The organism is Endozoicomonas sp. (genome assembly GCF_965196975.1).
Taxonomy (GTDB): Bacteria; Pseudomonadota; Gammaproteobacteria; order Pseudomonadales; family Endozoicomonadaceae; genus Endozoicomonas.
The window spans coordinates 576,712-692,054 of the sequence record NZ_OZ239981.1 but is presented as its reverse complement, the minus strand read 5'-3'; the positions used below and the strand labels follow the sequence as shown (position 1 = coordinate 692,054).

General features: G+C 47.8%; 100 protein-coding genes, 1 other RNA gene and 1 pseudogene (2 of these 102 only partly in view). 44 read left to right on the top strand and 58 right to left on the bottom strand.

Features of this window, described 5'->3' with window-relative positions; genetic code table 11:
* Together tnpC (ACOCLE_RS03060) and ACOCLE_RS03055 are read left to right on the top strand one after the other, a co-directional pair.
* Positions 1 to 835, top strand: partial view of an IS66 family transposase gene (tnpC, locus tag ACOCLE_RS03060; protein WP_419532963.1) — the 3' portion only. It extends 671 nt beyond the left edge of the window; the window shows 835 of its 1,506 coding nt (coding positions 672-1,506); its start codon lies beyond the left edge, outside the window; the stop codon is at positions 833 to 835.
* Positions 825 to 1,850, top strand: a complete 1,026-nt coding sequence (locus ACOCLE_RS03055) for a TonB-dependent receptor domain-containing protein (protein WP_419535465.1) — start codon at positions 825 to 827, stop codon at positions 1,848 to 1,850. Before tnpC (ACOCLE_RS03060) ends, ACOCLE_RS03055 begins: the two co-directional genes overlap by 11 nt.
* 65 nt (positions 1,851 to 1,915) lie before the next feature.
* Here ACOCLE_RS03055 and ACOCLE_RS03050 read toward each other — a convergent pair whose 3' ends face one another.
* The 6 genes from ACOCLE_RS03050 to ACOCLE_RS03025 form a co-directional block, all read right to left on the bottom strand.
* On the bottom strand, positions 1,916 to 3,988 hold the full coding sequence (locus ACOCLE_RS03050; RefSeq protein WP_419535464.1) for a hypothetical protein: 2,073 nt from the start codon (positions 3,986 to 3,988) through the stop codon (positions 1,916 to 1,918).
* Between the two features lie 51 nt (positions 3,989 to 4,039).
* Positions 4,040 to 4,756: a DnaA regulatory inactivator Hda gene (gene hda / locus ACOCLE_RS03045; protein ID WP_419535463.1), complete on the bottom strand. Its 717-nt coding sequence runs from the start codon at positions 4,754 to 4,756 to the stop codon at positions 4,040 to 4,042.
* Between the two features lie 253 nt (positions 4,757 to 5,009).
* The gene (locus ACOCLE_RS03040; RefSeq protein ID WP_419535462.1) at positions 5,010 to 6,089 is read right to left on the bottom strand and encodes an AI-2E family transporter; all 1,080 of its coding nucleotides are present in this window, start codon (positions 6,087 to 6,089) and stop codon (positions 5,010 to 5,012) included.
* A 33-nt stretch (positions 6,090 to 6,122) separates the two neighbouring features.
* Complete coding sequence (locus tag ACOCLE_RS03035) at positions 6,123 to 6,689, bottom strand: CDP-alcohol phosphatidyltransferase family protein (protein ID WP_419537142.1); 567 nt, start codon at positions 6,687 to 6,689, stop codon at positions 6,123 to 6,125.
* Positions 6,690 to 6,872: 183 nt separating this feature from the next.
* The gene (locus tag ACOCLE_RS03030; protein WP_419535461.1) at positions 6,873 to 7,979 is read right to left on the bottom strand and encodes a DUF2066 domain-containing protein; all 1,107 of its coding nucleotides are present in this window, start codon (positions 7,977 to 7,979) and stop codon (positions 6,873 to 6,875) included.
* 272 nt (positions 7,980 to 8,251) lie between these two features.
* The gene (locus tag ACOCLE_RS03025) at positions 8,252 to 8,524 is read right to left on the bottom strand and encodes a hypothetical protein (RefSeq protein WP_419535460.1); all 273 of its coding nucleotides are present in this window, start codon (positions 8,522 to 8,524) and stop codon (positions 8,252 to 8,254) included.
* Between the two features lie 114 nt (positions 8,525 to 8,638).
* Between ACOCLE_RS03025 and purM the strand changes: the two genes are divergently transcribed.
* From purM to ACOCLE_RS02970, 11 genes are all read left to right on the top strand, one after another.
* Positions 8,639 to 9,685 (top strand): phosphoribosylformylglycinamidine cyclo-ligase, encoded by a 1,047-nt coding sequence (gene purM, locus ACOCLE_RS03020; protein ID WP_419535459.1) that lies wholly within the window; start codon positions 8,639 to 8,641, stop codon positions 9,683 to 9,685.
* 277 nt (positions 9,686 to 9,962) lie between these two features.
* Positions 9,963 to 10,625 (top strand): phosphoribosylglycinamide formyltransferase, encoded by a 663-nt coding sequence (purN, locus tag ACOCLE_RS03015; protein WP_419535458.1) that lies wholly within the window; start codon positions 9,963 to 9,965, stop codon positions 10,623 to 10,625.
* On the top strand, positions 10,622 to 11,500 hold the full coding sequence (locus ACOCLE_RS03010; RefSeq protein ID WP_419535457.1) for a DUF3108 domain-containing protein: 879 nt from the start codon (positions 10,622 to 10,624) through the stop codon (positions 11,498 to 11,500). The genes purN and ACOCLE_RS03010 overlap by 4 nt, the downstream gene beginning before the upstream one ends.
* 40 nt (positions 11,501 to 11,540) lie before the next feature.
* Positions 11,541 to 11,948, top strand: a complete 408-nt coding sequence (gene gloA, locus ACOCLE_RS03005; protein WP_419535456.1) for a lactoylglutathione lyase — start codon at positions 11,541 to 11,543, stop codon at positions 11,946 to 11,948.
* Between the two features lie 277 nt (positions 11,949 to 12,225).
* Positions 12,226 to 13,434, top strand: a complete 1,209-nt coding sequence (gene mltC / locus ACOCLE_RS03000) for a membrane-bound lytic murein transglycosylase MltC (protein WP_419535455.1) — start codon at positions 12,226 to 12,228, stop codon at positions 13,432 to 13,434.
* Positions 13,435 to 13,987: 553 nt separating this feature from the next.
* Complete coding sequence (locus ACOCLE_RS02995; protein ID WP_419535454.1) at positions 13,988 to 14,509, top strand: carbon-nitrogen hydrolase family protein; 522 nt, start codon at positions 13,988 to 13,990, stop codon at positions 14,507 to 14,509.
* Between the two features lie 64 nt (positions 14,510 to 14,573).
* Complete coding sequence (locus ACOCLE_RS02990) at positions 14,574 to 15,854, top strand: ISKra4 family transposase (RefSeq protein WP_419532972.1); 1,281 nt, start codon at positions 14,574 to 14,576, stop codon at positions 15,852 to 15,854.
* A gap of 111 nt (positions 15,855 to 15,965) precedes the next feature.
* Positions 15,966 to 16,127, top strand: a complete 162-nt coding sequence (locus tag ACOCLE_RS02985; RefSeq protein ID WP_419535453.1) for a hypothetical protein — start codon at positions 15,966 to 15,968, stop codon at positions 16,125 to 16,127.
* A 197-nt stretch (positions 16,128 to 16,324) separates the two neighbouring features.
* Positions 16,325 to 16,678: a hypothetical protein gene (locus ACOCLE_RS02980; protein WP_419535452.1), complete on the top strand. Its 354-nt coding sequence runs from the start codon at positions 16,325 to 16,327 to the stop codon at positions 16,676 to 16,678.
* Positions 16,679 to 16,910: 232 nt separating this feature from the next.
* Positions 16,911 to 17,954, top strand: coding sequence for a transposase (locus tag ACOCLE_RS02975; protein WP_419533005.1), 1,044 nt, complete (start codon positions 16,911 to 16,913; stop codon positions 17,952 to 17,954).
* A 140-nt stretch (positions 17,955 to 18,094) separates the two neighbouring features.
* Complete coding sequence (locus ACOCLE_RS02970) at positions 18,095 to 19,039, top strand: hypothetical protein (protein ID WP_419535451.1); 945 nt, start codon at positions 18,095 to 18,097, stop codon at positions 19,037 to 19,039.
* 220 nt (positions 19,040 to 19,259) lie between these two features.
* Here the strand turns inward: ACOCLE_RS02970 and ACOCLE_RS02965 are convergent, their stop codons facing one another.
* Positions 19,260 to 19,463, bottom strand: a complete 204-nt coding sequence (locus tag ACOCLE_RS02965) for a hypothetical protein (protein WP_419535450.1) — start codon at positions 19,461 to 19,463, stop codon at positions 19,260 to 19,262.
* 300 nt (positions 19,464 to 19,763) lie between these two features.
* Between ACOCLE_RS02965 and tnpC (ACOCLE_RS02960) the strand changes: the two genes are divergently transcribed.
* A complete protein-coding gene (gene tnpC / locus ACOCLE_RS02960; protein ID WP_419532963.1) occupies positions 19,764 to 21,269 on the top strand; it encodes an IS66 family transposase in 1,506 nt (501 codons plus the stop codon).
* An 81-nt stretch (positions 21,270 to 21,350) separates the two neighbouring features.
* On the opposite strand, the gene ACOCLE_RS02955 is transcribed toward tnpC (ACOCLE_RS02960), so the two are convergent.
* Together ACOCLE_RS02955 and ACOCLE_RS02950 are read right to left on the bottom strand one after the other, a co-directional pair.
* On the bottom strand, positions 21,351 to 23,081 hold the full coding sequence (locus tag ACOCLE_RS02955) for a hypothetical protein (RefSeq protein WP_419535449.1): 1,731 nt from the start codon (positions 23,079 to 23,081) through the stop codon (positions 21,351 to 21,353).
* Between the two features lie 385 nt (positions 23,082 to 23,466).
* Positions 23,467 to 24,681, bottom strand: a complete 1,215-nt coding sequence (locus tag ACOCLE_RS02950) for an argininosuccinate synthase (protein ID WP_419535448.1) — start codon at positions 24,679 to 24,681, stop codon at positions 23,467 to 23,469.
* A 300-nt stretch (positions 24,682 to 24,981) separates the two neighbouring features.
* Between ACOCLE_RS02950 and pyrC the strand changes: the two genes are divergently transcribed.
* Positions 24,982 to 26,019 (top strand): dihydroorotase, encoded by a 1,038-nt coding sequence (pyrC, locus tag ACOCLE_RS02945; RefSeq protein ID WP_419535447.1) that lies wholly within the window; start codon positions 24,982 to 24,984, stop codon positions 26,017 to 26,019.
* A 139-nt stretch (positions 26,020 to 26,158) separates the two neighbouring features.
* Positions 26,159 to 26,758, top strand: a complete 600-nt coding sequence (gene rnt / locus ACOCLE_RS02940; protein WP_419535446.1) for a ribonuclease T — start codon at positions 26,159 to 26,161, stop codon at positions 26,756 to 26,758.
* Positions 26,759 to 27,392: 634 nt separating this feature from the next.
* Here the strand turns inward: rnt and ACOCLE_RS02935 are convergent.
* Positions 27,393 to 27,776 carry a hypothetical protein gene (locus ACOCLE_RS02935; protein ID WP_419535445.1) on the bottom strand — a complete coding sequence of 128 codons (384 nt, stop codon included), beginning with the start codon at positions 27,774 to 27,776 and terminating at the stop codon, positions 27,393 to 27,395.
* A gap of 472 nt (positions 27,777 to 28,248) precedes the next feature.
* The gene (locus tag ACOCLE_RS02930) at positions 28,249 to 28,728 is read right to left on the bottom strand and encodes a methylated-DNA--[protein]-cysteine S-methyltransferase (RefSeq protein WP_419535444.1); all 480 of its coding nucleotides are present in this window, start codon (positions 28,726 to 28,728) and stop codon (positions 28,249 to 28,251) included.
* A 288-nt stretch (positions 28,729 to 29,016) separates the two neighbouring features.
* On the opposite strand from ACOCLE_RS02930, the gene ACOCLE_RS02925 reads away from it, so the two are divergent.
* From ACOCLE_RS02925 to ACOCLE_RS02915, 3 genes are all read left to right on the top strand, one after another.
* Positions 29,017 to 29,754, top strand: a complete 738-nt coding sequence (locus tag ACOCLE_RS02925; protein ID WP_419535443.1) for a hypothetical protein — start codon at positions 29,017 to 29,019, stop codon at positions 29,752 to 29,754.
* Positions 29,755 to 29,803: 49 nt separating this feature from the next.
* The gene (locus tag ACOCLE_RS02920) at positions 29,804 to 30,847 is read left to right on the top strand and encodes a transposase (RefSeq protein WP_419533005.1); all 1,044 of its coding nucleotides are present in this window, start codon (positions 29,804 to 29,806) and stop codon (positions 30,845 to 30,847) included.
* 375 nt (positions 30,848 to 31,222) lie between these two features.
* The gene (locus ACOCLE_RS02915) at positions 31,223 to 31,945 is read left to right on the top strand and encodes a hypothetical protein (protein ID WP_419535442.1); all 723 of its coding nucleotides are present in this window, start codon (positions 31,223 to 31,225) and stop codon (positions 31,943 to 31,945) included.
* 39 nt (positions 31,946 to 31,984) lie between these two features.
* On the opposite strand, the gene ACOCLE_RS02910 is transcribed toward ACOCLE_RS02915, so the two are convergent.
* The 5 genes from ACOCLE_RS02910 to rluD form a co-directional block, all read right to left on the bottom strand.
* The gene (locus ACOCLE_RS02910; RefSeq protein WP_419533178.1) at positions 31,985 to 33,019 is read right to left on the bottom strand and encodes an IS481 family transposase; all 1,035 of its coding nucleotides are present in this window, start codon (positions 33,017 to 33,019) and stop codon (positions 31,985 to 31,987) included.
* Between the two features lie 175 nt (positions 33,020 to 33,194).
* Complete coding sequence (locus ACOCLE_RS02905; protein WP_419535441.1) at positions 33,195 to 33,998, bottom strand: Cof-type HAD-IIB family hydrolase; 804 nt, start codon at positions 33,996 to 33,998, stop codon at positions 33,195 to 33,197.
* Positions 33,999 to 34,210: 212 nt separating this feature from the next.
* Positions 34,211 to 36,793 (bottom strand): ATP-dependent chaperone ClpB, encoded by a 2,583-nt coding sequence (clpB, locus tag ACOCLE_RS02900; RefSeq protein ID WP_419535440.1) that lies wholly within the window; start codon positions 36,791 to 36,793, stop codon positions 34,211 to 34,213.
* 194 nt (positions 36,794 to 36,987) lie between these two features.
* Entirely contained in the window at positions 36,988 to 37,731 is a 744-nt protein-coding gene (gene pgeF / locus ACOCLE_RS02895) for a peptidoglycan editing factor PgeF (RefSeq protein ID WP_419535439.1), read from the bottom strand.
* 19 nt (positions 37,732 to 37,750) lie between these two features.
* Complete coding sequence (gene rluD / locus ACOCLE_RS02890) at positions 37,751 to 38,710, bottom strand: 23S rRNA pseudouridine(1911/1915/1917) synthase RluD (RefSeq protein ID WP_419535438.1); 960 nt, start codon at positions 38,708 to 38,710, stop codon at positions 37,751 to 37,753.
* Positions 38,711 to 39,122: 412 nt separating this feature from the next.
* On the opposite strand from rluD, the gene ACOCLE_RS02885 reads away from it, so the two are divergent.
* Both ACOCLE_RS02885 and yacG read left to right on the top strand, forming a co-directional pair.
* On the top strand, positions 39,123 to 39,992 hold the full coding sequence (locus tag ACOCLE_RS02885; RefSeq protein WP_419535437.1) for an outer membrane protein assembly factor BamD: 870 nt from the start codon (positions 39,123 to 39,125) through the stop codon (positions 39,990 to 39,992).
* A 68-nt stretch (positions 39,993 to 40,060) separates the two neighbouring features.
* Positions 40,061 to 40,261 (top strand): DNA gyrase inhibitor YacG, encoded by a 201-nt coding sequence (gene yacG / locus ACOCLE_RS02880; protein ID WP_419535436.1) that lies wholly within the window; start codon positions 40,061 to 40,063, stop codon positions 40,259 to 40,261.
* 97 nt (positions 40,262 to 40,358) lie between these two features.
* Here the strand turns inward: yacG and ACOCLE_RS02875 are convergent, their stop codons facing one another.
* The 24 genes from ACOCLE_RS02875 to rsmI form a co-directional block, all read right to left on the bottom strand.
* Complete coding sequence (locus ACOCLE_RS02875; RefSeq protein ID WP_419535435.1) at positions 40,359 to 41,339, bottom strand: Nudix family hydrolase; 981 nt, start codon at positions 41,337 to 41,339, stop codon at positions 40,359 to 40,361.
* Between the two features lies 1 nt (position 41,340).
* Complete coding sequence (argJ, locus tag ACOCLE_RS02870) at positions 41,341 to 42,558, bottom strand: bifunctional glutamate N-acetyltransferase/amino-acid acetyltransferase ArgJ (protein WP_419535434.1); 1,218 nt, start codon at positions 42,556 to 42,558, stop codon at positions 41,341 to 41,343.
* A 330-nt stretch (positions 42,559 to 42,888) separates the two neighbouring features.
* Positions 42,889 to 45,624: a preprotein translocase subunit SecA gene (secA, locus tag ACOCLE_RS02865; RefSeq protein WP_419535433.1), complete on the bottom strand. Its 2,736-nt coding sequence runs from the start codon at positions 45,622 to 45,624 to the stop codon at positions 42,889 to 42,891.
* Between the two features lie 398 nt (positions 45,625 to 46,022).
* On the bottom strand, positions 46,023 to 46,823 hold the full coding sequence (locus tag ACOCLE_RS02860) for a hypothetical protein (RefSeq protein WP_419535432.1): 801 nt from the start codon (positions 46,821 to 46,823) through the stop codon (positions 46,023 to 46,025).
* A gap of 225 nt (positions 46,824 to 47,048) precedes the next feature.
* Complete coding sequence (gene tnpC, locus ACOCLE_RS02855; protein WP_419532963.1) at positions 47,049 to 48,554, bottom strand: IS66 family transposase; 1,506 nt, start codon at positions 48,552 to 48,554, stop codon at positions 47,049 to 47,051.
* A 99-nt stretch (positions 48,555 to 48,653) separates the two neighbouring features.
* A complete protein-coding gene (locus ACOCLE_RS02850) occupies positions 48,654 to 49,589 on the bottom strand; it encodes a peptidoglycan DD-metalloendopeptidase family protein (RefSeq protein WP_419535431.1) in 936 nt (311 codons plus the stop codon).
* 382 nt (positions 49,590 to 49,971) lie between these two features.
* The gene (gene lpxC, locus ACOCLE_RS02845) at positions 49,972 to 50,886 is read right to left on the bottom strand and encodes a UDP-3-O-acyl-N-acetylglucosamine deacetylase (RefSeq protein ID WP_419535430.1); all 915 of its coding nucleotides are present in this window, start codon (positions 50,884 to 50,886) and stop codon (positions 49,972 to 49,974) included.
* A gap of 102 nt (positions 50,887 to 50,988) precedes the next feature.
* Entirely contained in the window at positions 50,989 to 52,173 is a 1,185-nt protein-coding gene (gene ftsZ / locus ACOCLE_RS02840) for a cell division protein FtsZ (RefSeq protein WP_419535429.1), read from the bottom strand.
* 97 nt (positions 52,174 to 52,270) lie between these two features.
* Positions 52,271 to 53,506 carry a cell division protein FtsA gene (ftsA, locus tag ACOCLE_RS02835; protein WP_419535428.1) on the bottom strand — a complete coding sequence of 412 codons (1,236 nt, stop codon included), beginning with the start codon at positions 53,504 to 53,506 and terminating at the stop codon, positions 52,271 to 52,273.
* Between the two features lie 52 nt (positions 53,507 to 53,558).
* Positions 53,559 to 54,269 (bottom strand): cell division protein FtsQ/DivIB, encoded by a 711-nt coding sequence (locus ACOCLE_RS02830; RefSeq protein WP_419535427.1) that lies wholly within the window; start codon positions 54,267 to 54,269, stop codon positions 53,559 to 53,561.
* A 97-nt stretch (positions 54,270 to 54,366) separates the two neighbouring features.
* The gene (locus ACOCLE_RS02825) at positions 54,367 to 55,305 is read right to left on the bottom strand and encodes a D-alanine--D-alanine ligase (RefSeq protein ID WP_419535426.1); all 939 of its coding nucleotides are present in this window, start codon (positions 55,303 to 55,305) and stop codon (positions 54,367 to 54,369) included.
* A gap of 43 nt (positions 55,306 to 55,348) precedes the next feature.
* Positions 55,349 to 56,803 carry a UDP-N-acetylmuramate--L-alanine ligase gene (gene murC / locus ACOCLE_RS02820; RefSeq protein ID WP_419535425.1) on the bottom strand — a complete coding sequence of 485 codons (1,455 nt, stop codon included), beginning with the start codon at positions 56,801 to 56,803 and terminating at the stop codon, positions 55,349 to 55,351.
* Positions 56,796 to 57,905 (bottom strand): undecaprenyldiphospho-muramoylpentapeptide beta-N-acetylglucosaminyltransferase, encoded by a 1,110-nt coding sequence (gene murG, locus ACOCLE_RS02815; RefSeq protein WP_419535424.1) that lies wholly within the window; start codon positions 57,903 to 57,905, stop codon positions 56,796 to 56,798. Before murG ends, murC begins: the two co-directional genes overlap by 8 nt.
* Positions 57,898 to 59,142 carry a putative lipid II flippase FtsW gene (gene ftsW / locus ACOCLE_RS02810; protein WP_419535423.1) on the bottom strand — a complete coding sequence of 415 codons (1,245 nt, stop codon included), beginning with the start codon at positions 59,140 to 59,142 and terminating at the stop codon, positions 57,898 to 57,900. The genes murG and ftsW overlap by 8 nt, the downstream gene beginning before the upstream one ends.
* Positions 59,136 to 60,554: a UDP-N-acetylmuramoyl-L-alanine--D-glutamate ligase gene (murD, locus tag ACOCLE_RS02805; RefSeq protein ID WP_419535422.1), complete on the bottom strand. Its 1,419-nt coding sequence runs from the start codon at positions 60,552 to 60,554 to the stop codon at positions 59,136 to 59,138. Before murD ends, ftsW begins: the two co-directional genes overlap by 7 nt.
* A 23-nt stretch (positions 60,555 to 60,577) precedes the next feature.
* Positions 60,578 to 61,660: a phospho-N-acetylmuramoyl-pentapeptide-transferase gene (gene mraY, locus ACOCLE_RS02800; protein WP_419535421.1), complete on the bottom strand. Its 1,083-nt coding sequence runs from the start codon at positions 61,658 to 61,660 to the stop codon at positions 60,578 to 60,580.
* Entirely contained in the window at positions 61,660 to 63,060 is a 1,401-nt protein-coding gene (locus ACOCLE_RS02795; protein ID WP_419535420.1) for a UDP-N-acetylmuramoyl-tripeptide--D-alanyl-D-alanine ligase, read from the bottom strand. Before ACOCLE_RS02795 ends, mraY begins: the two co-directional genes overlap by 1 nt.
* Positions 63,061 to 63,068: 8 nt before the next feature.
* Positions 63,069 to 64,655, bottom strand: a complete 1,587-nt coding sequence (locus tag ACOCLE_RS02790; protein WP_419535419.1) for a UDP-N-acetylmuramoyl-L-alanyl-D-glutamate--2,6-diaminopimelate ligase — start codon at positions 64,653 to 64,655, stop codon at positions 63,069 to 63,071.
* A gap of 11 nt (positions 64,656 to 64,666) precedes the next feature.
* The gene (locus ACOCLE_RS02785) at positions 64,667 to 66,505 is read right to left on the bottom strand and encodes a peptidoglycan D,D-transpeptidase FtsI family protein (RefSeq protein ID WP_419535418.1); all 1,839 of its coding nucleotides are present in this window, start codon (positions 66,503 to 66,505) and stop codon (positions 64,667 to 64,669) included.
* Entirely contained in the window at positions 66,502 to 66,804 is a 303-nt protein-coding gene (gene ftsL / locus ACOCLE_RS02780) for a cell division protein FtsL (protein WP_419535417.1), read from the bottom strand. Before ftsL ends, ACOCLE_RS02785 begins: the two co-directional genes overlap by 4 nt.
* Positions 66,804 to 67,775: a 16S rRNA (cytosine(1402)-N(4))-methyltransferase RsmH gene (gene rsmH / locus ACOCLE_RS02775; protein ID WP_419535416.1), complete on the bottom strand. Its 972-nt coding sequence runs from the start codon at positions 67,773 to 67,775 to the stop codon at positions 66,804 to 66,806. Before rsmH ends, ftsL begins: the two co-directional genes overlap by 1 nt.
* Positions 67,776 to 67,806: 31 nt before the next feature.
* The gene (mraZ, locus tag ACOCLE_RS02770; protein ID WP_419535415.1) at positions 67,807 to 68,262 is read right to left on the bottom strand and encodes a division/cell wall cluster transcriptional repressor MraZ; all 456 of its coding nucleotides are present in this window, start codon (positions 68,260 to 68,262) and stop codon (positions 67,807 to 67,809) included.
* Between the two features lie 460 nt (positions 68,263 to 68,722).
* Positions 68,723 to 69,130, bottom strand: an RNA gene (gene rnpB, locus ACOCLE_RS02765) — RNase P RNA component class A.
* A 52-nt stretch (positions 69,131 to 69,182) separates the two neighbouring features.
* Positions 69,183 to 70,028 carry a 16S rRNA (cytidine(1402)-2'-O)-methyltransferase gene (gene rsmI, locus ACOCLE_RS02760; RefSeq protein ID WP_419535414.1) on the bottom strand — a complete coding sequence of 282 codons (846 nt, stop codon included), beginning with the start codon at positions 70,026 to 70,028 and terminating at the stop codon, positions 69,183 to 69,185.
* Positions 70,029 to 70,325: 297 nt separating this feature from the next.
* On the opposite strand from rsmI, the gene ACOCLE_RS02755 reads away from it, so the two are divergent.
* From ACOCLE_RS02755 to ACOCLE_RS02735, 5 genes are all read left to right on the top strand, one after another.
* A complete protein-coding gene (locus ACOCLE_RS02755) occupies positions 70,326 to 71,216 on the top strand; it encodes an IS982 family transposase (protein ID WP_419533099.1) in 891 nt (296 codons plus the stop codon).
* Between the two features lie 359 nt (positions 71,217 to 71,575).
* Entirely contained in the window at positions 71,576 to 73,558 is a 1,983-nt protein-coding gene (locus ACOCLE_RS02750; RefSeq protein ID WP_419535413.1) for a penicillin-binding protein activator, read from the top strand.
* The gene (locus ACOCLE_RS02745) at positions 73,533 to 73,907 is read left to right on the top strand and encodes a YraN family protein (RefSeq protein ID WP_419535412.1); all 375 of its coding nucleotides are present in this window, start codon (positions 73,533 to 73,535) and stop codon (positions 73,905 to 73,907) included. Before ACOCLE_RS02750 ends, ACOCLE_RS02745 begins: the two co-directional genes overlap by 26 nt.
* 102 nt (positions 73,908 to 74,009) lie before the next feature.
* A complete protein-coding gene (locus tag ACOCLE_RS02740) occupies positions 74,010 to 74,594 on the top strand; it encodes a phosphoheptose isomerase (RefSeq protein WP_419535411.1) in 585 nt (194 codons plus the stop codon).
* A gap of 66 nt (positions 74,595 to 74,660) precedes the next feature.
* Positions 74,661 to 75,233 carry a BON domain-containing protein gene (locus ACOCLE_RS02735; protein WP_419535410.1) on the top strand — a complete coding sequence of 191 codons (573 nt, stop codon included), beginning with the start codon at positions 74,661 to 74,663 and terminating at the stop codon, positions 75,231 to 75,233.
* A gap of 35 nt (positions 75,234 to 75,268) precedes the next feature.
* Here ACOCLE_RS02735 and ACOCLE_RS02730 read toward each other — a convergent pair whose 3' ends face one another.
* Positions 75,269 to 76,027 (bottom strand): OTU domain-containing protein, encoded by a 759-nt coding sequence (locus tag ACOCLE_RS02730; RefSeq protein ID WP_419535409.1) that lies wholly within the window; start codon positions 76,025 to 76,027, stop codon positions 75,269 to 75,271.
* Between ACOCLE_RS02730 and ACOCLE_RS02725 the strand changes: the two genes are divergently transcribed.
* Positions 76,026 to 77,306 carry an ISKra4 family transposase gene (locus tag ACOCLE_RS02725; RefSeq protein WP_419532972.1) on the top strand — a complete coding sequence of 427 codons (1,281 nt, stop codon included), beginning with the start codon at positions 76,026 to 76,028 and terminating at the stop codon, positions 77,304 to 77,306. The two genes, ACOCLE_RS02730 and ACOCLE_RS02725, sit on opposite strands and share 2 nt — an antisense overlap.
* 1,073 nt (positions 77,307 to 78,379) lie before the next feature.
* Here the strand turns inward: ACOCLE_RS02725 and ACOCLE_RS02720 are convergent.
* From ACOCLE_RS02720 to ACOCLE_RS02710, 3 genes are all read right to left on the bottom strand, one after another.
* On the bottom strand, positions 78,380 to 79,813 hold the full coding sequence (locus ACOCLE_RS02720; RefSeq protein ID WP_419535408.1) for a hypothetical protein: 1,434 nt from the start codon (positions 79,811 to 79,813) through the stop codon (positions 78,380 to 78,382).
* Complete coding sequence (gene tnpC, locus ACOCLE_RS02715) at positions 79,803 to 81,308, bottom strand: IS66 family transposase (RefSeq protein WP_419532963.1); 1,506 nt, start codon at positions 81,306 to 81,308, stop codon at positions 79,803 to 79,805. The genes ACOCLE_RS02720 and tnpC (ACOCLE_RS02715) overlap by 11 nt, the downstream gene beginning before the upstream one ends.
* Positions 81,309 to 81,393: 85 nt before the next feature.
* A complete protein-coding gene (locus ACOCLE_RS02710; protein WP_419535407.1) occupies positions 81,394 to 81,618 on the bottom strand; it encodes a hypothetical protein in 225 nt (74 codons plus the stop codon).
* Between the two features lie 506 nt (positions 81,619 to 82,124).
* On the opposite strand from ACOCLE_RS02710, the gene grcA reads away from it, so the two are divergent.
* Positions 82,125 to 82,508 (top strand): autonomous glycyl radical cofactor GrcA, encoded by a 384-nt coding sequence (gene grcA / locus ACOCLE_RS02705; RefSeq protein ID WP_419535406.1) that lies wholly within the window; start codon positions 82,125 to 82,127, stop codon positions 82,506 to 82,508.
* A gap of 219 nt (positions 82,509 to 82,727) precedes the next feature.
* Positions 82,728 to 83,729 (top strand): LacI family DNA-binding transcriptional regulator, encoded by a 1,002-nt coding sequence (locus ACOCLE_RS02700; RefSeq protein ID WP_419535405.1) that lies wholly within the window; start codon positions 82,728 to 82,730, stop codon positions 83,727 to 83,729.
* A 111-nt stretch (positions 83,730 to 83,840) separates the two neighbouring features.
* Here ACOCLE_RS02700 and ACOCLE_RS02695 read toward each other — a convergent pair whose 3' ends face one another.
* Genes ACOCLE_RS02695 through ACOCLE_RS02685 form a run of 3 tightly spaced genes read right to left on the bottom strand, consistent with a single transcriptional unit; the run spans position 83,841 to position 86,808 of the window.
* Positions 83,841 to 84,479: a bifunctional 4-hydroxy-2-oxoglutarate aldolase/2-dehydro-3-deoxy-phosphogluconate aldolase gene (locus ACOCLE_RS02695; protein WP_419535404.1), complete on the bottom strand. Its 639-nt coding sequence runs from the start codon at positions 84,477 to 84,479 to the stop codon at positions 83,841 to 83,843.
* Positions 84,476 to 86,284: a phosphogluconate dehydratase gene (edd, locus tag ACOCLE_RS02690; RefSeq protein WP_419535403.1), complete on the bottom strand. Its 1,809-nt coding sequence runs from the start codon at positions 86,282 to 86,284 to the stop codon at positions 84,476 to 84,478. Before edd ends, ACOCLE_RS02695 begins: the two co-directional genes overlap by 4 nt.
* Positions 86,281 to 86,808: a gluconokinase gene (locus ACOCLE_RS02685; RefSeq protein WP_066014038.1), complete on the bottom strand. Its 528-nt coding sequence runs from the start codon at positions 86,806 to 86,808 to the stop codon at positions 86,281 to 86,283. The genes edd and ACOCLE_RS02685 overlap by 4 nt, the downstream gene beginning before the upstream one ends.
* Positions 86,809 to 86,940: 132 nt before the next feature.
* On the opposite strand from ACOCLE_RS02685, the gene gntU reads away from it, so the two are divergent.
* Positions 86,941 to 88,287, top strand: coding sequence for a gluconate transporter (gntU, locus tag ACOCLE_RS02680; protein WP_066014032.1), 1,347 nt, complete (start codon positions 86,941 to 86,943; stop codon positions 88,285 to 88,287).
* A 64-nt stretch (positions 88,288 to 88,351) separates the two neighbouring features.
* Here gntU and ACOCLE_RS02675 read toward each other — a convergent pair whose 3' ends face one another.
* Positions 88,352 to 88,954, bottom strand: coding sequence for an NADPH-dependent FMN reductase (locus ACOCLE_RS02675; protein WP_419535402.1), 603 nt, complete (start codon positions 88,952 to 88,954; stop codon positions 88,352 to 88,354).
* 155 nt (positions 88,955 to 89,109) lie between these two features.
* Here ACOCLE_RS02675 and tnpC (ACOCLE_RS02670) point away from each other — a divergent pair, with 155 nt between their 5' ends.
* A complete protein-coding gene (tnpC, locus tag ACOCLE_RS02670) occupies positions 89,110 to 90,615 on the top strand; it encodes an IS66 family transposase (RefSeq protein WP_419532963.1) in 1,506 nt (501 codons plus the stop codon).
* Here the strand turns inward: tnpC (ACOCLE_RS02670) and ACOCLE_RS02665 are convergent.
* Both ACOCLE_RS02665 and ovoA read right to left on the bottom strand, forming a co-directional pair.
* Positions 90,582 to 91,307 carry a hypothetical protein gene (locus ACOCLE_RS02665; RefSeq protein WP_419535401.1) on the bottom strand — a complete coding sequence of 242 codons (726 nt, stop codon included), beginning with the start codon at positions 91,305 to 91,307 and terminating at the stop codon, positions 90,582 to 90,584. The two genes, tnpC (ACOCLE_RS02670) and ACOCLE_RS02665, sit on opposite strands and share 34 nt — an antisense overlap.
* 250 nt (positions 91,308 to 91,557) lie before the next feature.
* The gene (gene ovoA, locus ACOCLE_RS02660; RefSeq protein WP_419535400.1) at positions 91,558 to 93,729 is read right to left on the bottom strand and encodes a 5-histidylcysteine sulfoxide synthase; all 2,172 of its coding nucleotides are present in this window, start codon (positions 93,727 to 93,729) and stop codon (positions 91,558 to 91,560) included.
* Between the two features lie 371 nt (positions 93,730 to 94,100).
* On the opposite strand from ovoA, the gene ACOCLE_RS02655 reads away from it, so the two are divergent.
* The 4 genes from ACOCLE_RS02655 to ACOCLE_RS02640 all read left to right on the top strand — a co-directional run bounded on the left by ACOCLE_RS02655 (position 94,101) and on the right by ACOCLE_RS02640 (position 96,752).
* Entirely contained in the window at positions 94,101 to 95,381 is a 1,281-nt protein-coding gene (locus tag ACOCLE_RS02655; protein ID WP_419532972.1) for an ISKra4 family transposase, read from the top strand.
* 149 nt (positions 95,382 to 95,530) lie between these two features.
* Entirely contained in the window at positions 95,531 to 95,671 is a 141-nt protein-coding gene (locus tag ACOCLE_RS02650; RefSeq protein ID WP_238593629.1) for a hypothetical protein, read from the top strand.
* Entirely contained in the window at positions 95,662 to 96,291 is a 630-nt protein-coding gene (locus ACOCLE_RS02645) for a glutathione S-transferase N-terminal domain-containing protein (protein WP_066014034.1), read from the top strand. The genes ACOCLE_RS02650 and ACOCLE_RS02645 overlap by 10 nt, the downstream gene beginning before the upstream one ends.
* 38 nt (positions 96,292 to 96,329) lie before the next feature.
* A complete protein-coding gene (locus tag ACOCLE_RS02640; protein ID WP_419535399.1) occupies positions 96,330 to 96,752 on the top strand; it encodes a ClpXP protease specificity-enhancing factor in 423 nt (140 codons plus the stop codon).
* Between the two features lie 107 nt (positions 96,753 to 96,859).
* On the opposite strand, the gene tnpC (ACOCLE_RS02635) is transcribed toward ACOCLE_RS02640, so the two are convergent.
* Entirely contained in the window at positions 96,860 to 98,365 is a 1,506-nt protein-coding gene (tnpC, locus tag ACOCLE_RS02635; protein WP_419532963.1) for an IS66 family transposase, read from the bottom strand.
* A 324-nt stretch (positions 98,366 to 98,689) separates the two neighbouring features.
* On the opposite strand from tnpC (ACOCLE_RS02635), the gene ACOCLE_RS02630 reads away from it, so the two are divergent.
* Complete coding sequence (locus tag ACOCLE_RS02630; RefSeq protein WP_419535398.1) at positions 98,690 to 98,959, top strand: hypothetical protein; 270 nt, start codon at positions 98,690 to 98,692, stop codon at positions 98,957 to 98,959.
* A gap of 94 nt (positions 98,960 to 99,053) precedes the next feature.
* On the opposite strand, the gene tusA is transcribed toward ACOCLE_RS02630, so the two are convergent.
* The 3 genes from tusA to ACOCLE_RS02615 all read right to left on the bottom strand — a co-directional run bounded on the left by tusA (position 99,054) and on the right by ACOCLE_RS02615 (position 102,255).
* A complete protein-coding gene (tusA, locus tag ACOCLE_RS02625; protein ID WP_419535397.1) occupies positions 99,054 to 99,320 on the bottom strand; it encodes a sulfurtransferase TusA in 267 nt (88 codons plus the stop codon).
* A 33-nt stretch (positions 99,321 to 99,353) separates the two neighbouring features.
* Entirely contained in the window at positions 99,354 to 100,694 is a 1,341-nt protein-coding gene (locus ACOCLE_RS02620) for an MATE family efflux transporter (protein ID WP_419535396.1), read from the bottom strand.
* Positions 100,695 to 100,830: 136 nt separating this feature from the next.
* Positions 100,831 to 102,255, bottom strand: a complete 1,425-nt coding sequence (locus ACOCLE_RS02615; RefSeq protein ID WP_419535395.1) for a hypothetical protein — start codon at positions 102,253 to 102,255, stop codon at positions 100,831 to 100,833.
* A gap of 411 nt (positions 102,256 to 102,666) precedes the next feature.
* On the opposite strand from ACOCLE_RS02615, the gene ACOCLE_RS02610 reads away from it, so the two are divergent.
* A complete protein-coding gene (locus ACOCLE_RS02610; RefSeq protein WP_419532972.1) occupies positions 102,667 to 103,947 on the top strand; it encodes an ISKra4 family transposase in 1,281 nt (426 codons plus the stop codon).
* An 8-nt stretch (positions 103,948 to 103,955) separates the two neighbouring features.
* Here the strand turns inward: ACOCLE_RS02610 and ACOCLE_RS02605 are convergent, their stop codons facing one another.
* Positions 103,956 to 105,389, bottom strand: coding sequence for a hypothetical protein (locus ACOCLE_RS02605; RefSeq protein ID WP_419535394.1), 1,434 nt, complete (start codon positions 105,387 to 105,389; stop codon positions 103,956 to 103,958).
* 397 nt (positions 105,390 to 105,786) lie between these two features.
* On the opposite strand from ACOCLE_RS02605, the gene ACOCLE_RS02600 reads away from it, so the two are divergent.
* Entirely contained in the window at positions 105,787 to 106,713 is a 927-nt protein-coding gene (locus ACOCLE_RS02600) for a Dyp-type peroxidase (protein ID WP_419535393.1), read from the top strand.
* A 222-nt stretch (positions 106,714 to 106,935) separates the two neighbouring features.
* On the opposite strand, the gene ACOCLE_RS02595 is transcribed toward ACOCLE_RS02600, so the two are convergent.
* From ACOCLE_RS02595 to ACOCLE_RS02585, 3 genes and pseudogenes are all read right to left on the bottom strand, one after another.
* A complete protein-coding gene (locus ACOCLE_RS02595) occupies positions 106,936 to 107,946 on the bottom strand; it encodes an adenosine deaminase (protein WP_419535392.1) in 1,011 nt (336 codons plus the stop codon).
* An 84-nt stretch (positions 107,947 to 108,030) separates the two neighbouring features.
* Complete coding sequence (add, locus tag ACOCLE_RS02590) at positions 108,031 to 109,053, bottom strand: adenosine deaminase (protein ID WP_419535391.1); 1,023 nt, start codon at positions 109,051 to 109,053, stop codon at positions 108,031 to 108,033.
* Between the two features lie 143 nt (positions 109,054 to 109,196).
* Positions 109,197 to 109,753 (bottom strand): annotated as a pseudogene (locus ACOCLE_RS02585) (alpha/beta family hydrolase).
* A gap of 747 nt (positions 109,754 to 110,500) precedes the next feature.
* Here ACOCLE_RS02585 and ccoN point away from each other — a divergent pair.
* From ccoN to ACOCLE_RS02555, 6 genes are all read left to right on the top strand, one after another.
* Complete coding sequence (gene ccoN / locus ACOCLE_RS02580) at positions 110,501 to 111,943, top strand: cytochrome-c oxidase, cbb3-type subunit I (protein WP_419535390.1); 1,443 nt, start codon at positions 110,501 to 110,503, stop codon at positions 111,941 to 111,943.
* A 5-nt stretch (positions 111,944 to 111,948) separates the two neighbouring features.
* Positions 111,949 to 112,563 (top strand): cytochrome-c oxidase, cbb3-type subunit II, encoded by a 615-nt coding sequence (gene ccoO / locus ACOCLE_RS02575; protein ID WP_066014588.1) that lies wholly within the window; start codon positions 111,949 to 111,951, stop codon positions 112,561 to 112,563.
* Positions 112,563 to 112,781 carry a CcoQ/FixQ family Cbb3-type cytochrome c oxidase assembly chaperone gene (locus tag ACOCLE_RS02570; RefSeq protein WP_066014587.1) on the top strand — a complete coding sequence of 73 codons (219 nt, stop codon included), beginning with the start codon at positions 112,563 to 112,565 and terminating at the stop codon, positions 112,779 to 112,781. Before ccoO ends, ACOCLE_RS02570 begins: the two co-directional genes overlap by 1 nt.
* Before the next feature lie 2 nt (positions 112,782 to 112,783).
* Positions 112,784 to 113,680 (top strand): cytochrome-c oxidase, cbb3-type subunit III, encoded by an 897-nt coding sequence (ccoP, locus tag ACOCLE_RS02565; protein ID WP_419535389.1) that lies wholly within the window; start codon positions 112,784 to 112,786, stop codon positions 113,678 to 113,680.
* Between the two features lie 207 nt (positions 113,681 to 113,887).
* Positions 113,888 to 115,279 carry a cytochrome c oxidase accessory protein CcoG gene (ccoG, locus tag ACOCLE_RS02560; RefSeq protein ID WP_419535388.1) on the top strand — a complete coding sequence of 464 codons (1,392 nt, stop codon included), beginning with the start codon at positions 113,888 to 113,890 and terminating at the stop codon, positions 115,277 to 115,279.
* A gap of 15 nt (positions 115,280 to 115,294) precedes the next feature.
* Positions 115,295 to 115,343: the 5' portion of a FixH family protein gene (locus ACOCLE_RS02555; protein ID WP_419535387.1), read on the top strand. It continues 578 nt past the right edge of the window; only the first 49 of its 627 coding nucleotides appear in the window; it begins with the start codon at positions 115,295 to 115,297; its stop codon lies beyond the right edge, outside the window.

Sequence of the window (115,343 nt, the reverse complement as noted above, 5' to 3'; positions counted from 1 at the left end):
TTTTGTTGCCTATACCCATGAGAACCTGGCCTCTACTGAGCAGAGTATCCGCGATGCTTTACAAGAAAGTCCGGTTGCAGGAGCGGATGAAACTGGCATGCGGGTTGACGGTTCACTGTGGTGGTTACACATTATGCGAGATGACCAATGGACGCTTTACTACCTCTCAGAAAGGCGAGGTTGTGAAGCAATGGATGCAATGGGCATCCTGCTGACTTTTGCAGGCATTCTGGTTCACGATCATTGGAAGTCCTACTTTGCCTATGCGGCAGTGCATGTGCTTTGTAATGCCCATCATCTGAGAGAGCTTCAGGGAGTTGTCGATAGGGATGCGAATAAGCTGGCTCTGCGGCTGATGAAATTGCTTACGCTCTCCTGGCACTTCTGCAAGAAATACAAAGCAGCCGGTCTGACTCAAATGCCTGGTGCAATACAGCTTCGCATTGAGACGATATACGACCAAATCCTTCAAAGGGCTCTCACGAAGGAAACCGCTTATATGGAAAAACAACGACAGGTGCTTGGACGTAAGAAGGTCAGGAATACCAAGGCCTACAACCTGTTCAAAAGGCTTATTGAGTTTAAGGTTGAAACGTTGCGCTTCATGTCGGACTTTTCAATTCCCTTCGATAACAATGGCAGTGAACGTGATGCCAGGATGGCCAAACTTAAGCAGAAGATCTCAGGCTGCTTCAGAAGCGAAGACGGAGGTACCATGTTTACCCGAATCCGAAGCTATTTATCATCTGCTAAAAAGCAGGGGTTGAACATATTTCAGGCGCTTCTTAAAGCGGTTCGAAATTACAACAATACGCCTTTGCTGGGTGCTGAATAGTTACCAGAATTTCACGGAAAACCAACGGGAATATGCCACTGAAACGACGGATACCATTGATGGCTCCGGGTCTACAGACATAGGAAACCACCGTCTGACGTTTGGCGGCGAGATCAGTAAAAACGAGCTGGATAATCCCCGTGACTTTCTGGAAACCGGTAAGGCTGATGTCACCGAGAAAGCGCTGTTTGTGCAGGATGAGTGGCAATTGGCCAAGACCTGGACACTTACCTATGGCACCCGACTCGACCACCATGAAAACTTCGGATCAGAATACAGCCCCCGTGCCTATCTGGTTCATAAGGTCACTGATAACCTGATCATCAAAGGAGGGGCTGGCAAGGCATTCAAGGCGCCTTCCCTGCGGCAATTAAGCGAAGAATACCGCCTGAGCAGCTGTAAGGGAGGCTGCTGGATCAAAGGCAACCCGAATCTGAAACCTGAAACCAGTACCAGTTATGAGCTAGCGTCCAATTACCGACAGGACACCTGGGAAATGGAAGCCGCCCTGTTCCAGAATGATGTCAAAAACCTGATTGAGCGTGATTTCGATAAACTGCTTGGCCAGGAGGATGGACGTGACGTCTACACCTACAAAAACACAGCAAAAGCCAAGATCAGAGGCCTTGAGTTGTCGGGTCGGATTGCCCTTACCCGTGCCCTCTCCCTGAACGGTAACTTCACTTACACCGATGCCAAGGATGAAACCACTGGTGAAGACCTGAACAATCGACCACGCCACAATGCCAATGTGAAACTGAACTGGCAGTCCATGGAGAAACTGACCACCTTTATCCGTGCAGGCTACACCGGTGACCAGTCACTGAACAGCACGGTGGATCTGAACGGATACTGGACTGCTGACCTGGGCGCCAATTACCAGATGACGGAATCGCTGACACTCCGTGCCGGTATCACCAACCTGACGGATAAGAGCCTTCCCCACAGCGCCGAAGTGCTGGGCTACAGCGAAGACCCAAGAACCTGGTATGCAGGCTTCACCGCTAAATTCTGAGATATAACGATGGTTTCAGTGGAGAGTTCCTCTGCTGAAACCTCGCTGTCTCTCCATACTGCGCATCAGTGAAGCGTTATTAATGAGTAGGGCTCACTCTCTTTTTGCTCTGGGCTGGAGGATAACGTCAACTCAACACGCCCGGAATCGATGCCAATCCTGTCCATCTCTTTTTTCAGGTAGTCGAACCGGGCCTTTTGTAATTTTCCTATTTGATCAGGCGCCTTTGGCCAATTTTTCAGCAACCACTGTTCGGCCTTTTGGACGCGTTGTTCTGGTGACTGTGCACCCACTTCAGGAATCTTCTGGTGCTGCCGTGTCGCCAGATACATCTGCTCCATTAACGTTGCCCGTACTTTGGGCGGAATGGAAGCGGCATCAGAAGGTTCCGCTGAACTTGTTGCGGAGTATAACTCCTGCAACGCCTCTTCCAGTTCATGACGAGACAGTTCTGGTCCGTCCTGAGATTCAGAGACATTCACATCAACCAATAGGGATAATTCGGGCCGTTGAGCCAGAACCTTTTTCAGGTATTCCAGGTTTGTGAGTGACAACTCCGTCAATGTCGCTTTTCCAGCTTCATGATGAAGCTCAGGTTTAAGTTCATGACCTGTCGACTGGGAAAGGTAGTCGAAGGGTTCACTGGCAATGGTCATAAAACGCTGCCCAATCGCCAGATAGATACGCTTAGGTAATGGCGTATCCGATTTACCGGGCTTAATGGAAAAAGGGACAACGGCTTTACCCGATGTATCCGTTATCAGGGCTTTTAATAAGTTGATGGATGAAATCGGCGGGTCATTTGAGATCTTCTTTGTCTTCCAGTCCGAAATATCAACCTGCCCCGCATGTTTCTGGCTGCTGTAGCTCAGATCAAACCGGGTGTCCTGCATAGTATAACCGGCAAAGACCGAGTATTGTTTTAAAGGCCCTGCCAGACGGGCATTGTTAAGCTGGAAGGTAAAATCATTATCAGAGCCGGATAATTGCCCACTCAACTGAACATTCCCGACATTGGCCAGTGCTGCATTCGCCTGATACTTCCAGATAGCTTTTTCCTTACCCTTCTTCAAAGCAGGCTTTGCAACCAAACTTCCATTTACGTTTTCAAATACCCAGGGAGAATGGCCACGTTCAAGTTCAAGGCGACTGTCGTTAATCGAAAGCGAAGTAATGACAGCAGGTAAGCTTTGCTGTAACTGAACCGGGAAGCGAATCACCTCTCCTGTCACTGTTTCGGGCACTCTCAGGTCAAGTCCTGAAACAGACAGTTCAGCGGTAGACTCCCCAGGATCATTGGCAACAAACAGAGCATTGTTCAGTTGCCACTGCTGCCATTCGGCAGACATTCCAGACAACTTTCCAGACAAGAGTAGCTGCCCACTTTGCCCTTCTGCATTGCCCTTCAAGATCAAGCCGTTTGGCTTATCCCAGGACAGTGATAATGCAGCACTCATTGTCCCTGAAAGACGGTCATTGGAGAGAAGCTCATTATCAAGCGCTGGCAATACCTTAAGGGGAATGGCCTTCATCAGCGTCGACAACGACAGATCGGCCAGCTGCAGCTCACCGCTCAGTAAACCCTCACTCACCTGATAAGAGCCAGCGAAATTCCAGTTTTCAGCACTATGGCTATCCAACTGAATCTTGAGTCTGTTGCCATCTTCTTTTGTGAGGGTCAGTTGATCAAAGCCAAGGGACTGCGCTATTCCAGTGACTGAGAGACGGCCGCTGTTGACGGACAGCACCTGGAACCAGTTGGGCAGGGTAAACACGATAAGGTCCGGATCAATCGCGATATTGGCACTGTCAAGTTCGATCGCACTGAGTGATTCGATGCTTTCACCCACCCAGGGACCCCACCAGTGGCGATAATTCAAAACAAAACTCAATCGCTCTGCACTGAGCTGAATGCCCTGCTCCTCGAACTCAACATCATTAACCGCAAGTGTTCGCTGCCATGGATCAAAAGCAATGTCTTTATCGATAAAGAGTTGCCCGGTCTGCTGATTCAGGCGGGTCAGCACCCGATCAGAAACCTGAGAAAACCAGAGCCACCCAGCCAGAAAGAGCCCCCCAAACAACAGGTAAGCGACCAAAGCGAATGGGTTAAGCAGCTGGCTCCTTTTGGTCGGCATGGTCAACTCTTCAAGAATGGAATAATACGATCAGCAGAGACAGTGCAGTATTCACCATCTCATGACTTCCTTAACAAAAGGAATGGTAAGCTTGCGCTTGGCACGCAGAGAAGCGCTGTCCAGTTTCTGCAACAAGGTAAACAGGTTGCCCATATCCCGGGAGCCGCGATGAATAATAAAACGGGCAACCTCATCACTCAGGTCAAAGCCACGGTAATGAGCACGGAGTTTCAGCGCTGAAACTTTGTCCCGGTCATCCAGAGGATGAACCTGAAAAACCATGCCCCAGCCCAGACGGGAAACCAGATCCTGAAGTTGAATACCCAAAGCCTTGGGAGGATTATCGGCCGCCACCAGAAAACGGGTCCGGGAGTCCCTGAGACGGTTAAACAGATCAAACAGCGCCTCTTCCCACTCATCGATACCGGCCACTTCGCCAATATCATCCAGGCAAACCAGCTGCAGTCGCTCAATGCCTTCCAGAAGCTTCGGGGAGTAGTAAACCAGCTCTTTCATCGGCAGATAAATGCTTCTGCCGCTGCGACGGTCTACCTGATGACAGGCGGCCTGAAGCAGATGACTGCAACCAACCCCTTTGGGGCCATAGAGGAAAATAAACTGTTCGGATTCGATGCCGGGAACCGATCTGTCCATATCCAGAAGATTGACCAACGTCTCGTTTCGCCCACTGTAGAAGTTGGCGAACGTGGCATCGTCTCTTAACTGGACACTGAGCGGTAGCTGCACAGGCAAACTCATAATGGACATCAAATCCGTAAAGGTAGTGTGAGTTCTCTTTTTCTGATCACTTCGTTACTGTCAATCGAACAGTTCCGCATACTGACAACAGAAACTGCAACGTTACAAAAGACAGGAACACAATAAAACCGTTCAATTATCAACCGGTATTGACGGATATCAATAGACCGGTCAATAAATCGATTTCAGCCCTATTTCGCAACCGCTTTTACCATATATAGACCGTTTTTTAAAAGAAAAAGAGTATGACAGCAAAAGTGTATCAGTCTTTCTCTTCAGCTGCTCCGGCATGATAAAGGTCACTGGCCTTATAGTTTCTATGCAGATGGCGCAAGAGTACCATAATTATTGCGGCCATGGGCAGAGCGATGAGCATTCCGACAAAACCAAACAGCTGCCCACCCGCCATCAAGGCAAAAATAACCGCTACGGGGTGCAGACCAATTTTATCACCCACCAGCAGAGGCGTCAGAACCCACCCCTCTAATGCCTGCCCCACCATAAAGACAACCACTACCAGCCCCATCCCCAGATAACCATCAAACTGGAAAAACGCGACAACCATTGCAGCAGCAAACCCCAGGACAAACCCCATGTAAGGGATTATGCTGGCCAGCCCTGCCAGCATACCAATCAGGATAGCGAACTGCAGTCCGATCATGGTCAGCCCCAGGCTGTATATGACCCCAAGCGCCAGCATGACCATCAGCTGCCCTTTAAGAAAGGCACCCAGCACTTCATCGCACTCATTCACCAGGGTCACCGCCACAGGCTCGACATTTCGTGGCAGCATCATTTTCAGGTTATCCACCATCTTGTCCCAGTCACGCAGCAGGTAAAAAGTCACCACGGGAATCAGGAACAGATTGGCCACAAACCCAATCAGCGCAATGGAGGACCTGGACACTGAAATCCCCAAACTGGCCAGCAGTCCACCGGCTTTCTGCCATTGCCCAGCCAGTCTTTTGGAGAGTTCACCAAAATCAAAAAGAGAAGGGTCAATCTCAATGTATTTTTGAATGTACGGAAGCGCATTTGTCTCAATCCAGGCTTCCCATACCGGCAGCAGGTGGATCACAGCCTTAATCTGATGGGCCAGTGTTGGAATCACCACCAGCAACGCCGTAATCAGTACGCCAAAGATCAGTAAAAAGACGCAAACCACAGCCAGAGTTCTGGACAGCCCTTTTGACTCGAGCCAGTCAGCCAGAGGGTCACCGAGATAAGCCAGCACCATACTGACGACAAAAGGCATCAGTACTGGCCCGAGAAAATGCACAACCAGGAAGAGTGCCAGCGCGACAATGGCAACCATATAGCGCTGATGAAGAGTAAGGTTCATCGTATGTGTCCTTGTGAAAAAGCGCCGTGCTGTCTAATGGCGTTTGCGGGCCCGGCATATCCCTTTTCGCCCCCACTCAACAACATACTGTAAACCACTGCCAACGGTAAACAGTGCAACCAGCGGCTGAAGAAGGATCACAGGCTTTGTATAGTTCAAAGCGGCTGAAACCAGGGCCGTCATTATCAGGCTGAGCTGAAGCAAAGTACACAGCTTACCCAGCAAACTGGGTTTAAACTGAATCGACCCGACAACCCACCGGTAAATAAAGGTTCCTGCAACAATGAGGACATCACGGCCAATCACCAGCAGCGTCAACCAGAGTGGGAAAACCTTAATGACGGTCAGTGATAGAAATGCAGTAACCAGAAGCACCTTATCCGCCAGAGGGTCCAGCATGGCACCAAAACGGCTTTGCCAACCATAACGCCTGGCCAGAAAACCATCCAGTGCATCCGATAACGCAGCAATGCCAAAAAGGGAAATGGTCCACACAGGCCTCTCCGACAGAATCGCCAGAGAAATAGGACCAGCTAACAGCAGGCGAATTATGGTCAATACATTAGGTAAATATTGAAACTTCACCGCAATACCCGACATCAGCTTCCGGAGCAAATGCCTTCTACCCGGGAAGCACCCTATTAATGAATGTGTATTTTTATTGTATTTATCAGACCGCATACCCTGCGGAGAAAGCGCCCTGTTCCAAAAAAGCGCTCATTGGCATCGATGCTGACCAGCATTCAAACCAGGAACACTGGTCAGGCATTGACCAAACCAGACTCATCGAGTCCAACGATAGACCAGTGCTGAAGGGGCGGTTGCCAGAGAGCCAGTATCACTGACACCCTGTGTGCCTTGAGAAACCGCCCGAAGATTACGACCCAGCGCCAGAGAGTCAGCAAGCTGGCTTTCAGAGCCATCAATCACCAGCTCCAACTCCACCGTAGTACCTGTCACCCGGTGAACAGCAACATCTCGGATGGCTGTCATGCGTTCAAGGTATTTGCTCAGGGCGGCGTAATCTTCCAGACTGGAGATATTCTCAACCATCAGCAGCGTCTTGCCACTGGCATCAGAGGCATTAATGGCATAATGCCGGGACAACGTCGTCCCCACCAGGTCAGCCGCCAGCTGGGTAACCCCAACGGCATCAAGGCCATTAACCGCCACAGACTGGCTGGCTCCACGGAATATCAGACTCAACCGACCATAAAAGAGTTCACCGTCCTGGGTTAAAGAACGTGATAATCGACCAGTCAGTATCGATTCAGAACCGTATCGACGGGATGCCTCCTGCAACTTGCCGGTAAAACCTCCCCAGACGTCAACGGTAGAAATGGCGGCTGCATCCTCAAAGTCCATTAATGGGAAGAGCAGAGGCAGCCCCCGGCCCTGAAAGCTCTCGGCAAACACCGTAGGAAAGGATCCTGAGGCATTGATGATGGAACGTCGGCCGCCATCTTCCACTGCCAGCCATACCAGTGTGGATGGACGGCTCTGCCCCCAGATGGCAACACCGGCACTGCGCAACAACCGGTTTATCGCTTTCTCGTCAAACGCCGCCTGAAAGTACTGCTGACGGTTCCCGGATGAGTCATCAGTACGGAAACCAAACTTACGGATGTACGTTTCCGGCTTACCCAGCGCCGTCTGAACCACACTGTTTGAAAGCACTTCGCGCTGCCCGGCCACTTTCACCAGCACATTGGCCAGAGCCTGACTCATCGCGTCGGCCCGCTCCTGATAACCCTGTCCGGCGACAGGCACGGCCTGACTGTATATCCCCTTAACCGTTGCCGCTTTGGCCATTCCAGGCAACACAGCCAGCACCAGCAGAGCAAACGCCAGACAGAGAGAATTACCCAGTGAACGAGTTGACATGGGCATAAATAGGCTCATCAAATGTTGATAGTAAGCGTTGCATCGCATAGCCACAGGCATCTAAGAAATCCTGTACGTAAAAATCAAATGAATGTAATTCTGCCATAAATCACACAAAAAATACTGCATTTACCAACACGTCGAGCCATAACAGGCTAAATCCTCCGCGGTTACCCGCCAGGCATACCTGACGAGGTTCTGTTGACATAAGATTCCTTTCTCAGCTCAAGCCAGAATATTTCTGGCTAGGCGCAAGGACGCAGGAATACCTGTGTCTTTCAAGTTCTTGTAACGACGACAGAAGTATTCTGGCTTGAGCCCTTCAGGTGGTCAGTAAAGCCGCCTTCCAGCATCGTTGAACTGGTTTGATGTAGAACCACTACACCTGCACCAGTTCGCCTTGTGGAATACGGCTTTACTGACCACTGAGTTTGGAACCTTATGTCAACAGAACCTAGTACTGATTTACCAAAAAAACGACCCGACATAGGCGACAATTCGGCAACAGCATTGCGATAAATACCGCACCCTCCTAGAATAGCCGCCTTCATCCACCCAAACCGTTTTGGACTGAACACAGCCTCAGGCCCGTGAGCAGTCCAGATTAAAAATACTACTGGCATTGCCGGTTGTAGAAAGCTCTGGCAACAAGCGGATTCATATCTATGAACAAATCGGATTCCACAACCTCCCTGAGTTACAAGGATGCCGGTGTCGATATCGACGCTGGAAACGCTCTGGTTGAGCGAATTAAACAGGTTGCAAAGGCCACTTCCCGCCCTGAGGTGATGGGTGGCCTGGGAGGTTTTGGAGCGCTCTGCCAGCTGCCAACCGGGTATAAAGAACCGGTTCTGGTTTCAGGCACCGACGGTGTTGGCACCAAACTGAAGCTGGCCATGGACCTGGGCATGCATGACGACATCGGCATCGACCTGGTGGCCATGTGCGTCAACGACCTGCTGGTCTGTGGAGCGGAGCCGCTGTTCTTTCTGGACTATTACGCCACCGGCAAATTGAATGTGGACGTGGCAGAACGTGTGGTGACCGGTATTGGCAAAGGCTGTGAACAGTCTGGCTGCGCCCTTATTGGTGGAGAAACGGCTGAAATGCCGGGCATGTACCAGGGTGACGATTACGACCTGGCCGGCTTCTGTGTCGGCGTGGTAGAAAAGTCGGAAATCATTGATGGCAGCAACGTCTCCGCTGGCGATGTGCTGATCGGTTTAAAATCCAGTGGACCGCACTCCAATGGTTACTCACTGATCCGCAAGGTTCTGGAAGTGGCCGGTTCCGACCTCAATGCCACACTGGAAGGCAAACCGCTGGCTGAGCACCTGATGGCGCCAACCCGTATTTACGTCAAATCACTGCTGCAGCTGCAGAAAGAACTGCCTATTCATGCCATGGCCCACATTACCGGGGGCGGCCTGCCAGAGAACCTGCCACGGGTAATCCCACAGGGCTGTCGTGCGGTTATCGACACGCAGAGCTGGGAAATCCCGGCCATCTTCCGTTTCCTGCAGGAAAAGGGCAATATTGATGCCTTTGAACTGTACCGCACCTTTAACTGCGGCATTGGCATGGTACTTTGCATTCCTGCCAGCCATCAGGAACAGGCAATGCAGCGCCTGTCAGAACTGGGCGAAGAGAGCGTCATTATTGGCCATATTGAAACCGCCGACAGCGAAAGCGATCCTGTCGTTTTTCAATAACTGGAACTTTTAAGATTCCTACCTGACCAATATCTGGCCTGTGCAATAGTAATATCGCTCAGGCCTAGGAGGCTGTCGGACTTAACCGACCGTAGCGAGAAAAAGTCCGGTTTGAGCCAGTTTTTATGCTGATTTGAGGTGAATAGTGGTTCTATTCAACGAAAAGCAGCATAAAAAATGGCCAAATCCGGCCTATTCGCAGTAGGTCAGTGTTAAGTCCGACAGGCTCCTAGCGGATTCCAATCATAAAACCATCGAAAACATTCAGGAAACAGCAGTGAGCGAGAAAAAGCGAGTTGTCGTTCTGCTATCAGGAAACGGCAGTAACCTTCAGGCACTTCTGGATCAAGAACATAACTACAGTTATCAAGTTGTCGGGGTCATCAGCAACGTACCAGAGGCTTATGGGCTGGAAAGGGCCAGACAGCACAAAGTGGCAGCCCTTGGCCTGGACTACAAGGTCTTTTCGTCCCGGGGCGCCTTTGACCAGAGGCTGGTTGAAGAGGTTAAACGATTTGACCCGGACCTGGTGGTCCTGGCCGGTTATATGAAAATTCTCAGCCCCGAGTTTGTGGAAAAATTCGCCGGTCGACTGATCAATGTTCACCCATCCCTGTTACCTGATTACAAAGGCCTCGGCACCTACCGCCGGGTGCTGGCTGATAAAAAGCCAAAACATGGCTGCACCGTTCACTTTGTCACACCAGAGCTGGACAGTGGTGCCCATATCATTCAGGCTTCACTTAATGTCGAGCCCACCGATAATGAAGAGAGTCTGAAACAGCGTGTTCAGGCCATGGAACACCAGATTTATCCCCTTGCTGCACACCTGATCACGTCCGGCAGGCTTCAGCTGAAAGGGGATAAAGCGGTACTGGATGATCACCCTATTGACCCGCTGGGCTACCAACTGCAGGAAAACGCCCTGGAACTGGCATGATTAATCAGGTTCAACCATTTTTTCATCTCCACAAAACGAGCATGAAAAGCGTGATGGCTACCCGCCTCGGCCTGCTCAACGCGTGTGCTTTGAGAGCAGTACTTGCTGTGTCGTTACTGCCCGTGGGACAGGCAGGTGCTGCCTCGACAAACCCTGCGCAAAAACCTGCCAGCGTGAAAACCCCTGCTTTCACGCTCAAGCCCTACTCTGCAAGCTACAAGGCATCCATCAAAGGTGTCCCCTTTGGCGGTTCTGGCGAACGCTCCCTGACCAGAAATGCGGACGGCACCTGGACGCTTGAGTTCAGTGCCGATGCGGCGTTCTTTGGAATGAAAGAAACCAGTCACTTTGCCAGTGAAGGTACGCAGCTGGTCTCCAACCAGTACGTTCAGCAGCGTACAGGGCTTGGCAAAAAGCCAACGGAATACGCTACCTTTGACTGGGCCAGCAACAAGGTGAACTGGCAACAGGGTGACCGCCAGTGGTCGATGGACCTGAAACCGGAAACACTGGACAACCTGAGCTATCAGCTGAAACTGCGCATGGACCTGGCGGCTGCCCATGGCCAGCCGCTCAGCTACGACGTTGCCGATGATGACGAAGTCTACCAGCGCAAATTCATTATCGAAGACGAAGAGACCTTAAAAACCGACCTTGGCAACCTGAAAACCGTCCGGGTAAAAATTCAGCGCAAGAGCGACAATCGCGCCACCTGGATCTGGTTTGCCAAAGATTATGATTACTTCCTGGTCAAGCTGCTGCAGGAAGAAAAAGGCACGGCCTACACCATTGAGATCAAAGAGGCTTCCATTGACGGCAAGCCACTGAAGAAGAAGCAGACGACAAAATTGTCCGAACGCCCCAAACATCCCTGAACACCATCAATCCAATTTAAAAAACCTGAAGGAGCCTGAAGTGCGATTTCTTCACACCATGCTGCGTGTCGGTAACCTTGATCGATCCATCCAGTTTTACACTGAAATTCTCGGTATGAAACTGCTGAGAAAACACGATAACGAAGAGTACAAATACACCCTCGCCTTTGTTGGCTATGCCGATGAGTCTGAACAAGCCGTCATCGAACTGACCTACAACTGGGGCACTGAAAAGTACGACCTGGGCAATGCCTTTGGTCACGTTGCCCTGGGTGCGGATGATATTTATGCCACCTGCGATGCCATCCGTAAGGCCGGTGGCAAGATCACCCGTGAGCCCGGCCCGGTTCTCGGTGGTTCTACAGAGATCGCGTTTGTCGAAGATCCGGATGGTTACAAAATCGAGCTGATCCAATCCAAAGCCGCTTCTGAAGGTCTTAACGGCTAGTCCTGAAAGCGCTAATCATCGTACAGCGTACACACCCTCACCCTGAGGGTGTTTCAAACCCTGAATCACAAAGACACGAAGACACAAAGGAAGCTTTTTTATTGCCTGAGCGTGGCTCAGGTAAACTCAGGAAGACCTTCGTGTCTTTGTGCCTTTGTGGTTCCCTGCTTCTAACGTCTTTTTAAGACACCCATGTTCTAACAAATCACGACTGAACGCAGTGATGGGTCATTAGCCCTACTTCCTTTACCGTTGAAGTGAGTGGTAAATTAGTTCTGTGGTTGAAGATCCTGACAATACGTCAGGCACTGCCACGGAACTAATAAACGACATGGATGCCACGATGCCACGTCTTCGCAATCTCATCATACTGACTGCGTTATCATCTCCGCTGATCACCAGCTGCTCGACGGAGCAGGCGACCAGCTACGCCGCCAATTACGTCACCAAAGCGGCACTGAAGGAGCTTGGCCCTGCCGGTGATGCGATTTCCATTGGCATGGACCTGGAAAAAGACGTGATTGGTTTTGAGGCGCTGGTGCGTATCTTAATCAAGGAAGCCAGGGTGACCTGGGGGGATGAAAAAAAGGCGAGCAGCAAAGAGTATGTGAAATACACCAACCACTACCGAACCCGGGTATTTGTTGATTTTGAAACCGGTAAGGTGCATGTGGAAACCCTGGATCGCAACGACTTGCGAAAAGCGATCGCCGCGATTCTGCTGACGCCCTATGCGCCTGAACAGGTGGACCTGTTCAGTGACAAAGACGTGCCGGTGGGTGAAGAACCCATGCTCTATGGACAGGTGCTGGACCATGATAATCAGCCCATTCGCTGGCAATGGCGTGCATTACGATACGCTGACCATCTGATTCAAAACGATCTGATCACCCGGCAATCGTCAAAAGGCCGTGTGTATGCCGTTGACTTTGACCTGGTGGAAGACCACCTGTCCAAACGGCAATACCAATACGCCAGCCTGGTTCGAAAATACTCGCGCATTTACGATGTTGAAGAGAGCCTGATCTACGCGGTAATTCGCACGGAAAGCAGCTTTAACCCTTATGCCGTCAGCTCATCCAACGCCTATGGCCTGATGCAGATTATCCCGAAAACCGCCGGGCGGGATGTGTTTGATAAAGTGAAAAACCTCCCCGGCCAGCCCAGCAAAAACTGGCTGTTCCAGCCCCATAACAATATCGATACCGGCACGGCGTACCTGTCACTGCTGGAAAATCACTACCTGAAAAACATTCGAGACCCACTGTCCCGCAAATACACGATCATCTCCGCCTATAACGGCGGCGCAGGTAATGTGTTTGCCACCTTTGACCGCAACCGGGACCGCGCCGTGCAGAAAATCAACGGCCTGAAACCCAGCCAGGTGTATTGGGCGCTGACACAGCGACACCCGCGAGGGGAAAGCAGACGCTACCTGGAAAAAGTCTCTACAGCTCAGAAGGATTTTTATAAGGGGAACATCTAAATACAAGACAATGGATTAATAATAGAGAGATTTCTTTAATTCAAACTTCTTATTTGATACGTTAGTTCGGTTTTTTATTATCAACGGTGCAGATATCGCTTATTTTTTCACCAAAAAATGGTTGTTGAACTGTTTCATATTGGCTACCTGATGTCAGTAAAAGGCAAAAGCACAAGTGACGGGCGGTAGCGTGCCTGGTGGTTACTCTCAATAGGCTGTATGAGCAGACAGTTATAATAATACATCGGTGATTTTGCTGAATTTCGAGAGTATATAGCGTACCCACAATTCTCGATAAATAGCGGCAAATAATTTACCGATATGTTTTTAAAGAAATAATTGTAGCCTCTGGATCTTTATCGCGAATCTTGATTCTCGATTAATACCAATTCTCACTTTGTCAGAACTCGGCTAGTACGGCTCAATTAGGTATTGCACTAAAAATGGATAATTTTCAATCAGTTGAAAGTTATAAAGCGAACTCATTCGTGCGGATGTTCAAAGTGAAAAGCGGAATTCGCACTAATAAGCGTTACATTTCTAAAGGAACATTATGCATAACTTCAAAGTTGCAGTAGCGCAAATTCCTTCAGTTAAAGGGGATGTCAATAAAAACATTGAAAGTCACCTCAAAGCAATAGATGTTGCAGTTGAGCATCAAACTTCGATAGTTATTTTCCCAGAACTATCTTTAACAGGTTATGAGCCAGAATTAGCTTCCGATCTAGCATTTGTGAAAGAAGACGAAAGGCTTCAAGCGTTCGTATCAGCCGCATCAAAGAGTGACATTTGGATTGTGGTCGGAGCACCTCTGAAAATTGGTAACGAGATTTATATAGGTTCAATCATCTTTAGCCCTGATGGGGATGTTTCAACCTACTCTAAGATGAATCTTCATTCTGGTGAGGAAAGGTTCTTCTCCGTAGGTAAAGAACCAGAAGTGCTGGAGATAAATAACCATAGAGTTGCGCTTGCCATCTGTGCTGATACAAACAACCCTTTACATGCTCAAGCTTATGCAAAAGTGAGAGCGACAGTTTATGCTGCTGGTGTACTGGGTGCTCTCTCTGAATGATTGAAACAATAGTGCTCTATTTTCACAGCTACTATGGGAACACCACTCATAATAGTTAACTGTCATGCCCGCTTCTGTTATTTCCAGCTCTACCAAAAGCATCGTTTTGCAAATTGAAGTTTCTATAGATTCAGGCAACATGCTGAATCTTGAAGATAGTTTACAGCGTGCACTCAATGAAGCCGGGCAGCTTGGAACAAAAGAGTTATTGGGGCTATTTGAATCACCCAATAAAGAACCTATCGTCGTTAATCAGCAGAAGTGGAACTACAAAGGAAAGGTTCTTAAGCACTATGAAACCTTATACGGTCGTATACCTTTGGAGCGCTCCGTATATCAGGGTGTCAGAGGTGGCAGTACTCTGGCAGCACTTGATCTTCGTGCCGGTATTATTGGTTCAGCTACCCCCAAATTTGCCAAGTCTATCGCCTGGAAATACAGCCAGATGCCAGCGCCTGCGGTAAAAGAAGATTTTGAGACCAACCATCAAAGGACGCTTTCAAATTCTTATATCAAGCATTTATCGGACAGAGTAGGTGCATTAATTGAAGACCAGCAAGACACTCACTACCACCTTCCTCCACTAAAAGAGCCTGTTGAAACAATAGCCATTGGTCTGGATGGAACCTGCATGCTGCTTTGTGAAGAAGGCTGGAGGGAAGCCATGTGTGGGACATTGAGCCTATATTCTGCAGATGGAGACAGGCTCCACACGATATATACAGCCAGTTCGCCAGAGTATGGTAAACAAAGCTTTATGAGCAAGCTCGACGAGGAGATTGCAGATCTAAAACGACTCTACCCAAATGCCACATACATCGGGGTAGCTGACGGGGCTAGAGAAAACTGGAGTTATTTGAAACAACATACCTCTGGGCAGATACTCGATTTTTATCATGCATCTGAATATTTAGCTGGAGCAGCGGAAGCACTGTTTCCAACCAGTAAGGCGAAGCGACACCAGTGGCTTGAAGACAGGCTACATAGTTTGAAAAACAAGCGTGGAGCAGCCAAAAAAATCCTTCAGGAAATTGAATCAGCCGAGCTCCCGAAAAAGACAATCGCACTGACAGAGAAGCGCTACAAAGCTGTGAGCTATTTTACAAACAATCACCAGTTAATGAATTATCATCAGGCGCTTAAACGCCATTGGCCAATAGGTTCAGGAGTTACTGAAGCGGCTTGTAAGACTCTGGTAAAGCAACGATTATGTGGTTCTGGAATGAGGTGGAAAGCAACAGGAGCGGAAGTGCTTTTGACAACAAGAGCACTGATCCAGAGTAAGGGGCGCTGGGAACAACTTTGGTCTGAGTTCATGACTGGAAAGGTTGAAGCTAACCTATGAGTCAGTTATCAAATTGAGAGAGCACCCGGTGTACTTATAACTGACGGTGGGTATTCTTCAGATACTGAGAAACTTCAATCCTATGCAATTGAGCACGATATGTTGGTTGTCATGGCAAATCACAACAAACCTACAGGTGGCTGGCAACCGATAGGTAAAAGTGCAGCATGGGATAAAAAGGGCCTTTTATCAGCTGCCAGTGAAGAAAAAGATGCAATTGTTATCTCACAGCAAAACAATGGAACTTGGGAATCCCGAGTAATCGAAATGTAACAAGTAAATCCAGGTGACGTCTACGGCGCACCTGATTTAGGCGTTATGTGCTAGGGCAAGTTTTGAGGGTAACTGCTCAAACCCCATAGGCAAAATCGCTCATTTTCCAAACATGAACCTTGGTATCACTGGCCTGTAGCCGATTGAGCTGCAAATTTACCTACACTTTTTGAGCAGTTACTTTTGAGGAATCATCTATGAAACCATCTCCAATTAAAGACGAAATCACTTTTGAAGATTTTGCCAAAGTTGATATTCGAGTTGGCACAATCATTAATGTCGATGAAGTGGCTAAGTCTGACAAGCTGATGAAGCTGACTGTAGACTTTGGTGATCATACTCGTTCAATTTTGGCGGGTATTAAGCAAGAACGCGAAAATCCAAAGGAGATTGAAGGTAAACAGGCTTTATTTGTTGTAAACCTACCAGAGAGAAAAATGGCTGGTGAAATATCCCAGGGTATGCTTTTTGACATCGGCTATGAAGACAAGTTACAACCATGTTTAGCGTGCCCAGAAACTAAAATACCTAATGGTACAAAAGCTGGATAGCGCACATAACAAGTACGTCGTGCGGACAATGTACTTCCCCCGTTTTAGTGGACACTAAAATCCGACTTGAATAGGGGGCTTTATGTTTTTTGGAACAAACCGCCCAAACAATCATCAATTAACCTTATAACAACTTGCTAAGGTTTAATATCCCAAGAAACATAATTAGGACTTTCGCATTGACAGGCAGCTGTAAAAATTGCTAGATCAGCAAAAAATAGCGGATGTCGTCGTGCGTAGAAAGATAACAAGACCTACAACAGCTGGGTGTGATTTGCCGAAATATACAGGGTTTCTATTGTGTGAGCCGAAATCAGCAACCTGTACTCGCCTTAGTGAGATCGGAGATATGTCACACCACAGCGTTAACCGTTTTCTACAACGTGAAGACTTTGCTCCCAATGACCTTTTCATGGAAGTAGCCGCAAGGCTGATTCTTGATGGGGGCACGCTATCGGTTGATGATACGGTGCTGGATAAGCCGTACAGTAACTACACGGCATTCATCGGCTATCATTACTCGGGCAAGCATCATAAAGCCGTCAAGGGCATTAATCTCATAACGCTCTATTACACCGATATCAAAGGCTATAGCCTTCCTGTCAATTTCCGTATCTATGACTCTGCGGACGGAAAGTCCAAAAATGATTATTTTCTCGAGATGCTGAAAGAAGTACTTGTATGGGGCTTACGACCTGCATTTGTTACGGGGGATTCCTGGTATAGCAGTGCCGCAAACCTGAAGACTGTGAAAAACAACGGTCTGGGTTTTATGTTTGCCGTTAAAAGCAACCGTACTGTTTCTATCCAAAAGGGTGACTACCAACAAGTGCAGAGCCTGGAGATTCCTGAAGAGGGAATAACCGTTTGGCTACGTAATTTTGGTTCTGTGCGTTTGTACCGGACGCGGCTAAAAAACGAGCTGCGCCATTACGTCGTCTACACACCCCATGCTGGATCAGAGGTATCACCACAGGTAGGCTTTAATGAACTTCACCTGCACCATTGGGCGATCGAAGAGTATCACCGGGCGCTGAAACAACTCTGCAGTATTGAGCGCTTTCAGGTGAGAGGAAAGCAGCAGGTCAGGAACCATATTTTTGCCTCTATCTTTGGGTATGCCTGCCTTCAGGCCAAGAAAGTATCTGAATCTCTCAGTAGCATCTATCGCGTTAAGAATGATGCGCTCAAGGATGCTATTTGGGACTTCATTAAGAGCTTCTCTGATGGTAAAGACTGGCTGAGACCATCTTTTATCAGAGCTGTCAATGCGTAAGTTCTATATTTTATTTATAGGATGGCTCGGATGAACTTAACGACGATGAGAGCATCTAAACGCGCTCTGACGTCAAGGTTGTTATTTTCAGTATGGAATGCACAGCAACTGGCACACCATCCCGCGAACCTCCATACCCTATGGAAAACGCCGAAGCCATGGGCATGTCAAAACCCGTGCACTTTAATCAGCACAGATGCTCCAAAAGTACACCCGGCCTGCAACATGGCCATATTCCTACCAGCACCGACAACCAGGGACACGTACCAGAAAAAAAACTGGGTGCTGCAGCGGAGCTGGCCATTTACGGAGAGCAGACCGTGATGGGGGATCCCAATAAAGGGGTAAGCACAGCAAAAAGATACTTATCAGTCAAAATGAGAGAGTTTCAGGCATACCCAGAGACTTGCACCTGTAGGATCGAAGAAGCCGAGCAACAAGCCTGCAATTCTATAATTGATGAACTGGAAAAACTGCAATTTGATTTAACGTTTCTGAGATTAAATGGAGAGTACCGACGTTTTATTAGCTGCTCAGACTTCGTGAAATCAAAATTATTGGTCAATAACGGAACGGTGATTCAACTGGATGTAAAGACACGCCTGATTGCTCTAAACCCTTACTACACTCAATTGTCCACCCTCTGTTCATACCGACCTACTGAAACATCAACCGACGAACATCTGAAGACAGTACTCAAACGCCTGACAGAATTAGTTGATAAGACACTGGCGTTTAACAGACAGCTTTTTCTCGCATTTTCAGCCGAGGCTAAAAAGCAGGATGTCACTTCCCCCTATATAGAGACCCCCCTTCCGCATATGCATGCCATTACAAGCCGGGACAAGATGATCAGAACCTGTGTCCCCTTCACGTTCGTTGATACCGAATTATCGGCCATAGCGGGTGATCAACACCTGTGGTTTAAAAGAGGAAAACAGTACCCCTGTGCCGTTAAACCAGGAACATTGGCCTGGGAAAAGTGCATGGGCGACAAGCCATACTCCACCATTGATACGGAAGGGGTTATCTACACACCAGCTCAATTGCCCGGTGTAAATCCATGCTTTTCTCTTGATGAGTGAAGATTTTTATCCCTATTTTAGAAATAGATTTCGTCAAAATAAGGGGCAGATCTTTCATTGTGCATTAATAAAGAACCTGCCCCATGCCCTCACTTCCCTTATACAATATCAGGCAAGCTTCACCATTAACTGGCTCCTTAACTTCATGAACCATCTTCTGAAGCAATTCCCACTCAGGTGATCACCAGTAGCCGTTGTCGATACGTCTGTGCAGAGAAAATCAGCTACCCCCCAGGGAAGCGTGGCGTACACCCTCTATTTTTGCACCTGCTGAAAGGCTTGTTAGTACTGATCTCAGTTTACGTACTTCACTCTCTGCTGTTGATATTTTATTAAGCATCAGCGTCCGCTCGGCTTTTAAACGGCGATTTTCCTGTTTAAGAGAATCCGCTTTTTTCTGTTCATCCTGAAACGCAAACTTCACCAGATTCTCTGCCAGCCGGTCTTTTTGGTGGAACAGTGCATTCTCTTCCCGAAGTATTTGAAGCTCCTGTTCAAGTTCGCCGACTGTTTTTGATAGCTGACGGTTTACGTTGAGTGCTGTATTTAAAAGAGCCTGCGTTTGTATTTGTTGATGCTCAACGCTTTTTTTGCTCCTTTGCAGTTCAGCGACCTGGCACTTTAAGTCATTGATCGTAACTATTCAGCACCCTTCATATAAATCTGGAATTTTCTGATTTTTCGACCATCATCTTATACTCAATTTTTCTAACAAATCTCCAGTATGGAACCAGACTTCCCAGCTACTCCGTTTACCGAAGCTCTCCTTAAAGAGAATGAAGAGCTTCGGACCGAGAATGCGCTTTTACGGGAACGTTGCAGCGAACTGGAAGAAAGGGTTAATAAAAACAGTCAAAACAGTAGTAAGCCACCATCGTCAGATGGTTATCAAAAGCCCAGTAAAAAAGGGAGTGATAAAGGTGATACATCTTCCAAAGAAGCCCCCTGCTCCTCACAGGAAACACCGAACCCCAAAAGCCTTAGACCATCTTCAGGCAATAAACCAGGTGGCCAGAAAGGTCATCAAGGCTCTTGTTTGAGACGTGTCGCCTTACCCGATTATGTCAGGCATCTGAAGGTTGAAAAATGTTGCTGTTGCCAGTCTTCGCTTATCGATATTAAACCCACCAAATACATTGAGCGACAGGTTTTTGATCCAGGTAGACCCGGAGAATTTGAAGTTACCGCGTACTGGGCAGACGTTAAAGTATGTCCTTGTGGTAAACGGAACACCGCTGAGTTTCCCCAAGGAGTGAAAGCCGCTGCTCAATACGGAGAAGTGACTCAGGCAATGGCTGTTCATTTAAACCAGTATCACTTCATCCCATATCACCGGGTGTCTGAGTATTTCAATACTATTTATTGCATGAGTGTCAGCGCAGGCTCTGTTGCCAATTTTGTTGCCTATACCCATGAGAACCTGGCCTCTACTGAGCAGAGTATCCGCGATGCTTTACAAGAAAGTCCGGTTGCAGGAGCGGATGAAACTGGCATGCGGGTTGACGGTTCACTGTGGTGGTTACACATTATGCGAGATGACCAATGGACGCTTTACTACCTCTCAGAAAGGCGAGGTTGTGAAGCAATGGATGCAATGGGCATCCTGCTGACTTTTGCAGGCATTCTGGTTCACGATCATTGGAAGTCCTACTTTGCCTATGCGGCAGTGCATGTGCTTTGTAATGCCCATCATCTGAGAGAGCTTCAGGGAGTTGTCGATAGGGATGCGAATAAGCTGGCTCTGCGGCTGATGAAATTGCTTACGCTCTCCTGGCACTTCTGCAAGAAATACAAAGCAGCCGGTCTGACTCAAATGCCTGGTGCAATACAGCTTCGCATTGAGACGATATACGACCAAATCCTTCAAAGGGCTCTCACGAAGGAAACCGCTTATATGGAAAAACAACGACAGGTGCTTGGACGTAAGAAGGTCAGGAATACCAAGGCCTACAACCTGTTCAAAAGGCTTATTGAGTTTAAGGTTGAAACGTTGCGCTTCATGTCGGACTTTTCAATTCCCTTCGATAACAATGGCAGTGAACGTGATGCCAGGATGGCCAAACTTAAGCAGAAGATCTCAGGCTGCTTCAGAAGCGAAGACGGAGGTACCATGTTTACCCGAATCCGAAGCTATTTATCATCTGCTAAAAAGCAGGGGTTGAACATATTTCAGGCGCTTCTTAAAGCGGTTCGAAATTACAACAATACGCCTTTGCTGGGTGCTGAATAGTTACCATTGATCAATAGTGCGTTTTGGCTGGCTATCTGCAATGTCTCTGGTGTTGATGCCCGTGATGACGGTTCTGGCACCTCATCCAGCCTCTCCTCTCTCTCCATGATCCAGTTGATGGTCAAAGGGGGCTACCTGATATTCTGAAGATGGCACATGCCCAATTGAAAGTTCAACAGAATCATCTGAAGCAGAGGACGAGTCGTGACCCTGCAGGTGCTGACAGGGCAGCCATGGAAAAATGTCCTGAGGGGATACGCACTGCATCATTGGCAAATCATCTTCTGGATATTGTTCTTTCTGGATGACAACTGGTGGCAGGTTTGGACGAATATCGAGAGGCGTTGGGGTATCAGGCCACACAGGAGAGGTTTCTTCCTGCTTAATCTGCTCCGGTGAACTCAGTACCGAAGAGGACGGGCATGGTGAAGGAGTAGAATGACTGTCTGTCGTTGCTTCAAGACTGCTCCATAGGCTTTCATCCGTACTGGTGAGCTGCTCTCTTTCACGGCAGTGCAACTCATATTCAAGAAGCTCTGAAACGGACTCTGCAAACCAGGCTGGCTGAGCATGATTGAATGTTGAGCACAGTTCTCCCGGGGTTTGTCCCGTATTTTGTGTGATTGAGGAGCTAACCTGGCTATCGCAGCTGGCAGAGTCTGTAAATGATTGTGATGAGTCAGCAGCCACTGTTTTTTTATCGTGTAAGTCAGATTTCATATCACCAGGAGAAATGTTGATATTTTTTTCAGGTGGATGTACTGCTACATTTACTCCTGAAGGTGATTTTTGATTCAGCGGGGTTCTTAATACAGTTAATTTCTTTTTCTCAGAAATGAAGGATAGATACTTCTGAAGAGTAGTGCGTTCACTTTCTCCCTTAGAGTCGGCCCCTGAAATAGAGCATCTCAGCTCTGTAATCAGCGTTCGGATTTCACGGCGACGACGGTTTTCATTTTGATTTTTTATTGCACTATTTGCATTTTCTGAAGTTTCATTTTTTTTCCTATTTATTTTAATTCTACTGGGTGCAGGCACAGATTGAAGCCCTGCTTTTTTTGTGGTTCCAATGCATGTCAACAATAATTGTCTTTTAGAAAGCTTTCCCTCTATGTGGATTTTATCTCTGATTGCATGTTCGATGTCATCATATAGCTGGGCTAAGCCTTTTCTTCTTTCCTTTTCTCTGATAGCGTTTATTCGTCTCTCCAGCTCTTTGTCTTTTGTTTGATCTGTTACCTTACTTTTGTTCGTTCTGCCCCTGGTATGGTATTCATGAAAGAGGTGTTTTCTTTCCTGCTGACCTTTGTCCAGTTCCTGTAATTCCTTTTTCTGGCATTTGGTTTTATTTTTTGAAGACGCTGCGTGTGTTTTTTTCTGTTTTTTTCTTGATGCATCGCTATCAAGTCTTAAAGAGGCTGATTGATGAGCGTCGAATGCTTCACCATTTCCAGCTTGAAGGGAACCAGAGAACGTTTTTATATTCTTGTCGTCAAACAAAGGCTCCTCTTTTATCTCAAAAGATGGACTCCTATTATGCGCTATTGGCCACGCTGCCTGCTGTTGACTGTAGCAATGGTCCCCGGAGACCGTAAGCATTGTTAAGGCTTCTGATCCCTGAGAGCCCTTACTCACAAACTGGCGATTATCAGCGCTGAATGAAGGGTTTGTACTTCGTTCATCCGGCATATACCGGGTTGGGGGAATGACCGAGACTGTAGACATTGATGTCCCTGCTTCCTGATGGGGTTCTGGGAGCAGTGCAAGCACAGGAGAGAGTGGTTGATAGATTTTAGAGGAAGTGCCATCCATTTAATAACCCTTAATAGCTTTTAATTGCCTGTTGTAAGTAAGAAAATCAGGGGTTTTCGAATCAGCCGTTTTCTGGTGTATTGAGAACCTCTTTGCCTGAATTAAAATTAATACTTTCGTCTTTGAAATAATCAGAAATAAAAGTAGTCTGTATTTATATGAAAGGATAATTTTTAATTAGTATTTTTCTGCACTTTATCAATAGAGGGAACGCATCATCTATCAACCTTTTATTCCATAGCCTGTAAATAACAACTAAGAACAAAATTGCCTTTAGATAATGGTTAAGAGAAATAGCGAAAGAAACCCACAAGAATTGTCTTTTTCCAGCTCAACGCCTTCCTTAAGCATCAGAAAGCCCTGCGTTTAGCAGGGCTTTATACGATTAACTGAGCTTACGGCCTTTATTCGCCGCAATTCTTAACCGCAGCGCATTTAACTTGATAAAACCTTCAGCATCTCCCTGATTATAGGCACCGGCATCGTCCTCAAAGGTCGCAATGTTTTCATCAAACAGTGAATCATCAGAACGTCTGCCAACCACCGTGACATTGCCCTTATACAGTTTCAGGCGCACTTCACCGTTCACAGGCTCCTGGCTTTCATCAATCATCTTCTGGAGCATTTCCCGCTCTGGTGACCACCAGTAACCGTTGTAGATTAGCTTGGCATAACGTGGCATGAGTTCATCTTTCAGGTGGGCCACTTCCCGATCCAGGGTAATAGATTCAATGGCACGGTGCGCCTTGAGCATAATGGTGCCTCCGGGCGTTTCATAGCAACCCCGGGACTTCATGCCGACATAGCGGTTCTCAACAATGTCCAGACGACCAATGCCGTTCTCACCACCAATCCGGTTCAGGAAGGCCAGCACCTGGGCCGGGGTCATCTCTTCTCCATCAATAGCAGCGATGTCGCCCTTACGATAAGTCAGGTTCAGGTAGGTGGGCACATCCGGTGCGGCTTCCGGAGAAACGGACCAGCGCCACATATCTTCTTCCGGCTCCGCCCATGGGTCTTCAAGAATGCCGCCTTCATAGGAGATGTGCAGCAGATTGGCATCCATGGAGTAAGGTGATTTGCCTTTCTTACGCTCCACTTCAATACCGTGTTCATCACAGTAGGCCAGCAGCTTTTCCCGTGAATTCAGATCCCACTCACGCCAGGGCGCAATCACCTGAACGCCCGGCTTCAGTGCATAAGCACCCAGTTCAAAACGTACCTGATCATTCCCTTTACCGGTCGCACCGTGAGAGATGGCATCAGCACCAGTCTCATTGGCAATTTCAATCAGGCGCTTGGAAATGAGCGGTCTGGCAATGGAGGTACCCAGCAGGTATTCGCCTTCGTAAATGGTATTGGCACGGAACATGGGAAAGACGAAGTCACGGACGAACTCTTCGCGCAGATCGTCAATGTAAATCTCTTTAATCCCAAGGGCTTCTGCCTTGGCGCGGGCTGGCTCGACCTCTTCACCCTGCCCCAGGTCAGCAGTAAAGGTGACGACTTCACACTCGTACGTATCTTCCAGCCATTTTGCAATCACTGAGGTGTCCAGGCCGCCGGAATAGGCCAGAACGACTTTATTGATCTTTTTCATTGCTCAACTCCAACTACATACCGCAACAGGAACCTGATAACAGGAAAGGGTAAATATTCTTTTTTTGTGAATAATAATTCATAACTAGGATTTCGCCAAGATGCTTTCATCATTATTTGGCCAAACCTGAGGTCACTGTCGATAAAGCCTGGCGATCATATCATCAAAAGTGCAGAAATACGGGTTATACCTACTATCTTTATGCATCTTTTCTCAAGCCCCCACTATCAAAATTTCCTTTTTTTCGCTAGGATGCCCATCCGGTTCAATCATATATAACCGGAACAGGTACCTTCCCACATGAGCCAACTACTGACCATTACCCGCCCTGATGACTGGCACCTCCACCTTCGTGATGGCAATGTTCTGAGTGAAACGGTTGCAGCAACCGCCAGAACCTTTGGCCGGGCGATCATTATGCCCAACCTGGTACCACCAGTAACGGATGCTGATCTGGCCAGCCAGTACAAGGCTCGCATTGTTGAGAACACACCGACTAACTCGGCATTTCAACCCCTGATGACGCTGTATCTCACCGATAAAACGTCCCGTGAAACCATTCTGAATGCCCATCACCGGGGCGACGTGGTCGCGCTCAAACTCTACCCTGCTGGCGCCACCACCAATTCGGATTCCGGTGTAACTGATCTCAACAATATTTATGAAGCCCTGGAAGCCATGGCGGAATGTGGCCTCCCTCTGCTGGTACATGGTGAGGTTACCGACGCCGAGATTGATATCTTTGACCGGGAAAAGGCATTTATTGACCGCCACCTGGTTAAACTGGTAGAACGCTTCCCAACCCTGAAGATCATCATGGAGCACATCACCACGGCTGATGCTGCCCAGTTTGTCAGTGAAGGGGGTGAAAACCTGGGTGCTACCATCACCGCCCATCATTTGTTGTATAATCGCAACCATATGCTGGTTGGTGGCATCAAGCCCCATTATTACTGCCTGCCGATTCTCAAAAGAAACCTGCATCAGCAGGCATTGCTTGAGGCTGCAGTAAGCGGCAATCGTCGCTTCTTCCTGGGAACCGACTCTGCTCCGCATGCCATTGGCGCCAAAGAGTCCTCCTGTGGTTGTGCAGGCTGCTACACAGCACCCGCAGCGATTGAGCTTTATGCAGAGGCCTTTGACATGATGGGCGCTCTGGATAAACTGGAAGCCTTTGCCAGTTTCAATGGCCCCGATTTTTATGGCCTGCCCAGGAACCAGGACACCATTACCCTGGTAAAAGAAGACTGGACCATGCCAGAATCCATTGCATTCGGTGATAACCGGGTGAAACCCCTGAGAGCCGGTGAAACCATATCCTGGCGCCTCAAACCATAGCCATGTGCTGAGCTGAAAGCAGCCATGAGCGGAGGAAAAATACCGCTTTTACTGCCCCCATGAACCTGGTTGCAGGCAGCGGTATTTTTTACAGTAAAGAGTTAAGGAGAAGCCTTTGAGGGCCGATGACAGCCACTCCATGGCCAACAGATTCCGCGGCTTTCTGCCCGTGGTAATTGATGTGGAAACCGGCGGCTTTAATGCCGCTACAGATGCACTGCTGGAAATTGCAGCCACCGTTATCGAAATGGATGAGCACGGCTTTATCCATCCGGGGCATACTGAGTCATACCATATCAAGCCATTCGAAGGCGCCAATATTGAACAGGCTGCTATCGATTTCATTGGTATTGACCCCTTCCACCCGCTGCGGATTGCCATGGCGGAAGAGGATGCCATCAACAAGATTTTCCGCTCCGTCCGTAAGGCGGTGAAAAGTCAGGGATGCAACCGTGCAGTACTGGTTGGGCACAATGCGGCATTCGATCTTGGGTTTGTCATGGCTGCGGCTGAGCGCTGTGATGTGAAACGGAATCCATTCCATCCGTTCTCCTGCTTTGACACCGCTACGCTGGCCGGCCTGGCTTATGGACAAACGGTGCTGGCCAAAGCCTGTATCGAAGCGGATATTGATTTTGATAAGTCAGAGGCTCATTCCGCCCGTTACGATACGGAAAAAACCGCGGACCTATTCTGTACCATTGTGAATCGCTGGAAAGACCTGGGCGGCTGGCTTTAGTACTGGAAAACACGACCTCGTATACTCTGAGGCCCTAGTGAAAGCCCTAGAAGCATTTGAACCACGAAGGACACAAAAAATGTTTCTTATTATCGTTTCTGACAAACTGGTGTCGTGAACTTATTGACCTCGCCAATTTCAGAAGCAGCCTATTCCTCACGCTGGTTGCCGGCAATGAAATGCTGGCCTTCCAGCTGATCACTCACCAGTTCCCACGACGCCTTAATGCATGAGGAGACATAGCTCTCGATGCTGTCTCTGGCCTATAAACGCTCATCGGTCTGACTGCCGGTATTGAACAGCAAAATGCTGACATTCTGATCCTTGGGAGGCTCTGTCAGATCAGACGATCTTCCTGGATAAACATCTTTCACAAGGCAACATCACCAATGGTTCGGTCGATCCGGGAAATATCCGGACAGAGATTATTGACGTTCCCATCAATTACTTAGTTTCCTGAAACACGACAGCCACCGTCGTCTTCATTAGCGGGGCGCGGGATTTCAAAGTTTTTTACACTATCATTGTTGATAGCAATCTGGTTGCCTTTTCTTCAGACGGAAAAGCCACTGAATATTTCAGTGGCTTTTCAATAAATGAGAATTATTATTAAGTAAAACTTGATAACTTTGTATCAATTAATGTAGGCATGAACAGTCGCTAGCTCTTCACTAAATCTAACTGTTTTCCAAATTTTATCTGCGGTCATTCTTTCAGAAGTGTCTCTATGAGAATTGATCCTCCTGGCCATACTTCTAGTTATTTTACGATTCCAATCATCTTTGAAATATTCATCAAACTCTTTACTGCCACTGTTGCAACTAACCTTACGGGTCATACCCTTGGTTATTTTACGGCTCCAATCATCATTGCTTTTAAAATATCTACTATTCAATTGACCAAGATTTATATTTCCAACAGTAATACCTGCAAAGCTACCTTCCTTCTTCTTAAGGCAGCTCTTCAATTTAAGCTCTTTACTGATGACAGTGTTTGAAGGTGATATTCCGTTATTCATAACAATCTCCTTTTGATCTAGCCCTCTGTTTCAGCCCTCTTAAAATTACTTGCTCATATTTTACATGCACTATATCACACCACTGGCAGTCGTTAATTTTAGACTTAAGTGGTAATAATGTTTGTTTTCTGGATAAGTGGATGGTAGTAGCTGCTGTGCCTATATTGAAACGCCGATCGATCAAAAATGACAGAGAACTGTCGATTATCCGGAAGCGTTATGGGCACGGTTTTATTGGCCGGTTTGGAGAGAGCAAATAGACTTTTAACAGTCAGCCGAGCTACCCAACCGACCTCGTCATTACCAGAGAGAATGATTGGCCTTCAATGATGTAGTTGCCCTTCCTGAACCAGAAAAGTCACGGTCAGGGTTTTATTTTCGCCAGACGAATCATACGCCATCTTTATCTAGCCAGGTTTCTCCACGGTATGTCGGAAGTCATATCACCCTCACCCTGCTTGGTAAGGGGCGACTATAACGCTTCCCTTCTATTACCCTGCTCAAGATCCAGCAGGTATTGCTTCATCTCCACTCCATAGGCATAACCGGTCAACTTACCATTTTTCCCGATCACCCGGTGACAGGGCACAATGATTGCCACCGGGTTAGCCCCATTGGCAGCACCCACCGCCATGACCGCTTTAGGTCGGCTGATACTGCTGGCGATGTCCTGATAAGAGCAGCTCTTTCCATAGCCAATCTGTTGCAGCTCTTGCCATACCTGCTGCTGAAAGTCGGTACCACGAAGATCCAGCGCAACCATGAATCGTGTCAGCTCTCCACGAAAGTAAGCTTCCAGCTCATTTTTTGCCTGTTCAAGGTGACTATCAATAGCCTCCCTGACTGAATCCGTTATTTCATCATTGTTTTGGAGTTGATCAGCATTTTCGACCTTATTTTCCGCCAGCAATACGGAGTAAATACCATCGACAGACGCTGATAGCTCAAGCATACCAACAGGCGAGTTGATCAACGTTCGCCCTAAGGGTGTGGACTTAACAAAATAATAAGCGCCAGCGCCCATAAATCACCTCGCATTTAATGGTTGTACTCAGTTTCGAAAGGCAAAGGTAATCATCCCATAAAGTTACAAGTTAGCGAACCGTTCCATTGCCACAAAAACAACCTCATCTCGATGCCAGAGCTGGCTGATTACTGACAATAAACCCTCTAAACGATATCCAGAGTGAATTAACAGGCTCACCAGCCGATTAATAATACGCAAGCAAGGAGAAACTCCATGGTAGCAAGCAGCAAGATCCCATCAAGAAGACACTATACTCAGCTGAAAACTGCTCATGCTATCCCACCTAGCAGGAAGAGGCATTTCAGTCCCAAAAGAATTAAGGGAAAAAGAGTTGGCCATTTTATTTCCCGCAAGCATTTTTTAAAGGGCATTAAGCGTCTGTTCTCCTATACAAAATTACTTAAGAATATTCGAAACCGGAGAATCAGCCATTTGCAGAAAGCCATCGTATTACAATCAACAACCGGGTCTAACAATGTTGATCGGCGTATTGGAAAAATGGTTTTAGCCTCAGCTTGTGGCAATTTTAAGGAAGTAGTTAAACAAAAAAACTTATTGAGACAACAGATCAATCAAGACATGATCGATCAGAGAAAAGGCTCAAGTGCAGGAGGAGATGACACAAGGGCACTTTTTATGAAATGGGCTGAGTCAATAAAGAACACACCACAGAGTGAACAGATATGCCAGCTGTTAAAGACGCCAAAATCTCAGCTTCATAGAAACGCTGTCGCATTTATGTCGATATACGGCGGAGTACACGACTACACCCCTTATCAGGCAGATATTGTCAGCAGCTACAACCTGCTAATGCGCTGCCTGGTTCAGGTGCTAATGCCCAGTTTAGAGGAAACACAGTATATAAATGACGCCATTCAAAAAGAGGACTCAAATCCCTCTGAACATACCATGGCACTGCTGAAAAAAATATTGATAGGACTTTCGCATTGACAGGCAGCTGTAAAAATTGCTAGATCAGCAAAAAATAGCGGATGTCGTCGTGCGTAGAAAGATAACAAGACCTACAACAGCTGGGTGTGATTTGCCGAAATATACAGGGTTTCTATTGTGTGAGCCGAAATCAGCAACCTGTACTCGCCTTAGTGAGATCGGAGATATGTCACACCACAGCGTTAACCGTTTTCTACAACGTGAAGACTTTGCTCCCAATGACCTTTTCATGGAAGTAGCCGCAAGGCTGATTCTTGATGGGGGCACGCTATCGGTTGATGATACGGTGCTGGATAAGCCGTACAGTAACTACACGGCATTCATCGGCTATCATTACTCGGGCAAGCATCATAAAGCCGTCAAGGGCATTAATCTCATAACGCTCTATTACACCGATATCAAAGGCTATAGCCTTCCTGTCAATTTCCGTATCTATGACTCTGCGGACGGAAAGTCCAAAAATGATTATTTTCTCGAGATGCTGAAAGAAGTACTTGTATGGGGCTTACGACCTGCATTTGTTACGGGGGATTCCTGGTATAGCAGTGCCGCAAACCTGAAGACTGTGAAAAACAACGGTCTGGGTTTTATGTTTGCCGTTAAAAGCAACCGTACTGTTTCTATCCAAAAGGGTGACTACCAACAAGTGCAGAGCCTGGAGATTCCTGAAGAGGGAATAACCGTTTGGCTACGTAATTTTGGTTCTGTGCGTTTGTACCGGACGCGGCTAAAAAACGAGCTGCGCCATTACGTCGTCTACACACCCCATGCTGGATCAGAGGTATCACCACAGGTAGGCTTTAATGAACTTCACCTGCACCATTGGGCGATCGAAGAGTATCACCGGGCGCTGAAACAACTCTGCAGTATTGAGCGCTTTCAGGTGAGAGGAAAGCAGCAGGTCAGGAACCATATTTTTGCCTCTATCTTTGGGTATGCCTGCCTTCAGGCCAAGAAAGTATCTGAATCTCTCAGTAGCATCTATCGCGTTAAGAATGATGCGCTCAAGGATGCTATTTGGGACTTCATTAAGAGCTTCTCTGATGGTAAAGACTGGCTGAGACCATCTTTTATCAGAGCTGTCAATGCGTAAGTTCTAATTGACTATTCACCCACCCAAAAAAGGCAATAAAGGCAGAGCAGCCAGAAGTGGTTAACTCAACACATGCCGCCTTGAAATACACCCATTACATAGCCATAACAATGATTAATGAGTCGACATCAGAAGCTACTGGGCTACCCATACTTGAAACTCATCTACCTTTTAAAGCAATAAGTTAACCAAGCATACAATTTTCATTTTTCCCAACTTGAACAGAAAACCTCTTAGAAAAGACGATAAACCTGCTCTCTAACGTGAAACAATGCGCTTTTAGTATTACAGACAAGGGTACAAAAACCATGCAAAATCACGGAAGGTCGACTTTAAATTAGGCAAGATTTAATAATTAATAACTCACAAATAAACATGGAGATTATTGGCATGGAGCCTGGACAGAGACCCTCACCCCCTTCAAGTGAACCTTCAGTCAAATATAACGCAAAAGACGAAACAGTGGTTATTGGTGAATTTGATCGTCGGAAAGTGTACAAAACCAAACCTATAAAAAACATATTCCAGATCGTTGGTAAATATCTCTCTCAGGCCATGAAGTCCCTCTGGCAGCGGTTAGTAGGCCACCCGAAAACCGAACTTTCAATTCCTGGCAAACTTCAAGAGACCGAGCTGAACAAATACACTGGAATGATGCTTAAGGCTGCCTTCGAAAAAGATTACGACAGTATGGTGGCCGCCGAGCAATTACTCAGAGCCCAACTATATGGTGAAAAGGGTGATTTTGGCCCTGATGAGGTCTTCGATCATTTCAAGGACTGGGCCGAACTTGCTAAAACTACACAGGAAGCAAAGAAGATTCGTCGCGCTTTCATAAGCAAGTCATCAGACCTATATCGTGTTAATGCGGCTATAGAACAGCTCTGCGGTGAAAAAAGAGAGTTTGGGAACGAACAGTATCAATTTTTGGGCACCTACAATCGACTGCTGAGATGCCTTTTAGAGACCCTTTTGGATAACGCTGAAATCGATGAGATAAGAAGTGCTAACAATGATAACTGGAGAGCCCCTCAACAGATCAGGCAGTCATCATGTTATCAGGAGCTTTTAAGTTGTAGAAGTTCAGACCTGACCTGACAGTTACCGATTTTCAAGAAGGTGTCTGTCAGGTTAAATTCAGGCTATGAACTTTTCCTTCCAGATCTCTTTCCCATCAATCAGTGTTTCTATCGGCGTTCTCCCGTTGCACTGCTTACCTTGATGGGTACGCTCAGTATTGTAGTGAATTAACCATTCGTCCAGATCTGACTGAATCATCTCAATACTCGTATACAGCGTCTTTCTCAATGCAGGTTGATAAAACTCCTGCAGAATCGTTTTATGGAAGCGTTCACAGATTCCATTCGTTTGTGGATGCCGGGTTTTCGTCTTCGTATGTTCAATGTCGTTCACCGCCAGGTAAAGTTGATAATCGTGTTGATCAGCACGACCACAATACTCTGTACCTCTGTCTGTCAGTATTCTGAGCACAGGTAGCTCTTGAGCTTCATAGAATGGCAACACGCGGTCATTGAGCAGGTCTGCAGCCGTAATTGGGGTCTTTGTCTTATAGAGTTTGGCCTGCGCTACCTTGGAGTAAGTATCAACATAAGTCTGCTGATAAACGCGGCCAACACCTTTAAAGGTTCCAACATAGAAAGTGTCCTGTGAACCAAGGTAGCCAGGGTGCGCTGTGTCAATCTCACCACTGGCCTCATCATCCAGCTTCTTGCGCTCAAGTGCCCTGACCTGGGACTCGGTGAGAATGATTCCTTCTCGAGCCACTTTCTCTTCAAGGGCTTTGAGGCGCAGTTTGAAGCTTCCCAGATCATTTCTTAGCCAGATGCTTCTCACACCGCTGGGAGAGACGAAGATACCTTGCTTGCGAAGTTCATTGGAAACACGGGCCTGCCCATGGGCAGGATCTTCTACCGCATACTCAAGAACCGCTTTTTCAACAGCGGGGTCTACTCGGTTTTTGAGGTTTGGAACTCTTCGGCTTTGATCAAGAAGTGCTTCGACCCCACCTTCATCAACAGCATCCCGGTAACGATAAAATGTATCTCTGGAGACACCCATGGTTTTACAGGCTTTAGAGATGTTTCCGAGCTCATCTGCAAGGTTCAGTAGCCCGACCTTGTGCTTGATGATTTTCTGGTTGGTGTGAATCATAAGGGTCACCTTTAATGATTTAGATTTCAGTGAACTCACCTTCTTTCTAAATCGGTAACCCTTTTCTTTTGATGAGAAGAAAATGTCAGATTAAGTCTGAACTACTCCATTTAAGTACTGTTAGAACTATTCAGCCAGATTAACCCTCTGGCTGAATAGCCTTAACCTTTACATCTCACAGAGCGTAAAGTTTAACCAAGTATTCAGCAACCGAATGGTCATCACAATGGCCAATACGCTCAAACCCAGGCAGGCTGTTCACCAGCGATGGGTCAGCATTTCCCATCACCACACCTTTACCGACACTGGACAGCATCTCAAAGTCATTCATACCGTCACCAAAAGCGATAGCATCCTGCAGGCCATAGCCTTTCAGCTTGAGAACCTCTTCCAGTGCCGTCCCCTTACACACTCCCGGCGCCATGATTTCAAAGCACTCAGGCAGTGAGTAGGTCATATAAAGCTGGTCACCATAAAGTTCACGGGCCTGGTCAGACAATGGCAATAAGTCAGCGTGCGACTGTGCAACAAAAAAGACCTTCTGGATGGCACTGGTCTCAATAGAATCAAAATCGGCCAGGTGATAGGTAAATCCGCTCTCCTTACTGAAAGCATGGAGGTCTTCATGCTCAACCTCAACCATCCACTGCTCACCTTTGTATACGTTAGTATGAACCTTATCTTCAAAAGATTTCCGAAGGGCTAATAATGGATGCACTAGCTCAGGAGTAATATCGTGCTGAATGATCATTTCCCCTTTCGGATTATGAACTCTGGCACCATTGCTGGTGACCAGGTACATATCCACACCCAGCTGCGCTCTGATTCTTTCAACATCCTGAAAATGGCGGCCAGTAGCAAATATAAATTTAATACCTTTCTCACTCAGGTGCTGAATGACTTCGCGGGTTCTGGGAGAAAGTTCATGCTGTTTATTGAGCAGAGTCCCATCAAGATCGGATACAACCACTGGATACATAATTACCTCTTGCAAATCCTATTGCAGATTTTACAAAACAGAGGAAGAGTATCCTGAAGTCACAGGAAGTAGCAGGCAGTCAATCTCTTCCCTTGAAAAAGATACTGCTAACGTAAAGGCTGGGGGAAATTCGTTCAATCAGTAGTTTTCTCAGTAGACTGAGAATTTACAAAGCCTTTATCCACTCCATTTGATAAAGGCTTTGCCTGTTGTCAGGAGAACGCCAGCTCTCCATCCTGAACAATTACCTTAATGGTGTCGCCAGGCTTATACCTGCCGGACAGAATGGCTTCAGCCAACGGGTTTTCGATACTCCGCTGAATAGCCCGCTTCAATGGTCGTGCGCCATAAACAGGATCAAAGCCCACTTCAGCCAGCTGATTCATCGCCTCATCAGAAAGCTCCAGCCGCAGATTATTGTCAGCCAGTCTGCGATCCAGATTAGATAACTGTATTTTGGCAATGGATTTAATCTGGCTAGCTCCCAGCGGATGAAATACCACCACTTCATCAATCCGGTTAACAAACTCGGGCCGGAAGTGTGTTCCTACCACTTCGATCAGGGTGTTCTTCAGCTCCTCGAAATCCGTTTCGCCCGTTTCTTTGTTCTGGAATGTCTGAATAAGGTCAGACCCCAGGTTTGAAGTCATGACAATAACGGTATTTTTAAAGTCTACGGTTCTCCCCTGGCCATCCGTCAGACGACCATCTTCCAATACCTGCAGAAGAATATTAAAGACATCCGGATGGGCCTTCTCAACTTCATCCATTAACACCAGGGAGTAAGGCTTACGACGTACAGCTTCGGTCAGATAGCCACCTTCCTCATATCCCACATATCCTGGAGGCGCTCCGAGCAGACGGGATACCGAATGCTTCTCCATAAACTCTGACATATCGATACGAACAATGGCATCTTCTGTATCAAACAGGAATTCAGCAAGGGCTTTACACAGCTCAGTCTTACCCACACCGGTAGGGCCGAGAAACATGAATGAGCCATTAGGCCGGTTTGGATCGGCCAGCCCGGCCCGGGAGCGCCGTACGGCATTAGACACCGCCACCACAGCCTCATCCTGACCAACCACCCGCTTATGGAGCGAGTCTTCCATACGCAGCAGTTTTTCTTTCTCCCCTTCCAGCATCTTGGCCACAGGGATGCCCGTCCACTTGGACACGACTTCGGCAATCTCTTCTTCCGTCACCCGGTTTCGCAGCAGCTGGTGCTCTCCGGTTTCCAGGGCATCCGCCTGTGCCAGCTGTTTATCGAGTTCAGGCAGGGTGCCATACTGAATTTCGGACATTTTGGTCAAATCACCTGCCCGTCTGGCCGCCTCCAGCTCAATCAACAGCTTTTCTTTTTCTTCGCGAAGCTTCTGCCCGCCCTGCAGCTGGGCTTTTTCCGCTTTCCAGACATCTTCCATGTCGGAATATTCTCGCTCCAGCTCACCAACCTGCTCATTCAGTTTGGCCAGACGCTCCTTGGACGCTTCATCATCCTCTTTCTTCAGGGCTTCCTGCTCGATTTTGAGCTGAATCAAGCGGCGTTCCAGTCGATCCATGGCTTCCGGCTTGGAGTCCATTTCCATGCGAATACGACTGGCTGCCTCATCGATCAGGTCAATCGCCTTATCCGGCAGTTGTCGATCAGTGATATAGCGCTGAGACAGTTTGACTGCGGCAATAATGGCTGGGTCAGTGATATCAACACCGTGATGCGCCTCATAACGTTCTTTCAGGCCACGGAGAATAGCGATGGCATCTTCTTCAGTTGGCTCATCCACAAGCACCTTCTGGAAGCGCCTTTCAAGAGCTGCGTCTTTCTCAATGTATTGACGATACTCGTCCAGGGTTGTAGCCCCAACACAGTGCAGCTCCCCCCTGGCCAGTGCAGGTTTCAGCATATTACCGGCATCCATGGCGCCATCAGCCTTACCGGCTCCCACCATGGTATGTATTTCATCGATAAAGAGAATAATCTGACCTTCCTGCTTGGCCAGGTCATTCAATACCGACTTCAGCCGCTCTTCAAATTCGCCCCGGAACTTGGCGCCAGCGATCAACGACCCCATGTCCAGTGACAACAGTCTCTTCCCTTTCAAACCTTCAGGCACTTCACCATTCACAATACGCTGGGCAAGGCCTTCAACAATGGCGGTTTTACCAACACCCGGTTCACCAATAATAACCGGGTTGTTTTTGGTTCTCCGCTGCAGAACCTGCACCGTGCGCCGTATTTCATCATCCCGGCCAATGACCGGGTCAAGCTTGCCCTCTTCTGCCCGTTCCGTCAGATCAATAGTGTATTTGCTCAGGGAGTTGCGATTATCTTCTGCGTTCGGGTCATTAATGGCGTCACCACCACGAATGTTTTTAATGGCATTTTCCAGTGCTTTCTTGCTGACCCCCTGACTGTCGAGTAATTTTCCAAGCGGGCCACTGTCTTCCATCATAACGAGCAGCATGGTTTCACTGGAGATAAACTGATCCCCTGCCTGCTGGGCTTTTTTGTCCGCAAGGTTCAACATTCGATAGAGCGCCTGGGACGTCTGGATATCACCAGTCGGCGATGATACCTGAGGCAGCTGTTCCAGCATGCCAGTCAGCTCACCTCGAAGGGTGCTCACATCAAAACCAACCTGCATCAGCAGAGGCTTGACCGAACCTCCTTTCTGATCGATCAGTGCAAGCAAAAGATGTACGGGCTCAATCTGACTGTTATCTTTGCCAATGGCCAGTGACTGAGCATCTGCAAGGGCTGACTGAAACTTACTGGTCAGTCGATCCATTCTCATGAAAAACCTCCCCAGGTAACTGAAGTTACGTGTCTATAACTATTAATATGGCGCCAGACGAACGTAATTCAAGGCAGGACCGTACCTTATCTGTAAGAAGGCAGGCGACAGAACAATTTTACTATGCAAAGCCGGAACTGGCTGAGTTTCAAAGGCATTTCATCACATTGAAACTCAACCGAAATAAGAATGAATCAGGTGTTTATCCAGATAAGAGAAGCCATTCGTCCCGACTCTTTTCCATCACGACGGTATGAATAAAAGAGTTCAGACTGGTCATAAGAGCAAAACTCACCACCGAACACCTGATTAACGCCAAGTCTGTTCAGCCGCCTGCGTGCCAGAGAATAAAGGTCGGCAAACCAGCGATCGCCATTACCGGGAATAAATGCTTCAGAGCAGTTCATATCTTCCGCCAGAAACTGTTCTCTGACTTCTGGCCCAATCTCAAAATGATGCTGACTAATCGCTGGCCCAAACCAGGCTATGATCGTATCTGCTGGTACGTTCATCGACCTGACCGTTGCTTCCAGAACCCCGGCTACCAAGCCTTTCCAACCCGCATGAGCCGCAGCGACCACCGTTCCCTCCTGATTACAGAACAGAACCGGCAAACAGTCTGCCGTTAGTACAGCACAGGCTGACCCTGGTTTGCGGGAAACCGAAGCGTCTGCCTCAGTTTCCTGGTCATCAAGATTCACCTCCGCAACGTCAACACCATGCACCTGCTTTAACCACAGCGGGGATGGTGTCAGATCAAGATCCTGCTGAAGCAGCTGTCGATTAGCCCGAACGATTTCCTGATCATCACCCGAGTAAAGCCCAAGGTTGAAGCTGGAAAAGCCCGCTTCGCTTAGTCCACCATTTCGGGTCGTCACTAATGCTTTAACACCATCAGGTGCAGGCCAGTCAGCCCAGAGATAGCGCTCACTGCTCACTCACGTTCTCCTTATGGTCTCAATCAGAGGCAGGCTCATTTTCGGCCAGACTGTCCAGCAGCATCTGGAAATCATCAGTCAAGGGCACCTCCCATTCCATGTATTCTCCCGTTACCGGATGGATAAGACCCAACTGACGGGCATGAAGGGCCTGACGCCGAAATGCCCTCAGCACTTTTTCCAGCTCAGCCGGGCATGACTTGGGCAGCTTCAGGCCACCACCGTAAAGATCATCCCCCACCAGAGGGAAGTGCTGATGACTCATATGCACACGAATCTGATGCGTTCTGCCCGTTTGCAGGTTAAGTCGGATATGCGTATGCGCTTTATAGCGCTTCACTACCCGATAATGAGTAACAGAAGGTTTCCCCCCCCTGACAACGGCCATCTTCAAGCGGTTTTGCGGGTGTCGGCCTATCGGGGCATCAACCACACCCCCTCCCGTCATTACGCCACGCACAACGGCCTCATATTCACGATGAACCGTACGATCCTGCAACTGTGCAACAAGGTCTGTATGCGCTGCCAGAGAACGGGCAACAACCATTAGACCCGTCGTATCCTTATCCAGCCGGTGTACAATCCCAGCCCTTGGCAAGGTTGCATTATCCGGATAGTGATGCAGCAGGGCATTCAGCAGCGTCCCGGTATAGTTTCCGGCCGCTGGGTGAACAACCAGGCCGGCAGGCTTATTGATCACAATGATATCGTTATCTTCATAAACAACATCAAGCGGGATATTCTCCGGCTCCCACTGCCCTTCAGGCTGAACCTCAACCGACAGAGACAGCTTTTCTCCACCATAGAGTTTTTCTTTTGGTTTACGGGTCTCGCCATCCACCACCAGAAAACCATCACGAATCCAGTCCTGCAGACGGGCTCTGGAAAACTCCGGAAAACAGGCCGCAGCTATCTGATCAAATCGACGACCACCCTGATCATCAGGCACTGTGACACTTTGTTTAATAACTTCGCCCATTCAGCAACACTCAATTCAGAAATCTACTTACAGTACCGACAACTCAAACAGTACATGGCTGTAACAAAGACACCGGAAAATCTTGTCTTTTCGTTTTCTGGCATACTATGTTTAAATGCAGGTTTGAATAAGTCTTTTTATCGGTTCGAAGAGTTTATCACAAGAAGTCTCTGAGGCCTGAGTGGTTGTCGAGAGCAACAGAAAATGATGTACCTTTTCACAGCATCTTTAACACTGTGGTAAGTTGCACCATTCTTGGCTAGCTTCAGCTACTTTATTCTTCGGCAGCCTCTGATGTGCACAGGGCACGGAGAGAGTACGGAAACCAATCAATACCATGACAATCCTGACTGAAAAGTTGACTGCAAAATTTTCCCGGTTACTACCCTCGTTTGTGACGAGATCCATTCTGATGGTATTTGCGGCCATCATTCTGGCTGGCTGTGCATCAACCGACGATAAAGAGCAACTCCCGGAATCCCTCTCTGAGGCAGAGCTTTACCAACTGTCTAACAAGGCTATTGATGACGGTCGCTACTCTGAAGCTATTAAATCGCTGAGAACCCTTGAGTCTCGCTACCCATTCGGTGCATTTGCTGAACAGGCACAGCTGGACATTATTTACGCTTACTTCAAAAATGCAGAACCGGAAGCCTCCAAGGCTGCTGCGGATCGATTCATCCGTCTGCACCCACAACACCCCGATACTGACTACGCCTATTACATGAAAGGTCTCGCGTCTAACACAGCGTCCATGGGACTGCTCGAACGATACCTTCCAATGGACCTGACCCGCCGTGACCCTGGTCAGGCTCGAGTATCTTTTAACGAATTTTCTGAGTTACTGAGCCGTTATCCCGATAGTAAATATGCGCCTGATGCTCGCCAGCGCATGGTTGCCCTCCGTAACCGTCTGGCTGAATATGAAATACACGCTGCTAACTATTATCTGAAGCGTAAGGCCTATGTTGCTGCGGTTAACCGGGGGCGCTATGTTGTCGAAAACATGCAGCAGACTCCTGCAGTTCCAGAGGCATTGGCCATTATGGTAGAAGGCTACCAGCACCTGGAACTTCCCGGACCAGCCGGTGAAGCCCTTGAAGTATTACGGTTGAACTACCCGAACCATCCGGCACTGGACAAGAACGGCAACTTTGTTGGCTACAAGGTGTTTGAAGATGTAGATCCATCCATCTGGAGTACGCTGACCTTCGGCCTGATTGGCAGCTCCAAACCTAATATTCACGACGCACCTCCTCCACAGCCTCCAGTAGTTAACTGACCTTTTTTCGGCATCATCCTCTGCTGATGATGCCTTTTCTTTTTAACCCTTCTTTATAAGTTCTAGTAATGGCCAAGACTGTTAAATGCCCTCAATGCGGCAAAGATGTGAAGTGGATACCCGAAAGCAAATACCGCCCTTTCTGCTCAGAGCGCTGTAAATTGATTGACTTTGGTGCCTGGGCAAAAGAAGAACACAGCATTCCGGGCGATCCTGCTTTTGATGATCTTATGTCCCTGGAGCTTGATGAAGAGCCTACACACCATTAACAGCAAGTACACTGAGTACCTGGTTTAAAGCCTGACTGAGTTACATCAGGCCTTACGACCATTTACCAGAAAACAGAAATTCAAAGTACAGTCTTTTCTACTTCCAGAATGATCTGATTGCAGCAATGCCTTGAGCACCAGACTGACAGGCAACTTCAATATCGCCCAACCCCATCCCCCCCAACCAGAACACAGGCACTTTTGCTACATCAGTTAGATTCGCTGCCTGCTCAAACCCCAGGGGTATAGCCTGAGGGTGAGAGCTGGTTGGTTTAATGGGTGACACCGTAATCATATCAACAGCCATCGCCTCCGCGTCTTTGATCTGCTGTTCGTCGTGGCATGAGGCTACCAGCAACTGATCGACATGCCGCTTCTCTGGCTTAGTCGGCAGTGTCAGCTGACGGGATGTCAAATGAAGCCCATGACACCATGGCTCTGATAAAAGGGAAAAGTCCCCTTTGATAATCAGCGTCCCACCTGCAGCCTGAACAACACCTGACAGTTCTTGCGCCAGCCGGAGGTATTCATTTTCCTCGAGCCAATGAGCCCGAAATTGAATCAGGCGAATACCGTTATCCAATGCGGTCGAAACTCTATTGAAGAGTGTTTCTTTTTCCTCAAAATGACCAGTAATCATATAACGATCAGGGAGTTGCAGCGCCCGGAGAATGACCTTATTGGCTTCAGGAAATTCATAATCATTAAGGCAATCTTGTTCAACCCACTGAATCAACTGACCTTCATTGCCTTTTGGCTCGCCCTGAATACCACTGACAACCCAGGTATCAAGCAAGACAGATTTATCAGGATAGTCATGGCGAATTTTGATCAGTGGGGAAAATACTGAAACTTCAATATCCAGCTCTTCACGGAGTTCCCGGTTCAGGGCGAGCTTGATATCTTCCCCTGCCTCGACTTTCCCACCGGGAAACTCCCATAAACCGCCCATGTGTTTATCTTCAGGACGTCTGGCCAGCAATACCCGGCCATCATCCCCAAGAATCACTGCAACCGCGACATGAACGACTTTTCTTTTTTCAACCATGACTTCTTCGATACCAGCTTCGTCAATCATTTCAGGTTCGATACTCGGCGTTGATCTTTACATATTCATGAGACAAATCGGTAGTCCAGATCTCTTCAGTGCAACTACCTGCTCCCAGGGAGATTTTTATGAGGATTTCTTCCTGATTCATCACTTTCTGCCCAGCCTCTTCTGTATACCCCACTGCGGGCTGCCCACAGTCAACAATGGCAGTATCGCCCAGCCAGATGGAGACACGATCAATCACAAGCTCAGGGATATCAGCCCGGCCAACTGCCGCCAGAATTCGTCCCCAGTTGGGGTCACTAGCAAACAGGGCCGTTTTAACCAGTGGTGAATGGGCTACGGTATAAGCGACGTCCAATGCATCCTGATGAGAGGCTGCCTGCTCTACCTTTACGGTAACAAACTTGGTTGCCCCCTCACCATCTCTGACAATTGCCTGAGCAAGCTCAACAGCCACCTCTCGAAGGTTGCGTATTAGTTGCTCTGCCAATACTGAATCACGGGAAGTAATCGCATCATTGCCTGCAGCCCCAGTGGCAACCACCATAAAACTGTCATTGGTCGATGTATCACCGTCAATAGTAATTCGATTAAATGATTGATTGGTGATGTCCAGCAGCAGATCCTGCAAAAACGATTGTTCAACAGATGCATCCGTTGCGATATAAGCCAGCATCGTCCCCATGTTGGGTTTAATCATTCCGGCCCCTTTACTGATGCCAGAGACCGTATAGGTTTTACCCTCATGCCCAAACTGTCGACTACTGCCCTTAGGGCGGGAATCGGTTGTCATGATGCCTTCAGCCGCATGAAACCAGTTATCTTCTTTCATGTCAGACAGCGCTGCTGGTATCGCATCACAGAGAGAATTGACCGGAAGTTGTTCACCAATCACACCCGTGGAAAAAGGCAGGACCTGCAACTCATCAACGCCAGACAACTTCGCCAGCTCGGATGACGTCTGTCTGGCTGCTGCCATTCCCTGCTCACCGGTTCCCGCGTTGGCATTGCCGGTGTTAATCAGAAAGTAGCGGGGATCATCGCGTAAGCGCTCACGACTTAAATGGACCGGTGCCGCACAGAAGCGATTAAGGGTAAAAACCCCTGCCACTGAGCTTCCCTTATCCCAGTTCATTACCACAAGATCCCGGCGGCCGGGTTTTCTGATACCCGCCATTGCGGTTCCCAGACGGAAGCCCTTAACCGGTTTCACTGCAGCCCATTCCCCAGAACCCGTTGCCATGATTGACTCCATTGGTGATGTCGTTGCTTATTCTTGACTGTAACGCGGTGATGCTTTTGTGTTGTTCCCGTTTCCAGCAGGTGCTGTTGATATAAGGATCCTGTCTCAGCTCAAGCCGGAATGCTTCTGATCAGGCGCAAGGACGCAGGAATACCGATGCCTTTCAAGCTCTTGCAACAACGGCAGAAGCATTCTGGTTTGAGCCCTTTGAGCAGGGCACGCAGCCTCGCTGGATTTGAAAGCTTATGTCAACAGAACCTAAGACTGATGCACAAATAAAAACGGGCCAGCCTGTTAAGGCTGACCCGCAGTTTAAGTTACCTGCAGTGATCAGGCAATTTTACCATGACACTGCTTGTACTTCTTACCAGAGCCACATGGGCATGGATCATTCCGCCCCACTTTACGTCCTTCCCGAACGAATGGTTGATGAGCTTCAGGCTCTTCCTGCTCCGTTGCCTCAGCCTCTACACCCTGTGCCTGAGCATGTTCAAACTGCATTCTGCGGGCCATCTCTTCACGACGCTGACGCTCCATCTCGGCGGTCCGGTCGTCTTCCTGTACCTGCACATGAGAAACAATACGAACAGTGTCGTACTTTATATCCTCAAGCATCTGCTGGAACAGCTCAAACGCTTCACGCTTGTATTCCTGCTTGGGGTTTTTCTGAGCATACCCACGAAGATGAATACCTTGTCTCAGGTGATCCATGGTAGCCAGATGCTCTTTCCACTTGTCATCCAGAATCCGCAGCAGAATATGCTTTTCAAAGTTCCGCAGAACTTCTGCACCGGCCAACTCTTCCTTCTTACGATAGGAGTCGATAACTCCTTGCAGAATGCGCTCACGAAGCGCTTCTTCATCCAGGCGGTCATCTTCATCCAGCCACTGCTGAACTGGCATGCGCTCATTCAGCTCGCTGGCCAGTTTCTCTTCCAGGCCTTTCACATCCCATTGTTCTTCAAGGCTCTGAGGCGGAATGTGCTGACTGATCAGGCCACTCACCACATCTTCACGCAGCGCTTCAATACTTGATGAAACATCATCAGCGGTGAGCAGCTCATCACGTTGATTGTAAATAACCTTACGCTGATCATTGGCAACATCATCGTATTCCAGCAGCTGCTTACGAATATCAAAGTTGCGGCCTTCTACTTTCCTCTGGGCTTTTTCGATGGCATTGGTCACCATACGGTGCTCAATGGCCTCACCTTTTTCCATGCCCAGTGCTTTCATGAAGTTTTTCACCCGCTCAGAGGCAAAAATACGCATCAGACTGTCTTCCAGAGACAGGTAGAAACGGGAAGATCCAGGGTCTCCCTGACGGCCGGAACGCCCCCTCAGCTGGTTATCAATACGTCGAGATTCATGACGTTCGGTGCCGATAATATGAAGGCCGCCCGCCTCCAGCACAGCCATGTGGCGTTTCTGCCAGTCCGCCTTGATCTGATCGATTTGTTCCTGAGATGGACTATCCAGCTCAGCAACTTCTGCCTTCCAGTTACCGCCCAGCATGATATCGGTACCACGGCCCGCCATATTGGTAGCAATGGTTACCGCACCAGGGCGACCGGCCTGAGCAATGATATCCGCTTCTTTTTCGTGGAATTTAGCGTTCAGTACCTGATGAGGAATGCCTGCCTTATCCAGAGCTTTGGACAGGTGCTCGGAAGAATCAATAGAAGCCGTACCCACCAGAATCGGGCGCTCGGCTTTCACCGTTTCTTTGATATCTTCAATGATCGCATCGTATTTTTCCGCAATCGTCAGATAGACAAGGTCATTACCATCCTGACGAACCATCTCTTTGTGCGTAGGAATAACGATAACATCCAGACCGTAAATCTGGCGAAACTCGAACGCTTCCGTATCGGCAGTACCGGTCATACCGGACAACTTGTCATAATTACGAAAGTAGTTCTGGAAGGTAGTGGAAGCCAGCGTCTGGCTCTCGGCCTGAATGCGAAGCCCTTCTTTCGCTTCAATAGCCTGATGAAGACCTTCGGAGAGGCGGCGACCTGGCATGGTGCGACCAGTGTGCTCATCTACCAGCAGGACTTCATTATTCTGGACGATGTATTCGACATTCCGGTTAAACAGCACATGAGCTTTCAGGGCTGAGTTCACATGGTGCAGCAGGTTCAGGTTGTTGGAGGCATACAGACTTTCACCTTCTGGCAACAAACCCTCTTGTTGCAGCAGTTCTTCGATAAACTGGTGGCCCAGCTCATTCAGCTCAACCTGCCGGGTCTTCTCATCAACAGAGTAATGACCAGTAAGCTCAACCGTATTCGGGTCCTGATCTTCAGGAATTGGTTCCTGTCGCTGCAGTTTTGGAACCAGCAGGTTCATCTTCTTATAAAGTTCAGATGAATCTTCAGCCGGGCCAGAAATAATCAGAGGCGTTCTGGCCTCATCAATCAGAATCGAGTCAACCTCATCCACAATTGAGAAAAAGAGATCACGCTGGTAACGATCCTCTTTCCTGAAGGCCATGTTGTCGCGGAGGTAGTCGAAGCCAAATTCGTTATTCGTACCGTAAGTGATATCCGCCTGATAGGCCTGACGCTTCTCTTCCGGATCCTGCTGCGGGACAACGATGCCCACGTTCATTCCCAGAAATTCATAGAGTGGTCGCATCCAGTTCGCATCACGACGAGCCAGATAGTCATTCACCGTAACAACATGAACACCTTTCCCAGGAATAGCGTTCAGATAAGCAGGCAGTGTTGCCACCAGTGTCTTACCTTCACCGGTACGCATCTCAGCAATGCGCCCTTCATGCAGGGTCATACCACCAATAAGCTGGACATCAAAATGGCGCATGCCCATAACGCGCTTGCCTGCCTCACGAACAACAGCAAACGCTTCAGGCAACAGATCATCAAGCGTTTCACCTTTATTGAAACGCTCGCGGAACTCTCCTGTTTTAGCCTTCAGCTCATCATCGCTCAGAGCAGCCAGGCTTTCTTCCAGAGCATTGATTGATTTGACAATCTTGCCCATCCGTTTCAGCTGGCGGTCATTCCGGCTACCAATAACTTTCTTAATTAAAGAAGCAAACATAAGTTGTTAACAGTCTCACACTCTGTTTCCGGAGCTGTCCTCCTACCAACAAATCCGGGCTGGAGCAGACAAGCGCACAATAGTCCAACATTCTATGACAATCACGGCAAAGTCTCATCTATATTAGCCGTATTTCTGTACTGTCAATTGAGCTGAGTCGGAAAAACAAAAAAACCAGTCCTGAAGATAGTAGATCAGGAAAAAGACAATTCTCTATCTCAGTTTTTCATCAGCAGGCATACAACACCCACGAGGCTTAATTGGGGCACCCCCCCCCTTATTCAAGAGAAGAGTCAAACAAAAGAGAGGAAAGGCATCTTAAAACGATAAAGCAGCATCAATAGACAGTATCATTTTCACAAGACCATAACAGCCAATACTGACACAAATGACAATATCTAACTTCCATCATTCAATGATGCTTCTATTGCCATTTGCATCCTTTCTTCATAAGGCTTATTAACAAGGTAAGAGTGAGTGTACTGATTCTCTGCCGGACTACCACCAACAGCCCCCCCTAACAAATCATCAGCTTCAGAGCTATCACAACTGTTTGAGACATCAGCGGTTCGGTTGTGATGACCATCTGGCCAGTGACATCTGACACAGAACTTAACCATCAGCCCATCAACACCCCTAAGACACTGCAGATCATCACTGGGAAGAGTTGGTTGCCTTAAAAGGGCATGATACATCTCAGGGTCATCTTTCTTTAGATCAATATACCCACTTGGATCCTGCCCATATTCAAGATAAGAAAGGCTATAACTATAGCTCCCTTCAGATAACAAACAGTGAGTCACATCTCTTCGAACCTCAGGGGAAACATATTTAAGCAATAGGTTCTTTGCAAAAAGATCCTTAGTGTTAGTCTCAATATAACGACATACATCTTGATCATTACAAAGATCAGGAATATTTATATTTCTCTTTTCAGCACCAAGCAATAGCCTTATGGAACCAGATACCTCTGAACACAGCCTCCAGAACCCCTTTGCTCTTGAAGCAGTTTCCCGAGCAGTTACTTCGTGCCCCTTTATTTTCATGTAATTATCAGGAGCTGGAGTTTTTTCCTTGACATCCATCCCTATTGCTTTGCCAACAGGCTCTTTGGCTCCAGTCTCTATTTGGCACGTTTGCCTGATTTTATTGTAACGAACAGTGATTGTGCCCAATGAACCAGGCCTCAAATGCTCCATACCCCATTTTCTCCAAGATATGAGTTCTTAATTGGTTAAAGCCAAAAGCAGCTTAGTAAGGAAGACAAGCCTACCTTCGTTAACGAGGAGATCATTCAAATCAATTTATTAGACTAGAAGTAAAAACTACAAAACAAAAAGGACTGATAAACAAAAATGGGCCTTTAGAAAGATCTTCGAGCCCAGGAATATAAGAAATTCGAAATTAATTTAAATATGAGGTAACTATTCAGCACCCAGCAAAGGCGTATTGTTGTAATTTCGAACCGCTTTAAGAAGCGCCTGAAATATGTTCAACCCCTGCTTTTTAGCAGATGATAAATAGCTTCGGATTCGGGTAAACATGGTACCTCCGTCTTCGCTTCTGAAGCAGCCTGAGATCTTCTGCTTAAGTTTGGCCATCCTGGCATCACGTTCACTGCCATTGTTATCGAAGGGAATTGAAAAGTCCGACATGAAGCGCAACGTTTCAACCTTAAACTCAATAAGCCTTTTGAACAGGTTGTAGGCCTTGGTATTCCTGACCTTCTTACGTCCAAGCACCTGTCGTTGTTTTTCCATATAAGCGGTTTCCTTCGTGAGAGCCCTTTGAAGGATTTGGTCGTATATCGTCTCAATGCGAAGCTGTATTGCACCAGGCATTTGAGTCAGACCGGCTGCTTTGTATTTCTTGCAGAAGTGCCAGGAGAGCGTAAGCAATTTCATCAGCCGCAGAGCCAGCTTATTCGCATCCCTATCGACAACTCCCTGAAGCTCTCTCAGATGATGGGCATTACAAAGCACATGCACTGCCGCATAGGCAAAGTAGGACTTCCAATGATCGTGAACCAGAATGCCTGCAAAAGTCAGCAGGATGCCCATTGCATCCATTGCTTCACAACCTCGCCTTTCTGAGAGGTAGTAAAGCGTCCATTGGTCATCTCGCATAATGTGTAACCACCACAGTGAACCGTCAACCCGCATGCCAGTTTCATCCGCTCCTGCAACCGGACTTTCTTGTAAAGCATCGCGGATACTCTGCTCAGTAGAGGCCAGGTTCTCATGGGTATAGGCAACAAAATTGGCAACAGAGCCTGCGCTGACACTCATGCAATAAATAGTATTGAAATACTCAGACACCCGGTGATATGGGATGAAGTGATACTGGTTTAAATGAACAGCCATTGCCTGAGTCACTTCTCCGTATTGAGCAGCGGCTTTCACTCCTTGGGGAAACTCAGCGGTGTTCCGTTTACCACAAGGACATACTTTAACGTCTGCCCAGTACGCGGTAACTTCAAATTCTCCGGGTCTACCTGGATCAAAAACCTGTCGCTCAATGTATTTGGTGGGTTTAATATCGATAAGCGAAGACTGGCAACAGCAACATTTTTCAACCTTCAGATGCCTGACATAATCGGGTAAGGCGACACGTCTCAAACAAGAGCCTTGATGACCTTTCTGGCCACCTGGTTTATTGCCTGAAGATGGTCTAAGGCTTTTGGGGTTCGGTGTTTCCTGTGAGGAGCAGGGGGCTTCTTTGGAAGATGTATCACCTTTATCACTCCCTTTTTTACTGGGCTTTTGATAACCATCTGACGATGGTGGCTTACTACTGTTTTGACTGTTTTTATTAACCCTTTCTTCCAGTTCGCTGCAACGTTCCCGTAAAAGCGCATTCTCGGTCCGAAGCTCTTCATTCTCTTTAAGGAGAGCTTCGGTAAACGGAGTAGCTGGGAAGTCTGGTTCCATACTGGAGATTTGTTAGAAAAATTGAGTATAAGATGATGGTCGAAAAATCAGAAAATTCCAGATTTATATGAAGGGTGCTGAATAGTTACAATATGAGTACTATTTGCTTGCTCTGTATATATATCTCGAAGGATCTTGAGGTTTACCATTTTTCAAAACCTCAAAATGAACATGAGGCCCAGTTGAACGCCCAGAGCTCCCCATCTTTGCAATGGCCTGCCCTCTGGAAACGATATCACCAACCTTGACGATGCTTTCATCATTATGAGCATAACGCGTCAGGTAGCCATTTCCATGGTTCACCTCCACCAAAAGCCCAAAACCTGAACGGTTACCCGACCAGACAACAACACCCGCAGCTACAGAGATAATGTCTGAGCCACGCTTACCGGCAAAATCCACACCATTATGCCAGGCAGCTCTGCCCGTAAAAGGGTCAGTACGTCGGCCATACCGGGAGGACAACCAGCCTTTCCTGACAGGAAGACCAGCCAGAAAGGAGTCATCATGAAGGGTTCTATTGGAGATCAGGTTATCCAGCAAATCCAGCTGCTGCTCTCGATTGTCAATCTGGTCTGCCAGTTGATCAATGGCATCAAGAAGACTTACTTTGCTATATGCCGCTTCTGATTCAGTCAACTCCTGAGGACCACCCAGAGCAGGAGCCTCGCTGAAGTCAAACTCACCATCATCCAACTTTGCTTTGGCGGTGAGACGCTCTCCTAGCGCATCCAGTCGGGTCATACGCCCCTGAAGCTCCGCAAGTCTAAGCATCAGAGCATCAAGTTGATGTTGAGCCTGCTGTCGAACAAGCCCCAGGTCCTGCTGCTGGGTATCCAGAACCTGTTTCCAGTTTTTCACGCCTTCCTTTGTTAACATCTGCTCCTGACTGCTGGTTAACCAGGCATATGTAGCACCTCCACCAATAACCATGGACAGCAAAAAAGCACAGAGCAACATAGCCCCCAAGCCCTTACCACTGCCAGAGTACGTTCGGGTTCGAGAATGATCCTGATTAACAACAATGATTTTCATTAGCAGCCCTTAATGCCAAACCAAAAGCACATTTCTACTATTACATTTTAGGAGCTTTCAGCACACAGAAGCGAAGGCGGATTGTACCCTTATATGACTACACTCAGCTACCTACCGCTGGCAATAAAGAAAAAGCCCCTAATACTCTTTTTTATCGTTATAAAACAGCATTTTTGAACACTTTCAACACCACTCAGTGCACTGTCAAAAAATCAACACCTTCAAAGGCAAAGCTGTAGGTATAAAAAAAGCCGAAAAATAAAGGCACTTTACCATCTACCAGCCATAAAAAAGGCCACTACAAAGCGGCCTAACTCAAAACTGAATGATCCAGTCTTGCAAAAATCGTATCTCAGATCAGCGTTAACTCAAAAAAAAGCCATTACGCAATAACCGCAACAGGTTTTTGATAAGATATAGGAGAAACATCCGCATCTTCGAATGTAACTATTTCCCACAATTTTTCATTGGCCAGCAGAGTTCTGACCAGCTTATTGTTAAGTTCATGGCCAGATTTATGACCGACAAACTCACCAATCAAACTATGGCCCAGCAAGTATAGGTCACCAATCGCGTCAAGCATTTTGTGCTTGACAAACTCATCGTGGTAACGGAGGCCATCTTCATTGAGGATACGGTAATCATCGACAACAACGACATTATCTACGCTTCCGCCCAGAGCCAGATTCTGAGAACGGAGATACTCGACATCCCGCATGAAGCCAAATGTACGCGCCCGACTCACTTCCTTTACAAAGGATGTACTTGAGAAGTCAATCGATGCGGTTTGAGACCGACTTTTGAAAACAGGGTGATCAAAGTCAATGGTGAAGCTTACCTTAAATCCATCATATGGTTTGAACGTGGCGGTTTTATCGCCCTCAGTTACCATCACATCTTCTTTGATGCGAATGAATTTTTTAGGCGCGTTCTGCTCCTGAATACCTGCAGACTGTAACAGGAATACAAATGGACCTGCACTGCCATCCATAATCGGAACTTCATGAGCACTGACTTCAACGTAGGCATTATCAATACCCAGTCCAGCCAGAGCTGAGAGCAGATGTTCAACGGTGTCAATCCGAGTACCGTCTTTATGCAAAGATGTACAGAGTGTCGTCTGCCCGACATTCAGGGCATGAGCAGGAATTTCTACAACAGGCTCAAGGTCTGTTCTACAGAAAATGATGCCAGTATCTACGGGAGCAGGCTTGAGTGTGAGGTATACCTTTTCACCGGAGTGAAGACCCACACCCGTAGCACGAATAATATTTTTCAGTGTACGCTGTCTGATCATGATAACGCTGTTCCGCGACCTGTAAGGTCCCTATTATTTGGATGCAACGTCACATTGTAACAAAAGTAACAATTGAGACAAGTTCGCATTTATACGCTCTGATTAATCCGCCTGACGCCTCAGGAATGCCGGAATATCAAGATAATCCACATTATCACCGGAAGCTGAAGAGCGTCTGGACTCAGACTTTGGCTCCGCTTCATCTTCACTTCTACGGGCATTGCGCAAAACCGGTGAAATATCCAGCTCAGCCAGATTCAACGTGCCATCACTGTTTTTAGTCGTTGGTTTCTCAACGACCTTAAGCTGATCCTTTGGAGCCACTCCTGAACCAATGCCCGTTGCCACAACGGTAACCCGCAACTCATCCGTTAACTCCGGATCAATAACCGTACCAATAACAACAGTAGCATCATTGGAAGCAAACTGGCTAACAACGTCACCGACCTGATTATACTCACCAACCGTAAAGTCGAGACCTGCGGTAATATTAACCAGAACACCCTTGGCACCTTGAAGGTCCACATCTTCCAGCAGAGGGCTGCGAATTGCTTTCTCAGCAGCTTCTGCTGCACGACCACTGCCGGTAGCAACGCCGGTCCCCATCATTGCCATGCCCATTTCTGACATCACTGTACGAACATCCGCGAAGTCAACGTTAATGAGACCATCACGGGTAATCAGCTCAGAAATACCCTGCACCGCACCCAGCAGAACGTCATTAGCTGCACCAAAAGCATTCAGCAGACTGACATCACTGCCAAGCACTGGCAACAACTTTTCGTTGGGAATTGTGATCAGTGAATCGACATGTTCCTGAAGCTCTTTAAGACCTTCTTCAGCAATGGCCATTCTGCGCTTGCCTTCAAACCCAAATGGCTTGGTAACCACAGCTACGGTCAATGCTCCAAGTTCACGAGCAACCTGCGCCACGACCGGCGCAGCACCAGTTCCGGTACCACCGCCCATACCAGCTGCAATGAAGACCATGTCTGCACCTTTGAGCAACTCGGCAATGCGCTCGCGATCTTCCATTGCAGCCTCACGGCCAACATTCGGATTCGCTCCTGCACCCAGCCCTCGGGTAATAGACGCACCTAACTGCAGGTGGGTATGCGCCTGCATATGCTGCTTTTTCAGTGCCTGAGCATCAGTATTGGCACAGACAAACTCTACACCTTCCAGCTGGCTTTTCAGCATGTGGCAAACTGCATTGCCACCACCGCCACCGACGCCGATGACTTTGATGACCGCTTCCTGCGGTACGTTATCCACCAATTCAAACATGGCCATCTCCTTTTTATCACCCTCAATCTAACAAATTCTGCCCAATACCGTTACCGAAAAATCCTGCGACGCCAGCCAGATACTACGAGTTAACGCACTAAAAGCTCTGAAACCAGCGCTTCATCTTGTCAATCAATCCAGTATCCTGAGACTTACTGGCAACCGCTTTTTTCAACCCGTCTTTCTGCATTTTCTGGCCATAGTGCAACAGCCCAACCCCTGTTGAATAAATGGGGTTGCTGACCACATCACTCAGCCCTTTCACAGACTGTGGGACACCTAATCGAACCGGCATATGAAAAATTTCTTCTGCCAGCTCTATAGCACCCTCAATCTTTGAGGTCCCACCTGTCAGCACAATACCTGCTGGAATCAGATCTTCGAAACCGCTTCGCCTGATCTCCGCATTAATCAATGTGAAGAGCTCGTCATAACGAGGTTCTACCACTTCAGCCAGCGCTTGTCTGGAAAGCTCTCTTGGTGGTCGGTCACCAACGCTGGGAACTTTAATGGTTTCATCAGCACCCGCCAACTGTGCCAGAGCACAGGCATACTTGATCTTTATATCTTCTGCATTTTGTGTTGGCGTCCGCAGTGCCATGGCAATATCATTGGTCACCTGGTCACCCGCAATAGGGATCACGGCCGTATGACGGATCGCACCATCAGTAAAAATTGCAATATCGGTTGTACCACCACCAATATCCACCATACAGACACCCAGTTCCTTCTCATCTTCTGAAAGAACTGAATAACTTGAAGCAAGCTGCTCCAGAATAATATCGTCCACTTCAAGGCCACAGCGACGAATGCAGTTTTCAATATTCTGTGCCGCGTTAACGGCACAGGTCACCAGATGGACTTTGGCTTCAAGCCTGACGCCAGACATACCCTGAGGCTCCTTAATCCCCTCCTGGTTATCAATGGCATACTCCTGTGGAAGAATATGAAGGATGCGCTGATCTGCAGGAATTGCGACCGCCTGGGCAGCATCAATGACCCTATCAATATCTGCACCATTCACTTCCCGTTCTCGTATTGCAACGATGCCATGGGAATTCAGGCTCTTGATATGATTACCAGCAATACCTGCATAGACCGAGTGAATCTGGCAGCCTGCCATGAGTTCTGCTTCTTCAACGGCCCTCTTTATTGCATGGACGGTGGAATCAATATTAACGACGACTCCACGCTTAAGCCCACGGGAAATATGCGAACCAATGCCGATGACCTCAATGTCACCCTCAGCGTTGAGTTCTCCAACTATAGCCACAACCTTAGAAGTGCCTATATCTAACCCAACAATCAATCTTCCATTATCTGCCGCTGTCATGGCATCAATCTTCCCAAACTTCTCTATCCATCATGAATCTGAGTCTACCTGTCTACTTTGCCCCTTCGGTAAGAAGGGTTCCATTCCAGGCAACCGAAGCACCATTCAAGTATCGTAAATCCACCCGCCTCACCTGCTTCCAACGCGACTCCAGCCTGGCATGATAAAGCCGGACAAAACGCTGTAGCCTTTCCATTTTTCTGTCACGGCCAATATTGACCTCAACATGTCCTACGGTAAAGCGCCATGAGCCACTTTCACTGCGTTTCAACGTTTTCAGCTTAAGCCCCATAGGCCTGAGCAGCTGACTAATGGCCAGATATTGCTGCATAACTTCAGCTGCAGACTCTTCAGGGCCATCGAGAACCGGCATCAACGAAAAAGCAGCGATATTCTCTGGCGCAAAAACTTCACCTTCATTACTGATCAGGTGATGACTGCCCCATCTAGCGACCGGTTGCTGCTCTTCCAGACTAACCTGAACACTATCAGGCCAATGCCTCCGAACAGATGCATCTTTAACCCATGGCATATCCAGAAGAACCTGCCGCATCTCTTGCAACTCCAGGGCAAAAAAGCGCTCCTGTATAAGTGGATGCAGCTTTTGCTCTACCTGTTCTCTGGATAAGTGCTCAAAGCCTGCATGCACTTCCACCCGTGCTATCGGCTGATTCAGCCAGTTCATCAACCATGGAGCTGAGCCTAACAACCCCAGGAACAGAAAAAGAGACACCACCGTTTGCAGCACTCTTTTCCATGGCAACTGCTTTATTCCTCGTCTTCCATCCTTCAGCCTTGAATCCCTACGAGAAGCGCCCCGCACGTCTCTTTGCCGGCTGGCATAGAATGAAAATCCTGCTCTATCTGACATCCGCTGTTTTCAATATTTCAATAACCAGTTCATCAAAGGACAACCCGGCATCAGCTGCAGCCATTGGCATCAAACTATGATCCGTCATACCCGGAATAGTATTGACTTCCAGTAACCAGAACCTTCCCTGCTGATCCTGCATAAAATCGACACGCCCCCAACCAGAGCAACCTAAAGCTTCAAACGCAGTCAATGCTACTGCCTGCAATTCCTGCTCTTTGATTGAAGTCAGACCACAGGGAATTGAGTAACGGGTATTATCCGACAGATACTTGGCTTCATAGTCATAAAACTCGCCTTCTGCCTCTATTTTAATGACCGGCAATGCCTGATCATTCAGAATACCTACCGTAAACTCAGGACCATCGATAAACGACTCAACCAGCACAGGGCCTTTATGCTCAGCAGCCCGCTCGCAGGCAGCCTCAAGATCTTCCCTTCTATCTACCCTCGCCACACCAACACTGGAACCCTCCATGCTCGGCTTTACAAAAGCAGGCAACAAAGACTCTGCATGGCCAAGGTTATCTGCTCCCATCACTAGGGCAAACTCTGGCGTTGGCAAGCCAATGGACTGCCAAAGTAACTTACAGCGATATTTATCCATCGCCAAAGCCGATGCCATTATCCCACTACCGGAATATGGAATACCCATGGTTTCCAACAACCCCTGCATGGTGCCGTCTTCACCACCACGACCATGCAACGCTATAAAGGCATAGTCAGGGCCATACTCCTGCAGTTGTTCAATAACATTTTCACAGGTATCAATCAGCTGGCATTTAACCCCCTGGCGGTTCAGCGCTGCATAAATGCGCTCACCGCTGATTAAACTCACTTCTCTTTCCGCGGAGTTACCACCAAAAAGTACAGCGACCTTTCCAAAAGCCTTTGGATCAAAGTGATCACAACTCCGGTCGTACTTCATGCACTGTATCCCTTTTCTATTCAATTCGTGGCTGTCGTCAATTTTACCGTTCTGCAGGTATTGCCAACTCATTACTGGCAAGCCTGAGAGCCAGTGCACCTATGTCTCCGGCTCCCTGCGCCAGCAGCAAGTCACCATCCTCAAGCACATCAGCAAGCACCGACTCAACGTCTTCAGGGCGTCCAATAAAGATTGGATCAACCAGTCCCCGCTGCCGAATACTTCGGCACAGCGAACGACTGTCAGCACCGGTAATGGGGTCTTCTCCAGCAGGATACACCTCCATCAACAGAAGAACATCAACCCTTGAGAGAACATCAACAAAATCCTCATACAAATCCCGTGTTCTTGAGAAACGATGAGGCTGATAGATCATAACCAGTCGCTTATCTTCCCAACCATCACGGACGGCCCTGATGGTTGCGTCAACTTCTGTTGGATGATGGCCATAATCATCAACCAACATCACCTCACCTGCGTGAGTATTAAACTCTCCCAGCACCTGAAAACGCCGCCCAACACCATCAAAACGGCTCAAGCCTTCTGCAATAATCTGATCCGGAATACCTTCATCAGAAGCCGTTGCAAAAGTAGCAAGGGCATTCAGTACGTTATGACGCCCAGGAATACCCAATTCAATCGAAACCTGCGTTTCTTCAGTACTGCCACGACGAACCAGGTCAAACGAGGTTCTCATTCCCTGCTGGCGAATATTGACCGCCCTGTAATCTGCATCTTCACTGAAGCCATAAGTAATCACCTGTCGCTTTATTTCCGGCAATAGCTCTCTGACCACAGGACAGTCGATACAAACAATGGCCACTCCATAAAATGGCAAATTGTGCAGAAAATCGATAAATGTCTTTTTGAGCTTGCCAAAGTCACCGTCGTAGGTAGACATATGGTCAGCATCGATATTGGTAACAATCGAAACCATCGGCTGCAAATGAAGAAAAGAGGCATCAGACTCATCCGCTTCAGCAACCAGATAACGACTCCCACCCAGCTTTGCATTAGTACCGGCAGAGTTGAGCCTTCCACCAATCACAAAAGTTGGATCCATACCACTGAACCCCAGGACCGAAGCAAGCAGGCTGGTCGTAGTGGTCTTACCATGAGTACCAGCCACCGCAATACCGTGGCGGTAACGCATTAACTCGGCCAGCATCTGAGCCCGGGGAACAATTGGCAAGCGACGACTCTCTGCCTCAACCACCTCCGGGTTGTTGCCTGCAACAGCGGTTGAAGTAACAATGACATCCGCATTGGTCACATTCTCGGTACGGTGACCAATAAACACCTCTACTCCTAACCCTTCGAGGCGCTCTGTCACTGATGATGCGCGAATATCCGAGCCAGAGATTTCATAACCCTGGTTCAGCAGCACCTCAGCAATGCCACACATCCCAGAACCACCAATTCCCACAAAATGAATTTTGCGGATTCGTCTCATCTCTGGTACAGCCACAACTGGAATTCGACTCTTTAAATCAGGCATAAGAGACCTCCTGCCCAGCCGCTTCAAGACAGTGCCTGACCACGTCACTTGTCGCCTTTGGCAAACCGGCTGCTTTTGCAGATGAGGCCATTAGTTCAAGCTGGTCAGGATTGCCTGCCAGCTCCAGAATCATTTTTGTCAAACCGTCCACGTCCAAATCTTTTTGCTGAACCATCAGGGCTGCACCTCTGTCCACAAGGTAATGCCCATTAACTGTCTGATGATCATCCACCGCAAATGGAAAAGGCACCAGAATTCCTGGCTTTCCTGCCGCAGCCAGTTCTGCAATGGTTAATGCGCCTGAACGACAGAGTACCAGATCAGCCCACTCATAAGCCTGAGCCATATCATCAATAAATGGCTCTACACGGCCAGTAACTCCAAGCTGCTGGTAATCTGCACGACATTGGTCAAAGGTCCCCTTTCCTGTCTGGTGCCAGACATCAACCCGACCACTGCATTTTTGCAGAATCTGGGGAATCATTTTGTTGATCGCTAAAGCCCCCCTGCTGCCCCCCACTACCAATAATCGTAAGGGTGTATGAGGAACACTGGCAGAAACTGATACAATCTCGGGGCGAACAGGGTTTCCTGTCAGCATAACTTTCCTGACAACACCAGAAGAAAGCCCATCAAACGTTCCTGGAAACGCTTCGAGTACGCGGGTAGCAATCCTGGCCAGTAGTTTATTGGTAAGCCCTGCAACAGCATTCTGTTCATGAACCACCAGCGGAACACCCAGTAGTCTGGCGGCAACACCACCGGGACCTGTTACATAGCCGCCCATGCCAACAACACAAACGGGCTTGTGCTCTCTTAGAACCCGAACCGCTTTAAATAATGAAACGGCAAGACGCCATGGAGCTTTCAACAGAAAGCTAATCCCTTTACCACGCAAGCCGGTGACTGGAATGAAACTGATATCAATACCATGCTTTGGTACAAGATCAGCTTCCATGCTTTCAGGGGTTCCCAACCAGTGGACACGGTAGCCCTGCTTAATCAGCCCCTGAGCAGTAGCAAGTCCGGGGAATATATGGCCGCCCGTACCGCCCGCCATGATGATTACCAAAGGCGTGTGAGTATCTGACTGCTCAGCCATAAATATTACCTCCAGCCATTTCATTCGACTTTCGTTCTTTAGCCTTTCGTCCCGCAACAGGCTTAGCCTCTATGGCTTTAGTCAGGCGACGTTCAAAATCAATTCGTAACAAAATACCAAATGCCAGACAGTTAACAATTAAACTGCTGCCCCCATAACTAATCATTGGTAAAGCCAGACCTTTAGTGGGCAACAGCCCGGTATTCACACCAATATTAATCAGCGCCTGACTGGCAAAAAGCAACGCAATACCATAAGCAACAAAGCCATGAAATAACATGCCCTTAGCTTCTGCACGTGAGCCCAGCTGCAGTGAACGCCATGCGACAAATAGAAACAACCCAAGCAACAACAGCGACCCGACCACACCAAATTCTTCTGCCAACACGGCAAACACAAAATCTGTATGCGCCTCTGGTAGATAAAACAGCTTCTGAATGCTGTTACCCAGTCCTTCACCAAACCAGGCGCCTCGACCAAAAGCGATCAGAGCCTGAGTTAACTGATAGCCGCTACCAAAAGCATGGGCCCACGGATCCATATAGGATGTGATACGAGCCATGCGATAAGGCTCCATCCAGATCATCAACCCAATTAAAACAACCACTCCGGCAATCATCACCAGAAACTGATGGAACCGGGCTCCAGCCATGAAAATCATTCCCATCACAGCGACGGTAAGCACCACCAGAGCACCAAGATCCGGCTCTGCAAGCAGCAATAAAGCCAGTCCAGCCATCACTAGCATAGGCTTAATAAAACCACTCCAGCGAGTTCGAACCTCATCCAGGTGCCTCACCAGGTACCCCGCCAGGTAGATCACGACGCAGAGTTTGGCAACCTCTGAGGCCTGCAAGTTAAAGAAGCCAAGTGGAATCCAGCGGACGCTACCATTAATCTCCCGGCCTACAATCAGGACCACCACCAACAGGAAAAATGCGACAAGCAAACCTATCCAGCTCATTTTCTGAATCCGGCTGACAGGCACAAGCATCATCACACCCATAGCAAACAGCCCAACTACCATAAAAAGAAGCTGTTTAATGACGACCCTCAGCGGATCACCAAAAGTAGCACTGGAGACATCCATGGAAGCGGAACCCACCATGACCAGACCAATGGCAAGCAGAGCAAGCACAGCTCCAAACAGGATCATATCAACACTCATAAGCATTGATACGTCCTGATCTGAAGATTCTTTCTCATTGAGAAAGCTGCGTCGAACCCGTTTCAACATACCATCAAACCATTAACCAGCTCTGCAAATCGATCACCCCGATGCTCAAAACTGTCAAACATATCAAAACTGGCGCATGCCGGTGCCAGCAACACCGCATCACCTTTTCCAGCCAGATCAGCAGCAACACTCACTGCATTCTCCAAACTGCCAGACTTGTGGATCTCTGCACTATCATTGACGGCCTGCTCAATAGCTGGACCATCACGCCCGATCAATACCAGATGACTGACATAACGCTCAACCACCGACTTCAAGTCGGAAAAATCGGCGCCTTTGCCGTCGCCTCCGGCAATGAGAATAATATTACCCTCAAGGCTTTCGCCAAGACCTTCAATAGCAGCAACCGATGCACCCACGTTGGTCGCTTTTGAATCATTAAACCAGGCAACGCCATCATGTTCGCCTAACCACTGACAGCGATGTTTTAGCCCGGGAAAAACTGCCAGCGCTTCAGACATGGCGTCGAACTTAAGGCCTATCGCCTCACCAAGGGCCAGTGCTGCAAGTGCATTCAGGTAGTTATGACGCCCTTTTATCTTCATCTTGCGGGTATTGACCAGCTTTTCCAGCCCCTTACTCAACCAGATGCCGTCATCATCGGAAAGAAGTCCCATCTGCCCAAGATCCGGAGACCCGCAAGTAAATGTCACCGCTCCAGCCGTTACCGGAAGTAAAGGAGAAGTCAGAGGGTCATCCCTGTTGAATACAGCAGTACCACACCCCTTATAAACACGCTGTTTGGCCTGATGATACTCAGCCAGTGTCGGGTAACGATCCATATGATCTGGACTGAGGTTCAAAACCGTTGCAGCAGTAGCACGGAGACTGTGCGTGGTTTCAAGCTGAAAACTGGAAAGCTCAAGAACGTATACATCAATACTGTCATCATCCAGCAAATCCAGAGCAGGCGTTCCGATGTTACCCCCAACTCCCGGATTAAGCCCTGAACTTCTGACCATTTCGCCAACCAGCGTGGTCACTGTGCTTTTACCATTGGAGCCGGTAATTGCCACGAGTGGCTTTAGTGGTGACAAAGCATTGACCGCCCGACAAAACAGCTCAATATCACCAATAGCAGTAGCGCCATTTTCAACCGCCCTGGCAATCGCCGGTTCGGCGAGAGCAATACCCGGACTGACCACCAACTCATCAGCAGCCATTAGCCACTGCTCATTGAAGCTTCCCGTATGGAGGGGGACGTCAGGAAATAACTGACGACACTCCGTTTCACCCGGCGGATTTACCCGCGTATCAATAATTTTGAAGGGCAAACCCTGACTGTGAAGGTAACGAGCACAAGACAACCCGGTCTTTCCAAGACCGATGATCACCCGGTTACGGCTGGAAACAATCAGCCCTGATGGCTCATTGTCAGCTAATTCCTTTTTAACAAGAGTGCTGCTTGTCACAATCCCGTTACCCATAAAACCAGTTAGCGAATTTTCAATGACGCCAGTCCAATCAGAACCAGCACAATAGTAACAATCCAAAAGCGCACAATAACCCGAGGCTCAGGCCACCCTTTCAATTCAAAATGGTGATGCAGTGGTGCCATGCGAAATATACGACGACCGGTCAACTTATAGGAACCAACCTGAAGAATGACAGAGATCGTTTCCATCACAAAGACACCACCCATGATAATCAATACGATTTCCTGACGGACGATAACAGCGATCACCCCCAGGGCAGCACCAAGGGCAAGTGCACCTACATCACCCATGAAAACCTGGGCTGGGTATGTATTAAACCAGAGGAAGCCAAGGCCTGCTCCGGCTATGGCAGCACAAAACACGACCAGCTCCCCAGCTCCTGGCACGGCAGGAATCAATAAATACTGGGCAAAGGTTGCATGACCGCTGAGATAAGCAAAAACCGCCAGAGCTGAAGCGACCATAACGGTTGGTAAAATAGCAAGGCCATCCAGTCCATCGGTAAGGTTGACCGCATTACTGGATCCAACAATGGTCAGATAAGCCAAAACAATAAAGAAGGGCCCAAGTTGCAGTGTTACATTTTTGAAGAATGGAATGATCAGTGTCGTTTCTGTTGCAGATGGCGCTGTAAAAAACAGGAAAAAAGCTGCGCCAAGGCCTGCAACCGATTGCCAGAACATTTTCCAGCGTGCCGGAAGGCCGCGGGAGTTCTTTTCAACCACTTTCCGATAATCATCTACCCAGCCAACCGCACCGAAAATACCGGTAACGACCAGAACCACCCAGACATAGCGATTGCTTAGATCTGCCCAGAGCAAGGTACTGATCGCAATACAGATGAGAATCAGTGCCCCTCCCATAGTTGGGGTGCCAGCCTTACTTAGATGGCTTTGTGGTCCATCATCACGAACGGCCTGTCCAATCTGATAAAAACTCAGCTTTCGAATAAAATGAGGCCCAAGCCACAAGCTCATGACCAGAGCCGTCAGGACACCAAAAATACCTCTCAACGTGAGGTACTTAAAAACCAGAAATCCATGGTAATACTGGGATAAATAATCTGCCAGCCAGACCAGCATCAGGCATCTCCCTTGTAGTCAGACCCAATCAGAGTCTGGATAATATCCAACATTTTCATCCCCTTTGATCCCTTCACCAATACCGACACCTCATCATTGAGGTCGCTGTCGAGCTCAGATTCCAGCCAGGTAATCAGCTCACCTTTTTCTTCAAAGTGCAAACCACCACCAAAGGCTTCACTGGCCAGACGAGCAGAAGGCCCGAAGCTCAAAAACTGCTGAATACCCAGCTCTTTCGCATAGAGGCCAATATCTCGATGACGTTCATCAGATATTTCCCCAAGATCCAGCATGTCACCAAAAACCATGATGGTTTTGCCACCACAATCAGCCAGCTGCTCAACCGCTGCCAGTGTTGCTTTCGGGTTGGCATTGTAGGTTTCATCAATCAGAACAGCACCGGAGGAGTGTACAAATCGCTGCCCCCGTCGCTGGTAAGGCCGGGCATTTTCCAGCCCGCGGGCAATAATGTCCAGCGACAGTCCACTGGCGGATGCAACTGCTGCTGCACAACAGGCATTGGTTACCTGATAGCGCCCCCAGAATGAAAGTTGCAGGTTCTGCTGTTCGTCCTGTTTGTCATCCTTGCGAATATGCAGCGTAAATCGGGTGCCCTCATGGTTGGGAACAATATCGCTGGCATAACAGTTCGCAACAGGGCTCTGCCCACTGAAACTGACAATCCTGCGGTCTTGTTTTTGCAAAACACGGTCATACCATCCACTGTAAAACCGGTCATCCATATTCAAAATGGCGATACCATCGTCAGGGAGAGCGTCAAGAATAAAGCCTTTCTCCCAGGCAACGCCTTCAACACTCTTCAAATCTGCAAGATGGGTTTCCGCAGCATTAACAATAACGGAAATATCTGGGCGGCCCATATTTGCAATGTACTCAATTTCACCGGGAGCACTGGTTCCCATTTCAACCACAGCAAACTGATGCGATCCGTTTATCTTCAAGAGAGTTAATGGTGTGCCCAGTGCATTATTAAGATTGCCTTCCGTCGCCAACGTTAAGCCTGCTTCAGAGAAGATAGCCATCAACATCTCTTTAACCGATGTTTTACCGCAGGAGCCAGTGACACCAACAAGAAGCCCATCAAAGTTATTACGATTGGCTTCTCCCAGAAGCCCCAGAGCCTTTTCAGAACTTTCAACAACGATCTGAGGCAGGGCCGTATCACTTATATAGTGTTCAGTCAGTGCAGCAACCGCACCCGCAACCTGAGCCTGTGCCAGATAATCATGTCCGTCAAAGCGGGGACCTTTGATCGCAATAAACAGATCCCCCTGCTTCAATGTTCGAGTATCAATGCTGACACCTGTCACCAAAGGCCCATCAGCCGGAAGCTCATTTAATTGGCCACCGACAATCTCAGCAATTGCAGAAAGGGACATCGCTTCAATCATACCTGCATTCCCTTTTGATTAATTTCGTATTGAGAGCTGCTGCATTGAGAATCCAACACTGATAGCACCTGTTCGGCATCATCAAAGTGATGTCGAACACCATGAATTTCCTGATAGTTTTCATGCCCCTTGCCCGCAATCACGATAATATCGCTGCCACTGGCGGATGAAATTGCGAAACGTATCGCTTCAGAACGGTCAGCAATAACCTGAACACGCTGACGATCATCCTGCGTAATCCCTTCCAAAGAATCAGCAATGATCTGTTTGGGGTCTTCAGACCTTGGATTATCACTGGTAAGCACCGCTATATCTGCACCATTCAAAGCAGCCGCCGTCATCAGAGGTCGCTTACCTCTGTCCCGGTCGCCACCACAACCATATACACAGACAATATTCCCGCTGCCTTGTTCGCTATCGTTAGCAGAAGGCTCAGTTACACTCTCTATTTGAGAACGGTGCTCACGCAATGAAGAAAGAACGCTCTCAATGGCATCCGGTGTATGAGCATAATCCACAAGCACCAGAGGCTGACCATCACCACCAAACTGCTGCATTCTTCCGGGAGGGGCAGTAATCAATGGAATGACCGCCAGGAGGGATTCAAGTGAGTACCCTTGAACACCAAGCGCAGCAATCACTGCCAACAGATTTTCCAGATTAAAGCGCCCCAGCAATGAAGTACTCAACCTACCAGCTCCCCAAGGCGTATGAATGTTCGCCCTGAAGCCCTGAGGCAACGCCTCAATATTACCGAGATACACATCCGCCGAAGCATCTTCCAGGGACCAGGTTGTGATATTGACTCCATCAGGGCAGGATGAGAGCATCAATTCAGCAAACTCATCATCCTTTCCAATAACAGCAAACCGGTAACTGCACTCTGAAAACAACCTGGCCTTGGCCGCTGCGTACTTCTCCAGTGAGCCATGATAATCCAGATGGTCACGACTGATATGGGTAAACATCGCTACTTCAAAAGAGACACCGGCGACACGCCCTTGATCAAGCCCATGGGATGATACTTCCATAGCCAGCGCCTGCACCCCATCGGAAACCAGTCGTCCCATGTACTGATGCAGAGAGAGAACATCACTGGTGGTATTCAGGGAAGCCTCCATCTTGCCAGGCAATCCGCGCCCCACGGTACCCATCAGAGCACAGGGTTCCCCCAGTTGCTGAAGGATTTCAGAGATAAACCAGCAGCAGGAGGTTTTTCCATTGGTACCGGTAATCCCTATTACTTTCAGCTGTTCAGAAGGCTGCCGATAAAAACGATTAGCAAGAGCCCCAATCTTTGTACCAAGCCCCGAAACAATAAAAACGGAATCATTATCCGCAACAACAGACAGATCAAATCCTTCACTAGCGTCCACCAGGACCGCCGCAGCTCCCTTCTTCAAGGCATCCGCTATGTATTGACGGCCATCGGATTGAACGCCGGGTATCGCAATAAACAACTCACCCCCGGTAATCTTGCGACTATCGAGGGTCATATGCGTCAGCACCTTATCGACAGCTACGGTAGGTAGCTGAAGTTCGGCAAGCACGTTATTGAGAGTGTTCTCATGCTCAGCTGTCATTGCTTTTCGCTTTAACCTTCTTTCAATGGTGTAGAGGCACCTGCACCTAAACTTCTCTCATCCAGACCCAGCGCATAAGGTAAAAACGCCATACGCTGACCTGAACCTTCCGACTCAACTGGTTCAACCCCCAACAGTCTGAGCGCTCCAGCCGCAACCTTGGAGAACACCGGCGCTGCTGTCAGACCGCCGTAATACGTTTTTCCTGAGGGGTCATCGATAATGACAACCATGGCAAGCCGGGGATTATCAATAGGCGCTAAGCCAGCAAACATTCCAATATAGCGATCTTTGATATAACCATTTGGTCCAACCTTCCTGGCTGTTCCGGTTTTCCCGCCAACCTCAAATGCGTCGATCATGGCTCGCCCACCGGTTCCGCCATGAACAACTTCCCGAAGCATTTTTCGCAGATCATCAGCAACCTGCTGATCCATTACTCGGACACCATCAGGTACAACGTCTCGCTTAATCAGGGATACCGGACGCATAATCCCGCCAGAACCAAGCACTGTATAAGCTTGTGCCAGCTGGAGAGGCGTTACGGTCAAACCATAACCAAACGATAACGTCGCAACTTCAATATCACTCCAGCGATCCCGGTAAGGCAGGTAGCCAGGGTTTTCTCCTGGAAAGCCAGTCCCGGTACTTTGACCAAGCCCAACTCGCTGTAGCAGGTCAAGCACTTTGTCCGGACCAATGGCAAGCGCCATCTTTGAAACCCCCACATTACTGGATTTCCGCAGCACTGTGGTCACATCAATAGCACCGTAATTACGTATATCCTTTACCTGATCCCTGCCAAGTCGCATGTAACCAGGGGCGGTATTAATCACCGAGCCTTTGTGGAACTGCCCCGACTCCAAAGCTGCTGCTACGGCAAATGGTTTCAATGTTGAGCCAGGCTCGACCATATCGGTTACCACCCGGTTTCGCATTTTATGCGCCTGCATATCCGCCCGGTTGTTTGGGTTGTATGCAGGCTGGTTAACCATTGCCAGCACTTCACCGGTTTTGACATCAAGCATGATCAAAGAGCCGGCTTTGGCTTTATGAAGCTCAACCGCCTTTTTTAACTCCCGGTAAGCCATATATTGAAGCCTGAGATCAATACTCAGCATCAACTCCTTACCCGGGCTTGCACTTTTCATCAGCTCAGCCTGCCGGGCAAGCTGACCTTTACGATCTTTGAGGACCCTGCGTTTACCTGGCTCACCGGATAGCCATTGATTGTAGGCCAGCTCCAGCCCTTCCTGACCGGACTCATCGATATTGGTAAAACCAACCAAATGGGCTGTTACCTCGGCCGCTGGGTAATAGCGCCGATGCTCATTAATGGCCCGAACACCCGGCACCCTTAATGCCATTACCTTTGCCCCCTGCTCAGGCGTCAACTGACGCTTGAGGTAGATAAAGTCTTTGCTTTTGGCTGTTTCTATCCGATCTGACAGCCACTTATGTGAAACATCAAGCTCCTCAGCCAACGCCTTCCAGCGCTCTCTCGCTTCATAGAGCACTTCAGGATCTGCCCAGATAGTCACTACCGGTGTACTTACCGCCAGAGGGTCACCATTTCGATCAAATATGACACCTCTGTGCGCAGCCACTGATTCATAACGAACAGAACGCTTGTCGCCCTCGCTTTGCAAAAAGTGGCGATCCAGCAGCTGCAAATCGACAATCCGGTAGCCAATTACCAACCCGGCAATCAGCAAAACCATTTGCAACACTTTCAGGCGCCACTTTCGTGTAAGGCCACTAACCAGGTTTCCAAACCAAATACCAGCCCTTCCCACTTTTTTCTCAGAAGCCGGCCGGTTTCGCTGTGATACTTTCCGCCCCTGACTCATGGCAGAACCATTTCTATCTGACTGGTTTTTGGCACATCCATGTCCAGTTTCTCCCTGACAACCTTTTCAACCCTTCCCGGGGATGTCAGCGTGCTGTGCTCCAACAACAACTTTCCCCACTCCACCTGGGCACTGTTTCTGTTTTCAAGCTCCTGCTGAATCCGGTTATGTAAGCGTCGGTTTTCGTAAGAAACATAACCAACGGACAACCCCGACAAGACAACCAATAGCAACAGCAAAAGGGTTGACCCATAAGAACGAATGAGCCTTCCTCTCATCAGAAGAGCAGCATCCATCATCAAGCCAGCTTTTCTGACACACGCATAACGGCGCTTCGTGCCCTGGGATTTTCCAATACTTCCTGCCTGGAAGGCTTGATGGCCTTACCCAGGCTCTTCATACGGCGATTCAACTGATCCTCTGTAACCGGCAGCCAGCTCGGCAACTCATCACCCTTCTGGTGCTTACGAATAAAGCGCTTTACAATCCTGTCTTCCAGCGAGTGGAAGCTGATGATCACCAGTCGACCACCTGGCTTCAGTTTTTCCAGCGCACGATCCAGGCAAAGTACGAGATCATCCAGTTCACGATTGATGTGAATCCTGATCGCCTGAAACGCACGGGTAGCCGGATGCTTCCCCTTTTCCCTGGTTGGGCAGGCCGCAGCAATAATGCCAGCCAGCCGCTTAGTTGTCAGAATAGGCTCAATTTCTCGTTCTCTGACAATAGCTCTGGCCATCCTTCGGGAAAACCGATCTTCACCGTATTCCCAGATCACCCGACTGATCTCCTGTTCTTCAGCCCTTGCCAGCCAGTCTGCTGCGCTCTCACCGTCCTGATGATTCATTCTCATGTCCAGAGGCCCTTCATGCATGAAACTAAAGCCTCTTTCAGGGTCATCCAGCTGGGGCGATGAAACCCCAAGGTCCAGCAAAATTCCATCAACCAGTTGATCGCTATTTACAGAATCAACATCGGTAAAAGACCCATGATGAATCGAAAACCTTGGATCCTCACTTTCCAGCTCAACGCCAGTGGCAATTGCCGCCGGATCTTTATCAATACCAATCAGCCGCCCCTGCTCCGTCAACGAGCTCAAAACCAAGCGACTGTGCCCTCCCCTGCCAAAAGTACCATCGACATATACTCCGGAAGGATCAGTCAGCAACGCATCAACAGCCTCATTCAGCAACACTGTTTTATGTACATGGTTAGCTACCTCGTTCTCAGGAGCTAACTTCTGGCTATCAACACGATCTAACGATTTCATAAACCTTTCACAAACTATCTAAAGAAGCGTTTTATAAAGAGAGCGACTGCAATTCCATCGGAATCTCTTCTGACTCACTGGCTTCTTTCAGGTATTGGTCACGGCGTTCGTTCCAGCAAAGTTCATCCCAAAGCTCGAACTTCTTGCCCTGCCCCAGCAAAATACTGCGCTTTTCAAGACCTGCGTATTCACGCAACAGTGGAGGGATAAGAATACGTCCATTGCCATCCAATTCAACATCGGTGGCATGCCCGATCAAAAGCCTCTGAATTCGGCGGGTCATTGGATGAAAACTGGGAAGTGCTTCAATTTTCTGCTGAATCAGCTCCCACTCGTCCAGCGGGTAGATCAGCAAGCAGGGCTCATCGGTGTCAATCGTTGCCACCAGAGCACCATCACAGCGATCCCGCAATACCTGCCGATAACGAGCTGGTATAGCAAGACGCCCTTTGGCATCCAGATTGATGGCATTTACACCGCGAAACACATTACCTTCTCCCTGGTCCCCTCACCCCTGGAAACCTTACGGCACCCGTCATTTATAAAGGCCTAATGAGAGCCAACTCCATTCAGCACCCCATCCCGCCCCACAATAATCCACTTTACACCACTAAAGCACACTATAGGAATCTGGAAAACCCACGTCAAGCAGGGGTTCTACCTCTTCCCACCCAATATTGGACAACCAAATACAAACACTGTTTCCAAAATCAATATTGAATGCCCACATATAACGGCCAAAATGGGCTCTGACGAGGAAAAATAAAACCATAGTTCAACTTCTTTTAAGGCAGCAGCAACGAATACCAAATACTTTTATTGCAAAGAAAGCTAAAAGAAAGGTTAAAGCGTGGGATTTAAAACGGAACGGAAAACCAGTTCAGGCTTGCAACAACAAGCTTCATGAAGAGTGCAAAAGACAAACAGGAAAAATCAAAAGAAAAGGAAGTGCGAGCCGGCCTGTAAGCCGGGTTCTGTCCAGCCTGCCAAAGCAGGCCTGGGCAATCATTCATCTGGGATGTCTGTCACCAGACACCTCAAGCAACCTACCCGAATCCAGTGCGGGTCACACCTATAGGATTCCTATTTGGTCTTGCTCCAGGCGGGGTTTACCGTGCCATGGACTGTTACCAGCCATGCGGTGCGCTCTTACCGCACCCTTTCACCCTTACCGGCCAACTTCTTTTCAACGAAAGTTGGAAAGAACGCTGGCTTAGGCGGTCTACTCTCTGCTGCACTTTCCGTAGGCTTTCGCCCCCCAGGAATTACCTGGCGCCCTACCCTCTGGAGCCCGGACTTTCCTCCCTCCATCCTGGTCAAAAACCAGAATGAACAGCGACTGCCCGGCCAGCTCGCGGCGGCGAATATTACTTGTCCGACTCCCGTTAATCAACCGTATTCAGCATTTTATTCGTCTGATTTCAGTTTCAAACCCAGCTCATAAAGCACTTTCTTCCTGACTCCGGTGAGATCAGCAACCACAGAGGCCGCTTTTTTGATAGGTAAATCGTCCATTAAGCGTTGTAGCATTTTCTCAATTTCCGGGCTGATTTCAGATGACTCCTCCTCTTTATACCCCTCAACCAGAACAACAAATTCTCCACGCTGTTGATTCGAATCTGACGCTAAAACAGCCTGAACCTCAGAAACCGTACCCGCTATAACGGTCTCAAAGGTTTTGGTAATCTCTCGAGCCAGAGTAATGTATCTGCCATCACCAAGCACCGCACTAAGATCCTCCATCAGATCCATAATACGATGTGGTGATTCATAAACTCCCCAGGTACTTGAGAAAGCCGCTAATGCCTCTATTCTCTTGCGTCGCCCCGCTCCTTTAGCAGGCAAAAAGCCTTCAAAATAAAACCTGTCGGTTGGCAAACCACTCACTGACAGCGCGGCAACAAAAGCACAGGCTCCCGGGACCGGAACCACCCGAAAGCCTGCCTCCCTGACTGAGCGAACCAAATAAAAGCCAGGGTCAGAAATCAATGGAGTACCTGCATCACTGATCAAAGCAACGGTTTCACCAGCCTGCATACGCCGAACAATCATCTCTGCCTGATGGCGCTCATTGTGGTCATGACAGGGAATCAGCGGAGTAGCAATCCCAAAGTGATTCATCAACCGCTTGCTATGCCGGGTATCCTCTGCAGCAATAACGTCAACCTGACGAAGCACCTCTATGGCTCTGGGGGTCATATCTCCCAGATTACCAATGGGCGTAGAAACGATATAAAGAAGAGAGTCAGACATGACAAAGAAAAACCAATGCTACCTTTCAAACTGCATCCTAACACCTTCTGGCATCTTTCCGACCAAAAAAGCTTGAGAGAAAAACAATTACAACGCTTTAGCGCTCAGATCAAATAACAACCAATGCGATAAAGCACTGTTTTCAACCCTTTAGAGTTGAGGTCACACCCCCAGATCAACCGCTACTTAGAAAATACAATAGTTACGCCATGTGCGACTTTTAGGTTTGCATAAGGAGACATGACTGATCCTGCTTTCTGCTATTAAAAGCAGTAGAAAGCAAAGAAGGTTTCAGTCATGCCCGTTGAAGAGTTTATCACTACAGTCTACTGCTTGATCGACGATTTGGTAAAAGAGCTTTTTCCTGTACCACTGCGACTTCGAGGGTTTCCACCAAAGCTCACTGATAGTGAAGCGATCACCATGGAAGTTGTCGGTGAATGGCTTGGGCATCATAAGGACACTGAGATTTGGAAGTATTTTACCCGACACTGGCGACACCTGTTTCCTGACATTCCTTCACGCTCGGCATTTGTCAAACAGGCCGCCAACTTATGGCATGTGAAACAACGACTGCAAATTCGTATAGTCCAGATGATGCATGCAGATAATGCAGATATCCATTTAATCGATGGTTTTCCGATTGATGTTGTCGTCAGAACCCGTGCACCACAGAGCCGTATCTTTAAAGCTGAGGCTGGTTATGGTTACTGCGCTTCCAAGGACAAGAAGTTCTATGGCTTTCAGGGGCATTTGCTGGTTGAAGCACGAGGGATTCCTGTGGGTTTTACTCTGACCGCAGCGAACGTAGATGAGCGTGATGCAGCCTATGACATGCTCGAGACCATTTCTGGCCTCTTGCTTGGCGATAAGGGCTATATAAGGCCTGAGTTTAAAGCTGATTGTCAGGAATTAGGTATTGATCTTCAGACGCCACTGAGAAAAAACATGCAAGATGAACGTCCGAAGTCGTTTGTAAAGCTGGTATTACGGGTACGACGGAGAATAGAAACAGTGATAGGTCAATTGACAGAGCGCTTTGAAATAGAAAAGTGCCATTGTCGAGATAGATGGCATATGACATCACGTATCGCTCGGAAGTTACTGGCACATAATATTGGTTCTTATCTGAATATAATTGCTGGTCGTCCTGCAATACAGTTTGAGAACCTTATTTCCGAAGATTAAAAAACGGAAAGCAAATAATTGCGTGATTTTGAAGATACAACTTGGACTTACCATCATGCTAGCCCGGATATTTCATAAACGTGCTCCCGTTCTCGCTTGTCCTTTGCCGCCCTAAGGGAGTTTTGCTCGGTCGACCGTACTCCCCGGTACGGCACTCCCTCACAAAATCCCTTAGGGCGACAAAGTCCTGCCCGAGATTCGGGGCAGTTTATGAAATATCCGGGCTAGTAATTTGAGATAGTTTCAGACAAAGTCGCACATCGCGTAATAGTTATAACCTATAGTGTCGATTCCAAGCCCTGTGTACAATCAAAGCCATTAACAAAGTTATTCCCAGAAGAGCTGGCCTGCGACCTCCAATGATGACCAATTTAACCGCTCTGCGAAAAAACCTTTCCAACACATTGCCCGCCATAGCAATGGCTGTATTGATCCCCATATTCATTACCGCCTGCTCATCGCAACCGAAGGCAACAATTCCACCAACAATTTCTTCTATCAAGAGCATTGAGCAGCAGCTGGCCGAGGTAGAAAAGCTCAGCTACCCGGAGCGGGCCAGCCTCACTCTGGAAATAACCAGAAACTTGATCAAAAAAGACCCTGCCCGCACTGAAAAGATACTCAACCAGCTGCCTTACGAACAGCTACCCAAACGCATACAAGCAGAGCTTGCTGTTCAACAGGCTCAACTTGCTCAGATAAACCATCAAGACTGGGCTGTTTTTGAATGGCTTGATCGCGAAGCAGTCATTGTCAGCAACGATACCTATATCAATGCTCAAGCCCACATTCTAAAAGCACTCGCCTATTCGAGGTTTGGTGAATACCAGGCCTCTCTGGACGAATGGCTTCTGGCTGGACCTTATCTTACCGAAACAGAAAGGGAGCCACACTATGACAGCTTCTGGCAAACGCTTCTGCATGTACCTGCCGAGAGACTTGATAGCCTGTACAAGCAGGAAAAGTCACAACAACTGAAAGGTTGGCTGGCCTTGGCTTTAATTTATCAAACCGGTCGCAGCCTAGATCAACAGCTCACCGGCCTTGAACAATGGAAACGGGACTGGGCATACCATCCAGCTCACAAATACCTGCCAGGGGATTTTGAAGCGCTGAAGAGCAGCTCAACCAAACGTCCTGATAAAATTGCCGTACTACTTCCTCTGTCAGGAAGGTTGAGCAGAGCTGGAGAATCCGTTCGTGATGGCATGCTGGCCTCCCACTACGAGGCCATGAGCAAAAATGAACCACTTCCTGAACTGCAATTTTATAACACTGAGAGCAGCAATATTAACGATCTCGCTTCCAGAGCCATTGATGAAGGTGCGCAGTTGATTATTGGCCCACTGAACAAGAGCCAGGTAAAAGCGCTAAATTCTGACATCACCAATCGCATCCCCGTTTTGGCTCTAAACTACCTTGATGACTCTCCCAATCAGGCATTCCCCACATCATCAGGAAACTATCGAGCAGGAGGGCTTTATCAATTTGGACTATCTGCGGAAGATGAAGCCATTATGGCCGCAGAGCGGGGCCGCCTGGATGGCCATAAAACGGCAATCATCATTACACCCGATACAGAATGGGGCAAGAAAATCAACACCACCTTCAAAGCAAAATGGCAGGAACTGGGTGGTGTCATTGTCGGCTCTGGTGAGTTTGATGCAAAAACCCAGTTCAGCAGCCTGACCGGCTGGCTACTGCATACTGACCAAAGTGAAGCGAGGGCAAAACAGCTCAGCAGGCTTCTAGGTGAAAGACTGGGATTCCAGGCCCGTCGGCGCCAGGATGTTGATATGGTGTTTATTGGCGCCAATCCTCAGGAGGCGAGACAGATTAAACCCGCGCTCGCCTACCAATACGCAGGAAATCTTCCAGTCTATGCAACCTCCAGCGCTTTTTCCGGTATTACCAATACCAATCAGGATCAGGATATGGATGGCATTCGCATTCCCATTATGCCTTGGTTAATTCCTGGAACACCAAGCCAGCTGGAACAGCAAATCAACACTTTATGGAAACAGTCCCGAGGCCAACTGGGAACGCTTTACGCACTGGGCGCTGATGCCTATAAGCTTTACCCAAGGCTTCAGCAACTCTCAAGCCTACAGGGTAGTCAATTACCAGGGATGACCGGATTCCTGAGTATTACTCCAAATGGCAAAATCCATCGCGAACTGTCCTGGCAGATATTCAGGAATGGCCGGTTAACTCCACTTCCCATCATCAAACCAAAGGTTGCAGAAAACCGGCTATCCAAATTGTCCGAAAAAAATCAAGCATCAACATCAGTCACAGGAGATAATACCGTCCTTTATGCCCTGGAAACTGAACCTCAGTAATAAAAAAGGAGCTCTGGCGGAAAAAAGCGCCCTGCTGTTTTTGAAGCAGCAGGGACTGACGCTGTTACATAGCAACTTTGCCGATAAAACAGGTGAAATCGATCTGATTATGCTGGACTATTCCACACTGGTATTTATCGAGGTCCGCTCCCGAAGCCACTCACGATTCGGTAATGCAGCCAGTTCAATTGACAAAATCAAGCAGCAGAAAATTCGAAAGACGGCAGCCGCTTATTTACTTAAATACCGTCAACACAGCCATAGGATTTGTCGATTTGATGCAATATCCATTGACAATCATGACGGCACAGGGCAAAACAGCTTAAAATGGATCAAAAGTGCTTTTTAAGAATTTCTTAGGAGCGAATAATTTTCTGGTCGCTATTCAGAAGAGCGGTTTCAGAAGAAGGAAGAATGAAAGCCAGGCGGTTTTCACTTCAAGGTTTCAGGCATGCATGAACGTATAACGCAACATTTTTCCGATAGTATCGATGCCAAAATTCGCGCAGCGGACGAACTCCCTCCACTCATTGCTGATGCAGCAGAGATGATGGTGCAGTCCCTGCTAAACGAAGGAAAAATCATGGCGTGCGGAAACGGAGGCGCTGCTGGCGACGCCCAGCACTTTGTTTCTGAATTAATTAATCGCTTCGACCGTGAGCGTCCAGCCTTACCGGCTCTTTCCCTTTGTGCAGACAGTTTAACCATAACATCTATCGCCAACGACTCAAGCTACAACGAAGTGTTCTCCAAACAAATACGAGCACTGGGACAGGAAGGCGATATATTGCTGGCAATTTCAGCTCATGGCAACTGCCCAAACATGGTTCAAGCCATCCAGGCAGCCCATGACCGAAACATTCAGGTGATCGCCCTGACCGGTAAAGACGGTGGTGATATGGCCCGACTCCTGCACCCGGAAGAAGTTGAAATAAGGGTGCCCGATAGCAGCCCACAGCGTATACAGGAAGTCCACACGCTGATTATTCATTGCCTTTGCGACCTGATTGATGAGTTCCTGTTTTCCGCCGAATAAACTGGAATCTTGCTCTCATTTCTACCAATCCTTATTTTTTCACTATTCATGACATCAGGGGGAACCATGAAACCTATCGGCATTGCACTACTAACCGGTTTACTGACCCTGTTAAGTGGTTGCGCAGCGCTGGTTGACTCCGTTAACGAAGAGCCGGTCAACATTGATAACAGCAAACGGACCTGGGGATCCTGGATGGATGACCAGACCATTGAAACCGTCACCGCTGTAAACATTAATAAGGCTGATCCAGCCCTGAGAGAGTCAAGAGTCAAAGTCATCAGCTTTAACGGCATCGTATTGCTCATCGGTCAGGTACCTGATGAGAGCCTGAAACGACTGGCAGGCCAGACAGCACAGAATGTTGAAAAGGTTCGCCAGGTCTACAATGAGCTTGAAATTGGTCCAAACGCAGACATCCTGGTGCAAAGCAATGACAGCTGGTTGACTACAAAAATCAAAACCTCAATGGTGACCAATGAAGCGGTTATTGCTGACAGAATCAAAATCAATACTGAACAGGGAACGGTGTATCTCATGGGACTCATCACCCCCAAAATGGCACAGGAGGCTGTATCCATTGCTGCAAACACCTATGGAGTTTCAAGAGTCGTAAAGGTGTTTGAATACATACCTTGATACGGAACACCGCATGAGACCAACCAGCCTCCCAGTCATTGTTTTGACTGGGAGTTCGTGCTTTCTAACATTACTCTCAGCATCTCTCGTGCTTTTTGAGCCAGAACCTCAGGGACAATCAGATCCCAGTGATCCACACCATTAAAAGCCATTATCAATGAATGAGGACTGCCACTTAAATAAGAATTAATATTTGCTCCCACCAAAGTGTCGACTCGCCCATCAGGACGATAAACAGTTGCATGAACTTGCTCAGCTTGGCTCATATCGGAAAGATTTAAGACCATCACATCAGTGCCTGTCAACGGTGGGATATAATGATTTAACGTATCATTAGTACCCCATGCAGCACTCCCCCCAGGCCTTGCCCTGAATGATTCCGCTACCTGCTGAACAACCTCATCTTCAGGAAACGCTGTAGCATGAACATTAGCTATTTCTGCTAATACAGAAAAAAGGTTTCGTGTCGTAACCGTTTCTGAGCCTAAGTAAGCAGCAACACCAGCCCTATTCGGCAAATTATCCCAATGAAGTTGCATACCAACAGCAAGGGCATGAAACATACACAATCCATCAGGTGGCATTTCAATGACCTGACTACTGGTTTCTTCAAGTAACATCTGAAAACGTCGATCTCCCATTGGCTGCATTGAGTCAGAAACTTCCATTGCAATGCTTGCCAATTGTTCAGTCACTTGCTGCATAGCATGGGTGCTCTCTCTGAATGATTGAAACAATAGTGCTCTATTTTCACAGCTACTATGGGAACACCACTCATAATAGTTAACTGTCATGCCCGCTTCTGTTATTTCCAGCTCTACCAAAAGCATCGTTTTGCAAATTGAAGTTTCTATAGATTCAGGCAACATGCTGAATCTTGAAGATAGTTTACAGCGTGCACTCAATGAAGCCGGGCAGCTTGGAACAAAAGAGTTATTGGGGCTATTTGAATCACCCAATAAAGAACCTATCGTCGTTAATCAGCAGAAGTGGAACTACAAAGGAAAGGTTCTTAAGCACTATGAAACCTTATACGGTCGTATACCTTTGGAGCGCTCCGTATATCAGGGTGTCAGAGGTGGCAGTACTCTGGCAGCACTTGATCTTCGTGCCGGTATTATTGGTTCAGCTACCCCCAAATTTGCCAAGTCTATCGCCTGGAAATACAGCCAGATGCCAGCGCCTGCGGTAAAAGAAGATTTTGAGACCAACCATCAAAGGACGCTTTCAAATTCTTATATCAAGCATTTATCGGACAGAGTAGGTGCATTAATTGAAGACCAGCAAGACACTCACTACCACCTTCCTCCACTAAAAGAGCCTGTTGAAACAATAGCCATTGGTCTGGATGGAACCTGCATGCTGCTTTGTGAAGAAGGCTGGAGGGAAGCCATGTGTGGGACATTGAGCCTATATTCTGCAGATGGAGACAGGCTCCACACGATATATACAGCCAGTTCGCCAGAGTATGGTAAACAAAGCTTTATGAGCAAGCTCGACGAGGAGATTGCAGATCTAAAACGACTCTACCCAAATGCCACATACATCGGGGTAGCTGACGGGGCTAGAGAAAACTGGAGTTATTTGAAACAACATACCTCTGGGCAGATACTCGATTTTTATCATGCATCTGAATATTTAGCTGGAGCAGCGGAAGCACTGTTTCCAACCAGTAAGGCGAAGCGACACCAGTGGCTTGAAGACAGGCTACATAGTTTGAAAAACAAGCGTGGAGCAGCCAAAAAAATCCTTCAGGAAATTGAATCAGCCGAGCTCCCGAAAAAGACAATCGCACTGACAGAGAAGCGCTACAAAGCTGTGAGCTATTTTACAAACAATCACCAGTTAATGAATTATCATCAGGCGCTTAAACGCCATTGGCCAATAGGTTCAGGAGTTACTGAAGCGGCTTGTAAGACTCTGGTAAAGCAACGATTATGTGGTTCTGGAATGAGGTGGAAAGCAACAGGAGCGGAAGTGCTTTTGACAACAAGAGCACTGATCCAGAGTAAGGGGCGCTGGGAACAACTTTGGTCTGAGTTCATGACTGGAAAGGTTGAAGCTAACCTATGAGTCAGTTATCAAATTGAGAGAGCACCCCATAGCATTATCATAGCTAATGAGCTTCTGCCTTCTCCTTCTACCAAGCCGCTGCCTGCCTGATAATATATCAACGACCTGTTTATACTTCTCCACAAAATCAGTAATATCATGACTTTCACTAGTAGCAGGTTCTTGCTCGGGAACCAAACCAATAAGCTTGGAATAGTTACTGGTATTTTCTCGAAAGCCTCCAACTACAGTAGTCAAATCATCTAGCAATTGGTGCTGATCAACATGCTGCCCAGAACCTGAAAATTCACGTTCATACTTTCTACGAATTCTAGTTTCCTCCGAGAGCTGCGCCTTTGGAATATTTCCCTTAGAAAAAATTATCTGCTCACGGATTCTATAAAACGTCTCAACTTCATTAGGTGTATTATCAACATAATCTTTGAGCTCTGTAAGAACAGCAACATGCTCTTTCAAAAGTTCTAGAAAAACATTTACATCATCATCCAAAAGTTCATTCCCATGAAGATGGGATTTTAGAGCTTCAACTGCCTCAGACTGGAACAACCTTGCTTTGGGAATAGATTCTTTAGCTCTAGCAAGAATATCTATTAAAACAGTGGCACGAGAATTAAACAAACCTATTGGCTGACCAATATGCTGATCAACATACTCACCAACCTTTTCCGCGTGTTTCGCTCCATTGTATGACTCTCTTATCTTTCGCGCATTTTCTAATATTTGACCTTTATACCTGATCACCGGCTGGAATTCGCAGTCTGCAATTGCAGAGTTTGAGTAAGCCCGCTCAAGGGAGTTTTCAGCCATCCGCAAAGAACGCTCATAAGCAACTTTTGCAGCACCAAAGTCTTGGCTTTCAAAGGCCTGAACCCCCTCACCGTAAGATTTTTGCCACTCTGAATCGGCCATAGCGGGTTCAGCAGACTCATGCACCTCATTCACTTTTGCACCCGCCCCCCCCATTTCATCTTTTTGTACCTGTGACTTTTTATTCAGCGCTCTACGATTTTTTTTCCTCCTCAATGCCTCAAGTCTATTTTCTTTTTTCTTCTTATCTGCGTCTTCCTTTTTGATCAATTCTTTCCTAACTTTTTCTGATTCAATTTCCGCTTTGTGAAACTCCTCCTTAATTCGACGATCTTTAATTTCAGTTTTTTTCTCCTTCTCTTTTGCTCCATTCTCATATTCATGAGTCGAATTGCTTTCCATTGGGACAACTGAACTTCCCACTCTTCAACATTACTAATTCCTCGAAGCCTTCCTTGATGAACCGTTCTTTCAGCAGTCCCGATAGTCGGCCATGGCAAAGAAGACATACCCACTAACTCTTTTCGAAAATAGCCTAAAAGATCCCAAATGGAAGTGAAAGTACTTAAAATTCCGGCCATTACCAAATCAAAATAAGATGAAACAGTCAACCCGTAATTTTTATTATTATAGACAGCATCAACCAAGTCTATAAACTGACTATAGGCCGACCAAAGAAACTCATAACGCCCTGAAAATATAGCGAAGTTCAATGAACAAGAGAGTGCAAGAAGTTCATACGGATGAGGATCAAATTTGATGTAGCCAATAACAGGAAGAAACAAATCTGAAATAACATCCCAATGAGCATAAACCTCCATGAAATTACTTGCAGTAAATAGTGTCAGAAAAAAAAAGCGTAGCCATCGAGCATATTTTTCTTTTTCATTCACATTGGCGGCTATGAATACTCTGGTCCAGTTAGTTAGCATACTAGGTGGGATGTAAATACGATGCCCTGGGTTTGATAGAGAGAGTGTTGAGGGAGAGTTTCCCGAATCAACCAATTCTGAACGAACGCGAACTTCTGCTGAAAAATAATTTGAATAACGTTCTAATTCCTTTTCAATTCGCTTTTTTTCATTGTTTCTTAACCTCCCCCCTTTTCTAGCCTTCTTCATTTGAGGAGAGCTGATAACTTCAAATTCTTTTTGACAACGATCATATTCATCCTGATCCCAATTAAAATCAGAAAGGTCACAATTATTTTTTTCCCTAACTACCGAACGGTGAAAAAGCCAAAACTTAGTTTCATGCCCAACAGCACCCACGGGGGGATATGCCGCCAGGAACCCAGCATCTAGGCTTTCACTTTCCTCAACACTAAAACCACTCACACCAAACAATTCTGATGTTAAAAAATACTGCTGACCTCCAATATCAAGGTAGCTTTCCTCAAGAGCAACCCTGTGATTAAGGTTAAACTCCAACCGGGCTTGTTCAGGAAACAAGCCAAGATTAACAACACCATCACACTCTTGCTCCGAAAAAGGCAAAAGCTCAATATTATAAGTACTTTCGAGATCTGCAATGGATTGACAGTCAGTCTTAAATTTCAAAACAAGGTTATCAGGATAAAAATCCTGATAACTAAGCAATTTATCTTTGAAGTTTAACGATGGAACCAGATAAAACGTATAGCTTTCTGGATCTAGCGCTTCTACATCAAAAATCAAATCTTTATGGTAACTATTCAGCACCCAGCAAAGGCGTATTGTTGTAATTTCGAACCGCTTTAAGAAGCGCCTGAAATATGTTCAACCCCTGCTTTTTAGCAGATGATAAATAGCTTCGGATTCGGGTAAACATGGTACCTCCGTCTTCGCTTCTGAAGCAGCCTGAGATCTTCTGCTTAAGTTTGGCCATCCTGGCATCACGTTCACTGCCATTGTTATCGAAGGGAATTGAAAAGTCCGACATGAAGCGCAACGTTTCAACCTTAAACTCAATAAGCCTTTTGAACAGGTTGTAGGCCTTGGTATTCCTGACCTTCTTACGTCCAAGCACCTGTCGTTGTTTTTCCATATAAGCGGTTTCCTTCGTGAGAGCCCTTTGAAGGATTTGGTCGTATATCGTCTCAATGCGAAGCTGTATTGCACCAGGCATTTGAGTCAGACCGGCTGCTTTGTATTTCTTGCAGAAGTGCCAGGAGAGCGTAAGCAATTTCATCAGCCGCAGAGCCAGCTTATTCGCATCCCTATCGACAACTCCCTGAAGCTCTCTCAGATGATGGGCATTACAAAGCACATGCACTGCCGCATAGGCAAAGTAGGACTTCCAATGATCGTGAACCAGAATGCCTGCAAAAGTCAGCAGGATGCCCATTGCATCCATTGCTTCACAACCTCGCCTTTCTGAGAGGTAGTAAAGCGTCCATTGGTCATCTCGCATAATGTGTAACCACCACAGTGAACCGTCAACCCGCATGCCAGTTTCATCCGCTCCTGCAACCGGACTTTCTTGTAAAGCATCGCGGATACTCTGCTCAGTAGAGGCCAGGTTCTCATGGGTATAGGCAACAAAATTGGCAACAGAGCCTGCGCTGACACTCATGCAATAAATAGTATTGAAATACTCAGACACCCGGTGATATGGGATGAAGTGATACTGGTTTAAATGAACAGCCATTGCCTGAGTCACTTCTCCGTATTGAGCAGCGGCTTTCACTCCTTGGGGAAACTCAGCGGTGTTCCGTTTACCACAAGGACATACTTTAACGTCTGCCCAGTACGCGGTAACTTCAAATTCTCCGGGTCTACCTGGATCAAAAACCTGTCGCTCAATGTATTTGGTGGGTTTAATATCGATAAGCGAAGACTGGCAACAGCAACATTTTTCAACCTTCAGATGCCTGACATAATCGGGTAAGGCGACACGTCTCAAACAAGAGCCTTGATGACCTTTCTGGCCACCTGGTTTATTGCCTGAAGATGGTCTAAGGCTTTTGGGGTTCGGTGTTTCCTGTGAGGAGCAGGGGGCTTCTTTGGAAGATGTATCACCTTTATCACTCCCTTTTTTACTGGGCTTTTGATAACCATCTGACGATGGTGGCTTACTACTGTTTTGACTGTTTTTATTAACCCTTTCTTCCAGTTCGCTGCAACGTTCCCGTAAAAGCGCATTCTCGGTCCGAAGCTCTTCATTCTCTTTAAGGAGAGCTTCGGTAAACGGAGTAGCTGGGAAGTCTGGTTCCATACTGGAGATTTGTTAGAAAAATTGAGTATAAGATGATGGTCGAAAAATCAGAAAATTCCAGATTTATATGAAGGGTGCTGAATAGTTACTCTTTATGTATAGACTCGATCCTCTCAGTCTCATTTTCTCCCCCTCCCACCTCAACACCAGGAGCCTCCTCTATGACCAACTCTTTCGATTGAAAAAGATGCCATTTTCTCATATAGGCGTTTGCCTGAAACCCTATATATGCTATGGCCTCTGTGGGAGTGTAGCTTCTAAAAACAGTAAACTCTTCTCCGTCCTGATTGCTGCCTTGCTTAACACTCATAGACTGCACTTTCTCTACCGGCGAAAATATATACCCAGAACCGATAGAAGTTACACTGACAATTACCTTGACTTTCCAAAAATTTAACTCTGAGTGACTATTCGGTATCCAGAAAATCGCTACCAGGATAAAAAACAGGCAAGCCAAGCTTTTTTTTCAGCTGAGTTCATATAGATGATCAACTCAAAAAATAATTCTCAAAGCAAGAAAGTAGACCATCAATAATATTTGACCATCATCATTTAACGACGCCATTACTTTGAGGCAAGTGCCAGCCTTGTTTTTACGTAACACGCATTGACTAACATCAAAAAATAATACCACCTCTCGTTTTTTCCACCACTTTGTTGATCTCGGCTAATACCTAGATATTGAAATTCCCATAACTGATAGGATGCCCGTACCATGAAGAATCATTCCAGAATTCATGGCGATAGGCGAGCGGCGCATTCCTATCCGGTAAGCCCTCAAAGCTGTTTGAACTTGAGTATCAAGGGATCAATAAAATGAAAGGCATTCAGATTACTGCCAGCGAAAACAACGCTCTGGTTAACTCAATCTGGTTGATGGACGAAGCTGCTGGTGAAGCTCGCCTGATCTGCGCCAAAACTGACGAATTCAAGCAGGATGAAGTCGTTTCTCTGGAAAAGCTGGGCCAGTTCGAATCCCGCGAACTGGATCTGGAAGTTCAGGAAACCACCATCCGCGAAGGTGGCCAGCACTTGAACGTAAACGTTCTCTCCCGTGAAATGCTGGAAGACGCTGCTGCCAACCCAGAGAAGTACCCATCTCTGACCATCCGTGTTTCCGGCTACGCTGTTCGCTTCAACTCCCTGACGCCAGAACAGCAGCGTGACGTGATCACACGCACCTTCACTCAGGACCTGTAATACAGCGCTGCCCGGCGCAGTAATGTGTTCCTGAATTAAGGCCGTGATTTTTCATTAAATTCACGGCCTTCACATCGACCCTCCTTCCAACATTGTTCAAACCGCAATCAACTAAAGACACCCGCCTAAAACAGAGGATATAATTTCGCGGTCAGCCTCAGACGCCAACCTGTTGAATCTGATGTCGCTGAGCCAGATGATTGTTGGAACGAACCATTAATGAAACCGAAAAACAAGCGCCTCGCGCTTCAGGACATCGCCGACCGGGTCGGTGTTACCAAAATGACGGTCAGCCGTTACCTCAAGGACCCAACACAGGTTTCAAAAGCCACCGGCGAGAAAATTCAGGCAGTCATTGACGAAGTAGGCTATGTTGCCAGCCGTGTTCCAGACATTCTCTCTAACTCCACCAGCAAAGCCATTGGTATTCTGATCCCCTCTATCTCCAACCAGGTCTTCGCGGCCGTTGTCCAGGGAATAGAAAGCGTTACCGAGCCATCGGGTTATCAGACCATGATCGCCCATTATGGCTATGATAAAGACGTTGAAGAAAAGCGCATAGAATCCATGCTCTCCTATCAGGTTGATGGGTTAATTCTTTCTGAGTGCGAGCATACAGAAAAGTCACTGCGCATGATAGAAAGCGCCGGCATCCCAGTGGTCGAAGTGATGGATTCCTGTCTTCCCCCCATTGACCTTGCTGTTGGCCTGGATCACAAAGCCGCCAGCGAGGCCATGATCAGGCGCATGCTGGAGAACGGCAAGAAAAAGATCGCGTTTATTGCTGCCAGAATGGACATCCGAGTCAGGCAACGCCTGCAGGGCTATCACAACATCATGGAGAGTGTTGGCTGTGATCCCATCATCCTCTCCACCCCGGCTAATTCATCATTCACTCTGGGTGCAGAGTTAATGGCCGAAGCTCTGGATAACCACCCTGAACTTGATGGCGTATTCTGCTGCAATGATGACCTGGCCATTGGTGCCATTATGGAATGTCAGAGAAGAGGGATTTCAATACCTGAGCAGATGGCCGTTGCCGGATTTAATGCACTGGATATAGGACGTTCCATCACCCCAAAGCTGGCCAGTATCGACACCCCAAGGTGGGAGATTGGCAGCCTTGCTGCAACAATGCTGCTGGACAAGCTGTCAGGTAATTCACCAGAACAACCCGTTGTAGATCTTGGCTTTACGCTGTTTGAGGGCGAAAGCATTTAATTTTCCGCAAAAATCACATTCACTTCCAGAATACCTCAAATACCAAAAAAGGCGCTGGCCACACTGAGAAAAAATAACCCCAGTGTCACCAGCGCCTTTAAAGCCTAGAAATCAGGAAGCCATGGCAACCGCTTCAGCAGCCAGACGAGAGATCTCGGCCCAATTGCGAGATGCAACCAGGTCAGCAGGCAGCATCCAGGAACCCCCAATCGTTGCTACGCAACTCAGCGCCAGGTAGTCCTTGATATTATCAGGACCAATACCACCGGTTGGACAGAAACGCACCTGAGGCAATGGTGCAGAAATCGCTTTGAGCGCCTTAACACCGCCGTTGATTTCTGCAGGGAAAAACTTCAGGTGATCATAACCATGAGAAAGCGCCTGCATCACTTCAGAAGGCGTTGCGCAGCCAGGAATCAATGGTGCTGAACACTGGCTGGCATGCGCCAGAAGTTCTGGTGTCATTCCGGGTGAAATGACAAATTTTGCACCCGCCTTTACCGCCGCATCGTACTGGAATGCATTAATTACCGTTCCCGCTCCCACCATGGCATCAGGCATCGCTTCTGCAATCTGACGAATGGCTTCTAACGCCGCATCCGTGCGCAGGGTGATTTCAAACACCTTGATACCACCCTCACTCAATGCACGAGCCATGGGTACCGCATCTTCTACATGATCAATCACCATCACCGGCACAACCGGAGACGCAGCAAAAACGGCTGCTGGATGTATCGCCCACTGACTCATTTCACACCTCGACAAAACAGGATGGATGCACCTTCTTCCGCACTGGAAACAGACTGGCGACAACCATTGAATAATTCACGACCGTATCCATGGTGCAGATCTGACAGATCCGGACAATGCGCTTCACGGGCAGAAAGGTCGGTATGCACAGCAATTTCACCAGTGACTGCATTAACCGTCACCTGGTCACCATCCTGCAAATAAGCCAGAGGACCACCCATTTGCGCTTCCGGAGTAACGTGAATAGCAGCAGGCACCTTTCCGGATGCACCTGATAGACGTCCGTCAGTCAACAGAGCAATCTTATAGCCTGCCTTCTGCAGGTTACCCAGAATTGGCATCAGCATATGAAGCTCTGGCATACCATTAGCTGCAGGACCGTTGAAACGAACAACAATCACTGCATCCTGATTCAGCTTGCCAGCCTTATAAGCTGCTTCCACGTCATACTGGGAATTAAAGACCAAAGCAGGCGCAGTCGTCGAATAATGTTCTTCCGCTACCGCACTCACCTTGATAACGGCACGCCCAAGGTTTCCAGAGAGCACTTTCAGCCCGCCAGTTACCGCAAAGACCTGCTCGGAGTCAGCAATCACTTCAGGGTTGCGTGTTCCGGACATGGATTTCCAGACCAGCTGACCATTGTCCAGTTCCGGCATTTTTAAATAGTCGGCCATGGTTCCATAACAGGGCACAGCATCCATATGCAGCAAGCCACGTTCCGCCAGAGCTGCCAACAGAACAGGCACACCACCAGCATCATGAAACTGGTTGATATCAGCCGGACCATTTGGATAGACACGGGTCAACAGCGGAACCACCTGTGACAGCGCATCAAAATCATCCCAGGTCAGGATAAAGCCAGCCGCACGGGCCACAGCAATCATATGGATAGAATGGTTAGTACTGCCACCAGAAGCCAGCAGAGCCACCAGGCCATTGACCAGACTTTTCTCATCCAGCACCTTAAAGAGCGGACGATAGGCAGGGGCTCCATGAATTTTGCTGGCGATATCCCCTGCAATTTTCTGAGTCAATGCATCACGCAATTCGGTGCCAGGAGGAATAAACGCGGAGCCCGGCAACATAAGCCCCATGGCTTCAAATACCAGCTGGTTGGTATTGGCCGTGCCATAGAAGGTACAGGTACCGGGCGCATGGTAAGCATTGCACTCCATGGTAAGCAGCGCATCTTTACCCACTTCGCCGGCAACATACTGCTGACGGACCTTTACCTTTTCATCATTGGTAATACCCGTCGGCATAGGCCCAGAAGGAACAAAAGCCGTTGGCAGATGACCAAACGACAGCGCACCAATAAGCTGACCCGGAGCAATCTTGTCACATACGCCCAGCAACAGGGTTGCGTCAAAGGTGTTATGGCTGAGACTGATGGCAACGCTCTGGGCAATAACATCCCGGGAGTACAGGGACATATCCATCCCGGCCTGCCCCTGGGTCACACCATCACACATGGCGGGCACGCAACCAGCCACCTGGGCACTGTGCCCCTGCTGTGCCAGCGTTTCCTTAATGGTAAACGGGTAATCCTGGTACGGCTGGTGCGCACTCAACATATCATTGTACGCTGAGATAATCGCCACATTGGCACGGGTAAAGTTAAGAATGGTGTCTTTCTGCTGGGTACCACAGGCCGCCACTGCGTGAGCAAGATTGCCACAGCTGAGGGACTTGCGGATTTTGCCGGTACTGGCCTGGTGCTCCATGCGGTCAAGATAGTTCTGACGAAGTGACGCACTGCGCTCGGCAATCCTCTGCGTCACTTCAAGCACGATAGGGTTCATGCCGCAACCTCTCTGGTAAAACTGGCAGAAGCTTCAACGGCCATGGCCACCACCTGATCAATATCGCTGGAGATATCAACGTGGGCGACACCCATTTCATCAGCGCCGGGTACTTCAAGGGTATTAAACTGGCTCTGCAGCATGGTCTCTTTCATAAAGTGTCCCTGGCGAGCCTTCATTCTTTCAAGGATCAGATCATAACTGCCATCCAGGAAGATAAAATAAACCTGGTCATTACCTTCACGAATGATGTCTCGGTACTGTTTTTTCAGAGCAGAACAAACAACAACACCCGTTTCATTTTTCGCCTGCACACTGAAGCAGACATCACGAATTCTTTCCAGCCATGGCTGACGATCATCGTCGTTCAGTGGATTTCCACCAGCCATCTTCTCAATATTAGCCCTGGGATGGAGATCATCACCATCAATAAACTTGGCACCGATTGCCCGGCTGAGTGACTCACCTACAGTAGACTTGCCAGAACCGGATACACCCATTACTACAAATGTTTTGCCACTCACTTTTTTGATCTCGATCAATAGTTATCGAAAAAATACAGAGAATAAACTTCTTCAAACAGCATGTTACGGGTAACATGTTACCCGTAACATTGAATCATGAAAAGTTTTTAAATTTTTTGAGACGAATCAATCATGTCGGATCTTTCTCTGATATATACCGCAGCCGGCTCCATCCTGCTGCTCCTGTTTCTGGTGATGAAAGCCAGACTGCACGCTGTAGTAGCACTGATTCTGGTGTCCATGATTGCAGGTATCGCTACCGGCATGAATCCGGCTGACATCGCCGCAACTATCCAGAAAGGTATGGGTGGAACACTGGGCTTCGTTGCCGTTGTGGTTGCTCTTGGTGCCATGTTCGGAAAGGTCATGGAAACCACCGGCGCTCTCGATCGCATCGCCCAGACCCTGCTGGCACGTTTCGGTAATGAGAAGGCCAACTGGGCAATTACCTTCACGGGCTTTATCTGCGCACTGCCACTGTTCTTTGACGTAGCTGTTGTACTGTTGATCGGTGTCGTCTTTGCCATCGTCAGAAAGAGCAAGGAAAGCGTTGTTAAAATGGGTATCGCCCTGCTTGCAGGTATCGCTACCTGTCAGGCATTCCTGATCCCTGCACCCGGTCCAATTCTGGTTGCTTCTCAGTTGGGCGCCGACTTTGGATGGATGATTCTGATTGGTCTGTCTGCTTCTATTCCAGCCATGATTCTTGCCGGCCCTATGTTTGGTTCTTTCATCAGCAAAATCGTTGATGTACCACTGCCTGCACACGCTGCCGCCAGCGAAGAATTCAAAGACCGCAACGGCACCCTGCCATCTTTTGGCCTGGCATTCGCCCTGATCATCCTGCCTCTGCTGATGATCGGCCTACAGACCATTGGCTCCCGTTTTGTTGAAGCTGGCTCTACCGTTCACGGCTGGCTGACCTTTATTGGCCACCCATTCACTGCCATCATGGTTGCCTGTCTTGCTGCCTGCTACCTGCTGGGCATCAAGCGCGGCTATACCAAAGATGAAGTGATGAATATCTGTGGATCCGCTCTGCAGCCAGCGGGCGTTATCATCCTGGTAACCGGTGCCGGTGGCGTCTTCAAGCAGGTACTGGTGGATTCTGGTGTTGGTCAGGCGCTTGGTAACATGCTGGCTGGCACAGGCCTGCCGATTGTTATCCTGGCCTTCATCCTGGCGGCTGCCGTTCGTGTTATTCAGGGTTCTGCAACGGTAGCCATGTTGACTGCCTGCGGCCTGATCCTGCCAATGCTGGAGCCTCTGGCACTGTCTGGCGCACAGCTGGCAGCAGTCACCGTTGCAATCGGTGGTGGTGCGATCGTACTTTCTCACGTTAACGACTCAGGCTTCTGGCTGGCTAACCGCTACCTGGGGTTGAACGAAAAGCAAACCCTGCAAACCTGGACTGTGATGGAAACCATCATTGGTACCACCGGTGCCGTGGTTGCCGTGATCTTCAGCTTGTTTATCTAACCCCCCCATAAAAAAACTCCAGCTTTTGCTGGAGTTTTTTTTGTTTGTCACAAACCAATTTTGATTACATGCCATTTCGAAAGGTTTTGTGATCAATCACACCACTCTCTCTAACCAGCTTTAACCCTGTTGAGTATTCCTTAAGTAATTTGAGACAATAGTCCACTCTTTCCTGTAAGTGCTTATCCCCCTCAGGGTCTTCACCCGTAAAGACCTGTCCCACATGACGAACAATCAAATGATCCGGCAGATAGCAGATTCTGCTGTTTTTATAACTACTGGTACGAAGCTCCACCACAGGATATGCACCACCCTGGCCGGCAGAAACAGCCGTAATCAATGCAGGCTTATGGCCCAGCTCAGCAGTACCAAATAGAAGAAAGAAATTCTTCAGTCCTGCCGGCACCATGCCATTCCACTCGGGTGCCACAACAATCAGCGCATCTGCCTCTTTTAGCTTCTGCTTCCAGGGTGCCAACCTGGCCTTCCACTCCTCATCACCACTCCAGATAGACTCATCCCAATGGGGCAGCGGGTTTCCCGCCAGCGATAGAATCTCAACCGAGTCAAATAAGGAAAGCTCAAGCACTCGATCTGCCAAAGCACGGCTGATCCGCTCACTCTGGGATTCCAGCCGATGACTGCCACTGATAATTGCAAGCTTCATTTTTCTTCCTGTTCTGCCCTGGACAATTTCACCCCAAACTGTAACAGAGAACAGCATAGTTCAAAGGTAACTATTCAGCACCCTTCATATAAATCTGGAATTTTCTGATTTTTCGACCATCATCTTATACTCAATTTTTCTAACAAATCTCCAGTATGGAACCAGACTTCCCAGCTACTCCGTTTACCGAAGCTCTCCTTAAAGAGAATGAAGAGCTTCGGACCGAGAATGCGCTTTTACGGGAACGTTGCAGCGAACTGGAAGAAAGGGTTAATAAAAACAGTCAAAACAGTAGTAAGCCACCATCGTCAGATGGTTATCAAAAGCCCAGTAAAAAAGGGAGTGATAAAGGTGATACATCTTCCAAAGAAGCCCCCTGCTCCTCACAGGAAACACCGAACCCCAAAAGCCTTAGACCATCTTCAGGCAATAAACCAGGTGGCCAGAAAGGTCATCAAGGCTCTTGTTTGAGACGTGTCGCCTTACCCGATTATGTCAGGCATCTGAAGGTTGAAAAATGTTGCTGTTGCCAGTCTTCGCTTATCGATATTAAACCCACCAAATACATTGAGCGACAGGTTTTTGATCCAGGTAGACCCGGAGAATTTGAAGTTACCGCGTACTGGGCAGACGTTAAAGTATGTCCTTGTGGTAAACGGAACACCGCTGAGTTTCCCCAAGGAGTGAAAGCCGCTGCTCAATACGGAGAAGTGACTCAGGCAATGGCTGTTCATTTAAACCAGTATCACTTCATCCCATATCACCGGGTGTCTGAGTATTTCAATACTATTTATTGCATGAGTGTCAGCGCAGGCTCTGTTGCCAATTTTGTTGCCTATACCCATGAGAACCTGGCCTCTACTGAGCAGAGTATCCGCGATGCTTTACAAGAAAGTCCGGTTGCAGGAGCGGATGAAACTGGCATGCGGGTTGACGGTTCACTGTGGTGGTTACACATTATGCGAGATGACCAATGGACGCTTTACTACCTCTCAGAAAGGCGAGGTTGTGAAGCAATGGATGCAATGGGCATCCTGCTGACTTTTGCAGGCATTCTGGTTCACGATCATTGGAAGTCCTACTTTGCCTATGCGGCAGTGCATGTGCTTTGTAATGCCCATCATCTGAGAGAGCTTCAGGGAGTTGTCGATAGGGATGCGAATAAGCTGGCTCTGCGGCTGATGAAATTGCTTACGCTCTCCTGGCACTTCTGCAAGAAATACAAAGCAGCCGGTCTGACTCAAATGCCTGGTGCAATACAGCTTCGCATTGAGACGATATACGACCAAATCCTTCAAAGGGCTCTCACGAAGGAAACCGCTTATATGGAAAAACAACGACAGGTGCTTGGACGTAAGAAGGTCAGGAATACCAAGGCCTACAACCTGTTCAAAAGGCTTATTGAGTTTAAGGTTGAAACGTTGCGCTTCATGTCGGACTTTTCAATTCCCTTCGATAACAATGGCAGTGAACGTGATGCCAGGATGGCCAAACTTAAGCAGAAGATCTCAGGCTGCTTCAGAAGCGAAGACGGAGGTACCATGTTTACCCGAATCCGAAGCTATTTATCATCTGCTAAAAAGCAGGGGTTGAACATATTTCAGGCGCTTCTTAAAGCGGTTCGAAATTACAACAATACGCCTTTGCTGGGTGCTGAATAGTTACAAGCGGAGGATGGATTGATAACTTCAATGATCGATGTTTCTAGCTCAGGGAGTAAATCCTCACGCCTCATTGCATCACATGAAGAAGGATATTGTCTGAATGCCTCAAACTTGGCGTATTCATCAGGTCGGCTTAAATCAAAGCTCATTTCGGGAAAAACTCCCAGCCCTCTCCCGTTGCTGACTTGTGTTTCAAACTGTCTCAATGCCTGAGTCATTTTAGGGATGGTTTCTTCTTGAAATAGAGCTCTATGTTCCTTGAGCGTCTGTTGCAAACAGGATTGACGTTCTTGAATCATTACTTTTTCATCCAATTTGACCTCTATATCCTCTTTTGATTTTTCTGCAGCCTTTGATGATGTCTCAAGATCCCAGCCTGTTTCCAATATTTTGTGAATCAAGTCAATGGTTTCATCTGTTGAACAGTTAACTAAAGCCAACGCACATTCAGCAAATTTTTCTCTTGCAGGGTCATCTGTGATGTCATTTTTAAGCTCATACCTTTCAGCCAGTAATCCTTCAATTCTTCTGGCTTTGTCGGGATTTCTCATAAGAGAACCATGAATAGCATCTAATCTTGCTTTCCAGTATTGCTCTATGGTCGCCTCTTCTGTTTCTGAGTTGTCTGGGTTAGAAATATCCGGTTGAGAGATTTCTGTACTCATAAAGAAACATGGTTCACTGATCATATTCAAGGCTCCTGATCAAACAGTTTGTTGGTTTATTTGATTTATCATTAAAGACAATGATGTCTTTCCTTTTGAGTATTTAAAGTAGAAATGGATGGTATTTCTGTAATGTAATTAATTGGTACTTAAATAAGATTTGTTTAACCGTTTGGTTCTATTCCAGCTTTTTAAAAAAAATAGCCCTCAAGTAGAGGGCAGGGTCTGAACTGTTACTTTGCTAAGCAGTTTTTCAGAAGAAAAATCAATTCTGTCAGATGTTTCTTTTCCATACTGTGCACTGGGCAACTGTATGCTGATACTTTCGGGCGGTTTCCCTGATCACAAACGGTATATCAAAAGGTGGTCGTACCTCCTCAAAATGTTTGCTCAACGCTCTCTGCAGCCCGGTATGGGTGTCAACGGCTTCTCCATTTTCACGGACTCCACCAAGCCAGTTCTCTCTGGGGGTGTATTCTTCCAGCCAGGTATAGGGTGAAGTGATAACAAGGATGCCTCCAGGGCGGATGCGCTCATGAATCATGCTCAGAAACTGCGCCGGGTTATTCAGGCGGTCAATCAGGTTGCCGGCAAAGACAAGGTCATAGTCGTTATAGATGGGTTTCAGGTTACAGGCATCGCCTTGAGTGAAACGGATTCGGTTGGTATCGATATCACCGAGGCCTATTTCAGTGGTATCAGCAATAAAGTAATCACCCAGCTCACCTTCAGTAGGGACGTGGTAACGAATTTTTCCCCGCTCCTGGAGTTCTGCTGCAGCAGAAATGAATCGGGCAGAGAAGTCGATGCCATCCACATGCTGGAACCAGCGGGCTAACTCAAAACTCGTACGCCCAACCGAACAGCCAAGGTCCAGTGCTCGGGTTCGAGGGGTGTCACCACTGACTTCGTAACAAATGTGGGCACAGGCTTCCGGATAGTTTGGAACGTCAAAGAAGGTTTCTCCAAAATGGAATGCCAGATATTGGGCAACAAGCGCATCACTCTCATAAGGGTTGCTGGAGGTATTGGTCATGGCACTGGACTCTACATATCGGAAGCCGGCATGCTGGAAGAAGTGGCGGCGGAAGGCATACCGTGAATCTTTAATGGCGTAGTTACCCGTTGAGATCCAGCAGCCCCCTTTGATGAGGTTGTGGCGTCCATCAAAGGTTGGGGTTGAGAAGTCATCGTAGCAGGGGTGAACACGGAATCCTTCATAACCGTCAATGGGGGTCGTGGTCCATTGCCAGACATTGCCAATAATGTCGCACAGTTCCCCTGTTCTGAAGCGGTCAACCGGGCAGGATGAAGACCAGTATTCGAGATTGATATTTCCGGGTGCTTTATCCCACCAGGGCTGGTCAGTATCAATGGATTCCCTCAGGCAATACCACTCGGCTTCGCTGGGCAGCTGGATCTGCTTGCCGGTTACTTCTGACTTCCAGCGACAAAATGCCTGGGCTTCATGACAGTTAACGTCTACGGGCCAGTTCCAGGGCATGTCGATTTCTTCGAGCATGGTACGATAGCGATAATTATCTCCGTCGGGCACCCAGAATTCGGGGTGGCGCGCTTTACCATCATTGTTGCTGAACGTCGCCCAGGCCCAGCCTTCATCGGTCCACCAACGTTCGTTGTCATAACCACCGGCATCAATAAAGGTTTTAAATTCCTGATTGCTGACCAGGTATTCACTGGCTTTGAATGGCGCGACCTCAACCTCGAAACGTCCATATTCATTGTCCCAGCCGTAAAGAGAATCATCATAATCTTTGCCCAGACGCAGCGATCGACTGGTTATTTCAATCAGACGGTTTTCTGGTGCGGCCCCGGTCTCGGTGCAGTGCTGCCAGTAGTTGTGTGGCTGGACGTATGAGATTGGGAGCTGACGAATAAGAACCGAAGATGTTTCAAGGTGGATACGCTCATGTTCAATCCCCATCAGAATGATCCAGGCTGGGCTCTCCCAGGTGATGGGTATCTCTAATGGCATATTCTGTACAAAGTTGGTAACCAGTGCTCTGACTTTGCTGCGGTAGTCGCGAACCTGCTGAACGGTTGGCCATTGGTAGTTGCTGTCGTCCAGGTCATCCCAGGACATTTCATCCACACCTATGGCAACGGTGGACTCGATGTAAGGGTCAACGCGTTCCGAGATCAATTTGGCGGTGATCAGTTTGTTGATAAAAAACGCGGCGGTATGCCCGTAATAGAAGATCAGAGGGTGGCGTAGGGGGATCGCTTTTTCATACCATGCTTCTTCACACGCCAGAGTTTCAAACAGCAGATCATACTGATCAAATGTCTGGAGGAAATAATTTAACAACTCCTGTCGTTTGTCCTCGGGGTTGCCCTCGTTCAGAACCAGGGTTCGAGTTACTTTTTCCGGATGAGCATCTGGGGTGACACTGTAGTCTATCTGACTCGCAGTATTCTCAGCCACGTTTCCTCTCCTGAGTATCGGTGTATAGGGACTTTGAGCAATCAGTTGACAGTAAGCAGAACCCGCATGAAAACAGCGGGGTGCTTCTTTAATAGAAAAACAGCGTATCCATTACTTATTGCTATCAGATGAAAGTGTACGGTGCAAATGCAATAAAGGTTTTCCTAGCTTGTCTTTTAGTGATTTTATAAGCGTTCAGTGTAGTTGCTCATTATGTTTGCAGATGGACCAGTGATCACCTGTCATGGTGAATTTGAGTGTCTGAGAGGGGTTGACAGCGCTTCAATCGGGTGCTCTCTCTGAATGATTGAAACAATAGTGCTCTATTTTCACAGCTACTATGGGAACACCACTCATAATAGTTAACTGTCATGCCCGCTTCTGTTATTTCCAGCTCTACCAAAAGCATCGTTTTGCAAATTGAAGTTTCTATAGATTCAGGCAACATGCTGAATCTTGAAGATAGTTTACAGCGTGCACTCAATGAAGCCGGGCAGCTTGGAACAAAAGAGTTATTGGGGCTATTTGAATCACCCAATAAAGAACCTATCGTCGTTAATCAGCAGAAGTGGAACTACAAAGGAAAGGTTCTTAAGCACTATGAAACCTTATACGGTCGTATACCTTTGGAGCGCTCCGTATATCAGGGTGTCAGAGGTGGCAGTACTCTGGCAGCACTTGATCTTCGTGCCGGTATTATTGGTTCAGCTACCCCCAAATTTGCCAAGTCTATCGCCTGGAAATACAGCCAGATGCCAGCGCCTGCGGTAAAAGAAGATTTTGAGACCAACCATCAAAGGACGCTTTCAAATTCTTATATCAAGCATTTATCGGACAGAGTAGGTGCATTAATTGAAGACCAGCAAGACACTCACTACCACCTTCCTCCACTAAAAGAGCCTGTTGAAACAATAGCCATTGGTCTGGATGGAACCTGCATGCTGCTTTGTGAAGAAGGCTGGAGGGAAGCCATGTGTGGGACATTGAGCCTATATTCTGCAGATGGAGACAGGCTCCACACGATATATACAGCCAGTTCGCCAGAGTATGGTAAACAAAGCTTTATGAGCAAGCTCGACGAGGAGATTGCAGATCTAAAACGACTCTACCCAAATGCCACATACATCGGGGTAGCTGACGGGGCTAGAGAAAACTGGAGTTATTTGAAACAACATACCTCTGGGCAGATACTCGATTTTTATCATGCATCTGAATATTTAGCTGGAGCAGCGGAAGCACTGTTTCCAACCAGTAAGGCGAAGCGACACCAGTGGCTTGAAGACAGGCTACATAGTTTGAAAAACAAGCGTGGAGCAGCCAAAAAAATCCTTCAGGAAATTGAATCAGCCGAGCTCCCGAAAAAGACAATCGCACTGACAGAGAAGCGCTACAAAGCTGTGAGCTATTTTACAAACAATCACCAGTTAATGAATTATCATCAGGCGCTTAAACGCCATTGGCCAATAGGTTCAGGAGTTACTGAAGCGGCTTGTAAGACTCTGGTAAAGCAACGATTATGTGGTTCTGGAATGAGGTGGAAAGCAACAGGAGCGGAAGTGCTTTTGACAACAAGAGCACTGATCCAGAGTAAGGGGCGCTGGGAACAACTTTGGTCTGAGTTCATGACTGGAAAGGTTGAAGCTAACCTATGAGTCAGTTATCAAATTGAGAGAGCACCCCTTCAATCAGACTGTCGGAAAGCAGCTTCCAAAGCGTTTAGCTGGGGCTGTATCTTCGGTATGTTATTGTTGTATTAAGTATTTGCGTTGGTAGGGCTATTATGGCAGGTGCAAAGTTTGCTATGATAGTGCGTTATTTCGCGGGCGGCTGTTTTACCCGTTATGCAGTAGCCTGTGGTCATCCTCTGGTTATTGTCATGGCCGGGATTGTTGCCGAACTCTCTCATCCTTTGCATGAAGGCGGGGGTACTTCATGGCTGTAGTTGCCAAAAAGTCATCCATGATTTTTTTCTCGGATCCAGCTGACCATTACTGTCACCGGGTTCGTATTGTTCTGGCAGAAAAGGGCGTTGCTGTTGACGTTCAGAATGTTAATCCGGAGAACCTTCCTCGGGAGCTTTCCGATCTGAACCCTTACAACAACGTACCTACGCTGGTTGACCGGGAACTGGTTCTTTATGAGCCAAACGTCATGATGGAATATCTGGACGAACGTTTCCCTCATCCACCGCTGTTGCCAGTTTATCCAGTCAGCCGTGCCCAGAGCCGACTGATGATGCACCGCATTCAGAAAGACTGGTGCGCTCTGGTGGATACTATTCTGGATCCCAGAACCAAGGAGACACCTGCGGCTCGTGCTCGTAAAGAGCTGCGTGAGAGTCTGCTGGCTGTTGAGCCCATTTTTGCTGAAATGCCGTTCTTTATGAGCGAAGAGTTTACTCTGGTGGACTGCTGTGTGGCACCCATCCTCTGGCGTCTGCCGGTGCTGGGCGTTGAACTGCCTAAGCAGGGTAAGTCTATTCTGGACTATGCTGAGCGTTTATTTGAGCGTGAGTCGTTCCAGGAGAGCCTTTCTGAAATCGAAAAGGAAATGCGTGAGTAACCTGGCTGGCGGCGTGAAGTGTTTGTCCGGAGGCTGTTATGACAATGACCAGTAGCCGTTCGTATATTGCCAGAGCATTGTATGAATGGATTCTTAATAATGATTGCACACCCTATATTCTGGTGGATGCCCATCGCCGTGGCGTTGAGGTTCCCCAGGAGTACGTTAAGGATGGCCAGATTGTGCTGAATATCTCGCCGACGGCGGTGCGTGCTCTGAATATTGGTAATGATTACATCATGTTTGACGGTCGCTTTGGTGGTCGCGCCTTGACGATTACCGTACCGGTTCCGGCATTGATGGCTATCTATGCCCAGGAGAATGGGCAGGGTATGGTCTTTGAGGCGGAACCTCTTGATGAACAGGAAGAGGTGGAAGAAATTCAGGCAGAAGTGTCGGATGAAGAGCCTCCTCAGCCACCGAAGAAGTCCGGGCGCCCTCATTTGAAAGTGGTTAAGTAACCCCTTTATTTGCTGAACCCTTTGAAAAGAGTCGCTATGCGGCTCTTTTTTTATGTCCGCTTAAAATAATTGGTGTGTTTTTTTGCATTGTCATTCTTTGAACGTAACTATTCAGCACCCAGCAAAGGCGTATTGTTGTAATTTCGAACCGCTTTAAGAAGCGCCTGAAATATGTTCAACCCCTGCTTTTTAGCAGATGATAAATAGCTTCGGATTCGGGTAAACATGGTACCTCCGTCTTCGCTTCTGAAGCAGCCTGAGATCTTCTGCTTAAGTTTGGCCATCCTGGCATCACGTTCACTGCCATTGTTATCGAAGGGAATTGAAAAGTCCGACATGAAGCGCAACGTTTCAACCTTAAACTCAATAAGCCTTTTGAACAGGTTGTAGGCCTTGGTATTCCTGACCTTCTTACGTCCAAGCACCTGTCGTTGTTTTTCCATATAAGCGGTTTCCTTCGTGAGAGCCCTTTGAAGGATTTGGTCGTATATCGTCTCAATGCGAAGCTGTATTGCACCAGGCATTTGAGTCAGACCGGCTGCTTTGTATTTCTTGCAGAAGTGCCAGGAGAGCGTAAGCAATTTCATCAGCCGCAGAGCCAGCTTATTCGCATCCCTATCGACAACTCCCTGAAGCTCTCTCAGATGATGGGCATTACAAAGCACATGCACTGCCGCATAGGCAAAGTAGGACTTCCAATGATCGTGAACCAGAATGCCTGCAAAAGTCAGCAGGATGCCCATTGCATCCATTGCTTCACAACCTCGCCTTTCTGAGAGGTAGTAAAGCGTCCATTGGTCATCTCGCATAATGTGTAACCACCACAGTGAACCGTCAACCCGCATGCCAGTTTCATCCGCTCCTGCAACCGGACTTTCTTGTAAAGCATCGCGGATACTCTGCTCAGTAGAGGCCAGGTTCTCATGGGTATAGGCAACAAAATTGGCAACAGAGCCTGCGCTGACACTCATGCAATAAATAGTATTGAAATACTCAGACACCCGGTGATATGGGATGAAGTGATACTGGTTTAAATGAACAGCCATTGCCTGAGTCACTTCTCCGTATTGAGCAGCGGCTTTCACTCCTTGGGGAAACTCAGCGGTGTTCCGTTTACCACAAGGACATACTTTAACGTCTGCCCAGTACGCGGTAACTTCAAATTCTCCGGGTCTACCTGGATCAAAAACCTGTCGCTCAATGTATTTGGTGGGTTTAATATCGATAAGCGAAGACTGGCAACAGCAACATTTTTCAACCTTCAGATGCCTGACATAATCGGGTAAGGCGACACGTCTCAAACAAGAGCCTTGATGACCTTTCTGGCCACCTGGTTTATTGCCTGAAGATGGTCTAAGGCTTTTGGGGTTCGGTGTTTCCTGTGAGGAGCAGGGGGCTTCTTTGGAAGATGTATCACCTTTATCACTCCCTTTTTTACTGGGCTTTTGATAACCATCTGACGATGGTGGCTTACTACTGTTTTGACTGTTTTTATTAACCCTTTCTTCCAGTTCGCTGCAACGTTCCCGTAAAAGCGCATTCTCGGTCCGAAGCTCTTCATTCTCTTTAAGGAGAGCTTCGGTAAACGGAGTAGCTGGGAAGTCTGGTTCCATACTGGAGATTTGTTAGAAAAATTGAGTATAAGATGATGGTCGAAAAATCAGAAAATTCCAGATTTATATGAAGGGTGCTGAATAGTTACCTCCGCTTTATATAAAACTATAGAGAAAAATTCCCACCTCGATGACAGCAGCGCAGACAATTTAACGAAGAACCTGACTACTCAACATCCAGGCTGGTCAATTCCCGGGCAAGAAGCCTGCTTTCTTCTGGAGTTCGCCAGCACAGAACTGGGTACAGTTGCCACCTTTGGCCATTCAGAAAAAGCGCCAGCCATTTTGACGAACCTCTTGCACGGCTGCAGGGTTTTGCATCACATGACAAGTAAAGACAACGATCAAAAACCACAAGGCGCGAATCTTAAAATTACTAACGACAACTTAGTAAAAGCGGAACATGAGGTTGACTTTGAAGATATAAAGTTTCATCAAGACCTTAACTCAGACGAAGCGAGACAAATGACCGAGCAATTTAAGACACAGCATAATGCACCACCGCCCAAGGCATGGGTAATACTTCAACTTCCCAACTACTCTAGAGAGCTGATTCCCGCACAACCGGAACAGCATCAGCAAAGGAATGCATAACTTGAATTTGACCTGACTGAAGCCTTCTGAAAATAGGTAACTGTCAGGTCTGGAGTATAACTGCTGACTTTTATAGATCTTTACTGAAAAATAGCTAAACACGCTTGCTAATCAGGTACACAAACTGGTTGTCCTCTTCATTATGGGCAAGCAGCGGGTGCTCCAGAAAATTGCAGAATTTTGGAATATCACGCTTAGTGGATGGGTCGGTGGCCAACACACGGACCACTTCTCCTGGCGCCATATCCCTGATTTTATTGTGCAGCATCATTACCGGCTCCGGGCAGAACAGGCCACAGGTGTCCAGCTCATGCTGTACTTCAATAGTGTCGACTCTCTCTTCAAGCAACATATCTGACATCAAACATTAAACCAGTCTTTCAAAACCAGCTCCTCATAAAAGGTCATGTCGGGCAGCAAACCAGACATCATTCTTACTAAAATGGCGATAAACCCAGATCAACCCAAGCCCCCGGGTGGCCATAAACACCGTGTAAGCCAGCCATAACCCCTGATTTCCCAGATCACGAAAGAGAAACCAGACCGGCAGAAAAACCAGAATAGTGGCAATCAACATGGTGTTCTGCATCATATCGGTTCTGACCGCGCCAATAAAGACACCATCCAGCCAGAAACACCAGACTGCAATCAAAGGCATGGCCACAAGCCATGGCAGGTAAACAGACGCTTGCTCTGCAACCTCTGGAATATTGGTCAACCAGCCCAGCAAAGAGTTCCCGCCAAGACCAAGAAACAGGCAGAACAGCCCTCCACAGATCAGAGAACACCAACCGGTCACCCTCACCACCTGATGAAACTGCCGACGGTCTCCTTTGCCAATCGACTCACCTGTCAACGCTTCTGCTGCATGAGCAAAGCCGTCCAGGCCATTGGAAATCAGTACCATTAAATTAAGCAGCAACGCATTAGCTGCCAGCACCTCATCACCCAGGCGGGCGCCCTGAGCGGTAAAAAACGCCTGTACCGATAACAAACATAATGTACGGACAAACAGGTGGCGATTCAGCATGATCAGCCGACGAAAAGCGGCAATATCAAATACCATTTCACGGCTGAACTGGCTGCCATCATGCGCCAGAATCCGCCCTACCATCAACAGTCCAAGTGCCAGCGCCAGATAGTCAGCAATCACCGTTGCCATCGCGGCACCCTGAGTTGCCCACCCCAGACCAAGAACAAACAACAGGTCCAACACAATATTGACGGCATTACCCAGAACCAGGATAAGTAGAGGCCCCTTCGGCTTTTGCATACCGATCAGCCAGCCAATCAGTGCATAATTAACCAATACGGCTGGCGCCGAAAATATTCGGGTCTGAAAATAGATTTCAGCTTGCCTTGCCACACTCTCACTGGCATCAAAAAAAGGCAAAGCAAAATGTAAAATCAAAGGAGAAAAGAGAATCAACAGGAGGCCGGTTACAGCAGCAAACACCACGGACTGTAACAGCCACTTTCTGAGGGCATAACGGTCATTTCGGCCCTTTGCCTGGGCGACAAGCCCGGTGGTTCCCATTCTCAGAAAACCAAAAGCCCAGAAAATCATACTGAACAGGGTTGCAGCTACTGCAACACCACCCAGATATTCAGGCGAGGAGAGATGGCCAAGAACCGCTGCGTCCACAAGCCCCAACAGCGGAACCGAAATATTGGAGATAATGGCTGGCCAGGCAAAATGCCATACACGCCGATAAGTTGCCGAAGCCGTTAGCAAAGAACCAACTCCTTTTGTGCCTTAATTAAAAAGGAGTATTGTACAGAGCATCATCATTAACAAAAATAAGTAATATCTCCCTCCAAATCGTTTTAAATGGTACCAGCAATACCTGCTTGCCAGAAATGATCGTTCTCTATTTCAAAAGCATATTTACCCGAGGCCGTAGGCGCTCTAATGCTTTCTTCTGCCCATGACGCCCCTGTTTTTCAATAGTATCAAACCAGGCACACAGCTTCACCAACTGACCTGAATCAGGTCTTACAGAATGAAGTTCCCTCCTCACCGCTTTCAAAACAGCATCAAATTTACCACTCGGGGGGTATAAATATAACTCGGTCAAATCCTGGACTTTTCTTTTAAAAGTTTGCCCTTTCCCTCCATATTTTCGGCAAAATCCTATGCTATCAAACGCTTCTTTCAATACATCAGGATCTATTTCCTCAGGATCCTTTAAGAGCTCTTCTATTTCAGCCATATGCTGCTTAGCAATTTTTCCCAGGCATGAATAGATATTGCCATTCTTTGGATAATAAGCACGTAGCTTTTCCAATAGAGCAAAAAACTTACTCAGATTATTTCCTACCCTTTGCTCTGCTATTGATACCAGCTCCTGACATTTTTTTTCACTTAACGCTTCAAGCGCCTTTTTAAATTTCTCTCTCTCACTAGGGAGCTCATCAAAAAATACGTGCGCACTTTCAAGCACCGACAAACGACCACTTCTATCCCCAAAGGCATCCAGTGCAAATTTTGCTCTTAATAAGTGCAACTCCGCTTGATGGCATACAATTACGCTATTGTCTCGATACTCCCTACGAATAGCTTCAACAGCTGAAAAACAATCCTCAAGCAATATTACTGCATTATTCTGTGCTTTTTCGACCAACCACCCACTTTTAAGCACTTTTGCTTTTTCCATTCTTTCTTCAGCATCTACACCATGAGTATCAGAACAATTTACAGCCTGCTGATATGCACTGATTGCTCTATCAACGCCCTCTTCACTTTGGTATAAATCAAGATAGGTATCACCAAGAAAAATGTTTGCATCCATATACAACTTTTTTAAATGCCTATCCTCATTAATCACTCCCCCCATAGCATAAATTTTTCTCTGAAGATCATCTACCTGCTCAGAATTAAATCTACCATCTCTTTTATATTCTAAAACCAATTGAAGGACAGAGTTATAGCCTTCATCAATGTCGATCCAAGATTTCACGTTTTTCTTTATCTCTTTGCACTTAGCGATTTTTCTATTGCATAACTCCTCCTGACAAAAAACTTCTGCCTCACTATCAAAATCCTTTATTTTATCATATAAGCATCTAGTATGAATAAGATGTAGTTTGTCCCTACCGCATTGCGTTGAAAATACCACGCTATAAAATGGAAAACCACTCAGGTACCTCCCTGGTAAATTCACCCCCCTTATATCGAAAAAATTTTCGTGACATTGAACACATTTTTTATCCACATCCTTCTTGTATTTTCCTGATCCTTCAGTCGTCATCTGATTAAAACTTGCGACCCCCAAAGGCACAGACACGCTTGGCATAATCACCCTCAAAATTAATAAACAGTATATTTACTAACAACAGATCATAGTCAATCTAATCAGACTTCAGGAAATTAATTCCCCCTCCTTTATAGAGGTGTTTTCAAAAAATAAAAACCATCCATACCCTATGGATTTTTTGATTTACTAACATCAGCTAAAATATAATAAAAACATCTGAATGGTTGGTCATTGAATTGAAACCCTATGATTCAGACTTATTTTAGGAGGCCATATTTACCTGCTGGTCTCATTAAAAGCCAACAGGTTCGCTTTAAGAAGGCTTTAAAAGTCACTATTCTGCATACTAATGGGGGCTAACCTTAAGGGGTGCTCTCTCTGAATGATTGAAACAATAGTGCTCTATTTTCACAGCTACTTTGGGAACACCACTCATAATAGTTAACTGTCATGCCCGCTTCTGTTATTTCCAGCTCTACCAAAAGCATCGTTTTGCAAATTGAAGTTTCTATAGATTCAGGCAACATGCTGAATCTTGAAGATAGTTTACAGCGTGCACTCAATGAAGCCGGGCAGCTTGGAACAAAAGAGTTATTGGGGCTATTTGAATCACCCAATAAAGAACCTATCGTCGTTAATCAGCAGAAGTGGAACTACAAAGGAAAGGTTCTTAAGCACTATGAAACCTTATACGGTCGTATACCTTTGGAGCGCTCCGTATATCAGGGTGTCAGAGGTGGCAGTACTCTGGCAGCACTTGATCTTCGTGCCGGTATTATTGGTTCAGCTACCCCCAAATTTGCCAAGTCTATCGCCTGGAAATACAGCCAGATGCCAGCGCCTGCGGTAAAAGAAGATTTTGAGACCAACCATCAAAGGACGCTTTCAAATTCTTATATCAAGCATTTATCGGACAGAGTAGGTGCATTAATTGAAGACCAGCAAGACACTCACTACCACCTTCCTCCACTAAAAGAGCCTGTTGAAACAATAGCCATTGGTCTGGATGGAACCTGCATGCTGCTTTGTGAAGAAGGCTGGAGGGAAGCCATGTGTGGGACATTGAGCCTATATTCTGCAGATGGAGACAGGCTTCACACGATATATACAGCCAGTTCGCCAGAGTATGGTAAACAAAGCTTTATGAGCAAGCTCGACGAGGAGATTGCAGATCTAAAACGACTCTACCCAAATGCCACATACATCGGGGTAGCTGACGGGGCTAGAGAAAACTGGAGTTATTTGAAACAACATACCTCTGGGCAGATACTCGATTTTTATCATGCATCTGAATATTTAGCTGGAGCAGCGGAAGCACTGTTTCCAACCAGTAAGGCGAAGCGACACCAGTGGCTTGAAGACAGGCTACATAGTTTGAAAAACAAGCGTGGAGCAGCCAAAAAAATCCTTCAGGAAATTGAATCAGCCGAGCTCCCGAAAAAGACAATCGCACTGACAGAGAAGCGCTACAAAGCTGTGAGCTATTTTACAAACAATCACCAGTTAATGAATTATCATCAGGCGCTTAAACGCCATTGGCCAATAGGTTCAGGAGTTACTGAAGCGGCTTGTAAGACTCTGGTAAAGCAACGATTATGTGGTTCTGGAATGAGGTGGAAAGCAACAGGAGCGGAAGTGCTTTTGACAACAAGAGCACTGATCCAGAGTAAGGGGCGCTGGGAACAACTTTGGTCTGAGTTCATGACTGGAAAGGTTGAAGCTAACCTATGAGTCAGTTATCAAATTGAGAGAGCACCCACCTTAAGTACTCCTCCAGTAGTTCCCTGCCAGTAGGCTTGTCTAAAACCTGCATTACCTGCCAGTTGCAATGTATTAAATATCTGACCGTTGCCCACTGGCTGAGAAGCACCTGTATCACCCGTATGAAAATCAATAGCCATAAAAGAGTAATCATCCCCCTTTCGCTCGACGGTATAAATCAGCTGGTCTGATACGGAAAGTTTAGGTACCGCAGAAGAGTGAACAGGGTTTTCCCAAGCAATGCTGCAAACAGATGGATTACTTTCCTCAACACCTTTACCCGGCTTATAGTCTTCACTGATATCGACCCGGAACATGCCGCCCACCATGGGTGCTGAAGAAGGTACTGAAGGTGGCAAAGTGTCATCAATAGGGTACGGATAACCATACGTTGAAGAGACAATAGCAGTGCGCCCAAGACCAATCGGTGAGTTCTCACTGGCAAAGACACCTTCAGCAACGGGCAGATTAACCTCACAAACCAGGGGATCACGCTTACCTTTGACCCCGGTATCAAAGATCAACAGCTGCTCACCATCATCGGCATTGTCCGCAATCGTCAGGAACTCTGTACCCGACACTGGACCAAAAAAGGTGGGGCTGGATCCTGTTCCATGGGAAAGTTTTCCAGGCTTTCGATGGGAGCCAGAGTCATATTCCTCACGCCATACTACTTCAATCTCATCATCGTCATATTCAAGCAGGTACAACGCCCGGTCGGTCGCGATAGCCGCTTTACCATCACCAGAATTGGCAAAAGAGTTGTGTACGGTTTCACCCTTGCCTAAACGCAAGTTAACCGTCTCTTTTTCTTCAGGATCATAGCGCCCCACCATCGCCTGATCGGTCACAAACCAGACACCACCCTCAGCATCAGGGTTCAGCGCATTAATGTACTCCCCTTTTGGCACCGCTCGGGATAAGTTAACCCGTTTCTGCTTTTCCAGGTGCCACTGACCATCCTTCTGCTTTGCTTCAACCCATAACAGAGCATCAGCCCCATCAGCAATCACAACACGGTCCCTGTGATCCAGGTAAGCATAAATTCCACCCATGGTAGAGCCCAGTTCAACCCGCATCTGAGCCATAACCGCACTGGTATTCTGATCCAGCAGATATATCATGGGTGACTGATCACCAAAGTCACTGCACACTACCAGCGGATTGCCATCTCTGCGCACCAGCACCGTAGAACAAACACCATTAAGAAAAGCAAATTCCGTTTTAAAGCCTTCGCCACCCGGTCCGGAGAGATAGGTTGTATCCGAAGCGGCGGAGTCACTGTGCATAGCAGCAGCACCATCAAGCCCCATTGACAAATTGACGGGTGGGCGAGGCCCCATTAAACCGGCCTGGGCTGCCGTAATCGACGACAACGCCAACGCGAGAACCGTGGTAGGGATCAATTTCATTTACAGCACTCCTTGGACTTCTGCTGTAATCACCTACTGGTCAGCCATTAATGTTTGGATTTATGCTTATTAATACAAAAAAAGACTGCATTGATCCCTGACAGTAATAAGGACTCAGTAGTGGTAGTATAATGATCAATCCATCAAAACCGGTGAAGGCTCACTTGGATCAACAAAAGCTTCCAGAGCAGCAGGGTTGCTCACAATTAGATCTGTGTCCCCCCTGAACACCCACCGGCATTATTTGATGCATTGTCTGACCGCCCTTGCAGTGCAAGGTTGAGAGGCAGTCTACAAAAGCAGTTATTCGCTGGAAACTGGCTTAACAAAAAGACGGCCATAACGGCTCACAAATGTGACGGACAACTCAATTCATAGACTTTCAAGGTTTAAGACCATGCCAACGCCTCAGTCCGGCATCACCCCGGATGCCAATTCCGACGCTCAATTTTTGGTACTAACGATCAAAGAAAATGCCAGTGGCAGTCTGTCGCACATCCGCCAGACGCTATCGGGCATTCCTGAATTAACCCAAAGCCTTTCCAGTCAGTATCCAGATGCCAGACTCAGCTCAACCATCAGTATTGGCAGTGACGTCTGGGAACAGCTGTATTCGACCAGAAAACCTGCTGCACTGCGTCCTTTTATGGCCGTCAAAGATGGTGACCGCGAAGCACCGGCAACAGCCGGTGACCTGTTGCTGCACATTCGCTCTGACCGCAAGGATGTGAATTACATTCTGATGAGCCAGTTGCTTCGCCAGCTTGGCAGCACTGTGCAAGTTCAGGAAGACGTCAGTGGCTTCCGATATCTCGACAGCCGCGATCTCACCGGTTTTGTGGACGGTACTGAAAACCCGGAAGGTGATAACCGTGCCGCGGTTGCTATTGTTGGCGAGGAAGACAGCTCATTTGCCGGTGGAAGTTATATCCACACCCAGCGTTATGTTCATCATTTGAAAGAGTGGGAACAGTGTCCGCTGAAAGATCAGGAAACCATTATTGGCCGTACTAAAGAAGACAATATTGAGTTCAGTTCTGAAGAGAAGGCACCCATAGCCCATATCAAACGGGTCAATCTGAAAGATGAACAGGGCAAAAGCATGGAGATTCTTCGCCATAGCATGCCTTATGGAGATGCCAGGGAATCAGGTCTGTTCTTTATTGCCTATGGAAAAACCCCTAAACATTTTAACCTGATGCTGAAAGCGATGATTAAAGCCGATGCTCATGGCCATTATGATCATCTGATGAACTTCTCCACCGCAGTCACCGGCTGCGCTTTCTTTGCTCCCTCCATTGAGTTTCTTAAAGAAAATCGATAATCATAAAAAAGCACCTCTTTATGAGGTGCTTTTTTGTATCCTTAGTTGCAAACCAGTTATACCAATTAAATTTTCTAAACCCGTTGTGAGCATGGTGATCCGGGTAGAAAGGCAAGGCAAAGTGACGAGTCATAGCCGAAGCTATGGCGAGGAGCTTTAACGTATAATTTCTGCCCGGATCAACAGCGCAATAGGGATTTAGAAAATGCAATTGGTACTAGATCAACCACCCAGCATTCCGTCCAATTCATTCACAAATGCCTTAATATGGCTTTCAGGCAAATAACTGGCTCGAAATCCATTTTTCACCAGGGCAAGTACATCAGTTTTATCAAGATCAAAAGCATCGATCAGCGCATGGTAATTATCGCTCAGAAATCCGCCGAAATACGCAGGATCATCTGAGTTTACAGTGACCAGAACCTCTTCTTTTAGTAGATCAATAATGTTGTGGTCTTCAATTTTATCGAAAACCCGAAGACGGACATTGGAAAGAGGGCAGACCGTTAAAGGAATCTGATGTTTTTTCAAATGCTCAACCAGCTGAGGATCATCCGTACAGCGGACACCGTGATCGATACGCATAGCCTGCATAGTCTCCAAACTGCCCCAGATAAGATCAGCTGACCCCTCCTCTCCAGAATGCGTCTGCAGGTTATACCCTCTGCCTTTACCCAGTTCATAAAGCCGTTGAAATTTTTCCGGCGGATTACCTATCTCCGTGCTGGCCATTCCCAGGGCAACGAAGTCATCCGAATAGTCATCTGCCATGTTCAAAACAGCAATACACTCATCTTCCGTCGTATGCTTAAGCAAACTGAGAATCAATAAAACACTGATACCCCATTGTGACTTGGCATCCGCAATAGCTCTTTTAAAGCCTGACATAAACACATCAAAGTCGATGCCATTTGCCAGATAGGTTTGGGGTTCAACCATGATTTCTGTGTGGACAATATTGTCTTCCTGACACTTAACCAGGTAGTCCATCATCAAATGGTAGAAGTCATCTTCTTCCCTTAGGACGGAAGCTCCCAGGTAGTACAGGTCCAGAAAACTCTGCAAGTCCTCAAACTGATAGGCAGCTTTAACATCCTCAACGGTGCTATAGGGCAAATCAATCCCATTTTTCTTCGCCAGCTGCAGCATACGTTCTGCCTGCAGACTACCATCAATGTGCATGTGCAGCTCAGCTTTTGGCAGCACAGATAACCACTCTGAAGTCATCGTCATAATCAGCCCCGCACCGTTGTGTTTCTTATCAGCTCTGGTTTGCCAGAACCCTCTTTGTCATCATTTCGAGGATTCCTGAGAAAGTCAAATGACTACCGAAGAGGAGAAGCTGGCAACGTAGTTCTCCAGTTTCTTCAGGTACACCGCTTTTACATCGTCTGACAACCAGGCGATATCAAACGCATTTTTTGTCAGTTGAACAATTTCCTGTTGAGAAAAGTCACCCTCTTCTGCAAGTACCTGAAAGTTTTCGTTGATATAAGCTCGAAAGTAAGCAGGGTCATCAGAGTTAACGGTCACCTTCACCCCCTTACTGATCAGACTTCTGATCTCATCGGAGGTAAAGGATTGCACCACGTAATGGTTAGAAACCGGACAGACGGTAAGACCAATCCCCCGATGCACCAGATCCAGGCACAGCTCTTCGTCTTCAAGCACATTGACACCATGATCAATTCGATCCACACCAATCTGATCAAGGCACTCTCTGATATGAAGCAATGAATCCTGCTGGTTAACATCACAATGCATGGTCAACCGAAATCCATGTTTTCTGGCCTCAATAAACACCTCAGCAAATTTGGAGGGAGGGTTGTCGCGCTCATCGGAGTCAAGTCCAACCCCAATAATCCAATGTTTATACGGCAAGCTCATGTGCAAGTGCTCCATGGCACTTTCAGCGCTCATGTCGCGGAGAAAACACATGATGAGTCCTGACTCGATACCCAGCTCTTGCCGTGCGTCTTTCTGAGCACGGTGAATGCCTGAGATCACCGTTTCAAAGTCCACGCCTCGAGAAGTGTGAGCCTGAGGATCAAAAAACACTTCGGCATACACAACCCCTTCCGAAGCGGCTTTTTGAAAATATCGACAGGTAAGATCGTAGAAATCCTGCTCAGTCAGCAGGACCTGCATGCCCGAATAATAAGCTGAGAGAAAGGAAGGCAAATCATTGAAATCATAAGACCGAACAATTGCTTCTGGCGTATTATGCTGCAATGCAATTCCATTTCTATTGGCCAGTTCAAGGCAGTGCTCTGGCTCCAGAGTACCTTCAATATGGATATGCAGTTCCGCTTTTGGCAACCCTTCAATAAATTGACGCAAACCAATACACCTCATCAAAGTCAACCAGTGAATAACTCGCTGTAGCGGTGTTAATCGCTTCGTATTGAGCGAACCATCAACATAGTCTAGAAGCGACTGGAAGGTCGTTATATAAGAAGTAAAATAACACTGTTCACACAGCACTAACCTTCAGAAAACTGCTTGATACGTTCAACAGCAAGTTTCAAATGGTCATTTTGTGTATAACCTGACGACACTCTTGGTTTCAGATCATGATTACCATCTGGTAGCCAATCTATCTTCACTGCCGACGAAAGCGAATAAGTGCTGACATTCTCAAGATTATGGTGTCTCGATCGCCTTGAAGAATCAGCACAGGCGTTTGCAACTGCTCCAAATGTTCGGTACGGGGCTTATCCATTTTACCGGGGGCATAAAACGGATACCCAAGACAGACCACCCCTTTGAGAGGAGGTGTCATCGGATCCGCCTTATCACCCGTTTGTTCAGCAGCCAGCAGAGTTGCCATTCGCCCTCCCATGGACTTTCCACCAATAAAAACCGGCTTTCCCACCTGTTCATACACAAGCTCGATTGCCTGCTTCCAACAGGCCAGCAGTTTTGGCTGCCGATCTGGTGGACGCTTCGAGCCCGTTTCACGTCGTTGCTGCATGTAATCAAATTCAAACCGTACGACAGTGATTCCTGAGCTGCATAAGAGCTCAGCTATACGCTCCATAAAGTCACTGTTCATTCCTGCGCCGGCACCATGCGCAAGAATAAGAACTTCTGAATCGTCTCCGGCTTTATTCCATATCAGTTCCAAGAAAGCCTCCAACAAAAATCTATTTTTTTATTTCAAAAAAGTCTGATTAGACTGCACCATTATGGTTCAGCCAAATGCCTTTATACATGCAGCCTTCAGCGATTTCAGTGGTCACAAAGACGAACAGAACGTACCAGTAAAGACCGAAAAAGCATTAGCAGGCACCCTTATATTTCTGTATGATTGCCGCGGGATCGCCGGAGTATTGCATATACTCGCGATAACCAGATGAGGATATAAGAAGTCAGAACTGTTGGTACACCAAAGCCTGTTTAAAAGGTTGGCAAGGGGAAGAGCAGGAACTGGTGCTTTAATTTTCCAATGGGGTTGTGCACTCAATGCTGTGGTTAATGCCAGAGCGTATAACAAACCAGCACTATCATACGGGAAAAAACATAAAAAACAGCACGCAAATTCTGCTTTTGCAAATCGTTTACAAGGAAGAAGGCAGAAACCCTGTGGTCAAGGCTTTTACAACGACTGACTATCAGGTACTTCAGCCCCAAACAGGCAAACGGCTAAAGCTCAACAACTCTGTTTAGAACAGAAGCAACTGGCTCATTTTTTGATCGGATATTGATCCAGATCAATACACCCTCACTTCGGTTTACCCACAATAACCACCAATCTCATAAGTATAACCCGAAGGTAACATGGAGCATGAGCACTGCAACGTTACAGCCGACCTATAACTACAAGGTAGTTCGGCAGTTTGCCATCATGGCCGTGGTCTGGGGAGTTGTTGGTATGGCGGTAGGCCTGCTGATTGCCTCTCAGATGGTCTTTCCTGAACTCAATCTGGGCCTGCCCTGGACCAGCTTTGGACGCTTAAGGCCACTGCATACCAATGCGGTGATTTTTGCGTTTGGCGGCTGTGTCCTGTTCGCAACGTCCTACTACATCGTCCAGCGCACGTGTCAAACGACACTGGCCATGCCAGGACTCGCTGCTTTCACCTTCTGGGGATGGCAGCTGGTGATTGTTGCTGCCGCCATTACTCTCCCCCTGGGCATTACCTCTTCCAAAGAGTACGCCGAGCTTGAGTGGCCCATTGATATTCTGATCGCCGTTGTCTGGGTCAGTTACGCGCTGGTCTTCTTTGGCACCATCATGAAGCGCAAGAGCAAGCACATCTATGTGGCTAACTGGTTCTTTGGCGCATTCATTATTACGGTTGCCGTACTCCATATCGTTAACAGCGCATCTCTGCCTGTCAGCCTGACCAAGTCTTATTCTGCCTACGCGGGTGCCATGGATGCCATGATTCAATGGTGGTATGGCCACAATGCGGTAGGTTTCTTCCTGACCGCTGGTTTCCTGGGCATGATGTACTACTTCGTGCCAAAACAGGCCGAGCGTCCGGTTTACTCCTATCGTCTGTCCATCGTGCACTTCTGGGCACTGGTTGCCATCTATATCTGGGCTGGCCCACACCACCTGCACTACACCGCACTGCCTGACTGGGCTCAGAGTCTGGGCATGGTAATGTCCCTGGTCCTGCTGGCTCCTTCCTGGGGTGGCATGATCAACGGCATCATGACCCTCTCCGGCGCATGGCATAAACTGCGGACCGACCCGATCCTGCGCTTCCTGGTGGTTTCCCTTTCCTTCTATGGTATGTCCACCTTTGAAGGACCAATGATGGCCATCAAGACCGTTAACGCCCTGTCTCACTACACTGACTGGACTATTGGTCATGTACACTCTGGAGCCCTGGGCTGGGTAGCCATGGTGTCATTCGGCTCTCTTTATCATCTGATCCCAAGACTGTACGGCAAAGAGCAAATGTACAGCGTTGGCCTGATCAATACGCACTTCTGGCTGGCAACCATCGGCACCGTGCTATACATCGTTGCCATGTGGGTGAACGGTATCACTCAGGGCCTGATGTGGCGCGCAGTGAACGAAGACGGCACCCTGACCTACAGCTTCATTGAGTCCGTAGAAGCCAGTGGCTTCGGCTACATTGTCCGCGCTATTGGTGGTGCCTTCTTTGTCCTTGGCATGCTGATAATGGCTTACAACGTATACCGCACTGCCAGTGAATCGGAGGATGACTCCCTCGAACTCAACCCGACCACTGCGCCGGTTGAAGGGAGATAATAATAATGGCTAGCAAGCACGATATTGTTGAAAAGAACCTTGGCCTGATGGTGATACTGGTGGTAGTTGCCATCAGTTTCGGCTCTCTGGTTGAGATCGTCCCGCTCTTTTTCCAGAAAGAGACCACTCAGCCCGTTGATGGCCTGAAGCCCTACAACGCGATGCAGCTGGAAGGTCGAGACATATACATCCGTGAGGGCTGCGCAGGCTGTCACTCCCAGATGATTCGTCCGCTGCGCGCCGAGGTTGAGCGTTATGGGCACTACTCGGTCGCCGGTGAGTCTGTTTACGACTACCCATTCCTCTGGGGTTCCAAGCGTACTGGCCCAGACCTTGCGCGGGTTGGTGGTCGCTATTCTGATGACTGGCACCGTGCACACCTGATCAATCCACGTGATCTAGTGCCTCAATCCATCATGCCCGCTTACCCATTCCTGGCAGACAACAAGCTGGATGGAAAGCTGACGGCAAGAAAGATGGAGACGTTACGCACGCTGGGTGTTCCTTATACCGATGAAGATATTGCCGGCGCCAAAGATGCCGTAAAAGGGCAAACCGAGCTGGACGCTCTGGTGGCTTATCTCCAGGGACTGGGCACCGTTATTTCGAGTAAGCGCTGATGGATATCAATACGATTCGAGGACTGGCGACACTGGTCGCCCTGATCGCATTTCTATCGGTGGTCTTCTGGGCATACAGCAGCAGACGTAAAGGCGACTTTGATGAAGCCGCCTCCCTGCCATTTGCTGATGACTCAGAAGCAGGTGCTCTTGATGCCGATGCAACAAACAGCCACCGGGAAACCCATAAGAACTCCCAGAAAAGAGGAGTAGCATAACGATGAGTAATTTCTGGCACTGGTGGATCGTGTTACTGACCTCTGCCTGCCTTGTACTGGTCACCTGGGTTCTGTTTTCAACTCGCAAAGCCCAGCGCAAGGAAATGACCGAAGAGACCACCGGTCACGCTTATGATGGCATTGAGGAATATGATAACCCTCTGCCCCACTGGTGGTTCATCATGTTCATAGCCACCCTGGTATTTACCGTTGGCTATCTGATTCTCTACCCCGGCATGGGTAAGTGGGAAGGCGTCCTTGGCTGGACTCAGGTTAAAGAGCTGGAACAGGATCAACAGAAGCATGACCGCAAGTATGCTCCTGAGTTTGCCCGCTACGCTGCAACCCCGATTGAGGAACTGATTAAAAACCCGAAGGCCCTGAAAATGGGTGAGCGGGTATTTATCAACAACTGTGCGCTTTGTCACGGTATGGATGCCGGCGGTAACTTCGGCTTCCCAAATCTTGCCGACAGCGACTGGCTCTACGGTGGTTCACCTGACGCGATTAAAGCAAGTATTGCTCACGGCCGTCAGGGGCAGATGCCTGCCTGGGGTGCCGTTATTGGTGATAAAGGCGTGAAACAGGTTGCCAGCTACACCCGTGAACTGTCCGGCATCGATACCGGTGCCAGCGAAGCGGATCTGGAAGCGGGCAAAAAGATCTTCAGTACAACCTGTGCTGTTTGTCATAACTCGGATGGCACAGGCAACTTTGCCCTGGGCGCTCCGAACCTGACCAACAATACCTGGCTGTACGGATCAAGCCAGGCTCAAGTGGAATACACCATCCGTCAGGGACGAAATGGCGTTATGCCACCATGGAAAGACATTCTCGGGGAAGAGAAAGTTCACCTGGTGACTGCTTATGTCTACAGCCTGACCCACAAGACTGAATAGCCTTGATGCCGGGTGCCTGTAGGAGTTAACACTGACCTACTGCGAAAAAGCCGGACTTTTTCTCGCTACGGCAGGTTAAGTCCGGCAGGCTCCTGGAAGAGCACAAAGAGGACCCTTTGTGCTCTACCCCTTTTAATAGGCTCATATAAGCCCAGAGGGGTTACTTGCTGAAAATCCATAAAAACCTTACCGGTATATTTGGGCGCTATGAACAAACACAATGCCAATCAGGAACCGGAACTGATCGATCTCTATCAGAAGCCTGACAAGATCTATACCAGAAGTTTCTCAGGTCGCTTTCGAACACTTCGCCTGGCTGGCGGTACATTCCTCTTCTTCCTTTTTTTTGGCACCTGCTGGATCAACCTTAATGGTCGCCAGGCCATTCTCTTTGACCTGCCCGCCAGACAATTTCACATCTTCGGCACCACCTACTGGCCCCAAGACTTTATCCTGCTCTCCTGGCTACTGATTATCTGTGCCTTTGGCCTGTTTGCATTAACGGTTTTTGCCGGACGAATCTGGTGCGGGTACACCTGCCCCCAAAGTGTCTTCACCTGGGTGTTCATGTGGGCAGAGCGGATTACCGAAGGTGAACGAAACCGCAGAATGAAGATGGACAAAGAGCCCATGTCCATTGAGAAATTTCTGCGCAAGAGTGCCAAACACATTCTCTGGCTGAGTGTCGCTTTTGCTACAGCACTCACCTTTGTCGGTTATTTCATTCCTGTCCGGCAACTGGTATTTGACATAGCCACGCTTGACGTTGCCCCCTGGGGCGTTTTCTGGCTCGGTTTCTTCACCCTGGCAACCTATGGTAATGCAGGGTATCTCCGGGAGCAGGTCTGCATTTACATGTGTCCATACGCCCGCTTCCAGAGCGTCATGTTTGACAACGATACGCTGGTCGTTGCTTACGACAAAGATCGCGGAGAGCAGCGTGGCCCTCGCAAGAAAAGCGCTGACCATAAAAACATGGGGCTAGGAGATTGCGTGGACTGCAGTGTCTGCGTACAGGTCTGCCCCACTGGTATCGATATCCGTGATGGACTCCAATATCAATGCATAGGCTGTGCTGCCTGCATCGATGCCTGCGACACCATCATGGACAAGATGGGCTATGACAAAGGCCTGGTACGGTACACTACTGACAACGAACTTGCAGGCCAGAAGACCCATTGGCTTCGCCCCCGTCTGATCGGGTATAGTTCAGCATTATTTATCATGATCTGTCTGTTTATCTTCAGCCTTGGCCATCGTATTCCGCTGGAGCTGGAAGTACTCAGGGATAGAAATGTACTTTACCGGGTCATAAATGAGGACCAGGTAGAGAATATCTACACACTGAAAGTCGCTAACAAAGACCAGCAGCTCCATGAAATCAAAATACAGGTGGCTGGTATTGAAAATCTGAAAATAGCGGGCAAAACCGCCATTTTGGTAGAGCCAGGCAGTGTGGAGCAGGAAATCATCAGGGTTATCGCTCCTTTGATTGATGGAGCCCCCACCACACGGCCGGTTCGCTTCAGCATCAGTTCCAGTCAGCCCGGACTGGAAGCCATTACCGCTGAAAGCCGATTTATGGTGCCCGGACGATAGAGGAAACCCTGTACCATGACGCAGTCGACAACGAAAGATACTCTGACAGGAAGCCACCCTTCGG

Excerpts from the sequence above, each read along its gene's own strand:
- ACOCLE_RS03050 (WP_419535464.1), bottom strand. The coding sequence starts at position 3,988 with ATGCCGACCAAAAGGAGCCAGCTGCTTAACCCATTCGCTTTGGTCGCT.
- hda (WP_419535463.1), bottom strand. The coding sequence starts at position 4,756 with ATGTCCATTATGAGTTTGCCTGTGCAGCTACCGCTCAGTGTCCAGTTA.
- ACOCLE_RS03040 (WP_419535462.1), bottom strand. The coding sequence starts at position 6,089 with ATGAACCTTACTCTTCATCAGCGCTATATGGTTGCCATTGTCGCGCTG.
- ACOCLE_RS03035 (WP_419537142.1), bottom strand. The coding sequence starts at position 6,689 with ATGTCGGGTATTGCGGTGAAGTTTCAATATTTACCTAATGTATTGACC.
- ACOCLE_RS03030 (WP_419535461.1), bottom strand. The coding sequence starts at position 7,979 with ATGCCCATGTCAACTCGTTCACTGGGTAATTCTCTCTGTCTGGCGTTT.
- ACOCLE_RS03025 (WP_419535460.1), bottom strand. The coding sequence starts at position 8,524 with ATGAAGGCGGCTATTCTAGGAGGGTGCGGTATTTATCGCAATGCTGTT.
- purM (WP_419535459.1), top strand. The coding sequence starts at position 8,639 with ATGAACAAATCGGATTCCACAACCTCCCTGAGTTACAAGGATGCCGGT.
- ACOCLE_RS03010 (WP_419535457.1), top strand. The coding sequence starts at position 10,622 with ATGATTAATCAGGTTCAACCATTTTTTCATCTCCACAAAACGAGCATG.
- ACOCLE_RS02995 (WP_419535454.1), top strand. The coding sequence starts at position 13,988 with ATGCATAACTTCAAAGTTGCAGTAGCGCAAATTCCTTCAGTTAAAGGG.
- ACOCLE_RS02990 (WP_419532972.1), top strand. The coding sequence starts at position 14,574 with ATGCCCGCTTCTGTTATTTCCAGCTCTACCAAAAGCATCGTTTTGCAA.
- ACOCLE_RS02985 (WP_419535453.1), top strand. The coding sequence starts at position 15,966 with ATGGCAAATCACAACAAACCTACAGGTGGCTGGCAACCGATAGGTAAA.
- ACOCLE_RS02980 (WP_419535452.1), top strand. The coding sequence starts at position 16,325 with ATGAAACCATCTCCAATTAAAGACGAAATCACTTTTGAAGATTTTGCC.
- ACOCLE_RS02970 (WP_419535451.1), top strand. The coding sequence starts at position 18,095 with ATGGAAAACGCCGAAGCCATGGGCATGTCAAAACCCGTGCACTTTAAT.
- tnpC (WP_419532963.1), top strand. The coding sequence starts at position 19,764 with ATGGAACCAGACTTCCCAGCTACTCCGTTTACCGAAGCTCTCCTTAAA.
- ACOCLE_RS02955 (WP_419535449.1), bottom strand. The coding sequence starts at position 23,081 with ATGGATGGCACTTCCTCTAAAATCTATCAACCACTCTCTCCTGTGCTT.
- ACOCLE_RS02950 (WP_419535448.1), bottom strand. The coding sequence starts at position 24,681 with ATGAAAAAGATCAATAAAGTCGTTCTGGCCTATTCCGGCGGCCTGGAC.
- pyrC (WP_419535447.1), top strand. The coding sequence starts at position 24,982 with ATGAGCCAACTACTGACCATTACCCGCCCTGATGACTGGCACCTCCAC.
- rnt (WP_419535446.1), top strand. The coding sequence starts at position 26,159 with ATGGCCAACAGATTCCGCGGCTTTCTGCCCGTGGTAATTGATGTGGAA.
- ACOCLE_RS02935 (WP_419535445.1), bottom strand. The coding sequence starts at position 27,776 with ATGAATAACGGAATATCACCTTCAAACACTGTCATCAGTAAAGAGCTT.
- ACOCLE_RS02930 (WP_419535444.1), bottom strand. The coding sequence starts at position 28,728 with ATGCTTGAGCTATCAGCGTCTGTCGATGGTATTTACTCCGTATTGCTG.
- ACOCLE_RS02925 (WP_419535443.1), top strand. The coding sequence starts at position 29,017 with ATGGTAGCAAGCAGCAAGATCCCATCAAGAAGACACTATACTCAGCTG.
- ACOCLE_RS02915 (WP_419535442.1), top strand. The coding sequence starts at position 31,223 with ATGGAGATTATTGGCATGGAGCCTGGACAGAGACCCTCACCCCCTTCA.
- ACOCLE_RS02910 (WP_419533178.1), bottom strand. The coding sequence starts at position 33,019 with ATGATTCACACCAACCAGAAAATCATCAAGCACAAGGTCGGGCTACTG.
- ACOCLE_RS02905 (WP_419535441.1), bottom strand. The coding sequence starts at position 33,998 with ATGTATCCAGTGGTTGTATCCGATCTTGATGGGACTCTGCTCAATAAA.
- clpB (WP_419535440.1), bottom strand. The coding sequence starts at position 36,793 with ATGAGAATGGATCGACTGACCAGTAAGTTTCAGTCAGCCCTTGCAGAT.
- rluD (WP_419535438.1), bottom strand. The coding sequence starts at position 38,710 with ATGGGCGAAGTTATTAAACAAAGTGTCACAGTGCCTGATGATCAGGGT.
- ACOCLE_RS02885 (WP_419535437.1), top strand. The coding sequence starts at position 39,123 with ATGGTATTTGCGGCCATCATTCTGGCTGGCTGTGCATCAACCGACGAT.
- yacG (WP_419535436.1), top strand. The coding sequence starts at position 40,061 with ATGGCCAAGACTGTTAAATGCCCTCAATGCGGCAAAGATGTGAAGTGG.
- ACOCLE_RS02875 (WP_419535435.1), bottom strand. The coding sequence starts at position 41,339 with ATGATTGACGAAGCTGGTATCGAAGAAGTCATGGTTGAAAAAAGAAAA.
- argJ (WP_419535434.1), bottom strand. The coding sequence starts at position 42,558 with ATGGCAACGGGTTCTGGGGAATGGGCTGCAGTGAAACCGGTTAAGGGC.
- secA (WP_419535433.1), bottom strand. The coding sequence starts at position 45,624 with ATGTTTGCTTCTTTAATTAAGAAAGTTATTGGTAGCCGGAATGACCGC.
- ACOCLE_RS02860 (WP_419535432.1), bottom strand. The coding sequence starts at position 46,823 with ATGGAGCATTTGAGGCCTGGTTCATTGGGCACAATCACTGTTCGTTAC.
- tnpC (WP_419532963.1), bottom strand. The coding sequence starts at position 48,554 with ATGGAACCAGACTTCCCAGCTACTCCGTTTACCGAAGCTCTCCTTAAA.
- ACOCLE_RS02850 (WP_419535431.1), bottom strand. The coding sequence starts at position 49,589 with ATGAAAATCATTGTTGTTAATCAGGATCATTCTCGAACCCGAACGTAC.
- lpxC (WP_419535430.1), bottom strand. The coding sequence starts at position 50,886 with ATGATCAGACAGCGTACACTGAAAAATATTATTCGTGCTACGGGTGTG.
- ftsZ (WP_419535429.1), bottom strand. The coding sequence starts at position 52,173 with ATGTTTGAATTGGTGGATAACGTACCGCAGGAAGCGGTCATCAAAGTC.
- ftsA (WP_419535428.1), bottom strand. The coding sequence starts at position 53,506 with ATGACAGCGGCAGATAATGGAAGATTGATTGTTGGGTTAGATATAGGC.
- ACOCLE_RS02825 (WP_419535426.1), bottom strand. The coding sequence starts at position 55,305 with ATGAAGTACGACCGGAGTTGTGATCACTTTGATCCAAAGGCTTTTGGA.
- murC (WP_419535425.1), bottom strand. The coding sequence starts at position 56,803 with ATGCCTGATTTAAAGAGTCGAATTCCAGTTGTGGCTGTACCAGAGATG.
- murG (WP_419535424.1), bottom strand. The coding sequence starts at position 57,905 with ATGGCTGAGCAGTCAGATACTCACACGCCTTTGGTAATCATCATGGCG.
- ftsW (WP_419535423.1), bottom strand. The coding sequence starts at position 59,142 with ATGTTGAAACGGGTTCGACGCAGCTTTCTCAATGAGAAAGAATCTTCA.
- mraY (WP_419535421.1), bottom strand. The coding sequence starts at position 61,660 with ATGCTGGTCTGGCTGGCAGATTATTTATCCCAGTATTACCATGGATTT.
- ACOCLE_RS02795 (WP_419535420.1), bottom strand. The coding sequence starts at position 63,060 with ATGTCCCTTTCTGCAATTGCTGAGATTGTCGGTGGCCAATTAAATGAG.
- ACOCLE_RS02790 (WP_419535419.1), bottom strand. The coding sequence starts at position 64,655 with ATGACAGCTGAGCATGAGAACACTCTCAATAACGTGCTTGCCGAACTT.
- ACOCLE_RS02785 (WP_419535418.1), bottom strand. The coding sequence starts at position 66,505 with ATGAGTCAGGGGCGGAAAGTATCACAGCGAAACCGGCCGGCTTCTGAG.
- ftsL (WP_419535417.1), bottom strand. The coding sequence starts at position 66,804 with ATGATGGATGCTGCTCTTCTGATGAGAGGAAGGCTCATTCGTTCTTAT.
- rsmH (WP_419535416.1), bottom strand. The coding sequence starts at position 67,775 with ATGAAATCGTTAGATCGTGTTGATAGCCAGAAGTTAGCTCCTGAGAAC.
- rsmI (WP_419535414.1), bottom strand. The coding sequence starts at position 70,028 with ATGTCTGACTCTCTTCTTTATATCGTTTCTACGCCCATTGGTAATCTG.
- ACOCLE_RS02755 (WP_419533099.1), top strand. The coding sequence starts at position 70,326 with ATGCCCGTTGAAGAGTTTATCACTACAGTCTACTGCTTGATCGACGAT.
- ACOCLE_RS02750 (WP_419535413.1), top strand. The coding sequence starts at position 71,576 with ATGATGACCAATTTAACCGCTCTGCGAAAAAACCTTTCCAACACATTG.
- ACOCLE_RS02745 (WP_419535412.1), top strand. The coding sequence starts at position 73,533 with ATGCCCTGGAAACTGAACCTCAGTAATAAAAAAGGAGCTCTGGCGGAA.
- ACOCLE_RS02740 (WP_419535411.1), top strand. The coding sequence starts at position 74,010 with ATGCATGAACGTATAACGCAACATTTTTCCGATAGTATCGATGCCAAA.
- ACOCLE_RS02735 (WP_419535410.1), top strand. The coding sequence starts at position 74,661 with ATGAAACCTATCGGCATTGCACTACTAACCGGTTTACTGACCCTGTTA.
- ACOCLE_RS02725 (WP_419532972.1), top strand. The coding sequence starts at position 76,026 with ATGCCCGCTTCTGTTATTTCCAGCTCTACCAAAAGCATCGTTTTGCAA.
- ACOCLE_RS02730 (WP_419535409.1), bottom strand. The coding sequence starts at position 76,027 with ATGACAGTTAACTATTATGAGTGGTGTTCCCATAGTAGCTGTGAAAAT.
- tnpC (WP_419532963.1), bottom strand. The coding sequence starts at position 81,308 with ATGGAACCAGACTTCCCAGCTACTCCGTTTACCGAAGCTCTCCTTAAA.
- ACOCLE_RS02710 (WP_419535407.1), bottom strand. The coding sequence starts at position 81,618 with ATGAGTGTTAAGCAAGGCAGCAATCAGGACGGAGAAGAGTTTACTGTT.
- grcA (WP_419535406.1), top strand. The coding sequence starts at position 82,125 with ATGAAAGGCATTCAGATTACTGCCAGCGAAAACAACGCTCTGGTTAAC.
- ACOCLE_RS02700 (WP_419535405.1), top strand. The coding sequence starts at position 82,728 with ATGAAACCGAAAAACAAGCGCCTCGCGCTTCAGGACATCGCCGACCGG.
- ACOCLE_RS02695 (WP_419535404.1), bottom strand. The coding sequence starts at position 84,479 with ATGAGTCAGTGGGCGATACATCCAGCAGCCGTTTTTGCTGCGTCTCCG.
- edd (WP_419535403.1), bottom strand. The coding sequence starts at position 86,284 with ATGAACCCTATCGTGCTTGAAGTGACGCAGAGGATTGCCGAGCGCAGT.
- gntU (WP_066014032.1), top strand. The coding sequence starts at position 86,941 with ATGTCGGATCTTTCTCTGATATATACCGCAGCCGGCTCCATCCTGCTG.
- ACOCLE_RS02675 (WP_419535402.1), bottom strand. The coding sequence starts at position 88,954 with ATGAAGCTTGCAATTATCAGTGGCAGTCATCGGCTGGAATCCCAGAGT.
- tnpC (WP_419532963.1), top strand. The coding sequence starts at position 89,110 with ATGGAACCAGACTTCCCAGCTACTCCGTTTACCGAAGCTCTCCTTAAA.
- ACOCLE_RS02665 (WP_419535401.1), bottom strand. The coding sequence starts at position 91,307 with ATGATCAGTGAACCATGTTTCTTTATGAGTACAGAAATCTCTCAACCG.
- ACOCLE_RS02655 (WP_419532972.1), top strand. The coding sequence starts at position 94,101 with ATGCCCGCTTCTGTTATTTCCAGCTCTACCAAAAGCATCGTTTTGCAA.
- ACOCLE_RS02650 (WP_238593629.1), top strand. The coding sequence starts at position 95,531 with ATGATAGTGCGTTATTTCGCGGGCGGCTGTTTTACCCGTTATGCAGTA.
- ACOCLE_RS02645 (WP_066014034.1), top strand. The coding sequence starts at position 95,662 with ATGGCTGTAGTTGCCAAAAAGTCATCCATGATTTTTTTCTCGGATCCA.
- ACOCLE_RS02640 (WP_419535399.1), top strand. The coding sequence starts at position 96,330 with ATGACAATGACCAGTAGCCGTTCGTATATTGCCAGAGCATTGTATGAA.
- tnpC (WP_419532963.1), bottom strand. The coding sequence starts at position 98,365 with ATGGAACCAGACTTCCCAGCTACTCCGTTTACCGAAGCTCTCCTTAAA.
- ACOCLE_RS02630 (WP_419535398.1), top strand. The coding sequence starts at position 98,690 with ATGACAAGTAAAGACAACGATCAAAAACCACAAGGCGCGAATCTTAAA.
- tusA (WP_419535397.1), bottom strand. The coding sequence starts at position 99,320 with ATGTCAGATATGTTGCTTGAAGAGAGAGTCGACACTATTGAAGTACAG.
- ACOCLE_RS02615 (WP_419535395.1), bottom strand. The coding sequence starts at position 102,255 with ATGCCAAGCGTGTCTGTGCCTTTGGGGGTCGCAAGTTTTAATCAGATG.
- ACOCLE_RS02610 (WP_419532972.1), top strand. The coding sequence starts at position 102,667 with ATGCCCGCTTCTGTTATTTCCAGCTCTACCAAAAGCATCGTTTTGCAA.
- ACOCLE_RS02605 (WP_419535394.1), bottom strand. The coding sequence starts at position 105,389 with ATGAAATTGATCCCTACCACGGTTCTCGCGTTGGCGTTGTCGTCGATT.
- ACOCLE_RS02600 (WP_419535393.1), top strand. The coding sequence starts at position 105,787 with ATGCCAACGCCTCAGTCCGGCATCACCCCGGATGCCAATTCCGACGCT.
- ACOCLE_RS02595 (WP_419535392.1), bottom strand. The coding sequence starts at position 107,946 with ATGACGATGACTTCAGAGTGGTTATCTGTGCTGCCAAAAGCTGAGCTG.
- ccoN (WP_419535390.1), top strand. The coding sequence starts at position 110,501 with ATGAGCACTGCAACGTTACAGCCGACCTATAACTACAAGGTAGTTCGG.
- ccoO (WP_066014588.1), top strand. The coding sequence starts at position 111,949 with ATGGCTAGCAAGCACGATATTGTTGAAAAGAACCTTGGCCTGATGGTG.
- ACOCLE_RS02570 (WP_066014587.1), top strand. The coding sequence starts at position 112,563 with ATGGATATCAATACGATTCGAGGACTGGCGACACTGGTCGCCCTGATC.
- ccoP (WP_419535389.1), top strand. The coding sequence starts at position 112,784 with ATGAGTAATTTCTGGCACTGGTGGATCGTGTTACTGACCTCTGCCTGC.
- ccoG (WP_419535388.1), top strand. The coding sequence starts at position 113,888 with ATGAACAAACACAATGCCAATCAGGAACCGGAACTGATCGATCTCTAT.